The sequence below is a fragment of the Desulfurococcaceae archaeon MEX13E-LK6-19 genome (assembly GCA_029637525.1).
Taxonomy (GTDB): domain Archaea; phylum Thermoproteota; class Thermoprotei_A; order Sulfolobales; family Desulfurococcaceae; genus MEX13ELK6-19.
The window spans coordinates 1,730,142-1,845,484 of sequence record CP072660.1 but is presented as its reverse complement, the minus strand read 5'-3'; the positions used below and the strand labels follow the sequence as shown (position 1 = coordinate 1,845,484).

Genomic DNA, 115,343 nt, shown 5'->3' with positions numbered 1-115,343 from the left:
TTATTGACCTTGGTGTCAATATAATTATTTATCATGTTGGTATTGATGTCCAGAAAAAGAGAGGAATTACAGTGGATAAATTACTTGATGAAATAAAAACTATTATTCAAAAAACCAAAAAGAAGGATGTGAAATATGCTGTTGCAGGCGGGTTAAAGCCCGGCAGAGTGGGTGTATTCAAGGATATAGGTGTTGACATAGTTATTGTAGGTTCAGCAATAACAAAGTCTTCTGATCCAGTAGATGTCGCTAAAAGAATAATTAATGAATTTGTGTAAGCAGTTTTTCAAATATTTTCGATGCTGTGTATGTTAAAGAAGCCCATAATAGGTGATGTTAACTTTTATTTTTCACAACCGTTTAAAAATAAAATAACTGGAGTACTGGTTTAGGGATAAAGAAAGTTGATAGAATTACTAGCAACATCTATCATACTCACAGTCTACCTATTGTCAATAACACGTAGTATAATCAGTATCATCGGGATACTAACCAACGTCTATTATAAGGTATGGCACAGTGAAGATATTGGCTTACTCAATGGTGGTCAGCTGCCTAGGATTCTAGTAATACTACCTCTTTTTAGAGAGTCTGAATCGGATATTCAAACAACTCTTGAAAGCATATTTCGTCAGGATTACCCACATAACTTATTGAAAATAGTTATAGTCGTAGAGCAGGATGATGAAGCAACGCTTAAAAATGTTGTTAAAGTGATCAGCAGTTTTCCTCAAAGCAATAAAGGTAATATAAGTGTACTAATTAAGCCTGGTGTGAGGAAAGGTAAGGCAACGGCAGTTAATTATGTTTTAAATAATGTCAAGTTTGGCGATATAGTAGCTATATATGATGGAGGCGATGTTGTTTATGATAAACAACAATTCTTGAAAGCAGCGCTGAAAATTAATGAAGGCTATGATATCGTTGGTTCTCGTGTTTTTAGAACAGGAAAAGGGATTATCGGTAGACTTGTCTTCTTTGATACATTAATATGGATTAAGATAGGATTACCTAGTTTAGCTAAAATACTTAAGACACCGCTTGTCAGTGGGGAAGGATTATTTTTGAAACGGAGTTTTATTGAGAAAATAGGTGGTCTTCCTGAATCTCTTACCGAGGACGCGTTCTTAACTATATATGCGGAGAAACTTGGTGCAAAGATACATTTATTGTCTAGTGATGTTTATGAGGCTTCGCCAGCAAATATTTCAAGTCTTGTGAGACAGAGATTGCGATGGTATAGAGGTCATATAGATTGTTTTCTTTACGTCATTAAGTCTAAAGGAATTAGCTTCACTAGTAGGATAAAATTGTTGTTGACGTATTCTAATCCATTATTGATTGCATCTATAGCTTTAGCTTATATAGCATTATTTGTGATGTTAATGCTAAACATTTACAATATTGTCTTGCTTTTATCTTTCTTGATAGTGTTATCGACTTTGTCTGCACCACTATATATTCTCCCTGACATTGAACACAGACATCGCAAGCAATTACTGCTCCTTCCTATCTACTGGTTTTTCCTCGGCATAATAGCCTTCATAGCATTAACTCTACCGGCTAAAATAGGGTGGTATAAAACTGAGCGTAGACAGCATGTAGACTATAAATTCTTGCATGCAAAGATCTAAAAAATGATCAACCGTAATAATATTATAAGTCTATATAGTATTCTCCCTTGTAAAGAGTGTGATGCGTTATGAGGCCTGAGGAATTTCTTCAAAAAGCCAAAGCTATTACTGAAGAAGTTTTATCAAAAGAGTTTATGGATAAACTAAGTGAAGCGATAGGTATTCATGAGTATCTTAAAGAACTTGTTGATTATCCACGTGATTACACTCTTCGCGGCGGGAAGAGATTACGTGCAATGCTTATATTGGCTGGCTATTACAGTCTTGACCCAAGTTTGCCTATTGAACCCATTAAACACGTTATGGCTTCTATAGAGTTTCTCCAAAGCTATTTCCTAGCTCATGATGATATAATGGACCGTGATGTTGTGAGAAGAGGCGGTCCAACACTTCATGTAATGTATGAGAGGTATTGCCGAGAAAAAGGATTACTTGGCGATTGTATTCACTACGGAATTTCGCAAGCTATTCTAGCAGGGGACTACTTGGAAGCCCTAGCTGTGGGAATGCTTGCCTCAGCACCATTACCCCCTGAACGTGTAGTAAAACTTGTCCAGCGGTATGTATTGGGTCTAAGAACAGTGGCATACGGACAGTATCTTGATGTGTTATTTGCTTATATGAAGCTTAGAGATGTTAGAGAAGAGCATGTTCTCAAAGTCCATGAGCTGAAAACAGCATCCTATACGGTGGAAATGCCTCTCCATCTTGGTGCAATAGCTGCGGGAATAAATGATCCCAAGATTTATGAGCTTTATACACGTATGGCTAAACCCGCTGGTATAGCATTTCAGCTTAGAGACGATATAATAGGGCTTTATGGTGATCCAAGTGTTACTGGAAAACCTGTCGGTAGTGATGTAAAGGAGAAAAAGAAGACATTACTCATAATTAAAGCCTATGAGCTAGCTAGTAGTGATGACAAGAAGTTTCTCGAAGAAATATATGATCTAAAACAACCTGAAGAAATCAGCATCGATGATATAGAAAGGGTAAGAGCAATCGTTAAGGAAACAGGTAGCTTAGACTATAGTGAAGAAATAATAAAGAAATACTATGAAGAAGCCTTGAGTGTACTCGAAGAATCAAAAATACATGACAACGTTAAAGAACTACTTAAGTGGTTATTGAAAAAACTCGTTTACAGAGAAAAATAGTGATTGTAAGCTATTTTTCTTGATGATTATTTCTATTAATTATTGATTTAAGCTCCTTTATCCTTTCTTCAACACGTATAAGTTCTCTCTGAATTTCCGCTAGGTCTTCTTCTAAAAGCTTCTTGTACCCCTCTAAAAGCTTTAACTCATCTTCAGGAGTTTGTGGCGGTGGTATAGGTGGAAGTACATGTAGGTTTCTGTTGAATATTAATGCGGGTTTTCCATGTTCACTCATATTATTTGTACTCGGCAATTGGTTTTGTAAAAATGGCTGAAGCAACTGGTATGGTTGCGGTGAGGGAGCTAATAGTAGTGTTGGGTATCTTCGCAGGAATCTTAGCCACCAGTAATAATCCATTTGGTGAAACCTCGTAGATGCAATACTCTAATGTACTCATTAGATAGTAGTCGTAACTGTATTTTTAATAGTTTCTTTGGAAAAGTATTGTCTGTAGAGTCTAGTGGGATGGTGGTGATTTGACTAAAAAGAGAGGAGAAATCGAGGAATGGCTCAAGAGGATAAAGTGGGGAGGGCATCAGAGTGATTATATTGTATACATAAGATACCGTAGGAGCGGTGATAACACTGAAGAATTGAAACCTATTTTCGGCGATGAGATAGATGATGTTCGCAGAGGGTACATTGTTTCAGGAGGAGAATATATTCCATTTCACAGAGTCGAAGAAATTAGGACCAGAAATGGAAGGATAGTGTATAGTAGGAGGGGTGGGGGGTCTAAAAAATAGTATTACCCTAGGGGTTTAACTTTCTTACTTAAATAGTTTCTACTTAGATCCAGCCTCTAAGCTTCATAGCTCTTACTACTCTGTCTACTGCAATAGCGTATGCTGCTGCTCTCATTGGGTGGTCACTGTATTTCTTCTGCCATTCATCGAAGACGCGGTTGAAGTTGTGTGACATTATCTTGTCTAGTCTGCTTAGTGCTTCTTCGTCTGTTAGGTAGCAGCCCATTCTGTTGTGGCTCCACTCAATCCAGCTCATTGTTACGCCGCCAGCGTTTGCTAGGATGTCTGGTATAACTACTGCTCCTTTCTTGTGTAGTATGACGTCTGCCTCGGGTGTTGTTGGACCGTTTGCACCCTCGCTAATCACTTTAGCCTTTATCCTGTCGGCGTTCTTCTCAGTAATGACGTTCTCGATGGCAGCTGGTATGAGGATGTCTACGTCTAGCTCTAGTAGTTCCTCGTTTGATATCTTTCTCTCAACGTCGGGATAGTTGATGACGCTGCCAGTCTTGTCCTTGATCTCGAATAGTTTCTCTACGTCTAGTCCTTTAGAGTTGTAGATACCGCCTTTACTGTCGCTTACAGCGACTATTTTTGCACCCCACTCAGCAAGATATTTTGCTGCAAACCTACCGACGTTACCGAATCCTTGTATTGCAACAGTCTTGCCTTCAACTCCTCCGAGCACTCTCTTTGCAGCCTCTCTTGCACATAATGCTACACCGTAGCCTGTACTCACTACTCTTGCGTAGAGTCCACCTAGCTCTGGAGGCTTGGCTGTTACAACACCCCATGCGTTGTAGCCCACGATCTTGGAGTATTCGTCGAAGTACCAAGCCATTGTCTGTGGGTTAGTATAGACGTCGGGAGCCGGTATGTCAACGTCTGGCCCAACATCTTTTGCTATTGCTGCAAAGTATTTCCTTGATAGTTCTTCTAGTTCTCTGGGACTAAGTTTCTTGGGATCTACTCTAACTCCTCCTTTGCCTCCACCATAGGGTATTCCTGCGAGACTGTTCTTCCAGGTCATCCACATACTTAGGGCAACTACTTCACCGGGTCTTACATCTGGGTGATATCTTATACCACCCTTGTATGGACCTAATGCACTGTTGTGCTGGCTTCTCCAGCCAAGGAATACAGCAATTTTACCATTGTCAAGCTTGACAGGGATCTTGACCTGTATAAGTTTCTCTGGATGCCTTAGAACCTCGACGATCTCATCGGGCAAGCCTAGGAGTGCAGCGGCATCTTTTAGTTGTTTAACAGCCATCTGATATGTAGGATCGTTTTCATAAAGTAAGGGTGTTACGGACATAATCAACTCGCCTCAGAACGCACTCAATTATATTATAGTTATGGTAAGGCTTTAAATAACTATTGACTCGGTAACAGTTCGTTATTATCATCTATTTGTGGGAAATATATAGGAATCTAAATAGTTTGATACATATAATAAACTGAACCACTTCTGCTTATCTAATCTAAGTTTTTTGATTAGTTTCTGGCGTCTTGATAACAAGTATTACTGGTATCCAGCAGGTATTGTTGATATCACTGGGGCTCATAGGTATAGGTGGAAAAGTTACTCTACTTGCTACAACGTAGTAAAGATAATGGTCATAGTCTAGAACATATTTTGTTGCTATGTCGTATCGCGCTGGAGTACCTACTGTTGGGATTCCTGCTCTGTTTAGTACAAATTTCTCTTCAAGTTCATGTATTTTGGATAGCATTTTCTCGCTTCTATTATAATATGGGAGCTTAAACCATGGATGGCTTCTGAGCAAGTTGTTTATTGCTTCTAAACCACTCCAATATGAAATATCAGCGAATTCTCCATATGGTGTTTCTATAATATACCTAAATGGATAGTAATGATCTAGACCCCATACAACATTTTTCTCCAACAGGAATAATAGCTCGCCAGGACGGTAAGCCATTTTTTCATAGATACTTGTCCCACCAGTATTAACAACTTCCAGAATGTAATCAGGGCTCCTATCGCCATCAAAATCTATTCCTGAAAAAAGTAGTCCTCCTTCATACATGTATGGTTGTTCTGGTGGTACATTAAACTGATTTGTCTTATTAACATAAATACTTGGTACAACCACTATGCCGACACTATGGCCTAACCCTGTTACACGTGCATGCATGAATAATATGAAATAAGGTAATCTGAATACGAGATTATATACTTCCATTCCTGTAAGGGAGTGTTCATAACAGAAACCACCGATTCTGGCTAATTCTGGAAGACAATAAACAAGGGTATTTTCGGGGTAATAGTATGGTTTGTATACCATGAGTTTACTAGCGGTCTTTAATGCATAATAATAGTATTCTGCTTCACTAGTATTAGCTGGTAAAGCAAGATTGAGTGCTAATGAGAAAACTAAGCTACGATAAAATAGGCTCCAAAGTATTTCTGTACTACATCCAGTATATGGATATTCTTCAAGAATAGCTATGTATTCCAAATATATTCTCGAATTATTTTTCAATACAAGTGATGGTTTGTTTGATATAATAAATGTTTTGTAAAGTGCCCATCTCCATTTGCCGGGTTTTACTTTCTCCTTGTAGACATCCCCTATCGGTGGGGGTCTGCCATAGAACTTATGAACTTCAAGAAAGAATCTATAGGCATCCAAGTCATAGGGGTGGGCGTAAATTATGAATTTAAGCGTTGTTATATTGTATATCTTTGTATCATCGTAACCTATAATGATATTGTCGTTATTAACTACTGCTAATAAAATAATTTCTACTCCATGAGGTAGGAGTATTCTACCTATCCTTATGATGCCTGACAGGCTATGTTTTATGGACGTGTTTTTGAACATTTGATCATAAATCGATATATGAAGCTTGATATTCTTTAGTCCATATTTCTTATAGAGCTCCATGGGATCGTTGAATAAAATAACTCTTGTAGCAGGGCCTACACCATTACTGTCTATAAGCCATACTCTATAAACATCGAACAAGCTTTGGTTTCTTGCCCAATTGTAGTCAAATAACATTGTCCTCAATTTACCTAGTAAAAGAGTTACATTGGGATTCTTTATGTTGACTGTTTTAAGGCTTCTCCATATGCTTGTTCCTGCAAGAGAACTATATGATGCATCATCAATGGGTGATGTAGTAAATAATTTATTAGTTTTAGAGCTTGGTGGTTTAATGTATATTTCAATGTAGTTCATGAAAAATGTGGTTATAATTACCATAAGCATTAACATTGTAGCTGTAAATAAAATTGATTTTTCCTTCTTAATCACGACACTAGTACCTAGGTTTATTATATATCAACTACCTACAAAAACCTATAGTATTTCATATAACTTTTGCATGAATTACCAATGTCGTGTCGGGTTTAGAGTAGGAGATTTTATCTGAGACAGCCTATAGTTCTCTAGTGCGAAGTTGTAAGGTGACATGAAAATGAAGGTTCTCGTTGCAGCACCTATACATCCTGAAGCAATAGAGAAGCTGAAGCAAGAAGGTTTCGAGGTAGTATACAAAGAATATCCCAGTGAAGAAGAATTAATAGAGCTCGTCAAAGACGTAGATGCATTGATTGTAAGAAGTAAACCTGTTGTAACAAAGAAAGTGATTGACGCTGCCGAGAAACTAAAAGTTATAGGTAGAGCGGGTGTCGGTATAGATAACATTGATGTTGAGGCAGCTAAAGCAAAAGGTATAGAAGTAGTTAACACTCCAGGGGCACCAACTAGAAGTGTTGCAGAGTTAGCAATAGGGTTAATGATAGATGTTTTGAGAAAGATAGCGTTCTCCGACAGAAAAATGAGAGAAGGTAAATGGCCTAAGAAAGAAGCACTAGGACATGAGCTTTACGGTAAAACCCTTGGCGTAATCGGTATGGGTAGGATTGGTAGAGAAGTCGCTAGAATAGCGTATTATGGCTTCAATATGAAGATCCTATACTACGATGTTGTTAGATGCTCTAAAGAATTTGAGGAAGAACTAAAAATGAAATATGTTGACCTCGACACGTTACTTAAAGAAAGCGATATTGTGACCATACATGTGCCGTTAGTCAAAGAAACATATCATCTCATTGATGAAAACAAGCTTAAGTTAATGAAGAAAACAGCTATTCTAATCAATACAGCTAGAGGAGCAGTTGTTGACACAAACGCTCTTGTGAAAGCATTAAAAGAAGGATGGATTGCTGGAGCAGGTCTCGACGTCTATGAAGAGGAGCCATTACCACCAGACCACCCATTAAGACAACTTGATAACGTTGTACTAACACCTCATATTGGCGCAAATACTTGGGAAGCACAAGAAAGAGCAGGCATGCAAATAGTTGAAAAAATAATTGAAATCCTCAAGAAGAAGACATAATAATCAGGTTTTCTTCACTTTTTTCTTTACTTCTTTTTTCCTTTCTTACTCTTGTAAGGAATCATTAAAATTTCTCTCTTAGCTAGAAATTATTAGGTGGATGGGATTGTCTAATGCATACGAGATAAAAACGCCATTAATTACATTAAAAATAACTATTGAGGAAGTAAAGAAACTACATATCCACGAAGAAATAATTCCAGAAATTCTTGACTGGCTAGTAGAGAAAATAAAGAAAGACAAATTCTTCAAGGACCCGATCATAGTCGATGAAAAAACTCTTGTAGTACTCGACGGCATGCATCGTGTCGCTGCAACAGAAAAACTAGGATTCCCATACATACCAGTATGTCTTGTTGACTACGATAATCCCAACATAAAACTAGGCTCATGGTGTAGAATAATCAAGAAGGGTCCAGGGAATTTCGATAACATACTTGAAATAATTAAGAGTCTAGGCTTTAGCCTACAAGAAGTACAGAAAGATGAAATATTTGATCTATTAAAGGAGAGGAAAGCAATCTCAATAGCCACTTATGGAGAAAAATACATTAGTATAATTTATCCTGAAAAAGACATAAAGAAAATATACGATCTAATAAAAAAGATTGAGGAAAAACTCAAAGAAGAAGGCTACGAGATTGGCTACGTCACCGAAGACGAAGCTCTCTCTATGGCGTCTAAAAAAGAGGTTATAGCATCTTTGATCACACCAACAGTTACAAAACAAGAAGTAAGAGAAGTTGCTTTACGCGGAGAGGTATTCACTCATAAAACAACAAGACACGTCATACCCGCGAGACCACTCAACATAAACATACCGTTAAACTGGTTGACTGGAGAAATACCTCTCGAAGAAGCTAGGAAGAAATTAGTGGACTTGTTATCGAATAAAAAGATAAAAAGACTGCCACCCGGCACTGTTCTTGATAGAAAATATGAAGAAGAACTTTATGTATTTGAGTAAAGGCTGTAATAACATAATTTAGTTTCCCATCCCCTATTCTTTTATTTTTCTTCTTGAGTTAATGTTAGCTAGCAGTATAATTTCTAGATTTATGTTACTGTTTTTCATAAAACTTCTTATATGGAGATTCCAAGAAGAATCCTTGTTTACACTTTGGGCAAACTACCAAAGGAGGTCTTTCTCTTTCCTCCCTAACTACATCATTGGTATTAGTTGTATACAGTACCACTTCATATATGAAATAGAAGTCTTTAGGCTCGCCTGTGAATCCGCAATACGGGCATGTGATCTTTTTGCTCACTATCCTGCACCTGTATGAATAATTGGTTAGTAATAGTATTATTCTTTCCCCATTAATTACCCTGTAAACAGAATAGTAGAACAATCATTGGGTACATGGTATATTCGATTTAATACTAGTTTGCATAAAGATAGAGATAGTGGTTGAAAACGGGTAGTATGTAATGTCAATCTTGAAACCAGATGATTTGATGAAGAAAAAGAAAGAACTAATAAATGAAGTTTTAAAAGATCTCTCTCCCGATGTTAGAGAGGCAGCTAGAAGAATACTCGAAGAACTACCTTATGAAAGATTGCTTGATAGAAGAGATGTATTGGTTTTCTTGAAAAAGAAAGGGCTTGTAAAATAGAACTGAACTCCATGAGTATTGGACAGTATACATTTATGGTGAACCGAGGATAGAGTTTATTACCAGTATGGGAAGTGTATAGAGTAGTCATAGGTGTTAATAGTTTGGAGAAGATTACTGTAACTCCTAGGCAGTACAAGATAATAGAAGAACTTGTGGACAAAACCGATTTTGTTGAGCTAAGTGCTGTTGCTAGGAAGATTGGGTTAAGAATAGAAGACTTGATGAGGGATCTAGCTGAGCTTGAAGCTAAAGAGCTTGTCGTTATTTCAAGAAAAACCATTGAGAAAATAGTACTCACTGATGAAGCGAAGTTTGTTCTTGAAAAAGGATTCCCCGAAGAAATAGTTTACAGAGCAGTGGAGAAGTGTGTAGGAAAAAGAGTTGATGAATTTATTGATTGTGTCGTAAGAGAAACTGGTATTGATAAAGAGCATGCTACTATAGGGTTCCAATACCTTGTCAAAGGGAAATGCTTGAGAGTAATTAATGGTCTTGTAGAGTACTCCTCTCAGCAAGAATGTGTCAACATTATTGAAAACGCAGGTTTCCTCAAATCAGTGCTGAAAAACATACTGGCAGGCGGAAAAGCGTCGCCAGATATAATTAAGGTTCTTAAACGTAGGAAAATGGTTACAGTCGAGAAATCAAGTGTAGTACTTGTAAAGCCCACTGATAAACTCAAGAACTTATGGAGTAAGAAAGCGATTGAGAAAGCTGAACTAGTAACAGTCGTTACTCCTGAGTTAGTGGAAAAGGGATTATTTGATAAGATTATGATCAAAGAATTTGATTTATCGGTTACACCGCCAAGAATGCGCATTGCTAGGAAGAATCCTTACATGGAGTTCCTCGATCTAGCTAGAGAAATACTTGTATCAATGGGTTTTGAAGAAGTGAAAGGGCCACATGTTGAGCTCGAGTTCTGGAATTTCGATGCACTATTCCAGGCGCAGGATCATCCTGCACGAGAAATCCATGATACATTCTTTCTCGAGACAAGTTTCCGTGGCAAGGTAGTAGAGGAATTATTGGAAAGAGCAAGACGCATACATGAAAAAGGATGGAAGTATAAATGGAGTGTAGACAAAGCACTAACACCTGTCTTGAGAACTCAAACTACAGCTGTTTCAGCCAGGATAATATATGAGAGAGGTCCAGGAGAATATAGATGCTTCACCATCGACAGAGTGTTTAGGCCTGAAACTCTTGACGCGAAACACGCAATGGAGTTCTACCAGTTGGATGGAATTATTGTAGGGAAGAACGTATCGTTCAAGGATCTTCTTGCATTCTTCAGAGAGTTTGCAGCAGCACTAGGTATAAAGGAGATATGGTTCAAGCCAGGATACTTCCCATTTACCGAGCCTAGTGTTGAAGGCTTCATTAAGCATCCTAAACTCGGTTGGGTAGAGGTGTTCCCAGGAGGAGTATTTAGACCCGAGGTAATGGAGATTCTCGGGGCAGGCAGTGTTAGGGCGGTGGCATGGGGTATAGGCATAGATAGAGTTGCTATGACAGTCCTCGGAATAGAGGATATAAGAGACCTGTTCTCGCCGGACCTAGACTTCCTAGAGAAATTAAGAACACCAACACTACCCTACTTCCTACGGAAAACAAGCGCCCAAGAAGTAAAAGTCGTGAAAGCACCATTTTAATAATTTAACCAAATTCTCTCAGAAACACACCTAGATCAAATAAATTCTTGAACACAGGCTCTTCTCTTTTATCATTAATAATCTTCCTTAGCATCTCGCCTTTTACAATGGGTTTAGCAGCTCCTACAACAGTATTGTCGCGTGGATCAATGACTGCTACAACATTATCTATTGGCTCGTAAAACCTTGTTATTGAGGAAGCGAAAATATCTCCTCCGTATAGAAAAATCTCTAGAGCTTTTTTATTAACAACAATACACGCCTTAAACCCAAACATACTATAAATACTGCTATAAAGCCAAGGCGATAAAAACACATCACCGCCTATTATACCAGCAATCCATCTGCCTTGATAGATAACTGTATCCAAGTTTTCATCGTCTTCATAGACTATACATAATTCATCAAAACAGGTTTTAACCAATTTCTTAAACTGAAGATGAACCATAGGCACATCCAGAACGTCCTCTAGATAATGCTTTATAAGCGATACCTCATTCCTACTAAGTATTGCTTTCTTAAACGCTATTTTCTTCACGTCTCAAACTACACCTAATTTAATTGATGGCTATAGCGAAGTAAAATATTTCTTACACGACCCAAATATAACATAAATGAATGAAGAATACAAGGATGGGCCCTTGCTGATATAGTGATGAAGGTTTCGCGCCCGGATCACTTTCCTCAAATCTTTTCCCTGAATAATCTTCATTATCAATAAGATCATATGTTAGTAAAATGCCTTCTATGTCAACCAATGTAATTCTCTTGATCTTGAGCAGGATCAATTTTAAAAAGGTGTTTGGATCAGATCTAGTTAGAGAATCGAATGGGGGTTGAGAAGCAATGTCTGAGAGAAAGACTGCCAAGGAGATCGTATTAGAGGTACTTAAAAAAGAGAAAAGACCCCTAACACCTAAAGAGATCCAGAAAATAACTGGCTTAAACTACAATACAATAAGGGGCAGATTACAGGATCTCAAGAGAGAAGGACTTGCTGTTAGAACAGAGAGTGGATGGATGTACAAGGAATACGTTAAAAAATAACTCAAGCAAGAAGTTTCATGAAAAGGATTATATTGAATAACTGCCTAAGTTTTTTAATACATAAAAAAGACTCCTTTTCTAACATTGTATTATTCAATATTCATTGCGGTATGATATTATAACCCGCTTATACATTATAGGTAGAGTAGCGGGGTGCATGAAATACATGGCTGACAAACTATTGAGACTTAGTATTGACTGGGATGAAATTAGAAGGAAACGTGAAGAATTTTGGAAGAGCAGTCCCGCATATCAGAGGATATACGAGATCCTGAAAAAACAAGGTTACCATATAATAGGAACCATAGGGGCAATAAAGAGATGCTATTGGACGAAAGAGGCACTTGTTAGACGGAGATTCTGTTATAAGTGCTTATGGTATGGTATCGAAAGTCACCGTTGTATACAGATGACACCAGTTGTAGCCTGGTGCTGGAATAGATGTCTGCATTGTTGGAGACTTCAGCCAGAAGATATCGGTATGGAATGGGATGAAACAAAACCACCAGTCATAGATGACCCAGAGGTACTTGTCGAAGAGAGTATTATTGAATTCAGGAAAGTTGTTAGTGGATTCAAAGGCAATCCTCGTGTAGACCCCAAAATGTATGAAGAAGCACTACAGCCAAATCAAGCAGCCATTAGTCTTGCTGGCGAACCCACACTCTATCCAAGAATAGGTGAACTCATAAGAGAATACAAGAAGAGAGGATTTTCAACATTTCTAGTTACACATGCTTATAGACCTGATGTATTAGCCAGTCTTGAAGAAGAACCTAGCCAGCTCTATATTAGTCTTGAGTCATGGAACAAGAAGATGTATATGGAGTTTAATAGACCTATAGTCCCGGGTGCATGGGATCTTGTTTTGAAAACTATTGAACTTGTTCCATCATTTAAAGCACCAACAGTATTTAGAATAACTATAATCAAGGGCTTCAATATGAGTGACAAAGATGCTGAAGGATTTGCTAAACTTATTGAAAAAGGTAATCCTACTTACGTTGAAGTAAAAGCGTACATGTACATGGGAAGAAGTAGAGGTAGGTTGTCAGCAGAAAGTATGCCTTCGCATGAAGAAGTAAGAGAATTTGCCAAGAAACTAGCAGAAAAAACCGGCTACATGGTATTATCGGAGAGTATTCCTAGTAGAATAGTATTGCTTAGCAGAGTCAAGAAGCCAAAGAGGTTTGGCAAAGGTTGTCCTGGCGGGGTGGAAGAACCGGAGAAATGGTGTTCACCTTTATCCAAGGAATACGAGGAATTAAAGGAAGCTGGCTAAGTTTTCTTGAAAGCCTTTTTATAACAATAACTACTCGTAAACTTTGGTTCTCCAAAATACTTGCTTGTTTCGATAAGACCTATAGGCTTGTTTAACGTGAATACAATAGCTTCAACCTTATTGCATCCACTAAGTAATGCTGCACATACACGTGTATGGCCATCAACAACATAATACTTGTCATAGTATTTATAGACAAGAACGGGTGGGACCTCGGGTCCATAGAATTTTGTTACGGGTTTCGCGAGAGGTTGAGTTGCAATAAGGTTGTCTATACTTACTTGTTCTCTCCATAATTTAGCTATAGATTTGTGGCGTGCTTCTAGGAATCCTATGATATTAATTATATGTTTCCAAGTTGCAGCAACAGGATCGCTTGGTGTCACAGGGGGATTCACTATTGGTGTATCCTTTAATGGCATCATTATGCGTGGCTTATAGCTTGGTGCTTCAATAAGGTATGCATCAACTAGTTTATCTAACCATAGGGAAACTCTAGATCTATGATGTCCATCAAATATGTAGAGTCTACCCATATAGCCTAGTATGACAATTATCGGTGCATCATATCCCTCATAGAGCATTGCCTTGAGGACAATACCTAGTTTATCACTCTCTAGGCCAGATTCAGTAGAATACAGCCTTTGTGGGTTAAGCTTTCTCTTTCCTACAAAACGCAGGGTATAATCTCTGCTCAAGAATTTTATTATGTAGGGTATCCTCCGCTCTATATCGCGCCATGTATCGAGTTTTAATCTACTGAGAGCCATTATACCGGACCATATGGTTATGTTAGTATGGGATCACGGGGACCTTGCCGAACTTGCCTAGATCGATGATATCACCGGGTTCTTTATCTTCAACAGGTATAACTCTTAGCCCCATGATTTTCCTCTTTACAATGGCTATTGATCTTGCATCAAGAATGTATCTTGTAAGCTTGTTCTTATCCCATGGAACAACAATCATGTCGGGACCTGTAATACATACTGATGAGAATAAGAGGAAATCTCTTGCTTTGATATTATTTTTGAATGATATTTCTTTCAGTCCATCATCTTCAGCTAATGGCAGCATTACCTCATTATAACCAATTGCATGCGGTTTTCCGCTTGTGACTTCTCTTAGTATATTGTTCAGAATGGCTATTCCGTTTATGAAGCCGGGTTCATTGGGTAAAGCACCTGTTATTGCGGTCACAAGATTTGCTACGCTCTCCTCCATCCATGGGCTAATGGAGAAGTCTATTCCGATACGTGTTTTTATTTGCGAAAGGGCATCGATAAGATCTGTTTCTATGGCTCGAATGGCTTTCCTTAACCCACGTAATCCTCTTTTGCTATATACATCTCTCAGCAAGTTGGGGTAAAGTAGGGCTATACCAACACCTAATCCGTTTATACTAGTTGATAATGGGAAATAGGGTGTTTCTATTGTTGCTCTTGTAAGTGATAAAGCGATTTGAGAACAGTAAATAGGATTTATGTTGGCTACTACATGAAGTAGTTCGGCTACATTTAGGAAATCAGTTTCGTTACGTGGTATCAACGGTACGTAAAATCCTTTTTCTAGAAGCTCCATTAGTATTTTCACTTGGATTCTTTCTATCAATAAACCTCCTATGCTCACCATTATGTCTCCTGATACGAATTCAGTAAGTAAAGATGGAAGATGTTCATATGCCGATGGAGGTGGTTGTGGGAAACTTATTCTTTTTGTCCAAACACTATAACCTCTTTCTTTTAATTCGTCAATAGATTTGACAAGAAGATCTTCTGCTTCCTCAATAACATGCTTAATAAATCCTCGTCCCCAGTCATCTATTCTTCTTGTAAACACGGTGACACTACGGATTACTGGTTTTCTCAAACTAATCACCTGTATTCCTAGATATACTCAGACTAGGCGATACTCTTTTCCTCCATGAAGATATACTTTCCCCTCTTTCTTCATCTCCTCTAGCAAAATCTTTTCGTCCTCGGGAAGTTTTTCTGCATTGCGGCGACTTATAGGAAACTTAGAAAGGAATGCTTGATAGAACTCACCATCAACTGCCAAGGAGCCGATTATTACTATTTTACCAGTATATGTTAGTGATCTAAGTTTTTCTCCTAAGACTCTCTCGGCTTCCAGAACAGGCATAACAGGTCTTGGTAATTTTTCTTCAACATGTCTCTTGGTTTTTATCCTCTCTACACTTTTTTCTTTAATCTTCTTAATGAGAGTCCTTATATTTGCAAGCTCCTCTTTGAGATGGAGTAACTCATTTTCTAATGCTGTGATCTTTTTCTCGATATTTTCTAGATTCTTCTCAATAGATTTGATATCGTGTGTTACGGCTTTGATGTTGTTTGTATCCTTTATGTCTTTACGGGTAATGGCTTCTTCTTTAGGTTTTGATACTTGCATTGTTTTCTGTTGTACAAGGGCTTCTTGTTTGGTTTCTTGTTCTTGTTGAATAACTTGTTCTGTAGTGGATATTTTTCCTACAACGTATTCTCCGCTTTTAGTCAAAATGTAGCCGTTACCAACTTTCTCTATAATTCCCTTATTTTTTAGTCTGTAGAGAATTGCACGGGCCAAGTTAATGTTTATACCGAGATAAGATGCTACATCCTTGACACTAGCTCCTGGATAATCTTTGAGGAATAGCAACACTCTTGTTGTCAGGGATTTTTCTTGCACTCTACTCGACCCCTCGATCCTAATATAGTGTATTGTTATACCATACTATTAATAGTATCTAAAAATGGGAATGAGTAGGATATCAGCATCCGGCTTCTCAGCATATCTGTTTCTCTCAGAGACTCCCTTCTTCATCACTAGATTAAACAATAATAAATTTCGTACTTGCATGTAATCTAGTCCTATATCCACATTATAAATATATGTCTCAAAACACCTTAAGAGCGTATAAGTGCATATGTTTAACGGAGAAAATATGTTTAATAAAAGAGGTCTTACAGTCTCAAAGGTGAGTTATGGTGTATATAGGTGTTGATAAAACGATATTGCAGAAAGCCGCTAAAAATTATGAGTTCATGTGGTTTCCAATGGCGTTGATGGAAATACCCAGCTGTAAACCTAATGAGAAATACCTCGTTGATTGTTGTATAAACGAGTACACAGAACCAAAAGGTGTTTCAAGGTTCTTCTTGATCAATAAAATTCCTAGTAAGGTAAACATACTCTATGCACCAACATTAAGAGTCCCTCATGGCGAGAGAAAGAGATGTACCTTCCAGGAGTTTGTAGACGATATAAACTATGCTATAGCATCATTAGTAAGAGCATCAAAAGAATTTGCTCAATCATCAATAAAACCCTCTAGTCTATGGAAAGCAGCTATTACGAGCCTTATCTTTCCTTTCAGATTAGTTATGGATGCTTCAATGCGTCAAGCTGCTAAAATGGGAGATAGACTCATGTATAGTGTTCTCAGAGATATACTTAAAGTACTATGTCTAGATAAGAAACCCTTACCCGAAATAAGGTGGAATCCCGTATATGTTCTCGTAGGCGTAGACTTCAATGCCAACCATATGACTCTCTTTGTGGGCAATGAACAGATTAGGATGCGTGCATACGAGAAATATGTGTTTAAGAATGAGAAACTCGTTGAAATGATTAAATCGTTGACAAAGAAAATAGACAAAAGCTAATTTAGCGTAGATTTTTCAGTAAAACTATAATATTAGTTGCGTATAATTGTTTAATCCAGTGTAGTTAAGGTGTGGTGAATTGGCTGAGGAGATAGTTGTTGTAAGGGATCTTGTGAAGATATATGCTAAGAACGTAAAAGCAGTTGATAACATCTCCTTTAAGGTACATGAAGGAGAGATTTATGGTCTTATAGGACCTAATGGTGCTGGTAAAACAACTACATTGAGAATAATGGCCACAATTCTCGAGCCAACATCAGGAGATGTATTGATCGCTGGATATAGTGTCACGAAAGAACCTGATAACGTACGGAAGATAATTAGTTATCTCCCGGAAGAAGCCGGTGGGTACAAGTATTTAACTGGTCTAGAGTTTCTCGAATTCATAGCATCGTTCTATTTTAGTGATAAAGATATTATTAGAAAAACAGTTATTGAAGGTGCTAAACTAAGTGGTCTAGGAGAGGCTTTGAATAAGAAAATAAAGACTTATAGCAAAGGAATGCTTAGGCGATTACTTGTAGCAAAAACACTCATGGTTAAACCAAAAGTCGCTATTCTCGATGAACCTACTAGCGGTCTTGATGTTGTAAATGCGGTGAAAGTTAGAGAGGCAATAAAATCATATGCAAAGGAATATGGGGTAACAGTTGTCTTATCAAGTCATAACATGCTTGAAGTAGAGTATCTTTGTGATCGCATAGGTATTATTCATAAAGGCAAATTGCTTATCGAGGGAAGACCCGATGAGTTGAAGGAGAAGTTCGACGCGAAAAACCTAGAAGAAGTATTCACCCGTCTTGTAGGTGAGGAGCAATGAGACACTTCAAGACACTTCTATGGAAAGAACTACGTAGTATAATAAGAGATCCAAAGATGTTAATAGCAATGTTCATAGTGCCAATAGTACTCGTCGCAGCAATATATGGTGGTATGGGCTATTTAATGAGAACCAGTTTTGAAGAAGCAAAGAGGGCTGCAGGCTACGTCGCGGTTATAGATGAAGATAAAGGCAACTGGAGTTCATTATTCATTGATTTCTTAGAGAAAAACGCTAGTGCAAAAGTGTATTTAGTAGATAATCCTATTGAAGCATATGAAAAGTACGGAGTAAAAGTTGCAATACTCATTCCCAAAGGATTTAGTCAAAATCTAACCAATAACATTCCAGCTCACGTAAAAATCTATATGATAGCCACATCACTATCGTTTACAGAACTTGGTATAGGTGGTAGAGCATCAGAATACGTATACTCATTCGCTGATAATATATCTAGAACCATTGCCATAAAACATGGAATACCTCAAGACTTTATTAAAACACCGATAAGAACAACACCAGTGATATTAATTGCTTCGCGGAATATTGAAATGAGACCCGAGGAATTATTTGGGACAATATTCTTGTTATCAATAGGAACACCGTTGATAGCACTTATCCTTGTCAGCATGATCGTCCAGTTTGCGGCGACAAGCATGGCTGTAGAGAAAGAAGAGAAGATGCTTGAAACACTATTGAGTCTTCCAGTAAAGAGGACGACTATTCTCGGAGTAAAACTGCTTGTCCCCATAGTTATATCGTTGATCTTTGGAGGAATCTATGGTTTCATAATGATATACTATCTCTTCTATATGTCGACAGCACCAATGGCTGAAGAGAATACTACAGGAGGGGAAGAAAGTGTATCAGTAAATATAACTATACCACCTGAAATGCTGCCATATCTTGCTCTATCTCTTATAGGAGGGATTATTCTAGGTCTGATAATAGCGTTGGTTTTGAGTATGTTTGTAGAAGATGTAAGAACTGCACAGATGGTAAGCGGGTATGTTATCATGCCACTTATTGTCGCGTTAATCTTGCCGATGTTCCTTGATGTAAGTGCATTGGGGAGCTCGGGCAGGCTTGCTATAGCGCTTATCCCATTTATTAACATGGCAATGCTGCCGAAGTTCATGGTTTTAGGATATGACTATGAAGCATTAATTGCTAGTATATCTAATCCAATCTATGCACTAGCTCTACTAGGAATAACGGCAAAATTAATATCGACTGAAAGGATCTTCACGGCAAAATTGTTCCAGAGAAAAGCTAGGCGCCGCTCCTAATGTAGGTCTCTAAGTGCGTTTCCAGTGGACTGCTAAGTATCAATGGTAATATTTCGACTATCCTTGTTGGCGACGGTATTTCTTTTTTAATTGATACAAGATAGTCTCCAGCAAGACCATTTATGTATGCTGCTGTATATGCTGCTACAAATGGGTCTCTTGTTCTGGCTAGGAAAGCTGCTACAATACCTGCAAGCACGTCACCTGTTCCTCCAATACTCATGCCGGGATTACCAGTTTTATTTAACTTATACTTCTCCCCCATGACAATCATGTCGATTGGTGCTTTGAGTAATATTGTTGCTTCTAATCTCTTGGATGCCTCCATTAATCTCTCAATAGCTCTGTTGGTATCTGTCGGTAAAGTTTCGCCAGTTAAGCTCTTATACTCGCCTCTATGGGGTGTCAATACTGTTGTCCATTTGAAGCTTATAGAACCTACTTTAAATGCCTTTAATCCATCGGCATCAATAACCATTGGTATATTCTTCTCGATTAAGAATTTTATGAGTTCCCTAACGAACTCTAGAGTGTCCTCCTCTCTACCAATGCCATTGCCTACAACTACTACATGCGGCCTTGTTTTCTCAATTATATTAACAATCTTGGGTAGATCGTCTTTCTTAAAGTATTCTCCACCTACAGGATAAGTTATTATCTCTGGGGTATAAGATGCTATGATACTCCTGACACTAGCAGGTACAGCGAGAAAAGCTAGGTCAGCACCAGCAGCAAGAGCCGCTGCAGCTACAAGAGCAGGAGCACCAGTATACTCTATCGAACCGCCTACAACAAGTATTCTCCCTCCAACACCTTTGTGTGCATCAAGTGGTTTCTGAGGGATCCTATGTATTACATCGCCTGGTCCAGCGTATATTATTGCATCACGTGGCACACCAATGTTAGCAACAACAATTTCTCCGGCAATATCCTTCTTCTTCAACAACCCGGGCTTAACATCATGGAAAGTAACTGTGACATCAGCTTTAAATGCAACGCCATGGATTTCACCCGTATCGGGATTAAGACCTGTCGGAGTGTCTATGGCTACTCTAAGTCTAGCTCTCGATCTATTGGCTTCTTCAACAAGAGATCTTATAGGTTCTCTTAATTCTCCCTTGACACCAGTACCGAGTAAACCATCTATGATAACTCCAGCATCTTGTAGAACACTTGTATCGCCAGGTTTCGTAAACTCTACTGTGTCAAGTCTCTTAAGGATCTCTAGATTAGCTCTGGCGTCAGGATGTTCTACTTGTTCAAAAGGATAGGCTGGAACCACAGTGACACTGTATCCCCTTCCCGACAAGTATCTGGCAGCTACTAAGGCATCACCACCATTACCACCCTTACCTGCTAAAACAACAACTCTTCCAGCTCCATTAGGGCTTATTCTCTCCTCTACAACACGGGCAACACTTGCACCAGCAGCCTCCATAAGCATTCTCAAAGGTATACCTAAGCCTACGCAATTGGTCTCAATAACCCTCATTTCCTTAACTGTTATAACCATGGAATATACCTCCCGGGGATTTTTCTCTACAAAAAGGTATTCTATTTGTTACAAAATAAATTAGTTCTCTTAATTCTTGGAGATAAAAATAATACAGTTCTATAGGGTTGAATACTAACTGGTGCACGCCAAAAATGTTTGACCCCCATGAGATAAGAAAGGATTTTCCGATACTTGAGAGGATAGTAAACGGGAGGAAGCTGATCTATTTCGATAATGCTGCAACAACACAGAAACCAATCCAAGTCATTAACGCTATTACCGAGTTCTACAAGAAATACAACGCCAATGTACACCGCGGACTGCATACGTTAAGCCAGGAAGCGAGTCAAAAATATGAAGAAGCTCATGAAATATTAGCTAAATTCATCAACGCCCGCTCCTGGGATGAAATTATTTTCTGTAGTAATACTACTGATGCCCTAAACATTGTAGCATATGCATGGGGATTTAAGAACATAAACGAAGGGGATGAAATAGTATTAACTGTTATGGATCATCATAGTTCAATGTTGCCATGGAGGAATATAGCGGCTATAAAACGAGCTAAAGTAAAGTATGTTGACATAACAGATAGAGGCTACTTGAAATATGAGCAGTTAGAGGAGCTTATAACCGAGAAAACCAAGGTTGTAGCCTTCCCAATAATGAGCAATGTTCTTGGCACTATTAATGATGTAAAGAAGATTGTCAAAGTGGCTCATAGTGTTGGCGCTATTGTTGTTGCTGATGGTGCTCAGAGTGTTCCTCATATGCCGACTGATGTACGTGATCTTGATGTTGACTTTTTGGCGTTCAGTGGACACAAAATGCTAGGACCAACAGGGACAGGTGTGTTATGGGGTAAAAAGGATCTTCTTGAAGAAATGATGCCATTTAAGGTTGGTGGGGATACAATAAAGGATGTGACGCTGGATGATGTTGTTTGGCATGATTTGCCTTGGAGGTTTGAGGCGGGTACACCTAATATTGCCGGCGCAATAGGCCTAGCCGAAGCAGCAAAATACCTAATGAAAATAGGGATGGAAAATGTTAGAAAACATGAAATGGAATTAGTTGAATACACCTTAACAAGGATGAGGGAAGAATTTGGTGATATAGAGAGTAGAGAATCAGATATTACGGTGTATGGTCCACTAGATCCACGTGATCGCGGTGGCGTGATCTCATTTAATATAAAAGAGTTAAATCATCATCTTGTTGGCAGGACTCTTGACTTATTTGGAATAGCTGTGAGAACAGGTTTGCATTGTGCACATCCATTACATTATCGCTTAGGTTTGAAGGGTACTGTTAGAGCTAGTTATTACATCTACAATACCAAAGAGGAGATAGAGATATTCATAGATGCGTTAAAGACTATAATTGAGTTAAGGGAAGTATTGAAGAAAGGTGAAGATTTAGTAAAGGATATAATTTGTACCGGAACCTAAACAAGAAGTACATGACTTTAAAAACTATTTTTCTATGCTTAGGAGTATTGTTATTGTTTACGTAAATCTAGGAGTTCAAGTACTTTAGGTAGAAGAATCCATCCATGCTCTATTATGCCTAGTTTTCCTTTCATACACTTCTTCTCTGTTAAAGCATCGACGTCATCAGGCTCTATTCCTTGAGCATATATAGCTATAGGGACAGGATCGTCTGTGTGTGCCCTAACCGATGGCGGTGTTGCATGGTCCGCTGTAACAAGTATTGCAGTATCGCTACTCATGATTTCGAGGAATGGCTGTACAAAGTATTTGTCTATATCTTCTATTCTCTTCTTCTTGAGCTCGAAATCACCATCATGTCCCGGTTCATCAGGGCCTTTCAAGTGAACATAAACAACGTCATGTTTCTTTAAGAGCTCTATAGTTGCATTAAGTCTTATCTCATAGTCTTTTGCAGGATCTTCTGTAGGTAAAGGAACTTCTTTTACGTCGGCGCCAATTATTCTTCCAATACCGAGTTCAACAGGCATTTCCGCCATTAATCCAAAACTCAATCCAAACTTCTCGTTAATGGGTTTAACTCTTGGTATAGTCCCTCCGGCATCTCTTAGCAGTATCACGTTTGCTGGGAGCAATCCTTTTCTCCTTCTCTCTTCGTTGACAGGGTGTTTATCAAGTATCTCGATAGCCTTGTCTATGAATATATTGGCAAGTTCAGCTGTTCTACGTGCTTCTTCGGTTTCCTCCAGAGGCACTACTTTCTTAACATAGGGCTCCATTTTTTCTACAGCAACACTTATCAGACCTTTTCTCGTGTACGCAGGATCGCTGTTGTCAACCATGGGTGATAGCTTATGAGTTTTACTACCTATGATTACTACTGCTCTATGTCCGACAGTTGCCTTAACTCTAGCATACCCGTCATATACGCCAAGCTCCATACCGTCAAGAGCCTTAGCTAGTTCTTGTGCTTCCTCTGTGGAGAGTTTCCTACCTACACGTCGATCGATTAGTTTTCTCGTCTCAGGCTCTATTGTAGCAAAATTAGCTCTAAAAGCAATCTCATATCCTTCTTTTAAGCTCATACCCGCTCCAAGAGCTTCTATAGGTCCTCTGCCAGTGTAACATTTATGTGGATCATAGCTTAGTATTGATAAAACGGCTGCGTCACTTTCTGGTGCTATACCCTTCCCTATAGTGTACATGGCTCCACATAGTCCGTTGCGAGCAATATAGTCTAGTCCTGGCGTATTTGCTTTTTCTAATGTCGTTACAGGGTCGCTTAGTCTATCAGCCATACCGTCAAGCACTAGGTATAGAAGCTTCTTGACTTTTACCATGTAGCAACACCTCTATTATGTTTTTCAAGCAAAGCTACTAGTAGGGGAAGTTAGTAAAATAGTTTATTTTCTCCTTCCAGAAACAAGGGTGAAAAATAGTGGATCATTACAAGAGGTTTACCCTAGGGTTTTTATTGTTTACAGTATTCCTCATAGTAGCTTATAGGATATTCTATACAGTGTTTAGAGTTAATGTATTGGACACTATTTATCAAGCTAAAGAAATAGCCTTAGTATTTATAGGATTCATCATTGTATCCGAATCCATTAGGGCCGTAAGACTATCAATTATATATAGGGAAATAATAGGCTATGAAGGAAGCTGGTTTTCCCTGTACAAACGTAGTTTAGTAGCTCGTTTTTCAAGCAATGTTATATCAACAATTACACCTAGCGCGATGGGAGGAGAATTCATTAGAGGACTAGTTGTCTCCGGGCTAAAGAAAGAATTAATACCAGCAGCAGTTGCAGTAGGATTAGCTGATGGTCTCTATGACTTATTTACAAATGTGGCTATAGCCATTATTCTTCTTCCTTTAGTTAAACCTTTGATTACGGGACTCGCAATAATACTAATTGGTTTAGGTTCTTCAGCTCTCTGGATCTTAACGCTTCTCGTTGTCTGTGGAAAAATACATTCAAAAATATTATCGAGAATACCATTCATAAATCATCCAGCAATTAAGAAGAGTAGTGAAGCTATAATCAATAGCTTCAGTAAAAGAATACTATTTAAATCATTGTTGTTGTCTATTATAGGATGGATTCTTGTGGCACTAGGATACTATTTTGTCGCCTTATATACGTGTCATATTAGACTAAATGTATTGGAAGCATTAACAAATATAATGTACGCATTTCTTTTAGGGATAATACCTACTCCTGCAGGTCTTGTGACTATGGATGCTTGGCTTGCCTCGACGAGTTGCCCTAGTGCAGCAGTATTGTGGAGAACAAGTGGGCTTTTATCAGTGATCGTTATGGCGGTTCTCTCTATTCCTCATATAATTGGTATTGTTAGAGAATATAGTTCGCTATCTTCTGTATGAAAAACATGATATTGATTGGTACTTGGATTAGAGTAGCTAATACCAGTTTTTATTGTACACCAAGTATATGGCTATAGCTGCTATACAAACTAGTACTCCGGCGGCAAATAGCCACATGTTAGTGGAAAAGAAGCTATCTGTAGTTTTTTCGGGTTTATTCTTTTCCACGAGATCAAATATTAGTATTGTAATACCAGTTATTGTAGTATTCACGTCGAATTGAGCAGTCATTCTTGAGGTTGCTTCTAGATGCTCAAGAATACCTGTCTCTGGGTCGAATCTTGCTTCTATGCTGAAGTTGTAGATTCTCCCATAGGGGTCTATGCCACTAGTACTATTGACATAGACGTTATTCTCTGGCAGAAGTTCGGGATTTATATAAATGGATACACCTTGCTTCAAACTTGAATTATATGGTATAGTAAATGTGGTGTTTTCACCTACCTTAAATACTTCGCCAAGAGTATCATTAGTGTCAATAACTATGCTAAGAACTTTAAACTCGTTTTCATCGAGAGAAATTATTTCATATTTTATTCTTCCCCAGTATGTGGTATTCTTAAAATACAATGCATAGGCACTGCCGGCTGGTACTCCGTAGAATCTAGTTATCCTAATAACGTCATATACTAGATATGATCCTTTTTGAATCCAGTCAGGCACTACTAATGCTTGTACAGAATATAATACAATAGATGTTAACAACAATATAGATAATATACTGATGTATACTTTATTCAAGATTCAAACCCGTACACGCTTATGTATAGGGTGTAATTATTAATGTTTTTAATAAGCATTTCTGCTATGAGCGATCGTGTACAAGACGACAAGAGTTAGAAATGGTGCTCAGCCAGCCACCGCTTCTTCACGATGTTCAGCAGTGATCGGGACTCTCTTCATAGCACCAAAGAAAATATTTGATTACAGCTCTAAATATTTTTTATATGTATATAATTAATAGTAAGGGTAATAATGATCATGTATTTACATATATTGTAGTATTAGTCTAGTAGTTTGGTGAATATTATGGAGTACATATATGAGAAAATTAAGAATGAGTTGAAGGCGAGTCTGTCAACTGCTAAGACTATAGATTACTATTTAATTAAACTTGACTCTGCGATTTATATGTTCAAAGATTATGTTGAAAATGTTGATGATACCAAGATAAGGGAGCTATTGGATTACTTAAGCGATATTTTTCAGCCTTTGGCCTGCCATAAGGATATAGTATTATCGCAAGCCAAGTCGCCTAGGTTTCCTTCGTTAAGAAAACATTATGTAGTTATAGAAGAGTGGTTATCAACTCTTGAGTGCAGTAGTGAGAAGAAATTAATTGTCGAGACACCTAGTGCCCCGCCAGTTTATCTAAAGGAGCAGTTATTTAAAGAGACTAGAGAAAAAACTGCTTATAAGGAGGAAAAAATTACTACATTCTGGGATTATATAAAAAGATTATTTAAGAAGCTATTCAAGAAGAGAAAATAAAGAATATTAAAGTATTAGAAATAATGTTTATTCAAAATGTTATTTATTGTATCTATTTTCTAAAAACTCGCGGATTTTCTGTAGTGTTGTTTCGTGAATACCGTGTTCGATGTAACAAGCATCTTGTTCAGCTATGTCCTCTGGTACGCCGAGTGATAAAAGAAACTCTTTTATCAACAAATGCTTTTCATAGACGCGCGAAGCTATTTCGCGTCCTTTATCTGTCAGCTTAATTTTCCCTCCGGGCTTATACGTTATGTATCCTTCTCTGCTAAGTCTCTTGAGGTAATCAATTACACTGCTTGGCCTAATACCAAGCCTTAAAGAGAGATCTTTTACTCTGGCACGACCATAAGTTATTTCAAGAAAGTAAATACATTTCAAGTAGTCTTCAGTTCTGGCACTTACTTTACAGGATATATTTTTTACAGACAAAAATGCAGACACCCCCTATTCACGTCAATGGTTGATCATAGTGGGTTACTCTTTTTGGTTACTGATTTTTTCTTCAGCTCTTTTCAGCATTTCAACAAATACATCAGGGGGTGCATATCCATCGTATCTTTCAACGTCGCTAATAATTACTGTTGGTACATACATTACATTGTACTTATCGGCTTCCCATGGAAGCTCAACAGCTTCTATAACTTCAATTAACAGATTTTTATTGATAATACCAAATTGATTAAATGTATCAACGACGAGAGGACACATGGGGCACTCTGGTGTTACAAAGATCTTTATGTGTAATCTCGTCTTTACTTCCTTTACTTTCTCGATAATATTTTGTGGAATACGCAACGTTCCTTTGGCTATGTATTCATGCATATAAATGAACGGAGGGAATTCTTGTCCTGCTGGTAGTCCATAGTATCTGACATTTCGTTCAGGTAGGTCAAATATAAATGCGGGTACGTATCTTGCTGAAAGCTTTTTTGCTTCATCTGTATTCTTATCAATAATATTAAATGTTATTTTGCCTTTAGATAAGTTCATTATCTCATTGGCGAGTTCTATTGCTTCTTTACAGGTGTCGCATTGTTCGCTAGCTACAATAAGGTAATCAACTAGTTTCTTCGGCAAGCTATTGAATAATTCTATTAGTACTTGTCTGGTTTCTTCATCGAATACCGACATTTTTTATCCACCACGTAACACTATTCGGTTAGTCTACCCTATCTCTATTTTAGTTTTTTGATAAGCTATCCATATGGATTGGTAGGAATTGTAATGTTATTTAAGAAAAGTATGCAAAAAACGCTATTCACATGTAGTATTGCTTAAGTGTTCTTGTCATGTCGACAATAGGGGTAAATGTCTTTACAGCTTCTAGACTTATCTCAGCATATTTGTGTGGATCAGAATTGTACATATCTAGTATACTGAAGAGTTTTTGTTTAAACTCATTGTAGTCTTTTTCATCAATCTCCTTAGCTTTAGGGTCATTGTATATATTAATGAATTCTCTCAAATCAATTCCAAACAACCAGCCATTTACCCCGTCTTTGATAACTTCTATAGCGCCTCCATCACGGCTTGAAAGGACTGGTGTTGCATTCACTCCTGCTTTCATATAGCTTGTTCCGCATGCTTCCCAGCCACTGAATGGAGTGAATAGCAATATATGTGACCCTCTAAAGATAATTTTTGCCTTGCCAACATCATAGTCATGGATGTATACTATGTTGGATAAACGTAAATGTAGCCTCCTAAATGTTCTAGCATAGTTTAGTCCATCCGAATCTCTTGGATGAGGCTTTCCTCCGAGAACAAAGAATACTTCTCTTATATCAGGATTCTCTTCTATGAATCTCGTAATAAAATATGGTCTTTTATATCTCGATAATCTCCTAACCCACGCTACAACAAACTTGTCCTTAAGACTAGCATTTTCTTTGTACGATTTAACAAGCTTCTCAAGGGAATCCTTGTTTTTGTTCTTTACTTCACGTATGGTATCCAAATCCAATTTGTTTTCTCTATAGTATTTGTAGAGCTCGGGATCCATCCACCTCTCTATATCAATACCATTTGTAACCCATGTAATTTTGTCTGCATACCTAGGAAATACTTTCTTCATTATATCCATGTGTTTCTTAGAAACTGTGAATGCCTTGGATACTCTTTCCAGAGCCATTTCTGTTAGTACAACATAGTCTCCAAGAAAAACGCCGAACTCTCTAGTTATGAGATCTCCGGGGAATCCTGGGTGGCCCCATGGGCCTGGTGTATGTATTACTAGTCTGTATCTATTCTCGAGCGGTAACGCTAGTATTGTTAGTGCTACAAGAGATTCTTGGAGGTCTATTACATCTATGTTCTCTAACCCAATGTAGTCTCTCATATACTTTGCAGCAGCTTTCGCCAGGAAAGCGTATCTCAGGAACTGTTCTTCAATACTATTATCTATATAGACTTGTTCTGTTAACCCTCTTGCCCATTTTGGGCATGTTGCCTCAAACAATACAGCTTTTGCAGACCCTCGTTCATAGATCCAAGGACGTACTATGACATCTTCTCCACGTAGGCTTATGGTAAATTCTTCACCTGCGACAAGGCTTCTCCATATTTTAGATGGTTGTTTCTGTGGCATTGGAACAGGGTTTTCTCCATCAAAAATGTAATCTACGTAGCCTCTTCTATAGAAAATTGATAGTACAATATACTCTAGACCCATACGCGAAGCTGTATAGAATTTGTCTCCCTCAAGTACTCCTAAACCGCCAGCATACGTATAGAACTCTTCAAGAGCTATCTCGGGGGTGATGCTAACAATAACCATTATTTCTTCCCCAAATAAGTGTTGGATTAACTATTCTTAGGTGGAATCATACTAAAGGTAATGTATGAGGGGATGGGGATAATATTGTTTACCAAACAACGTATGCTTACACATAAGCGTTAATGCTAATATAGTATCGTTATTACAAAATATATTCTAGCTGGGACAATAGTACGCCCTATTTAGCTTATGGGTGTGTACAAAGGATTGACAAAGTACTATCGTCTCTCAAGTGAGGATGCTGAATATAGGGATCTAGTAGATGATATTATTATTAAAATTGATGATAAATACAGGATTTTTCGTAAAAGATTCATTATATCGATTGCATTGATTATGCTTTCTTTTTTGATATTCCTTATTCCAATTAGTATAGTACATAGAATACTTGTTTTCCTAAACATATTTCTAGTAGGGATCGCTGTACTAGTAACGGCATTATATATGGGAGTAAAAATAGTTAGTTTAAGGCGTATCTACTATCCTATTGTAGGAATTCCTATTCCGCATAGCAAAAACAACATGATACTTTACGATGTACTCGGTAATGCTAATGTTATTAGTTTAAAGACTGTTAGTGAACAATACTTAGGTAACGTAAATGATATAAGGAATGACATAGAAGGGCTTGCCAATACTGTCGCAGATGTTTTTTCTGGTAAACTTGATGTAAATGAAACAAGGTACATTATAGTGAAAGACGAAAATGATACAAAAACCGTCTTAACAAAATTCGAAGACGATATACAAAAGAAACTGAGTAATATAACCAAGAGGCTTAACGAGCCTGAGGTTAAAGAAGTAAAAATAGTAGTGATTAAACCTTACATTAAGAAACTAGTTCTTGAAAGTCTTAAACAAATTATTCTGGATGATAAGTTTTCAAAGGAAGCGGTTACGGTAAGTAATGACGACATAAATGACGTTAAGAATAAGATAGAAAGTGTTTTCTCTTTACTAGATAAGTCAACAAAATTGCTAGGAGAAATAAATAAACATTCTAGTTTAATAGCTAACTGCTTTAGTAATTACTATAGCTGGGTGAACAATCTAGCTGTATGTTTTCCAAGACTAATGGCTCATTTATCTGAAGTGTTTGTGGGACATGTATGTCCTGTTTGTCTTGTCTCACGTACAGAGTATGGAGTACACGACTATCCATGGATTATATTAGAGGATTACGTGAATGGAAAATATGTTGGTAAATGCTGTGTTTGTGAGCATAAATATAGCGTTGATGAAACCATTAATACACCCAAGATCATGCGCTTATTCATATCATCATGGAGGAAACTCTACAAGCTAGAAGTAGAGCCTAAACTCAATTCTGTAATAGAGTATGTTGATAGTAAAAACAACTACCTAGTTAACCAAGCTATATCGACGGTTAATTACTTCTGTTTGAATGAAGAAAGACACATATATAGAGAATACGGGAAAAGAATTGAACCCGTATTGCTTAGCGTTATTAAAGATTGTATTGAATCATTAAATATTGAGTATGTAGACAAAATAAAAAAGATAAACAAGATTAAAATCCCATTAGAGTATTTGGGTACATGGATTATTGAAGATAAACTGCATGCTTGTGAAAAACATAAGAATGACATCTGTTGGTATTATCCGTTGTTCAAAAAAGCTATCGATGAAGGAGACTTTGCTTTAGTAAAGAAGATAATTGAAGAAATTAGTGGTGAAAACAAGAAATTATTGAGTAAGGTAGTAGAGAAACAAGTAGTTGTCGAACGAAAAGATTCTTGTCAACGAATAAGCGAAATGGAAATAGATTATAGTACAAAAAGAAACATTATTAATAGAATAAATAAGCTTAAAAAACATTTGGAAAAAATAATTAACAATATTGCTGAAACAATAGATACTATTAATAAGGATGTTGTTGATGATCTAAAAACTGATCTATCATGGTTTACCAGGTATAGTAAGTGGGTTAATAGGATTAAAGATTCCTGTAAGCAAATAAATATAATGGGTAACTTTTCAGTTAATCATCAAATAATAATTGCTCGTGATTTAATCACTGAATTGACTAATGAATTGCAGGAAAGATCAAATGCTATAATGAAATATATTGAAAGCCTTAAAGATTACGATGATAAAGTACTCAGCGACTTTAGTCTCGAGACGAGTGTTCCTCTAGGTGAACCACTAGTTTTCTATGTTCCTGTTTATAGGGTTGTGATACTAACTAATATTAGGAGAGGAAAAGCTGGAGAAATCAGGGAAATAACTAAGGTCTTTAGTGAAGTATCGAGTAATAAAACAGATAAACTTGCTGATGAAGAGTTAATTAAAAATTATGTAGACAAGTTATTTAATGAAACTACTGAGCAATGTATTGATGAGGATGTTGTTAAAGAGATTTTAAGTGTAGTTGAATCTACATCTGGATACGGCCTTCTTTATAGGATCTTTTTCAAATGGGTTCTATTAAGAAATTACGGTAAAATATTGTGCAAATAGGTGGTTTTATTGAGTAATAGAGAAGTGCTATTTAATCACGGGGATTTTCTTGGTGAAGAAAAGATTGAAAGATTGACTATTGTTCGGAGAGATATTCTCAAAGAAAGCATTGTAATTAATGGTGATGGAGTTATCATCTATGGTGATTTATTTGGCGAAAATATAACCATAGATTTGAACGGTATAGTCATTATTAATGGAAATGTAGGTGTTCATGATAAACTTGTCGTCAAGAGTGGAGAAGGAGGATTAATGATAATCAATGGAGTTATTCAACCAGGCATGTTCATCAACATTAAAAACACTATAGTACTTGGTGGCGTAATGGGATCTAATATTGTTGCCGAGAAAACAATTGTATATGGGGTATTGGCAGCATCCTCTCAAGCAGGCAACGGTCTTTCTAGTATAAAAGCCGTAGATACCATAGCAACATTATATAGTTCGCTAGGTAAACTTTCTTTAAAGAATACACTTACTCTCCTTCCCATAATTTATGGTGGTGAGTCCATAGAGGTTGATGGCAATATTTACGTTGCTGGGAAAAACTGTGTTCTAGAACTTGAGACTATTTTTGAGCAAATAAGAAACGGGGTCTCAAAGATTAAAAGTATCAACAACCCGTTAGAAGCAATTGATATGTTTGCTAGATCACTAGATCCAATATATAGAGATATCAATAAAATAATCAAGCGAGTAATGGATTATTCAATTCTAAAACTTGCTGGAGACCATATAGGGTTAAAGAGAGGGACTGTGCCATTGTATTTATCTTGTTTTGCCAATAATTTAAGAGAAGAGATCGAGGGTGTAATAGATATTGTTGAGAAACTCCTAGTAAAAATCAATACAAGTATTAACTTCCGTAGTATTCTTGTCTAGAATTCGGTATTTTCTTCAGGTAGTAAATATGCCTCTTCGTTTTCTTGACGAGTAGATTATGTTTATATTTTGTCTACTATAGGTTTTGAACTGGTGGGTACAGTGGCCCGCTTATTCGGTACAGCTGGCATTCGTAAAGTTTACCCTAGTGAAGTTAATGGGGTTCTCGCATACAAACTAGGTCTTGCAGTTGCTGAAGTTGTTGGTGGAAAAGGTGCTGGTTACGTTGTTCACGATACACGTATTACTAGTCCAGCGCTTGCTTTGTCATTCATGTCTGGTTTAATGGCTGGCGGTGTTGACGCCGGGTATGTGGGTATAGCGCCTACTCCTGTTGCAGCCTATGCGAGTATGTGGCATGGTGTTGTTGGAGTCTCAGTTACGGCAAGTCATAATCCACCAGAGTACAATGGATTTAAATTCTATGACAAAGACGGATACGAGTTCACTAGATCCCTTGAGGAGAAAATAGAGGGCCTGCTTGGAAGCATTGTTGAAAAACCGTGGTATGTTGCAAGAGACTTCTTTTACGCGAAAGAGATTATTGACGAGTACATAGACGATATTGTATCAAGGCTTACTCCTGAGAGGAAGAAATGGGAGCCAAGAATAGTGATAGACCTAGCTAATGGTGCTGCGTTTCGTGTTACACCAACTGTAGCTAGATCTCTTGGCGGAAATATTGTGACAGTAAACGCGAATCCTGACGGATACTTCCCTGGACGAAGCCCTGAGCCTAGAAAAGATGTTCTCGAAAAACTACTTCCTCTATACAGTTCTGTAGAACCAGCGGTCATACTAGCTCATGATGGTGACGCTGATAGGCTTGCCGTTCTATCACCGAGGAAAGGGTTTATACGACAAGATAGGATACTAGCATTCTATGCAGCTCTGCTCTTGATGGAACGTAAAGGACTTGTTGTCGTAAGTATTGACACTGGACGTGTTATAGATCATGTTGTTGAGAAATATGGTGGACGTGTGGAAAGATATGTTCTCGGGAAAACACATGAGAGGGTAAAGGAACTTGGTGCAGGCAATATTGTAATGGCTGGTGAGCCATGGAAACTAATAGATCCATCATGGGGTCCCTGGGTTGATGGAGTATGGCAAGTTGCATTGATAACAAAAACTGTTGTGGAGGAAGGTAAGCCGTTTGATAAAATACTGGATGAAATGGGCATACCAGATTACCCGTGGGATAGAAGAAGTTATTACATAGAACCAATAGGTCTTCGTGATAAAGTGTATGATGAGATTATTGAGGAGTTGAAACATATTCTAGGAGAACCCGAGAAGATCATAACCATCGACGGGTATAGATTCGAGTATAGTGATGGCTCGTGGGTTCTTGTAAGGAAAAGTGGAACAGAACCAAAAATAAGATTGTACGCTGAAGCCCCCTCAAGAAATAGGCTTAATGAGATAACAAGTAAATTTGAAGAAAAACTTATTGATATAACAAAGAAGCTAGGGGGAATGATTAAAGAGAAAACAATAGGCTAGCTAGTTGGTAAAATTTTAGTTGGGTGAAGGAAAAACAATACTATGGTGATGAATCCAACCTGGCCCCAAGCCCCGTTATGGGGCTATGGGGAAATGCACCTCCTCTGATTACTTTCTTTCGGCAGCACCTCCTTTATGATGGTAGTAAGGTACTTGTGGTCTCGGTAGGTACTCGACGCCTGGTCTTTGTTGTATTGCTTGTGGATAGAGCTCCATTAATGCATATACTTCTGGAGGCACTTTTGTGGACACCGGTAATCCCATAGCTTTGGCCTCCTCAACAGTTATTGGGTAATCGTGCGTATAGTATCCTTCTGTGAGCTTCTTCGCTATTTCACGTGCCTTTTCTTCACCGAGCTTGTCTTTGAGAAGGAATACTATTGTGTCTTGTATCTCGCGGAGAGCCTTCTCGGCAATATCAGCCCATATGAGTGTTGCATCACTGGCTTGATTGCCCTTCAATTTAGCGATCTTAATAAGTGATGGCGCAGGGAAAACACCTTGAGGAGTTTGTAACTGTGGATCCAATGGGCCAAGAACGGCGTCAGGATCCATTATGATTTCATCAGCTGCCAGCGCAATTAAGGTACCTCCGCTCATAGCATAATGTGGTACTATCACGATCTTTTTGCCTGGGTGTCTCTTAAGAGCTTTTGCTATTTGTGATGCTGCTAAGACTAGACCTCCGGGAGTATGTATTATTAAGGCTATAGGTTGTTGAGGTGGTGTACTCCTTATTGCTCTTAATATTGCTTCGGAATCTTCGATATCAATATACCTGTATACTGGTATACCGAAAAACCCTATTTTCTCCTGGCGATGAATCATTGTTATGACGCGCCATCCATACTTCTTCTCCATGTCATGTATGATACGCATCCTAGCATTCTGTAGGTTTTTCATTTGGAGTTGTGGGTGAAATAATGTGTAGAGTAGGAGTATCCAGAACAGCAGACCAATAATATCTATGCTAAGTAAACTACTATCGACCAAGATATGCTCCCTCTATATGAAATGATCGCTGGTAATAAAAATCTTTTATGGTACTAGAGTATTACATCCTCGATGAATCTACCGTTTACATATACGAGATCGCCGTCGGCATATACTTTGTGTTTCTTCATGTTCTTAATCATATCCCAATGTATACTCGATATGTTCTTTCCACCAGTCTCTGGGTAAGCTGATCCTAGTGCCATATGGATTGTTCCACCTATTTTCTCATCGAACAGTATTTCTTTAGTGAATATATCAATGTTATAGTTTAGACCAAAAGCTATTTCGCCTAGACGTTTAGCCCCGTCATCTGTTTCAAGCATTTTCTTGAGGAAGTTTTCTCCACGTCTTGCTTTAGCTTCTACTACAGTGCCTTTTTTGAAAACTAGTTTTACACCCTCTACTTCAACGCCACGCCAGATAGCAGGGTAATCGAATTCAACCCATCCTTCGACACTATCCTCAATAGGGGCTGAGAAAACTTCTCCACCCGGCATATTGTTTTTGCCATCATCATTAATCCATTTCCTACCATCGACTCTCATGTAAAGGTTTATACCTGGTCCACTGAATTTTAGTTCACTAACTTTATTCAAGAAATCAGCTATCTTCTGCTGCCAAGAAGCTTTTTCCTTCCATGCCTTCACAGGATCGATATTATCAACCATAGTCGCTCTATACACGAAATCCTCGTACTCAAGTAAACTCATACCAGCTTCTTGGGCTAAAGCTTTTGTTGGATAAGGTGCTACAACCCACTTTAATTCTTTCCGTGCACTTCTCTCCAAGAATATCTTGTTTAATTCTAATCGTGATCTGCTTCTTACACTGATTCTCTTGGGGTCGATGCTGCTTAAGTGCTTGGTATGGCTAGGACTAAGTATGCTAATGAAGACATTGACTTTTTCCATGATAGATTTCTCGATATCGCTTACATGAGTCAATACGTTGTCACGGGCATACTTGTAGAAAATCTCATCGAGAACCTCGTCTCTAAGATTAACCATCAAGGGATAGGCTCCTATGGAAACAACTTCCTTATAGATCTCTCTAACAAGAGGTAGTGCTTCAAGACCTGCACTAATAACTACTTCCTCGTTTTCACGGACTTCTACACAGTAATTAACAATTAGTTTTGCAAGCCTAGAAACACGTGGATCCACCAATACCAACTAACCTCTTCCAGCTATATCGAAGATAGATTATAACACGTATTGTTTAAAAAGAAAATTCTACTTCTTTAGAGCCTCATTGACTTCATTAATCATATATTTCGCTAGAGCTTCTTTCCCTGTAAACTCGCTTGGAGGGGCATAAACTACCTTAATATCTTTAATAAGACTTGCCTGTGTAGCTAATTTCTTGTCACCAGTAAAGAATATGACCTTGTGTTTCTTTGACGAGAGTTCTTCAAGAAGGTTTATAACATCAAAATCATCTTGAGCAGGATGCTTTACAACATTTCCTATTTTGACAGGTTCAGTTAGTCCTTTACCAACTATTTCGTATATATCAATGTCAGGGAATTGGCGGGAAAGTATAGGTGCAAAGTATCCTTTAAACATCTGATCGAGAACTACAACCAAACGTGGTTTTCTCGAAGTAGGTGCTTCAACAGGCTCGGTTTTCTCCAAGATAAATGATGCCAGCTCCGAAGCTTCTTCAGGCAATAAATCTATTATTTTTTCACCACGAAGAATCATCCCTCCTCCAACTTCAACAAGTTTTTTCAACGCGTCATTGAAATTATCATACATCCCGATGAACTTGTTCCCACTGACAACAATATACACGGGCATGGCAAACACCATTCCTACGTACTACAGCCTCTAATTGTATCATGCGGGTTAGTATTACATTAACGTTATCTATTGTGTTTCTATTTAGCGTTTAAATATTCTTGTTCTCGATACAATACTTATGATATCATCGTAGTTTTCGCGAAGAGTATTTAATACGTTTATAAGGCTGTTGTAGTCTTTTATAAAACTCCATACTCTACAAGTGTTTGTCAATGCGAATATTTGTTTTTTCAATAGCTCAAGAGAGAATATAATTTTATCTATGTACGTGCCTATTGGCTTATCGTATTCTATAAGTGAAAGTATTACATTTTTGGTTATATTACTTTCAATAAAATACGAGGATAGTGTTTCTAGTTCATTTTTTGAATATAATAGTGGGTTAAATACAAGGAAATCGATCTTTGTATCAAGGATAGCTGTTATGTAGAGTGGTGGAGTTCTATCACAGAATAGTACCCCGTTTATGCTTGTATTAATCAATGAGACAAGATTATTGTATGCTTCACATATAATACCTAGACTTAGTTTATTTTCTTGGAAGCCAGTTTGGCTATCTAGCTTTTCTTCATATAATAAGCTAACATTGTAGCCTATATCACTTAAGTTATTGATTATTTTCGCTATTATATGTACTATTTTATCGATCGAGTTATGTATATTGTCTTCAATATTTACGGATGATAATGTATAGAATATGCCGGGTACTATAACGCCTTTGTACTCAACTCCTAGCTCCTTAAGTAATAATGCGGCTTCTCTATACTCTGGTATATCAATATCTATTCTACGTGTAATATATCGGCTTATGTTTTGGGGGAGTACATACTGCTCGTTCCTGTAGAGAAGAACTTTCTGCTCAACCAGCTGGTTGAAGTACACTTCCTTTATATTCGAAAACAATGGGGGAAAATATATTGGCGGATCTAGTGATGCAATGTATTCAACTATTTCTTCAACAATAAACTTATCATAGGGTATTCTAGCTTTTATCAAGGGCATAAATGTTAGCTTATATGGTTTACCCAATACCTAGTACACCTTTCCCGTATAAATAGGGTTATCTATTATAGTCTGTTTTTAAGCAGAAGCACTCTTTATACCTTTGATTGACAAGGAAATTTTATCACTAACTTTGAACCGTAAAGTATAGTATGGTCTAGTACGAGACGAGCGGCTTGGAGGCGAAGTATTTGGAAGAAGAAGCTGTTGCTGACCTTGTGTTGATGTTGGCTTTAATATTTGTACTTGCTAAATCTCTTGAGGAGTTAATGGGGTACCTGGGTCTTCCGCCTGTTTTAGGTGACATTTTGGCTGGTATATTGCTTGGTCCCAGTGTTACTGGGATCCTCAATGAGTATTTCATAAGCAATCTAGCGTTGATCAAATGGCTTGGTATAATAAGTCTATTGTTTCTGGCGGGTCTCGAGACAAGGTTTTCTCATTTTAGGAAATATATTGTCCAGTCAACTGTTGTGGCTTTGGGAGGTATAGTGGTATCGTTTTTCATAGGCTATTTTGGGGGACTAGCTCTAGGGCTCGGCTATGGTGAAAGTATATTTCTTGGCGCGATACTTACAGCCACGAGTGTTGGTATAACAGCAAAAACTTTGGCTGAAATAGGTGCTCTTGGCTCTAGAGCTTCAACATTAATACTTGGTGCAGCGGTTCTGGATGATATTGGGGGTCTTCTTGTACTTGGCTTAGTGACTATATTAGTGTTATCGCCTTCAGCTACTATAGAGGATCTAATCATTATAACAATGATTGCAATAATATTCTATGTAATCATTGTAACCTTACTCCATAGAGTATCAGGTACGTTGTGGTTGTATATTTCCAGGTTATTTCATCTTGAAGATACAGCGATAGCTCTCTTATTATCCCTAACATTTATAGTTGCATGGGCTAGCTTGAAGTTCCATTTAAGTCTTGTTGTTGGAGCTTACGCGGTGGGTCTTGCATTTAGTGAAGTAAAGGGAATAGAGAGGGTTGTACGAAGATTTAGCCTCATACCAAACATCTTTGCTCACGTGTTTTTCGTACTATCGGCAGCATCTGTCGATATAAGACCCTATTTTATGGTGCCGCATTACATAGCAATCATGGTTATAGTTACGGTACTTGCTATGTTTAGTAAGATTATTGGATGCGGGGTCCTAGCAAGATTATTAAAACTTGATTGGAGAGAATCATTGTTCATAGGAGTGGGGATGATGCCCAGAGCTGAAGTAGCGCTAATTATTGCGTCGATAGGGATGGCGTATAACATAATACACGAGTCGATTTATGCAGCGACAATACTATTGATTTACGTCACAAGCATAGTTACTCCAGTGACCCTCTCTATTCTTTGGAAAAGAATGAGTGAGAGAGAAACTAGTGCCTAGTAATTACCCTCTTAGGGAATCTCAGTTTAACCTCAGAGACTTCCTCGCCCGCAAACACCATCTTAAGTAATGGTGGTGTTGCAACATTTGTTGTCAACACTATTATTAGTGCCGCTAAATATGCCTCAACGCCAAGTACGCCTCCGGAAACAGCAGTATAAGCTGCTATAATAGCAAACTCACAGCGGGGAAACAAGCCAACACATATTCTTAACGCAGATCTAACCGGAAATCCTAGGATGAGAGAAGTTAATCCGGCTCCCAGCATTTTTCCTGCAAATGCGCCAGCAATCATTAGCAGATAGAATCCTAGGTATTCTGGCCTAAGCGCGGTTTTTAGGTCGAGTTCAGCTGCTGTGGTGACAAAGAATACGGTTGAGAATATTATTGCGAGTTTCCTTATTGATGATCTTACTTCACGTGTCGCTATTGCTTCTGATAAAGCTAGTCCTGTGGCATATGCACCTACTAGCGGGGATATTCCAGCTAAACCTACTAGGACGGCGGCACCCGCGAAGACAGCTATTAACACGGAGATCATTGCCTCCTCTACGTGTAGTTTACTTGTATACTTGACTATTCTTGGCGCAAGTCTATGGAGTATTATGAGTAAGAGAGCCCATGCACCAAAGGATTTGATGAAGACCGTTGTAACATTGATCACGTTTACAGTGCCCAGGGCTATTATCGATACCCCGATAGCTATGGTGATTAGTGATGAGAGGTCATCGAGAACAGCTATCTCCATTATGGTGTATCCTTCTATAGTGCTAAGCTTCCCTATTTCCATAAGAGTCCTTATTGTGAGGCTAACACTTGTTGCTTCAAGTATTGCGCCGAGAAAGAAACATTGAAGAAGAGGATAACCCATGATCATGCCTACTAGGAACCCCATAGAGAAAGCAGCTAGAGCCTCACCTATTGTGAGAAGACCTGCAACTGGCAGTAAACGTATGAAGTCACCATACTTTGTCTCAAGTCCAGCGTAGAATAGAAGCATTGCTACGCCAAACCAAGCAACGGCTTTCACGGTGTCGGTTACAATGTATATTCCAAGCACGCTTGCCCCAATAATAAGTCCCGCTAGGATATCTCCTAGTACAGGCGGGTATTTGGTTCTTGAAATAAGTTCTTCAAAGAACTTTCCGAACAATAGTGATAGTGCAAGTGTATAAAATATGATTAGCTCGCTCGGGAGCTCTATCACTATTGATCCCACCATTATGTGTTTCCTTGGTATAGGGTGTAACATATTAGGCTTATTCTGGTAGACAAATACTATGTTTATTATATGTGCTACTAAATATACTCTTAGAGCAATAAAGAGCAATAAATTCTGGATCAGTTAAGAAATTGCGGGGAAACCATTTAATTCCCAATAAACACAGTATATATTGTCGAATAATGTCCTAGTTATTCATCGAGAAGACTGGATGGTTACAATGAGGCAGACTGTTAGAGAGAAAAGAGATAGCGTTGCAAGGCAGAAAGTATTTGGTAAGTCTGATGTAGATAAAATTCTAGATATGACTCTTGGAGAATTCTTAGCAAAATTTAGACCACCATCGGTACACTATATAGTCGCGAGAAAAGGAACGAAACTATACAATATATTGAAAGCTATTGCAACAGGTCATCCTCTTCTAATAATTGTTGTTGATGAAGAGCGCCGTCCTATAGGTTACATCAGCGAGCTCGAGCTACTAAGAACATTTAGTAGGAGACAAAGATACTCGTTCTTTATAGCAGGATTTAATTTGTCTAGACTAAATATACCGATAGAACAAGCTCTTGATGTACCCGTAGAGAAAATCATGGAAGATAGACCTTTGGTTGTCACTGAGAAGAATAAGATAAAGGATATACTTAATTTGATACGCTCACTGAATGTTTCAGTCATAATTGTTGTTGACGATAAGAAGAGGCTTAAGACTGTTTTGACCGCTTCTCATCTTGCAAGATCTTTGTTAAGTCTCCTTCTCGGCGAGCCTTTTCAGGTCGCTTTCTAAGTAATCTTCTTTTTCTCCATTCCTTATACTTTCTTGCAAGCTCTCTAGTTATTCTGCCATAATGTTTTTCAATATAGTTTTCCCCAAGGTCTATATAGACTCTAATTAATGCGGCTATCTTGTGTACACATAAAGGATTTTTGTTAATGATAGTATCAGGGCAATTACACCTGAACTCGTTAGGAGTCAATTCTACAACATAGTATTGTTGTTCTACAGGAAGTTTGCCTTTAATTGATACTGTCTGTTTGTATCTACCTTCAGCTAATGCTTTGAGATCCATGTGAGGTATCGGTTTGACAGGTCTTAACCTACCTAGTCTCTGGCTTGGAACAAAAACTCTCACGGTACCTTGTTCATCATAGTACACTATAGAAGATTTTGATGCAAGGCGGTATCCTCTGTAGATCCTACCGTTCTCTATTCCTTTGTTCTTCAAGTATTTGATCGGTTTCGGTATTTCCAGTAACTCCGCCATAATAAGCCCTCTCCTAAATACTATATTTCCTAAAAACCCTATAGAATATATTGTGGAGGCAATGAAGTGGACGGCGGAGTAGGGACCCGCAGGGGATGATCTCTCCTGGCCGGCTGCGAGCCGATGACAAGCCTTTTCTGAAGAAAATTTTTAAGTTACTCAAGTGTATAATTTAGTGCTTTGCCTTGCACAATAGCGCATAAGCAGTACTGGAGGTGTTGTAGTCTGGCTCATTTAGAGACAAAGCATTTTGTCGCAAATGTTGTTGATGTTGATATTGGGCGTAACATTGTTATAATGAATGAAAAGGATGCTATAGAACTGGGCCTAGGGCCAGGCTCTAGAGTTAGATTGATTAAAGGAAACGTATCTAAAGGCGCCTTTGTAGCATTAACAAAAACAATGATTGAGCCCGGAAAGGTTCTTGTAAGTCGTGATGTCGCTAGTATACTGAAGATAGGTAAAGATGATGTTATTGGCTTAAAACCTGCACCAGTTCCACCGAGTTTCTCTGGTCTCCAGAAGAGACTCCATGGGCAAAGGCTTTCTCAAGACGAAGTATATGCCTTGATCAAAGATGTTGTTGACGGTGTCCTCGGTGAAGCAGAGATAGCAGCGTTTCTCTCTAGCCAGCTCTATTACGAGTTAAGTGAAGACGAGTTAAATGCTTTGATCAAGGCTATGGTGGAGACTGGTAGTAAAATAGAGTTTGAAGAACCTGTCTTCGATGAACATAGTATAGGTGGCGTCCCAGGTAACAGTAAGGTCGCTTTAATAGCCGTCCCAACAGTTGCTGCTGCAGGACTACTTATACCAAAGACAAGCAGCAGAGCGATAACAAGTCCTGCCGGAACTGCTGACACCATGGAGGTTCTAGCAAGAGTAGACCTGACCCCAGAGGAAATCAAGGAAGCTGCTAGGAAGGTTAGAGCAACTCTTGCCTGGGGAGGAAGACTAAACCTTGCTCCAGCAGACGATATCTTCGTGACTATCGAGAGAAAACTCAGTATAGATCCATGGCACCAGATGGTAGCAAGTATTCTCGCGAAAAAAGTAGCTATGGGAGTAGACAATCTCGTTATAGACATACCTGTTGGCAGGAAAGCCAAAGTAAAAGACATGAAGGAAGCGGACCAGCTTGCAGGACTCTTCATAAGACAAGCGGCAAGACTAGGAATGAATATAAAAGTAGCTATTACATTCGGAGGACAACCCATAGGCAGAACAGCTGGGCCAGCACTAGAAGCTCGTGAAGCACTCAAGGCACTCATAGAACGTAGAGGCAGTAAGAGCTTAGTAGAGAAGGCTTTGAGCATAGCTGGCCTTGTAATAGAGCTCTCAGGTAAAGTACCTCCAGGTAAAGGAGTAGAAGTCGCTAGGTCATTATTCGAAAAAGGTGCTTCATACGAGAAGTTCAAGCAGATCATCGAGGCACAAGGTGGTGACCCCAACGTCAAACCCGATGATATACCAATTGGCGACCACACATACACTATAGAATCACCTATCGAGGGAGCTGTAACACACATAGACAACGCTGCTATAACAGCTATAGCTCGGGCAGCTGGCGCACCATTCGACAAAGGTGCTGGAGTATACTTACATGCAAAAATAGGGTATCGTGTAAATCGTGGCGACCCACTTATAACAATCTATAGCAGTAGCTCAATAAGGTTACAAGAAGCACTCAATGTAGCATCGAGATACAGTCCAATAATAGTTGAAGGAATGGTTATTAAGGTTCTACCGTGAATTTACTAAAAACAACTTTATTCTCTTAATTTAATGTTTATCTTTATTTCTTTGGGGTGTTCAGGAGCTCCATCAGTGACAAGCATTATACCTTTAATAAAGTGTACTAGCAGGTTCTCTACTCTAGGATCTACGGCTAATGGTTTGCCATCGGCTACAACCTGGACTTTTGTTGCAAGCGGGCATTCAAGAGGATCCTTCTCTCCGATAAGTATTTTCTCTGCTAATTCAAGACATGAGGATAATCCACATAGCCTACATGTTTCTTCAGGTAACAACGATGATAGTGTTGATATAGCGTCTTTGAATATAGCTTCAGCAATAGCATCTGTTTCCTCAAACAGTATGGCGTTTAATCCTTTCTCCTTTGCTTCCTCGACAAGATCAAAGTCATGGCTCACTATTAACCATAAATTCTCTTCCTCACTCCTCAATTGCTCTAGTTCTTCGGGAGTCTCAACAATTCCAATGGCCTTACCGTATCTTGAACCCTTGAATCCCTCGGCGATGACAAGTGGATAATACTTTATAATAGAAATTATCTCGTTTATATTGCCAAGAGGCTCTATGAGAACAAGTGTTACTTCAGGACTAGCTATAGCAACTGTCTCAGCACCAGCGCTCCTATAGCGGACTGCATCAGTACCTTTGTCAAGTACGTGTTCATGTGTTTGCTTTATTACTGCTAGTCTAACCCCTTTTCTAGCCAAGTGGTTAACTATTTCTTCACCGAGAGTAGTCTTACCTATACCCGAGGCAAGACCAACAATCCTATATATGGCTGTTAACCCTATAACAGGGCTTGACCCTTGGTTCAAAACGTAGCACCTCTTCCTTTAATATTATCCGTTCTACATAGTATTTAGGATACCGGGCTCATTAAGTGTAGTGATGGAAAACAACTACTTTATATTCTCTTGGTCTACTCTATTTTAACGAGGTGACCCCATATTGGCTCTCGAATATGATGTCGTTGTTGTTGGAGCTGGTGTAGCAGGATTATCTGCTTCATGGGTTCTTGCTAAGAAGGGTTTCAGAGTATTAATAGTTGATAACAAGCCTCGGGATAGAATTGGGGATAGGGCTTGTGGAGATGCTATAGGGAAACATCACTTTGATACGTTGGGCTGGGAGCCTCCAAGTGATGTTGTAAACCATTACTATAAGGGAGCGTTAGTCGTCAGTCCTAGTGAAGAATATGAGATTGAAGTGCCTGGTGAAGGAGTTAGTGTTGATAGCTTGAAGTTTGGTCAATGGCTTCTTCATAATGCTCTTGACTCCGGAGCAGAGCTCCTTGACAAACATATTGTTGTCGGCGTTAAAGTATCAGAGGACAGAGTAGAAGCCGTTTATGCTCGTGATAGAGCAAGTGGGGAACTGAAAGAGATTAAAGCAAAAGCGTTTATTGATGCAGGTGGTGCCAAGCCTGCTTTCAGATTAAAACTACCGGATAGTTGGCCTATAGCTGAGAAACCCTATATGACTGACTATAATGTCGCTTATAGAGAAGTGATTAAACCAGAGAATCCTGTTCCAGAGAAGTATAAAGACTACGTTGTTATATACATGAACCCCGAGATCGCTCCTGGAGGATACTGGTGGTACTTCCCCAAGGAAAACGGTGCTCTCGTGAACATAGGGCTAGGCGTTATATGGAGTACTGATAACTATAACCCCAAGAAAAGATATGATGAATTCCTTAAACCGAGATTTCCAGGCAAAGTAGTTCATGCAGGCGGAGGGCTAGTACCTACACGCCGCCCATTACCAACACTTGTATGGAGAAACGTGGGTGTAGTCGGCGACGCTGCATATACTGTAAATCCTGTCCACGGCGGCGGTAGGGGTTCTTCAATGCTTGCAGGAGTTATAGTCGGGAAATACATGGGTAACGCGCTGGAGGCTGGTAGGGTTGATGAGGAGACTATGTGGGAGGCAAACATAGAGTACATGAAAGCATATGGTGCAAAACAAGCCAGTCTAGACATACTAAGGATGTATTTGCAGAAACTCTCGAAGAATGACTTAGAGTTTGTGTTTAAGAAGAGAATCGTAGATGGTAGAATGATCCTAGAAATGGGTGAGAAGGGTAATCTAGCCGAAGATATTATAAGAACGCTCCGCTCGATAATAGTTCTTCTTGGAAGGCCAAGTCTTCTCAATAGACTAAGGATAATAAAGAAGTATATGGATGAAGCAAAGAAACTCTATTCAGAAGAGTATCCTGAGACACCAAGCAAACTAATGGAGTGGATGAAGCGCGTCGATAAGCTATTCAATGAATACAGGGATTACATAAGATTCGATCCAGGGCCCAAGGTGCCTTGGTAACTCTATGCGGACTAGACCTAGCCGGAACACCTAGAAGATCATCAGGTATAGCGGTCATAAGCATACAGTATGATAAAGCAAAACTGCTTGAGGTAACCACACTTTATACGGATGACGAGATATTAGATTACATACTTTCTCTAAACCCAACAGTAGTGGCTATAGATTCACCTTTATCACTTCCACCAAAGGGAAAATGGTTCAGAGATGTAGACATAGAAATGAAGAAAAGAGGATACCCTGTTCTACCACCGAGGTGGAAAAGTATGGAGATGCTTACACTAAGAGCTATAGAAATTAAAGACAAACTTGAGAATCACGGTATAAGAGTAATTGAAACACATCCCAAAAGTGCTCTCAGGTCAAGCAACTGTAGAAATGTACTTGAAGCTCTTGAAGCAGCTGGTGTAGAGTATCATATCACTAAAAAACTAAGTCGTGATGAAGAAGATGCGGTCATAGCATCTCTTGTAGCTTTGTTTTACCAGCGGGGACGGGCAGTAGTTGTGAAAAGTATTGATGGTGAAATACATTTACTACCCAAATTATGCGAAGAACAATAATCAATGTCCGGAGAATAATTATCTTCCTATATTTAAAACCACGTATTTAATACCAGTTTACTAATCATTATCTAGCTTTATCTTGTTTAAACCTATGGCTTTTATTGTATTTGCAATTGTTTTTAATACATATCTTTCAGATGTACCATCAATAAATTTATCTATTACTCTTACTCTTAGCGGGATCTTTATTTTTGCGCCGGCTGCCCTTGGGTGCCCACCTCCTCCGAGCAGTTTTGCTATTTCCCTTACGTTTACTCTCCGTGACCTCAAGCTCATTTTACCATCTTTCGATACAATACAGGCTATGTCAGCACCTAGTCTTCCGAGTATGTATGCTGCTGCGAAGCTTGTTTCTACTCCATCGTGTTTTGGCGCTACAGCTATTTTTATGCCGTCAACAATGTCTTGAACGATCTTGTCTGTAATAATATTGTATGATAAGAGTTCTCTATCTATTTTCTCTGTAACGTTTTCTGTAAACTCGGTATCCCATAGTATGCCTTTTGAGATTTTTTCTAACACATGAAGACGCCACTGGGTTGGGTCACCGCGCCTTACAAGCCTCATGTACCAAGGTCCTCTCCAATGATCGAATCTCCATAAATCTCCTGCACAAACACCTGCTACTAATTCCCTCACGAATACTTCGTCGACGTCTTTCCTAGATGGGGTACAGTATTTTGCTACGACACCTGCTGCACAAGTTGATCTATCGACAAATAACTTTACACCAGCTTCGATAAGCTTATTATACCACTCTTGATCCCAAACATGATGATCGTACCATTCTATACTAATTCCTCTTGACACAAGTTCATTGATTATCGAGACGACTTCATGTATGTTAGTGGCGTTGACGCCCATATCCATGATGACTACCTTTTCTACACTCACATTATGTAGTTTCTTGAGTTTCTTCTCAATATTGTATGGTTCTGCGAAAATTATCCTCTCGGGTTTACTTGCAGTATAGTATATGTAGATCGCTGCAGCAGCAACACCATCCATGTCGGTATGTGTTACTATGATATACCTCATGGCTATGGCACCTTGCTTGCTCCATTATGTTCTACGTGCTTTGCTCTACTATTGCTTTTCAGTCATAAATATCCTTGTAGTATTATAGGTGTAGGAGGTACAAGTATCTATGTTTATATGAGTTGCTGAAACAACATAATCATAGGGCTGGAGGATAGTGCCCGGCGCCAGACCAGACCTCTGTATTTTATGCAAGGGATACAGAAACCTTTGCGGTCTTGGATACTGCCCTCTTGTCAGAAGTCTTCGTGCTAACATACAGAGCCTCCATGGAATTGGTAACAACTTGGAGCTAACAGGCTCTACGCCTCCCTCGGTAATCGTTGGCGAGAAAGGTTATCCACGTGTAAGACTATACTATGGAGTCCCCCCGGGTGTATATGGTGAGAATGCGAAGGAGTTCGATAACCCTGTGTCATGGTTTATGAGGAAGACTCTAGGAGATATCATGGAGCTTAGGAGTAGGCTTCTTAATATAGTATTAACGGGTTATGTAAATACGCCGGAGAGACTTTATGAGAAAGAAGTTGGGCTCGCAGCTGTATCAGTAAAGCCTGTGGACACAGAAGTGTTGCTTAGCAAGAAACCGGTACCAAGAATATCCTTTGACGCCATTATACCACCTCGTGGCCCAGCTGCTCCTGCCAAGAAAGTGAGGGTTGTTGGTAACCCTGTTTTACCTAGGAAACTAGATAAAATTATATGGGATGATGTGAAGGCTTCTGATGCAGTATGGGAGCTCTATAAGAGTGGTGTAGACTTCTACACTATAACTAGAGCATTTACACTAGGCTTCATCGGGAGGAGAATGCAGAAGAAGCTGGTGCCGACGCGTTGGGGTATAACAGCTATAGACTCTTTATTAACAGAGAAAATGTTGTCAGTAATACGCAGCAAGCCCTTGATAGATAATACTATCGTGTTTTACGGCGAGTATCTCTACAACAAATACGTAATAGTATTGTATCCAAGCAGGTATACTGGTACATGGATTGAAGTATGGCACCCTAAGAGCCTATGGAACCCGAGTAGAGAGCCCAGCTGGCTTATAGTTACTGAGTCTTTCAGCGGGAAGTTATCAGTTATGGACGGAGGCTACTTGGCTGCACGTACCAGTGTTGTCGAGTACCTCTATAGTATTGGGAGGCAGGCTGGAGTAGTTATTCTCAGAGAGGTTATGCCACAATACATATTCCCTGTAGGCAACTGGCAGATAAGAGAAACAGTGAAGTATGCATTGAAGAAACAACCTGTTCTCAAGAATCCTAAGCCTGATGAACTACGAGGTTTCATAAAGAAGAACATGAAGGTGCCGGATAAAATAATTGATGTTGTATTGAAGAAAGTCTACAAGGTAAAACATGCAGCTATTGATGAATGGTTTTGATTACTCCTATCTACTAAATACGTGTACTACAAACATTACTTTCTAAGGATAAACCCTAACCTATGTTTGGTGTTGTTTATGGATGTAGAACTCAAGGAATATGGTAGCTTTACTCAATTCCTAGAAGATTTAAAAAACCGAGAAAAAGCGATTAGAGAACATATGAGTGTTTTAAAGGAGCTAATGGAGACGGTTAAACAGAGGGCTGAAGCTGAAGAGAAGCTCATTAACATGTTAAAAAACATTATTGGTGAAGACAAGTTCTTTGGGAATAAGATGATTAATGTAAACGGTATGAGAATAATAATAAATCCTGGCCCACGTAGCCGTTATACATTACTTGAAGAAACCTACCGGAGACTCAATAAAGTACTAGAAGGCCTTGCTATGTTGATGGGTATCATTGATAAACTAGCTAAGGTTGATGTCGAAGTAAAGATCACTGTGTTCTATGAAAATGGTTTACCTAAAGATATTATAGTTGATTTTTAAGAACGCAATTTTACTAGTCCGATACCCTTTAATTCCCTGTTCTAGATAGTTCAGTAGGGCTTTATGGATAGAGTACATGTCATTGATAATCCTTTGGCAAAGTACTATCTAACCTTATTGCGTGACAGAAACACTAGACCCGATAAGTTTAGAGAATACATGAGGATTCTCGGTAACTACATGGGCTTCGAGATATCGAGATTTCTAGACTGGCAGGAAATCAGTGTAGAAACACCATTATCAACGGCTAAGGGTGTAAAACCTCGTGGAAAACTATTAATCGTGGCAATACTTGGCGCCAGCATACCAATGGCGATAGGGTTACTAGAGACACTCCCATGGGCTGGCCTAGGTCTTGTAGCTGCCCGAAGAATAGAGGAAAACAATGGAGTACGTATTGAAGTCTACTATAAGAGGCTGCCAAAAGAATTAACCAATTATACAACCATCGTAACAGATCCAATGCTTGCCACTGGGAAGACAATGGATGTAGTTCTAAGTCTTCTTGAAGAAAGCGGTGTCAAGAAAATTATTGTAGGAACAATAATATCGAGTAGACCAGGAATAGAATACATCACTACGAGACACCCCAACGTAGACATTGTAACATACGCTATAGACCCTATACTCAATGATAAGTGGTTCATTGTACCAGGTCTAGGCGATGCAGGAGATAGATCATTAGGTGTTGTTTTCTAAGAAAAAGCATAAAATACCATATAATGATGTCTTCTGATTTTTATTTAAAATTAAGCTAGACGTGTTTATTTGCCTGTCTTTAACTGGTACAAACTTAAAAACTTAAAGAATATGTTTTATTGCTCAAAGTACCTGGGATAAGAAAGGGTGGTATTAGTGGTTTCAGTGATTAGCTTAGATATGGGTTGTACTTTATTTTGGGAGCGTGGATGCGAAGTTGGATGGATGAAACATACATTGTATAAGTCTGCTGAAGCTGTTGCGAAAACTCTTGTAGAGCTTGGTTACAATGTCAGTGTTGATGATGTATATGGTGTTTTGTATAATATAGCTGAAGAACATATGCGTACTTGCCCTGAACGAGAAATATGGCACTTGTATAGAATTCATATAGTGCTTTCACGTCTCGGTATTATACCTAAGCCCCGTCTTGTTCAGAGACTTTATGAAAGCTATGTTAATAGTATTGTGAATGAGCTTGTTTTTGAGGAAAAATACCGGGATGTCTTAAGAAGACTTAAGGAACGCGGTTACATGATAGTCTTGTCAACTGATACAGGTAGTCACGATATACCTTTGAGACTCGTTGACAAAGCTGGTATAGGAGATTACATAGATTTTATTCTAAGTAGCCAACTCATAGGATACACCAAGGCGTCGCAAGTATTCTTCCAGAATTTAATCAACCTGACAGGTGTCGACGCCAAAGAAATAGTTCATGTAGGGGATAATGTTTATAGAGACTATGAGGTACCTAGAAGTCTCGGCATAAAAACTGTGTTATACAAGAAGAATGGGTGTAGTGATGAAGATCCAGAGCCTTGTATTAGTGATTTAGGTATTCTTTTGGAGCTATTAGAAAAACTATAGGGTGTTTCTTATGGTGGAGTACACTATATCCATTAAGCCTATAGGTGTAGTGCATGTTGATGCCAGTGATGAAGAAGTAAAAGAAGCATGGTTTAAAGGAGGGTTACGTGGTATTGTAGAGGTTTATCCGGAGTACGAGAAGGGTCTACAAGGTATTGAAGGTTTTTCACATATACTACTGGTTACATGGCTTCATAAAGTACGTCCTGAACAAAGATGTGTACTAGTGGTTAAGCCAAGGAGGTTCTTAAGGCTAGGGTTTAGCCCTGAAGAACTACCAGTTATGGGTGTTTTTGCTAGCGACTCACCTCATAGACCCAATCCTATAGGATTAACTGTGGTGAAGTTAGTTGAGAAGAAAGGAAGATTCCTATACGTAGATAATCTTGATTTATTCGATGGAACACCTGTTCTCGATATAAGGGCGATCACTCCAGATTTCTGCCCACAAGAAATCAATGTTCCACAATGGTTTAGAGAATTTAAGGAAAAAGTAAAAGAAAAGACTGGAGAATACTATCCGATTTAGTGTTTTTAATCAAAATCTTTTACTGTAACATTTGCTCCTTGTAGCTCAAAAAACTTCTTGATAGCGTTTAAATCCGTTCTACTAAGCGGCTCGCCCTTGATACTTATCTTGATGCACATGCCTTCGCCAGCTGGTCCCGGCCCACCTTCGAAGCTAACTAATAGTCTTCTATTCTTTGTTTCTATGTAGTCCCTAAGATTGTAGAGTATGGTGTATGACTTTATGTGCGTGTCTATACCAGTTATGCTTATTTCTTCCGGGGTTATCAGTACTCTAAGCTCCATGGTTATCAGTCTCCATGTATACTTACGTTTAGAACAAGTTTATAAGTAGATGAGAAAGAGGGAAAAGGAAAGGAGAATAAAAAAGAAATTATATTGAAATTAGAATTTTATTAATCCACGCTTCTTGAGTTCTAGGTATATCTTGTGTGGCGTTATTGGTAGCTCGAAGAAGTGGATTCCTAGTGCGTGTGATATAGCGTTTGCTATTGATGGTGCTATACCGTTTATTGATGGTTCTCCAAGTCCTTTCGCACCAAATGGTCCGCGTTTGTATCCTGACTCTACGAATATTGGTATGATTTCTGGTGCATCCTTTATTGTTGGTATGTAGTATGTTGATAGGTTCGGGTTCCTTACGACACCGTCCTTGTCATGTATTATTTCCTCCATTATAGCATAGCCCATGCCCTGTATGGCACCGCCTTCGGCATGTAGTTCTGCTCCCACGGGGTTGATTACTTTGCCTATATCGTATGCTGTAATGATCCTGTCTACTTTAATTGCGCCAGTCTCCATGTCTACGGTTACTTCAGATATTATTGCACCGAACGTGTAAGTTATGTATGGTTCTCCCTGTCCTGTCTCTTCTTCCCATCTAGCAGGTGGTGCACGGTAGTATCCGAATTCTTGCAGTGGTACTCCGTCCCAGAAGCTCTGTTCTACAACGGCTTGCCATGTGGTCTTCTTGTTTGGATCGTTACGGCAGTATACTTCGGGTGCTCTGATTACTATGTCATCTGGTTTACAGCCAAGCATTCTGGCTGCTACTTCATTGAGTCTCTTCCTGAGCTTGTATGCTGCCACGAGTGTAGCATTACCGCCCATTACTGTAGCTCTTGATGCTACTGTTGGACCGGCATCGGGTGTGCTAGCTGTATCCGGCTGCTCGATCTTGAAGTAGGATGGTGGTACACCAAGGATTTCTGCGGCAATAAGTACTAGTCCCCATAGTGAGCCCTGTCCCATGTCCATGAGCCCTGTTCTGAACGTTATTGATCCGTCTCTGTTGATGATTAATGTGGCGCTTGAATAGTCTGCTCCCTCAACACCAATCGAGTTGCCATGCCACATTAGTGCTACGCCAATACCTTTCCTTATGGTTCCTGTCTGGTTGCTGTAGAGTTTCCTCTTGTTGTACCAATCAGCAGCTTCAACAGCCTTCTTTAACGCCTCTTCTAGCCCAACGCCATGTTCTGATGTTAATAGCTGGCCATGTACTGTTTTATCGCCCGCTCTCAAGAGGTTCTTTAGCCTTAGCTCAACAGGGTCCATCTTTAGTTCTTCAGCTAGTATGTCCATCTGTCTCTCAACAGCGAAGTGTATTTGTGGGTTTCCGAATCCACGGAATGCACCACTATATACTGTGTTGGTGTAGACGGCTAGTGTATCGATCCTCGCATTCTTCACTTTATATGGTCCTGTTGCGTGTACTGTTGCTCTCCAGGCAACGAATGGTCCTAGGCTAGCGTAGCCTCCGGTGTCAAAGACTATGTGGGCTTCTACAGCTAGTAATGTACCATCCTTCTTGGCGGCATGCTTGTACCACATTACTGCTGGGTGTCTCTTGCTATGGCCTATCATGCTTTCTTCACGTGTATGTACTACTATTGCTGGTCTACCTGTGAGGTATGCTGCGAGAGCGGCTTTTGCACCAATCTCGTTGACCACGTCTTCTTTACCGCCGAAACCACCGCCTACAGCAGGTACTATGACTCTAACCTTGTTTTGAGGCATGTTGAGTACTTTGGCTACAGCTCTTCTTACATCGAATGGACACTGTGTTGACGCGATTATAGTTATGCCTCCATCAGGCTCTGGTATGGCTAGTGCTGCCTCGGGCTCTAGGTAGGCGTGTTCTTGCATTGGTGTCTTGTACTTGTTTTCAACGATGACGTCTGCTTTCTTGAATGCCTTGTCTACATCGCCAGCCCTGATCTTGAAGTGTGCCACTATATCGCTGTCTCTCTCCTCATGAATTCTCTCATGGGGTTTCTCCTTTAGTGTCATGATGTCGATTATTTGTTCTACATCGGTGTAAACCGGTAGTGGCTCGTATTCCACACGTACTAGTTCGCCAGCTTCTCTAGCTATGTATGGGTCTTCGGCTACGATTAGTGCTACTGTGTCGCCGATGTACCTTACTTTCTTTTCAGCAATAAGTGGCTGATCCGGTATAACGTAGCCTACATCGTTTACTCCAGGTATGTCCTTTGCAGTGATTACTCTGAGTACTCCTGGATACTTGGCTGCTTCACTAACGTCAATGCTTTTTATCCATGCATGGGCGTACTTTGTTCTGACACTATAAACCCATACGAGGTTCTTGTAAAGTTTGATGAAGTCAGCTGTAAACATTGCTTTGCCAGTGATCTTTGTGATGGCATCCCATCTAATTGAGTGTTTGCCTACATAATATAGTGGCTTGCCTTTGAATTTCTCAAATATTTCTTCTACAATACGTACATACTCAGGAGCCTTGGCCATAATCTATCACCCCTCCAAGATCTTACCTGGTTCAGCTTCTTTTACGTCAAAATAGATCTTTCCTTCTTTAATGTACTTGACAGCAAGTTTTACTGCTTTGATGAATCTTAGGTAGCTTCCACAACGACATAGTTGTCCCTCAAGTATGTCCTTGATGTCCTCGTCTGTGGGGTCTGGTATCCTGTCAAGAAGATATTTTGTTGCGAGAATCACTCCTGGGAAGCAGAATCCACATTGCATTCCAAGAGTGTCTATAAGGGCTTTCTGTATTGCATGTAGTTTGCCTTCAGGCGCTAATCCTTCGAGGGTTAGTATTTTGCTTCCATTAGCTCTGTAGGCTGGTATAAGGCATGATGGCACAAGCTTGCCGTCCATAATGATTACACAGGAACCGCATTCGCCACGTCCACATCCTTCTTTGACGCTTGTTAACCCTAGTTTGTATCTTAGTACATCTATTAGTCTTTCATATGGTTTTACTGTGATGGTGTAGTCTTTGCCATTGACGTTAAGGGTTATAGTGATGTCAGGGTATTCTTGTTGTGATTTAGACTCAGGACCAGACATTATCTAAGCACCCCCTATCACACGATCTTTTATTAAGAAGAGCGCTCTTTTCATCAATACTTTTGATAGATGTAGTCTGTACTCTGCTGGTGCACGGTAATCGCTTATTCTCTGCATTTCGTTTTCAAGTACTTTGAATGCTTCTAGGATCGTGTCCTCACTAAGGTTCTTGCCTTTAAGGAATTCTTCTGTCTTGTAGGCTCTACCAGGATATGGTTTGCCAGTGCTGTCAAAGCTAAGCCTTACATCGGCTATTTTATCGCCGTCGAGAGCCATGTATGCTGCTGCAACAATGTAGCCCATTGCATGACCATGTCTACGGTCGAGCTTTAGTAATGCTGTTGAAGAATTGTCGGGAAGCTCCTTAAACCTTATCTCGGTGATCATTTCCTCGGGTTTCCTGTTGAGCTTCCTTATATCGAGGTAGAGGTCAGGTATCTTAACCCATCGTTCGCCGTTGATACTTGATAGCTTTACTTCTGCGTCAAGCGCTAGTAATAGTATGGCGGCATCAGAAAGTGGATGTGCTGTACCAATATTTCCTCCTATAGTAGCTAGGTTTCTGAGGTATGGTGTGGCAAAATGCTTGTACAGATCAACGAAGCCAAGATATTTTTTCTCCTTGCCTAGAAAGCTATTGTATAGTTCTTCAATAGTTGTCATAGCCCCTATTTTGATGTACCCGTCTTCTCTCTTAACGTATGTTAGTTCTTTCTTAATGGACCATAGGTCTAGCATTAGCTTTGGCTTGATAACACCTGTTCTCGCAAGAACTAGTACATCAGTACCTCCTGCCAGTATTGTTGCTTCATTTCCTTTTTCTGCAAGGAATTTTAATGCATCATCAAGGCTTGATGGTATATACACGTTGAACCTTATTATAGCTCATCACCTACTCTACTTGACTATACTCAAGAGATACTCTGCCGTGTATCAAAAAATATGTTAGTAATGGCAGGAATAAAAACAATTTCGATAATTAATATACAGGTATAAATGTCAATATAGGAAACATATAAAAATCAGATATAACAGGATAATACCATTGTTATGTAGAGATCGAATATTAGGGAACAAGTAAATAAATAATACTAATGGTTTATGGTTTATCTTTGAACAAGTCTTCTCTCATTAGTATGTTTAGCGTTTTATATTCTTCTTTTTCGCTATTGTTCAGCCATGCTATGGCTTGTGCTGCTATGCTGACAGCTATTTCTTCAGGTGTTTTTGCTCCAATGTCTATTCCTATTGGTGCCCTCACTTTCTTCCTTAGGTCTTCGGGTTTCACACCTTCTCTTATAATCATTTTAGCATACTCTATGACCTTCCTTTTGCTACCAAGCACTCCTATGAATCCAGCTTTCGACTCAACTGCTTTCTTTAGTACAGGTACATCTACATTTGTCTCGCCATGAACTATAAAGACCATGTCTATAGGTCTTGCATTTTCTTTTATGTACTCACCTATTTCCTCAGGTGTTCCATGGTAGAGTTCAGCATAGGGGAAGACCTCTTTCTTTAATAACTCTCTGTTCGGATCTAGTGCAACTATTTTTGCTCCAATAAGATTCATTATATCGGCTAAAGGTTTCCCTATCTTACCTACACCAACTATGAACGCTGTTGGCTTGGGTTTAAGCACGTCAAAGAAGACGGTCACAGTACCACCACACAATAACCCAGTCTCGTGAACACCTTTTTTCTCGGGTTCTTCTGTGCCAGTGAAAGAGTATTTTTCTAGGCGAGACTTTCCTTCCTTAATGGCTTGAAGTGCATGAGATACAACCATTCTCTCAAAGGGGCCACCACCAAGAGTACCATAGTATCTCCCGTCTTCGAGAACAACTATTTTCGCTCCAGGGCCACGCGGGCCACTACCTATCTTCTCGACAATAACAGCAATACATACTCTCAAACCTTGCTCCAGGGCTTCAACAGCTTTTTCGAACAAGTCCTTGTCAGACACAAATTTGGGATACATAACCTTGCTCCTCAAACCCATTGTCTTCTAGGTTATTTTCTAAGCTCGAATTCCTTAAATATACTAGCCAGGATGTCAAAGAGTTTTTGTTTAGACACATAGTAAAACCTATACTTTCCCTTAATGATCTGTTCTACAATGCCATGCTTCCTTAAGATACTCAAGTGATGGGAGACGAGAGTCTGGTCTAGGCCAAGGAGTGATGCTAGGAAGCAGACAGGCATAGGTTTCTGGAGAAGTAAATAAATGATCTTAAGTCTATTGGGGTTAGATAACACGCTAAATATGTTAGCGTACTCATTAATCTTAGCGTCACTAGGAAGAAACACTTCTTCATCAAGTTCTTCTTTATATTGTTCAGTAAGATCTTGGCATTTGTTGTCGGCAACAAGTTTTTCCAAGATCTCTCGGATTTTTGGCATAAAGTACACCTTGTATATACCTTATCGTTGAAAAGGTAATATTTTTATTCTTTCAAATGAAATATAAATCATATGAAAAACCTTACAAGGGAGGTAGTTCATGGAGGTTCCAGTAATAGGGAAGGATGTGCTGAGCAGAACAATAAAAGACTTTTCTAACACAAAATGGTGGAACATTCCACGGAAGGAAATACCATGGTATCCACGGATAGACTATGAGAGATGTATTGGTTGTGGATTATGTTTTCTAACGTGCTCAGGTAGAGTAGTCTATGACTGGGATCCTAAAGAAAATAAACCAATAGTAGCTAGACCATACAACTGTATGGTGGGATGTGATACATGCGCTAAACTTTGCCCCAGAGACGCCATATCATTCCCTCACCTTAGCGAACTAAGAAAGTGGAGAGATAAAGCAAATGCAGTACGGTTAGCTAAAGAGAAGATTGAGAAGATATTTAGCGGAGACTCCAACATTAGACAATAGCATTTAATTTGTTTACTCTTGTGACCAAAGCACTATTCCTTAAATACTATCGTTTTGTAGAGTTTTTCCAGACAATGAGACTGGGGTCTAGATATTGGCTAGAATTATGGGCGGCCAGTTTATTTCATGTATAGTTCTTGCTGCTGGAGAGTCGACGAGATTTCCTGGAGGAAAGCTTGTTCAGAAAATAAGAGATAACGGCGTAGAGAAATCTTTGTTGAGATACCTTATTGATAAGTATCTTAGATATGATGATGTTGATGAAGTAGTGGTTGTTGTCGGCCATGATTTTACTAATATAATTAGAGCTGTTGGTGATACTGGTGTTAAGTATGTGTATAATCCAGATTACTATAAAGGCATGTCTTTCTCGGTGAAAACAGGTGTTGCAAGTGTCTTGAAGTATAGTGACATAGTTATAATCCATCCAGGCGATGTCCCGTTTATCAAAGAAAGCACTATAGGAGAACTATTGAACAAGGCGATTGAATTATATCGTAGTGGAAAAGACTTTATCTTACTGCCAAGATACAATGGGAAAGGAGGACATCCTCTTATGGTTTCGAGGAACCTAGCTAAACATATACTGGAGATAACCGAGGAAGAACGTGGTTTGAAAGGCTTTCTACGTAGATTTACCACCTATAAAATATACATTGATACAGATGATTTTGGTGTAGTATACGATATTGATGAACCAAAAGATCTGGCTGAAGCAGAAAACTTGTTCGGCATAAAATGGATTAGGTGAAAGAGTACTACTCTTTTGTTTTCTTAAAGTACTCGCCGACGTATCTTCCCATACCAGGTTTTCCTACGAGTTCACGGTCTTGTATAAGCAGTTCTCCATTGACTATAACGTGGCGCGGCCATCCACATAGCTCGACGCCTTCCCAGGGACACCAGTCTACTTTATGGTGCAGCTTAGCTGGATCTACTTTTTCGCAATAATCTACATCTAATACAACAAGATCAGCATCACTACCGGGTAGTATGGCTCCTTTCCTGGGATAAAGCTTCATTATCTTGGCAGGATTTGTAGAGACTACCTCAACGAACCTGCTGAAGCTTATTCTTCCCTTCTTCACACCAAAAGTGTAAGTGAATGGTATTATCAGCTCTATTACTGGAAGACCTCCCCATGCACTCCATACATCTACTTCTTTCTCATTCCTAGGAGCCGGGGCATGGTCACTCGCTATAGCATCTATTACACCAGAGGCTATAGCATCCCATAACCCCTCTACATCGGCACCAGTCTTTATCGATGGAGCACACTTTAGGTAGTTACCCCATTTCTCCACATCTTTTCTAGTGAAGAATAAGTATTGGGGGCAGGTCTCGGCGGTTAGTTTCACACCCTTCTTCTTGAAATACGCTATTCTCTCGGCACCAAGTTTCGATGTAACATGGACAATATGTGTATGAGCCCTAGTGACCATAGCGTAGAACCCTATCTTTGATATGGCAGCTGCTTCAGCAACATCGCTACGTGCCTCGTGGTGAGCCAGTGGATCCGTCCTGTTCTTCATCTCCTCAAGACCTCTATCAATGAGAGCATCATCTTCGGCATGAACCATTACGACGCCATCGACACTACGTACAAGATCCATTATCTTAAGTATAGCGTGGTCACTAGCACCCCAGGGCTTGAGTGTAAACACCTTAAATCCTATGACACCGTGTTCTGCAAGCTCTGGTATAGCAGTCAAGTTCTCGTCTTTCATCATACCAGCATGGATGCCGAAGTTGACATACGAGTCCTCCAGACCCTTCTTAACCTTGAGGTATAGTTTCTCTATGTTGTCAACAAACATTCTAAGAGGCATATCAAAAACAGTTGTTATACCTCCATAGCCAGCTGCTAAACTACCTGTACGCCAGTCTTCATGATGAGTATAATCGGGATCGTATATGTGTGCATGAATGTCTATACCTCCTGGTATAACAGGCTTATTTTCGGCATCAATAATGGTTTCAGCTCTACTCAGTAATGGCTCATGGTTTTTTGTAATAGATTTGACGACACCGTTTTCCACGTAGATAGAGGCTTCAACGGGTTCTCCATTAATAAATACTCTAGCGTTTTTTATAAGTAATGAAGACAATACCAAGCATCCTCCCTACGGTTATAGAGTAAAGATTCTCTTCAACTAATAGGATACATTAAGATTCTTAAATAATCTTACCAGCTTGCTAAGATCACTGTAGCCCATGGAGGTGTAAAGCATGTATTTCTATCACTTGAAGAAATGAGAAGGAAAGGAAAAAATGTATGTTACTTCTTTTCAACAACTTCTATTATGGGGTCGACTATTTTCGCGTTGAATACATCGACGAGACCTTTATCTGTTACACGTAGCTCTGGTATCACGGGTAAGGCTAGTAGTCCTAGTGTCATGTGTATATTATTGAAGTCTACTCCAAGTTTCTTCAAGTTCTTCTCTACGTCCTTGAGCTCCTTGTAAACAGTCTTGTAGTCAGCATCACTTACAAGTCCTGCTATTGGTAGTCTAACAACAGCTTTGACCTTGCCTTTAACAGCAACAACGATTCCACCTCCTGTCTCGACAACTTTCTTTATCGCGACAACCATGTCACGTGGATTAGTGCCAGCTACTATGAGGTTGTGTGTGTCATGTGCTATTGTCTGTGCTATAGCGCCTTCTCTTAGTCCAAGTCCTTTGACAAAACCTCTGCCTATGTTTCCTGATGCATGATGTCTATCGAGAACAGCGATATAAGCGATGTCTTCTTCGGGGAGTGCCTTGAGGTAACCGTCTTCTATTGGTACTTCTGTTTTCTCCCATTTGGTTAATGCACTGCCCGGGATTGCTTTGATTAAGTTTATTTTTGCTAAGCCTTTCTCAATAGGCGCTTTTATCAGTAGCTCATGTGGTTCAGGTATTTTCTTCAAGTTTATTGTCTTCCTTGCCTTCTCTGGATACGTGTACTCACCATCTGCCTTAAAGAGCCATTTACCATTGTCGTAAACTAGTTTGCCTCCAATAATAGTCTTGGAGATCTGGATTTTCTCTATGCTCGGTACCAAGAGTATATCGGCGTATCTACCAGGGGCTATCATACCTATCTTGTCGTCGAGTCTTAGGTGTTCGGCAGCATTTATTGTTACCATTTGGATTGCCTTGATGGGATCGATTCCATATTCTATTGCCAGATTAACTATATAGTCCATGTAACCTTTCTCAACAAGATCCTCAACACTTATGTCATCGGCAGCTAATGTGAGCCTACGTGTATCGATCTTGTACTCTGTCACCAGTTTAGCTAACTCCTTCAGGTTCTTCCATGCACTCCCCTCTCTCATGAAGACATACATTCCTTTCCTAAGCTTTTCGAGAGCCTCGTCGGCAAATGTTGATTCATGGTCGCTGCTTATACCTGCTACTAGGTATGCATCAAGTTTTTCTCCACGGATAAGAGGGGCGTGTCCGTCGACTACTTTATGGGCTAGTTTGGCGGCAGCAATTTTTACCAGTATTTCTGTGCGGGCATCCCATACGCTAACTATATCCATTACTTCGCCTAAACCAATGATCCCGGGGTCTTGCATTAATACTGCTACTTGTCCGGAGTCAATGCGTTGTCCACCACTATCAACGCCGTAGCTGGGGTCTACTGCTGGTACACAGCTTGGTACCTCGAAGAAGAATCTGACGGGTGTGTATCTACTCTCCTCTATAAAATAGCGTATACCATCGACACCTAGTACATTCCCTATTTCATGTGGATCGGCTACAACGGTTGTGACGCCATGCATCGCAGCTAGTTTACCGAATTCTCTAACATTAAGCATACTGGATTCTATGTGTACATGCGTTTCTATGAACCCAGGTAGTGCATAGTATTTCTTGCCGTCTATGATTTTTGTCTTTGGCCCGATGTATTTGTCAAGATCTTTTATTTGGTCTACCCTGACTATGTGTCCATCGTATACTACTATGTCTATGTTCTCGAGGATTTCCGCTGTGACAACATTTACTAGTTTCGTGTTCTTGATCACTAGATCGGCCTTTATTTCTCCTAAAGCGGCTTTTATCAATTTACGTGGTCTCTCTAGAAGGCTAAACAATAGTGTATCACCCAGCCATAACCAGACGTGTATTTACTTTAATTATAGTCTTCCAGCAAATTAAATCTATCAGTGATGAAGTATTTCCACAGCAGAACACAACACCATCAACGGGTAGGACTCTTTTTTCTCGAGAGAAACTAGTTTAAACAGGGTGTGATACCCTAATGGCTGATATCTATATTCGTGGAGGATGGGTTATCACTCTTGATAAAGAAAGACGTATCATAAGAAATGGCGCGGTAGCTATTGATGACGAAGTTATTGTTGCTGTTGGTAAGAGAGATGAGTTAGACAAGGACTACAAGTACCATAGCGACATAGTAATTAATGCTACTAGAGACATTATCATGCCAGGCTTGGTTAACACGCACGTTCATATGATGCAGGCTCTTCTACGTGGATGCGCCAACTATGTAACGCTTATAGACTGGCTCACTAAGAGAATATGGCCTCTCCAAGGAAACTACACGCCAGATGAAGCGGTGGTTAGTGCTAAACTAGCTGTTCTCGAGATGATCAAGAGTGGTACAACAACATTCCTGGAAACAGGTCTCGTGGGGAGATACGGGCCAGATCGTATCATAGAAGAGGTTATCAAGCCAAGTGGTATAAGAGCGGCGTTGGCAAGACATGTCATGGACTTAACTGGCTATGCCCTGGAAGAGAATGCTCTCCATCCCGGTTTAATAGAGGATGGAGACACGAGCTTCAATGACACCGTTAGGCTTTACAACAAATACCATGGATGGAGAGACAGGATCTGGATATGGTTTGGTCCTAGAACACCTGGAGCGGTATCACCAGAGCTATACAGGAAAATAGCTGAGAAAGCCCGTGAGCTGAAAACAGGTATTACAATGCATCTAGCTGAAGTACGTGAAGACGTCGAGTATACAGTCAAGAAGTTTGGTAAGAAACCTGTTGAATTCGCGCATTGGCTGGGACTAACAGGGCCAAATGTTGTTCTTGTTCATGTGATATGGGTTGATGATAACGAGATAAGATTGCTTGCGGAGACAAAAACCAGTGTAAGCCATAATCCATGTAGTAACATGAAACTAGCCTCCGGCATGGCTAGAGTAAGCGATATGATTAAGGCGGGAGTCAACGTCGCCCTAGGCACCGATGGGGGGCCAAGCAACGATACCTATGACTTGTTGCGTGAAATGAAGTATGCAGCGCTCTTGCAGCCAATAAGAACAGGTGACCCGAGAGCAATACGTGTCGAAGAAGTAATAGAGATGGCGACGATAAATGGTGCAAAAGCACTCATGCTAGAACACATGATTGGTAGTATAGAAGTTGGTAAGAAAGCAGACATCATCACTATTGACTACTGGAGACCCCACCTAAAGCCGCTGAACAACCCATTATCGCATCTAGTCTACTCTGCGTCAGGTCATGACGTTAGAAACGTTATCATCGATGGCAAACTCGTAATGTATGAACGTAAAGTATTAACAATAGATGAAGAAGAAGTTCTTAATGAAGCAGACAAAGCAGCATATAAACTCTACGAGAGAACGGGTATCTGCAAAGAAGTAGAGACAATCTGGGAAATAATATAAACATTACTTTCTTTTGTGTCAAACATTTTTTGCCAACTCTATTTTTATTTACTCGCGCCATGCATAGATTAACTAAGAGACGTCTACCTGGCAGGGGTGTATTGTTATGAAGCATTTAGTAACAGATCTTAGTGGCAAAGACCTTATATCAACTCTCGACTGGAGCGTAGACGAGATTAGAATAGCGTTAAACCTAGCCAAAGAACTAAAATGGAGATACCATTACTTCGGCCTACAGGATATACCAAGAATACTAGACAGGAAAGTATTCTTCATGCTATTCTATGCCCCATCAACTAGAACAAGAGCAGCATTCGAAGCAGCAATGGCAATGCTTGGCGGACATGCAGCATATATTGAGGCCAAGACCACCAGGCTTGCTGTCGGCGAGAAGAAAGTTGGTGAAGCGGACAAGGATGTTGCTGTAATGTATGAGAGGTATGGACACGGTATTGGTATACGTATACTAGACAAAGCAATAGACTATGTGTATGGACGTGGTAATGCTGTACTCCAAACATATGCTAAACATGCACGTGTACCAGTAATCAATATGGCTGACGACAAGTTCCATCCAACACAGGGACTAGCAGACCTCATGACATTCGAGGAGAGATTTGGTAAGATACAGGGCAAGAAATATGTTGTAATGTGGGCCTACAGCCCAGAAATACGTGGATGGTGTAGCGTACAAGAAGACATAATCTTGTTCACGAGATTCGGCGTAGACGTGGTTGTAGCTAGGCCACCAGGCTTTGACCTAGACCCCAAGCTAATGGAGATAGCGAAGAAGAACGCTGAGGAGAGTGGTGGAAGCCTAGAATTCACAGACAATCTCGAAGAAGCACTACGTGGAGCACACGCCGTATTCCCCAGAAACTGGGCATCACCCAAACTAGTAGAACTAGGCTACAGCAAGTTCAAAGACGAAGAACTAAAAATCTACGAGAAATACAAACACTGGAAAGTAACAAGACAGCTCATGGACCTCATGGACAAACACGGAGTACTAATGCACGTACTACCAATATTCCGTGGGTACGAAGCAGACGACGATGTCATAGACGACCCCAAGAGATCAATAATCTACGAACAAGCAGAAAACGGATTATGGACAAAAGCAGCAGTACTAGCACTAACACTATACGGAGTAAAGTAATCTATTTATTTTTTTCTTTCTCTTTATACTTCATCTTATGTTTTATACAAGAGTTTTATGATTACTATGATTATTGTAATGATGAATACTAATGCGATGAGAACTCCGTTTTCAGGAGCTGGCGTAGGATCATTAGTAAATAATATGTCGGCGTAGTAATCTACATTGTTGTCACTTACTTCCTGAGGTGTTGTGAGTAAAGACATTGCGTCAACAGCATCAGAAACAGTGGGGTCGCTACCAGTAGGTCCTAGATATTCGATTACGAGACCATTGGAATCCATGCCCGTAGTTATGACTTCAATTCTTAAATAATTTCCATTTGCAAAATAGACTGACGGATCTATCCCAAGATCACTCCAAGCTATTGCAGCTTCTACAGTGTTGTATACACTACTTGCTGCAAAAACCGAGTTAACTGATGATACATCGTTGTACTGTGTATCTAAAATGTCCAGAGGGCTTCCTCCATTACTCACAGTAACCCCATCGCCATGAATAAGTACTCCATCTGCAACAGTACTTACTGATAAACATATTACTATCTGTCTTTCCCAATTTGCATCACCTGAACTAGCGACATAGGTTTCACTGGCATAGGCAAAATCATTGTTTCCGCTACCTGTAGTATGATCAATGTCTATCGTTATGAAAATTCCTGGCTCGCCTGACTGACCTAATGATGTAAGATTAGAAAACTTTATCAATAAAAACAAATGTGTACTATTTGACGTAACTCTTATCTCTGTTATATCAGCACCCGTTATATCAACATTGGGTACATCCTGAACATCATTTACTGCATCACGCCATATCCATTCTCCATTGCTGTACGTGTAATTATTATCAGTCGAAGGAGGTATACCTACCCAATCACTCGGATCGCCATCTATGGTTCTAGTTGCGTACAGGTTTATCCTAAGACCTTTAGTGATGATAATATTTGTTGTAATTGTCATGCTGGCAAGTAATATGGTCAATATTAATAATATAATTAGTTTATGCAAAATAGATCCCCTTAGATAATACTTTTGTACTATCTATTCATTGGGTATTACGTAACGGTAATACTATATAAAGGACTATATAAGAGAGAAGATGAACGATATAATTCCTGGAGTTACTGTATTTATGGTATGATGAGTTACCTCCTCGCTGGCTGATTTCGGGGTGACGAGTGTCGCCCTCTCTGACCGTTGCAGGTTTTCGTTATCTTTTTCAAGTTTATTAATAGGTGTTATAATGAATCCTGGGTTATTGTAATACTGTAGACATAATGGTGTTAAATGGTGTTTATTGTTGGGTGTTTTTATCGGGGTATTTTATGATGAAAGATTTTATATTTCCTCCACATACTATTTTCTTCTTGAACTATATTGTGGGAGGCTGGGTGTATGACTGATCTCCCATGGTATGTAGGCTACTTTTCTGGTAAGCACTGGCTAAGAAACATCGACTATAGCATCGATGATATCTTCAAGGTACTAGAGGCTGCTAGAGACCTTAAGAACAAGTTCCATCTAGGTGTGGAGACACCTTATCTCAAGGGCAAGACGCTATACCTAATATTCTACAACAAGAGCCTTCGTACCAGGAACAGTTTCCAGACTGGTATCTATCAGCTAGGTGGACAGGGCATCTATATTGCTCCAGACCAAGTCTATACTCCAACACTACCAGAAGACATGGTTCCATACCAGACAGAAGCTATACGTGACGTAGCCAGAGTCCTAAGCAGGTATGGTGACGGTATAGCCATACGTATCTATGGCAAACCAGCTAAGTGGATTATCGGTCGTGGGCACAGGATCATACAGGAGTTCGCTAAATGGGCTAGCGTCCCAGTACTAAACATGGAGGACGATCTCTACCACCCATTCCAGGCACTAGCAGACGCTATGGCAGCACTCGAGGCCCTAGGATGGCCTAAGAGCCTTAAGGGCAAGAAGTTCGTTGTAAGCTACGCATACTCCGGCGGACTCAAGCCACTAGCTGTACCACAGAGTGTTGCACTAATAGCAGCTATGCTAGGAGCAGACGTCTACATAGCACACCCACCAGGCTTCGAGCTACTAGACGATGTAATCAACAAAGTCAGAGAGTACGCTAAAGAATACTGGGGCAGCGAGTTCAAGATAGTCCACAACATGGACGAGGCATTCGAGGGAGCAACATTCGTATACCCCAAGGCATGGAGCCCCAAGGGCTTCTTCCCGCCATTCAGTAGCGACAACCAGGTACACGAGCAAGAGGCTAAGGAGTATCAGGCCAAGTTCAAGGACTGGATCGTGACAATGGAGAGACTAGAAAAAGCAGGCAAACCATACTACATGCACTGTGGCCCAGCCGACCGTGGACAAGAAGTAACAGACGAAGTACTAGACAGCTACGAGAAGAGCCTCTACTTCGAAGAAGCAGAGAACCGTCTACACGTACAGAAAGCAGTAATGGCAATGACTATGGCTAGACGTGTAAGGTAAAAGCGAGACTTTGTTTTCCATTAAATCATTAAATAAAAATCTTTTTCTTCTTTCTTTATTCTCTTTATTCAATGTGAAAATAGTCTAGAGTGATATCAGTATAACGGCTATTAATGCGAGAACTATTCCTATAGCTTGTGTAATCGATATCTTCTCGCCGAGAACAACCATAGCTAGAATCACTGTTATAGCAGGATACAATGCTGTCAATGGAAGCACTACTGATGCTTTCCCAGTTTCTAGAGCTTTCATAAACAAGATGTAGCCTACACCACCAAGAATACCTGCTAGAACAGCAAAGATACCTGCTTCTTTAGAGAACCCTATTTTTCCGCCATAGTATAGAAATACGGATAAAGCTATTGTAAACGAAGCAAGGCTACTAATAAAATATGTTTCAACCCAACTGAGTTGCCTATATGCGAGTTTAAGTAATAACCCCCATAAACCCCATGATATGAGACAAGCTAATGCATAGACTATCCATGTATTCTGCCCCATTATGATCACCATAATATAACATTAAAATACGCTATAGTGGTTCGTTATTAACCATCAACTCTTTACTGGGAATAAAAACATGGTTATAACATTATCAAATATAGTGTACAACCACCACAAACAAGATTATAGGTTTTTAGTACTTAGTCATTTTATATCAATATAGTATTTGATGAAAATAATGGATCTCAATCAAATAGATCTTGTAGAAAGTCAATGCCCTAAATAGTTTTTACTGATTTATATTTCTTGTTTTCCTAAAGTATATGTACTTCATTATAATGGATTTCACCAATTTTCTACATAAATTAAATACTTCTGTATAACAGTCATTCATGATAACCAAGGTGAATGGATTTTCAGAGATATTAATGATCCAAAAGCTTAGAATAAGTATAAATAACCCAGCATAAATTGACTCATAGGTTCGCCACACGACTATAATTAGTAATCCTGTAAATATTAGTATCATTGAAGCGAATAGAATGAAGTATCTTATTATCAAAAATAGTTTTCTTAAAGGATACTCTTTTGTAATACTCTTTGACATTATTTCATTATACCTTTTTACAGCATACATACCAGGTAGAATACCTACTAAAAACCCGAGCACTAAACCAGAAAGCGTGATCATGGTCTTAGAAACAACTACTTCGCCGCCTGTGAAACCAGGTATGAAGTCTATGGTAATACTGTCTGCATTATTAAGGAAACTCATGAATACATAGCCTAGCATAAGTATTGTGCCGAACGCGAAAAGAGAAAATAATGACGACATGTAGAGGAATTTTTTATTCTTAATAGTGTTGTTGATTATAGTGTCTCTATAGGTAGCCATTTTGTTAAGCAAGTAGTTATCGAGATCCTGTGGAATAACACCTATGCCAAACCCGTGGAGAAGCGATAGAATTCCTGGTACAAGGAAAAACCAGAATCCAGTAGCAAGATGTCTAATGATAGACCTATCCTCGAAGCTCTCAATACCTAGTACGCCCATGGAGAAAATAGAGACAAGAATTATCCCGGCAACGATAAAGAATGTCCTATGGGTTCTTCTTTGAGATAAAAACATGCCTCTTGGCGCCAAGGAGTAAAATTCCAGTATTATACTTGGCACAAATAATACGTCATACATAAATCCCGCAAGAAATAAGAAGACTGATGAAATAAACACTATTACTCTAATCTTCCTGGTACCAGTGAACATAATCACACCACATAAAGCCAACTATACTGTTATACGTAGTCTTGTTTATTACAGTATAATACCATAGCTTTGTATTAGTATGGCGGGCCCTTCCCTCTCCGACTCATCCTCATAAAGGTCGTCGGAGGCTTGGTCCGGGCATAGGGCCCGCTATGTTTAGTTTTTCACGATATGTTATACAAGTTATTTGCTTAATTATTAACTACAGTGTATCAGTGTAACGACGGGTTTACATTAATAATACAGTCCCACTATTTAGTTACGTAGAGAAGTGTTCCGGTCTCCTCACCCCCGCGACACCCCCGCCATGGGGGCGGATGAACGGCTGGGTGCGCGCCGGAACGCACACCAAGACAAAACAGTATAGGTGACTAATGGAGGGGACAGGATTGTCGATCAGGGCGTTTATTGCTGCTGCAGTAATAGTGGTTATAGCTATAGGTGTTGCAGCATTTGCTATATGGTATATTACAACTTATGGTGGTAAGAAAAACAGCTTCTATGTTGATCCCGTCTTGAGCGAGTCAATTAATGGGAAACCCATGGTTATAAAAGTGTCATCACCAGCTTTTGGCTTTGGGGGAAAAATACCAGTTAAATATACTTGTGATGGAGAAGATATCTCTCCTCCACTGCTAATAAAAGGTGTTCCTCCATCAGCAAAATCTCTTGTACTAATAATGTATGACCCTGATGCTCCTGGTGGAACATTTTATCACTGGATCATGTATAACATCGAGCCCAAAAACATGAGTCTTCCGGAAAACATACCACCTGAACCAGAGACACCCTATGGTCTACAAGGAATCAACGACTTCAATAAAATAGGATATAGCGGACCATGCCCGCCACCGGGTCTAGGTACACATAGGTACTATATTCTCGTGCTAGCACTTGATACAAAACTTGATCTAGAGCCTGGGGCTTCAAAAGAAGAAGTCATTAATGCTTTGAAAAATCATGTTATAGCCTATGGATACTATATGGGTGTCTATGGTAGATGAAAACTGTTCTTAAATTGTTTGCTCGGTCTTACTAAAGAGCTTTGGTCTGATTCTCTCATTTATGGACTTTAGTAATTTCGTAGACGACCATACGTAGTATACATGAAGTACGAATGTGATAAATACTAAAATTGTTAAAAGAACTGAGAGGTCAATGGGGCTGAAGTTATTGAGCATATTGAGAATTGCTAGTACAAGATAAGTCTTTCCAACACCATCAAACTCACTTATGCCGACAACTATTCTAAGTTCACCTAATATAGTATAGACAAGGAATGCCATGATGAAAACTATTATTGAAGATGTAGCGGTTGCGGATAGATAAACTGGATCATTAATGACACTTATTATAATTGAGGTAACGAGAGAAGGTATATCTGCTCCCCTAAGCTCGCTTTTCTCTAGCACTTTAATACTAGTTTCATAAACTCTCAATATGGTTAGTATATTTAGTATTGCCAATACTGCTAGATACACGATCATGAATATAGAGAATGCTCTTAATCTTCTATCAACATACATGACCCTATAGATGTCTAGAGAAGCTGAATGTGAGTTCATGTATTTTCGTATTTCAATATAAGTCTTAGTGTACAAATGTAATGACTTAACATATTGGTATAATAGCATAAGTGGGAGAAAAACGAGAAGCGTTATTATCAACGATAATATTCCCCAAATAGTTGTTATTTCTCGGGCAAGCTCTTCTACAGACCCTCCTCCTACTTTAATGAAAGATATAGCTGTAGCTAGGCTAACGAATTTAAATATAATGATTTCCGCAATAAGTATTATAATGTATTGCAAAGCTTTGGTTTGACATAATTCAAGACAATTATCTATCTTGTAAACTAATTCTTTTCCCTTTTCCATGTCTAAATACTTGTTTTCATACATACACATACGCCTGGGATAATAGTATTCGCAGCCACAATTATATTGGAGGAACAATATTTTAGTTTTCATTACTAACATGTTCTATACCAATACTACGATCCGTCTTCTTAGGTAATACTGGGTTATTACGTTCTCCGACGTTATAAACAGTTCTTATTTGCCAACTCTTAATCTGGGTAGGCTGATGAGTAGGCTTGAGAAGCTGCTAAACATTCTGAGGACATATAGAGTTGATAGGGTTTTCCTTCATAGCCTAGTTTATGTGCTTGAGAGAATTGAAGGTATAAATCTAGGTTATGAAGATTGTGTGTGGAAGGTTACGTCAACGGGTGTTTATTGTAATATGATTGAAGATGATTTGAGAAAACTTGCTGAATTAGGTTTAATTAAAATAAATGGAGTAGAGATCAATGTTCCTACAAGAATTAATGAACAGAGATTTGTTGAAATAAAGGATGTAGGGAAACTTGTCCGTGAAGCTGTTACCCATTTTATTGTTACTGAAAGTACTAGTAGCCATTTTGGTAATGATTTGCTTGGTAGGAAAAGGTGATACTATCGTTGTATCAAGCTGTTTCAGGCATCTTCTTCTCTTCAGCTTTTCCTAGTGCTTCATTTATTATTGTTACAGCATAGTCGATCATTCTCTTCAGGTCGTCGTCATCTATTTTCTCGTATTTTTCTCTATCAATGTATAGTGTGAAGAGTGCTTCACCACGGATACCGTATTCTTTAGTGAATTCATCGAGGTGCTTTACTGTAAAGTCTATTGCTCTATCGCCTATGGTTCTTGCTATGTAGATGTACTCAGAGATCTCTTTAGCTGATGATGGATAGGGGTCTATTACTTGCGCCAAGAGCTTGAAGTCACGTTCTCTAACTCCTTTACTGCGGAATTTATGTGCTAGCTCTTTCCTGATTCTTTTTTCTATAATCTCCATGAAGTCCATTCCTATGCCTTTAGTGAATAAGTGGCGTGCTTCTTCCTTATCAAACTCTAGTCTTATGAGTTTCTTCCATTTAGGCTTCCTGTACTCGAACAGGCTTTGGAGGGCTTTTCTTGCCTCCGATCCAACGTTGCTACAGTATTTATCCAAGTCTTCTTCAATACTCCATCTATGTAGCATTCCATAGATACTATAGTCTGTTAATGCTTTATAGTAGTGTAATTCGCCTTCAAGCATTTTATCGATAACACTGGCTATGAATTCCCTCATAGCATCACATTTAAGGAGAATACCCATAGTCTCATCGAATGCTATGTTAACTGGGTGGAGATAGACGTTTTTGTACATAAACCTCCTAGCATTAAGCATTCTCACAAGGTCATCGAGAGCCTTACTTGATATAGCCGGTTGTAGTATGCTTTCATGGCTTACAATATATGTTTGTATTATCAGCCAGTCCATGTTTATTACTCCGATTGGTGCTTTGGTGAAGTAGCTATCTCTAACAAGATAGTCAACGATATCAGCTGGATAGAGGAAGTCGCGTACAACCATTCTTACAAGTCTATGTGCTTGTTTATCCGGATGGGGCACGTAATAGTCTGCTAAGCTAAGCAGTCCTTTCTTCTCGAGATCAGTGAAGCCGCGCATACCGTGTGGAGGCTTCATTGCTTCATCGAGTAGTTCTGCAACGAACTCTGCATCCAGTCCTCCATAGTTCTTGATAACTTTCATAATATGGTCTCTAAGGTAATCCCTGTATATGATGTAGCCTAGAACCTCGTGGTTCCCGACAACGTACCCAAGATAAGATCTATTCTTTAGAACATATTTATCGAATGAATGGCTAAATGGGCCGTGGCCAATATCGTGTAGAAGGCCAGCGATTCTGGTTGCTACAAGTATTTCCTTAGGCTTGTTGAGGAATACTTTTGTTTGTTCGCGCGGGAGCTTGTTTTTCAAAACTTCTATGCGAGACAATAGTTGTGACATAAACCTGTACGCTACATGCATTACTCCAAGACTGTGATTGAAACGCGTGTGTGTAGCAGAAGGATAAACTAGGTGGGCTAGCTGGAGTTGATACAAGTATCTGAGTCTTTGTAAAACCCAAGTATCAATAATGGGGGATTCAACACCCTTAATGTAAGGTATGTAATCGTAAATAACATCACGTACAACACCATCAAATGGAAGTACCTGTAGCAACGAAATGGGTTGGTAAACCCCTGTCTTTTCTACTTTCTCCATGCTCAAGACGATCACCATGGATCCTAGAATCAGTATTACCTTACTATGTACTATGAAAGATCTTGTAACAAACCTAAATAAATATTATCTACATAAAACCATCGCAAAACAAGTTCTAAAACAACAGCATAGAAAAAAGTAACTTTCTAAGAAAACAAACTATGTATGAAGATAGGAAAAAACACTATTGCCTATAATTTACCCCATGGTAAATAATTCAATAGCACCATAGTATCTGGAATAGTTCTGGTTTTCAATAATGCGTCTATTAGCGAATACTTGTAGCTCCCGTATAGAATGCAATGAAAATAATGTAAGCAAGAGAGAATACGTAGTAATAGAACTTTTGTTTAGTATGTGTACAGTGTTTACTTGAATAATTTTACTGGACGCTTTGTTCAGGCTTATAGCAAAGTAGGTCGTCAGGAAGCTGTCTATTTGTAGAAACAGTATTATAGTATAAACAAATTTTAAGACTTAGTTGTTGTCGAGTAAATGTAGTAGTTGGTGAGTGATTATTGTCTTCTATACAATGGAGTGCCGTACTATACTTCGTTGGATGGATTCTTCTAGGCTTTAGTATTGTTTTATTCCTTGTAGCTTTTGCTTCGCTACTACTTAATGAGCCCTATGCGATGTTGTTCTTTATTGTTTTTATTATTGTTTTATTGAGTGGATTATTGATAATTAGGCTTATTGAGAAGCCAGTTAATATAGGTGTTTTGGATTCTCTAATTGTAGCTATTTTATCGTTCTTTATACCAGGTATTCTACATACGCTTGTCATGGTTTTGTGTGGTTTTGATTTCTGGGATAGTCTTTTCGAAAGCATATCGGGTATAACTACTACTGGTTTATCTGTTTACGATGCTGCTAGTCTTCCTAGAACAATATTGTTTTCACGTGCTCTCCTGCAGTGGATTGGTGGCGTGGGTATAGTTATACTGACTCTCGGGATGCTCCTTAGACCCGGTACAATGGCGTATAAACTGCTTGCTACTCATATTAGGAAAGAGGCTGTTATGCCTAGCATCATGGTTGTAGCTAGAGCGGTTATAATGATATATAGTGTCTTAACGGTTGTAGCCATAGTTTTTTATCGTATTGCAGGTATGGACTGGTTTGAATCAATAGTTCATGGTTTAACAACTATTTCAACAGGAGGTTTCTCGACAAGAGCGTATCTCACAGGTAGTACGGTGATTGTTGCGCTTGTATTCATGTTTATTAGTGCACAGAGTTTCCCAAGATACTACATGGCGTTTCTGAAGAGGAAACCGAAATATATTGGCATGGGTCCCCAGATCAAGTACTTTGTTGCAATAAATATTGTAGCAATAGTGTTATCCTATATTGCAGTAAATGCCTCTAGTGTAAATATTAGTTTTGGGGACATAGTATTCACTATTATTTCAGCGTCAACCACAACAGGATATGCTTCTGTATCAATAGACGAGCTTCCTATCGTGGTAAAATATATTGTCATAGTACTCATGGTTATTGGGGCTTCACTAGGTTCTACGGGAGGAGGATTCAAACAATATAGACTAATACTCCTGCTCAAGGAAGTATGGAGACGTGTATTGAAAACAGTTTCTCCACAAGGAAGAATATTGACTGTCAGGCTTGAGGGCGAGACTGTTGATGACGATGAAATCTATATGGCTATGCTTGTCATAAATCTCTACTTAATCGCGTTGGTTGTATCAACAATAGTGTTTCTCTACGCCGGGTACAGCTTCATAGATAGTTTGTTTACTGTAGCTTCAGCACTAGGAACTGTTGGTTTAGCTCCATCAATCGTGAGCCAGAGTATGCAATGGTGGATTAAACTATTGCTATCAATAGACATGTTCTTGGGCAGACTCGAAATACTACCTGTTGTAGCCGTTATGGCGCATGGTATTGAAGAGGTTAAAAAGAGTCTTAGATCACTTTCCTTATAAACTAGCTAGATGATTAAGACTACACGGCGATTAATGTTGCGCGTGATTGTAGCTGGGGCGTCTCGCATAGGTAAGCATATAGCTCAGCAACTAGCCGGCGAAGGACATGATGTTGTATTATTGGAGCCTAGTGAAGAAGTAGCTAAGCAAATCGCTAATGAGCTTGACTGTACTGTTATTCACGGCGATCCAACGAACGTGAATACTTTAAGAGAAGCTGGTGTCGAAAACGTTGATTACTTCATAGCTGCTATGGATGATGATAAAGATAATATCATAGCTGGGGTTGCAGCAAAAAATCTTGGCGCGAAAGAAGTAATAATAATACTAAATGATGAATCCTATGAGCAACTAGCACTAAACCTCGGTATATACGGTATAGTGTCCCCTTCAAAACTGGCTGTCCTTCAAATACTTGCTCTGGTAAAGGGATTCGATATAGTAAACTTGACAACTGTAATAAAAAGTGATGCCCGCTTCTTTACAGGTGTAATATCTGAGAAGCTTGATGGCAAGAAAATAAGTGAAATAAAGTTACCTGGGGACTCGATGATTATAGCTGTTTATCGTGGAGAAGAATTCCTGCTACCTAAAAATGACCTAGTTCTCCGTAAAGGGGATGAAGTTGTTGTAATAACTAGGGATAGTGATTTAAGTAAGGTTAAAGAATTTTTCAGCAAACAGCAAGGATAACTATCGAGTCGTCGCTAATTACGGTGGAAACACATGGGCAACGATATTGTATTTGTATATGATTTCGACGGAGTTATCGTCGATAGCTATGATTGTCTACCCAAGGTCTATAGAGAAATTGCACGATTACTAAATATTGAGAACACGGAGTTGTTCGTTAAAGCAATGATCATGTTTGAAGATGTGGCAGATTACATGGGGTTATGGGATAGGAGGAAATGGTGGAAAATAATATTTAGTATAGATGATGAGAAAGCCGAGGAGATCTCTAGACTATATTGGGGTCTCAGAATAAAGTATACTAAAGTTTTTGACGATGCGAAAACTGTTCTTACCGAATTAAAGAAAAGAGGCTACGTGTTATACATGGTCACAGGATGTGATGACACCATAGAAAATAAAATAAAGAGAATAGAGGCATCAGGAGTCAAGGATTTCTTCGAGGAAATACTGGTTTATGGGCGTAACAGTAACTACAAGGATATAGTACAAGCAATTAATGTACTAAAAAAGAAACTATCGGATAAAACACTCTACTATGTTGATGATAAACCAAGTAATCTCAGAAAACTTGTCGGGCTGAATATCAGGCTTGTACATTACATGTATAAACCACATGTATTTCCCGAAGCCCTCTCTTGGACTGAAAAGACGCCGGATGGGGTAATAGAAATAAAAGATCATAGGGAAATTCTTAATATAATCTAGTATAGACAACGTATACTTGTAATGTTTTATATATAATAAAGGTTGTGTGTTTTGAGAACATGTATATTGTTTGGTAAAGATTATATTCCATAACCAACAATTAAGTATCATTAGCTCTCACTGTACAGGGAGGGTATAGGCTATGGCTAGAGACGAGAAATTCCTTGTAGTAGCTTTCGGTGGTAATGCATTTCAGACAAAAGGCGAGAAAGGAACACCTGAGGATTATTGGAGGAACGCATATCGTTCAGCAGAGTTCTTGATAAAAATTATTGAAGAAGGATATAAGATAGCTATAACACATGGAAACGGACCACAAGTAGGTATCATTGCAGAGTGGATGATGGCTGGACTTAAAATGAAAGGACTCCCACCAATGACTCTCGACATTGCTGGTGCTATGACACAGGGCTGGCTAGGCTACCTAATACAGCAGTCATTGTACAATAAATTACTCGAAAAAGGACTCTTGGGCAAGGTTGTCAAAGGTGTTGTAACTATCGTAACGCAAGTACTTGTAGACAAGAATGACCCGGCATTCCAGAACCCAACAAAATATATTGGACCATGGTATGAAGAAGAGGAAGCAAAGAAGATTGCCCAAGAACTAGGATGGGTAATGAAGCCTGACCCACGTGGCGGCTGGAGAAGAGTAGTACCATCACCTGACCCCAAGGGACCAATAGAGATTGATGCAATAAAGAGGCTTGTAGAAGAAGGCTTTATAGTAATAGCAAGCGGTGGTGGAGGCATCCCGGTAGTTAAAGAAGACGGTGTACTCAAGGGCGTAGAAGCCGTAATAGACAAAGACCTTGCAGGAGAAAGGCTTGCAACAGCTCTTGGAGCAGGAACACTCCTTATCCTGACCGATGTAGAGAAAGTATACCTCAACTACGGTACACCACAGCAGAAACCAATAGATGTAATGACTGTTAGTGAAGCAAAGAAGTACTACCAGGAAGGACACTTCAAGCCAGGTAGCATGGGACCCAAAGTACTAGCAGGAATCCGTTTCGTTGAGAACGGCGGTAAACAGGCAATAATAGGACACCTATACAAAGCATATGAAGCACTAAAAGGAGAATCCGGAACACGCATTATACCTGATTAGAGAAATATTATTTTAAGAAAAATCTTTTCTTTATTCTTTTTTCTTTTCCTTGTTTTATATCCAGTTCTATGTAAAGACATGATAACAGCTTATTTCAACAGATAACTACGATGAATATGTATATGCTATTCACTATTTTATAGTAGAACAGTAGGCTTTCGATGACCACTAGAGGTAAGATCATGGCTGTTTTACGTTTATCTACAAGAGAGGATTTCGAATCTTTGCTCCTAGGTGCAGCACTATATGCTACTGGCGGCGGCGGGAGTATTGAGAAGGGGTTAATGCTTGTTAAAGAAGCATTTCTTGATAGAAATAGAGACCTTAGTATATATGATGTAGAAGAACTTGATGGTGAAGACGTTGTTGTCTCTGTATATAATGTTGGGAGCGTTGCCTATAGTACTAAATATTTACAGCAAACATCATGGTGTATTAGGGAAGCTCTTTCCTTATTCAATAAAGTGCTTGGTTTAAGCATAGGGGCATTTATTCCTGTTGAGCTTGGTGCAGGGAATACTGCTGTAACCCTCTATGCAGCTGGTGTGACAGGCAAGCCGGTTATTGATGGAGATAGGGTTGGAAGAGCTGCTCCAGAGATCCATCAAGACGTACTGCTTATTCATGGTAAGAAACTCACGCCGGGTGTTGCGGTATCGCCTTTGGGGGAGAAAGTTATTGTTATGGAGTATGGTAGTGTTGATGCATATGAGAGTATTCTCCGGAATCTTGCTATAACAGCTAGCGGCTCTATAACAGTCGTTGATGCACCTATATTATTCAAGGAAGCAAAAAGTATAGTAATTAAAAACACGCTGTCTAGATGCTATGAAGTTGGAAAGCTCGTTCTTGAAGCAATGAAATACGGTAAAAATATTGTTAGTAAGCTAGTTGAAGCTATCGATGGATGGGTTATATTTCATGGCTTAATAGAGGATGTTGTAGTGAGGAGTAAGGAGGGGTTTCTCGTAGGCGATATAATAGTAAAGGGTACTAATGATTTCTTAGGCAAGAAACTGAGAGTATGGGTGAAAAACGAGCATATAATTGCATGGATTAATGATGAACCTATAGTTATGCCACCAGACTTAATTACATTTGTTGACAAGCATGGTGTACCGGTTCTTAATTATGAGCTTCGTAAAAAACTTGAAGTCTACGTATTAGCTTGTAGGGCGCCTGATGTTTGGAGAACAGAAAAAGGTTTAGAGTATTTTGGCCCAAGACATTTTGGCTTCGATCTCAACTACATTCCCGTTGAAAAACTCGTCAAGAATATAGTTATGACCTGAACAATTGGGCTATAATCAAAAACTCTTTTTTCCTATAAGTTAAACATATTCTCTAGAAACGAGCTTTCTCTATGGTGGAGTAAATTGTCAGAAAAAGTATCTCTTATAATAAAGAACGGTATCGTTGTAACAATGGATCCCGAGCGCAGAGTCTTTGATGAAGGATACGTTGTTATTGACGGCGATAGGATTGTTGAAGTAGGTAAGGGTGATCCTGGAGACAAGTATCATGCAGAAGAAGTTATTGATGCACGTCGTGGAGTGATTGTACCGGGATTCATTTGTGTACACACGCATCTTTATGGAGCACTACTAAGAGCCTCGACATGGTTTGCAAAAATAGACCCTCCAACTGATTTCCAGCAGAATCTCCAGAGGATATGGTGGCCTGTCGACGAAATGCTCACACATGAAGATGCCTATGCTAGCGCACTTATAGCAAGCATGGAGTTTGCCCGTACCGGTACAACATTGTTCTTTGACACCTATAGTGGACCGAATTCAATAGATAAAGTACTTGATCGCGAGGAAGAAGCTGTTAACAAAGTTGGTATACGTGGCATACTAGCTTTTGAAGCAACTGAGAGGCATTCAAAGAAGGAGGGAATCAAGGGTCTTAAAGAAAACGAGAGATTCATAAAGAAGAACAATGCAGACCCAAGCAAACTCGTTAAAGGAGCTATAAGCCTGCATGCATCATTCACGGTATCTGACGAATTATTCATTCAGGCCAGAGAAATGGCGAATAAGTATAAAGCCCTGCTAACTATTCATGTTGAAGAAGGTCTCATTGATGTGTACCATAATATTGAGAGGTATGGTGTAAGACCCATTGAGAGAATGGAGAAACTAGGATTCCTAGGACCAGACGTCGTCATGGCTCATGTCGTACAAGCTATTGATGATGAGCTCAAGATACTTAAGAAGTATGATGTAAAAGTTGCGCATAATGCTATGAGCAATATGCTTAATGCTGTGGGTGTAGCTCCTGTACCAAAAATGCTTGACATGGGTATAACCGTTGGCATAGGTAATGACGGCTATATATTCGATGTCTTCGAGAACATGAGGACAACCTATCTTATACATAAAGTAGCACTGAGAGACCCACGTGTTATGCCTCCACAAAAAGTAGTTGAAATGGCAACCATTGATGCAGCGAAGGTACTAGGATTAGAGAAAGAGTTGGGTAGCCTCGAGCCCGGCAAGAAAGCTGATATAGTCATCATAAAACCAGAGTACACGCCAACACCAGTAAGAGCAGAAACTGTCTATGGACACCTTGTCAACACATTTAATGGGCGTGATGTAGATACCGTCATTGTTAACGGTAAGGTAATTGTTAGAGATAGGAAGCTGTTAACAGTTGATATGGAGAAAGAAATGGAGTACGTCCATAAAGTTGCTTGGAAACTATGGGAGAGACTATTGAGTAAAGGAGAGTATCAGCTGGATGTATTGCGTATAGAGAAACCATCATGGATCAAGAAGTAATCCTCAAGTCTTTATCATAAAAACTCTTTTTTTATCTTTATTTCTTTCTTATTGAAATTATGAATAGTGTAGTGTTCATTTATTGTTCTCCAGCAAATAATGGTAAAACAGTATAGTGTTTGATATTGTAAACGGTAGCGCTGTAGTAAATCTAATGAAGTTATTGCTTTCCCTTAAGCCAATAAATTGTGTGAAGAAATCAATGAGAAGAGGTATTGTTGATAAGAAGTATACTATAAACCATAGCCTCTTATGTTTGCTAAACAACTTATTCATAAGTGAGACGTATATCTTGTTATATTTTTCCTCTAAAACATAGAGGAGAGGGAGAGCTATTGCAAGCCCCGTGAATACACCAAAACATCTACTGCATACAGGCATTTGATTCCCATTAATGAATAATGAACGCGATGATTTCTGATGGCACCCCAAGTCTCCTAGTATGTATACTATTCTCTGGTATAATGGTAGTTTTTGCCATTCGTCAAGATAGTCTATGGTATTTGCTCTACCGTTATCGCCTAATCTTATCGAGTTAGGGGGTAGAGTAAGAGGGGCTAGTATCAATGATATAAACCATATAATTGAACCCAATACTAGGGCTTTTTTCACGAAAACTATTTCGTTCACAAAGTACACCTTGCTAAAATATAGTATTCTATGTAGTAAAAAAGTAATATTGTATTAGAAGATCTAATTTGTAATTTAAACAGTTGCCGCTGCTTCTGTTGGTTTCCATGTTAGTGCTAGTATTCCTCCAATTAATGCTAAGATATTGAATCCTCCTAGGATCGAGAATATTAGAACTAATGTGCCGCCTGTTTTAACAGCTTTCGGTTCACCAGATTTTATTTTCAGTGCACCAATTATTATTATCAAGTGTGCTATTACGAACCAGTAGCATACAGCAATGCCTACACCTGCAAGCCATCCGGGCATTGGCATTGTTGCAACTGCAGCTGTTCCAATTATTGCATATATAAGGGATCCTAGGAATCCTAGTATTCCTCCTATTAACGATAACACCCATGCAGCCGTAGGTTTCTCTCCCACGATGGCTCACCTGATTTATAGAAACTATGGGTCTACAATTAATTTCGAAGCTAACAATATATAAGGTTTGCACTAAATGTCATTAACAAATATTTAGAATCGGGATATTTATTCGAAAGACTATCGGATAGCATTGTTATATAAGAATTTTATTAAATAACACTATGGGAAAAATAGTGTTCTTTAAACATTATATTCAACGGTTTATGGTTCTGTAAATATACTAGTAAAACATCAATAGCTTGAGTAAAATAGTGTCGTAATAGTAAAACTATTTAGTTCTCCTAATGAGATTTATTGTATAGACTACCTTCTCTGAGAATGGGTAAGGTGGAAAGGAATGTCTGTAAATCTTGAGGTTGAGATTGCTGGTATTAAGTTAAAGAATCCTATTATGAATGCTGCCTGCCCTATTTCTAGAGACGCCGAAATGATGAAGGCATTGATTGATGCTGGTGTTGGAGGAGTTGTTGCCAAGACTATTAGTGTCGAACCAGCTATTGTACCACGTCCATCAATGGGTACTGTTGATAGGGGTATCATGGTAGGGTATATGCTGAAGAGTCTTGGTGAGGGACGTGTTGTTGTAGAGCCAAAGCCTAACCTAGGCAACTATAGAGCATTCTATGCACTACTCAACGCTGAGTTATGGAGTGATATACCTGCCGAGCACTACCTCGAGAGAGAATACCCTGTTGTCAAAAAGTATGCTAAAGAACATAATGTAGCGTTCTTCATAAGCATAGGTTACAAGCCACATGAACTAAGACTTCTTGGCCCCAAGTGCCAGAAAGCTGGTGCAGATGCAATAGAGTTCTCAACACACTATATAGGGAAGGACTGGACACCTGTTGTTGAGGCTGCAAAGGCTTTACGTGAAGTAGTGGATATACCTATATTCGCTAAATTAAGTCCATTCACGCCAAATATACCAGAGCTCGTGAAAGAACTCGAGAAAGTAGGTGTTGACGGTATAGTGGCGACGAACACTATCGGACCAGCACTGCACATCGATATAGAGACGGGTAAGCCAATAGTAGGTGGTCCATGGGGCTACGGATGGATGAGTGGCCCAGCCCTTAAGCCAATAGCACTTGCGGTGGTAGCAGAAGTTGCTAGGAACACAAAGTTACCAGTAATAGGTGTGGGCGGTATAACACGTGGCGCTGATGTGATAGAGTACTTCATGGCTGGCGCGTCAGCAGTACAAATATGTACAGCAGCATTGATCGAGGGCTTCGGCGTATTCAAGAGGATTCTAAACGAAGTAGAATCATGGCTGAAGAGCCACGGCTACTCAAGCATAGAAGACGTGAAAGGCATGGCGCTAAAGCATCTAGGACCGAAACCCCTTAGAACATATGCTGTACCACCAGTTGTTGATGAAAAGAAGTGTATTGGCTGTGGATTATGTCAGCAAGTATGTGACTACGATGCCGTGCACGTAGTCGAAGAAGGCGGTAAGAGAGTTGCTAGAGTAGATATTGACAAGTGTTATGGCTGCGGATTATGTACAAGTGTGTGTCCAACCAGAGCAATACACTTCGAGACATAAAGTAGCGTCAAAGTGTTTTTACATTAAGGACACAACTCTTTTTCTTCCTCTTTCTTTTATCTTTCAATTTCTTTATATACTACGGCAAAGAGAATACTCTTTTCTAGAACACAGGTTTTCGGAGGAGAAGTGTGATGGGTGGAAGAGTAGCTTATGGAATGACTGATCTTATAGGCAACACCCCTATTGTAAGACTAAAGAAAGTAGTGCCAGAGGACGTCAAAGCCGAAATATGGGGTAAATGTGAGTTCATGAACCCCTCTGGTTCTCTGAAAGACAGAATGGCATACTACATGATCAGGGCTGCTGAGGCCACTGGTAGACTCAAGCCAGGAATGACACTGATTGTACCAACAACAGGTAACACCGGTATAGCATTCGCTGCCGTAGGAGCTTATCTAGGCTACAAAGTACTCATAGTCATACCAGAGGAAATGAGCGAAGAGAGATTCCTACTAATGAAGCTACTTGGCGCAGACTTTATAACAACACCTGGTGGCGAATCAGACGCTAAGAAAGCACTCGACTACGCCAGGAAACTAGCCGAGGAGAATCCAGACAAATACTTCTTCTTCGACCAATGGAGCGATGAGGCAAACGTGTGGGCTCACTACGAGACTACAGGTAAGGAGATTATTGAACAGCTAGGTAAAGTAGACGCCTTCGTGGCACAAATAGGTACAGGCGGTACACTAATTGGTGTAGCAAGGAGACTAAAGGAGGTTAACCCCAAGACTATTGTCGTAGGTGCAGAGCCTGCTGAGTGCCCAGTAGCAGCAGAGTGGTTCAAGACAGGAAAGCCCGGTCCATGGGGTAGACACGAGATCGAGGGTGTTGGCGACGGCTTCATACCAGACATAATTGCTAGGAACAAGCACCTAATAGACGACTTCGTAACAGTTTCAAGCGACGAAGCAATCGAGATGGCGAGAAAAATCGCACGCCTCGAAGGATTACCAGTAGGAATCTCGGCTGGTGCAAACGTGGTGGCGGCAATCAAGGTTGCCAGGAAATACAACTTACCCGAAGGAGCAAAGATAGTAACAATACTACCAGACTACGCTGCAAGATACTTCAGCACAAGACTCTTCAGAAAACAAAGGAAGATCGCTGACAGGAAGAAACTATTAGAAGAGGTAAGAGAAGACTAAAGAGTTTTATCCAGTCTAAACCCTTCTTTTTCTTCTTTTCCTTTTCTCTTTAGTCTTAGAGTCCATGCTATATTTCCTAAAAATTGTTATACCATGATTCATAGGAGTAATATAGTAAGGTATTACAGGGTGATAGATGTGCCTTTCGTAAAATACCTTAAGTGCAGTAAGTGTGGAAGAACATATAGTCTTGACGAGAAGCCTGTTATGTGTATTAACAAAGATCTTGGCAGGCTTGACATATACTATGACTATGAAGCAATCAAAGAGGCGGTGTCAAAGGAAGAGCTCGGTAAAAGAGAATTCAATATGTGGAGATACTTCGAGTTCCTACCCCTCCGAAGCAGGGAGAATATTGTATCCCTTGGTGAGGGAGGCACACCACTAATCAAAGCCAAGCGTCTCGGAGAAGCACTGGGTCTTAAGAACCTTTATCTCAAGGATGAGACAAGGAATCCTACCGGTAGCTTCAAGGATCGTTGTATGAGCGTCGCGGTATCCATGGCCAAGGAGTTCGGGTTCACGAAAGCCGCTACTGCATCCAGCGGTAACGCTGCAGCTGCACTAGCTGCGTATGGTGCTCGTGCAGGCATTGATGTCGTGGCTTTCGTACCTGATTTCGCGGGCTATGGTAAGATCGCTCAGCTACTATTCTATGGAGCGAAAGTTGTTAAGCTCCGGTGGAAGACTGCTGAAGACCCAACAGTAATGATGTTGAAGCTTGTGGTGGAGAAATACGGTTTCTACCCATCACCAAGCTTCGGGCCATTCAATCCCTACCAGATCGAGGGACCTAAGACTATTAGCTTTGAGATCATGGAGCAACTGGGTTGGAACGTGCCAGACCAAGTATTCATACCAACAGGGGCAGCATCACTGCTAACAGGAGTATACCGTGGCTTCAGAGACTTCAATGAGGTAGGCTGGGTCAACGGGTACCCCAAGCTAGTAGCGGTTCAGTCAACAGGCAACATGCCATTCGTTAGGGCATGGCTTGAGAAACAAGATCCAGACCATATACGTCCCTGGGAGAAACCACCAGAGACAATCGCCACCGGGCTAGAAGACACATTCCCATGGGATGGTGATGCAGGGCTAAGAGCACTCTACAAGACAAATGGCTATGGAGTTGGAGTCGAGGACGAACTTATACTGAAAGCCATGAAAATGCTTGCCAGCCTAGAAGGACTATTCGCAGAGCCATCGGGTGCAGCAGGACTCGCAGGCCTGATCAAGGCAATTGAGGACGGTAAGGTAGACAAAGATGAGACAATAGTAGTACTGGTGACAGGACACGGGCTCAAGGACCCCGATATAGTTAAGAAAACAGCTGGTGACGCACCAGTAATAGACCCTGATGAGAAGCAACTAATTAGTGTCTTAAAGACAAAGTACGGAATTGATATAAAGTAAATTTCATCTCTTCTTTTTCCTCTTTCTCTTCTCTAGTTATCTTTGAGTAATTCCATTAAATAGCTTGAATTCTCGATCAAAAATCTGCCTGTTTTAGCAAAACTAAACTTTAAACGGTGCAGCATCTTTATGGTATCCTTAGTAACACTACTTTGGCGGTGCTGGGGACTTGAGTGATCCTTTGGAAAGTAAAGTATTGTATTATGCTAGAGAGCTTGTTAGGACGAAGAGTCTGTCTGGCGAGGAAGGAGATGTTGCTAGATTAATCAAGGAGTTCCTTGGCGGAGAAGGTGTTGACAAGGTTTTTATTGATGAGTACGGTAACGTGGTTTCTATTATTGAGGGCGGTATTGGCGAGATTATTGTTTTCGAGGGCCATATGGATCATGTTCCTGAAGGCGATCTAGGGAACTGGATTGTGGATCCCTATGAGGCTAAGGTTATTGATGGCAAGCTCTATGGTCGTGGAGCTGTTGATATGAAGGGAGCTATAGCAGCTATGATAGCTATGATAGGTCTTCTCGGCGAGACAAAGAATCTCCCCACTATAGTTTACGTATTTGTGCCGCATGAAGAGATTGTTGAGGGAGCAGCTTTCAAGTATGCTATAGAGGATACACTGAAGATAAAACCGTCACTAGTAGTACTCGGCGAGGCAACAAACCTCAATATACATGTTGGGCAACGTGGTAGAACGGTAATCCATGTAGATCTATATGGTGAAACAGCTCATGCCTCGATGCCTGATAAAGGGGTTAACCCGATTGTTTTTGCTGCATATCTACTCAAAGAAATAAATGAATTAAACGAACAACTACCAGTCCATGATACTCTAGGTAAATCAACTATTGTGCCAACCATAATAGAGTGCAGCCCTAGATCGCCGCCAATGATACCGGATTACTGTAGGATAACTCTTGACCGAAGATTCATTGTTGGGGAAACTGAGGAGAAAATACTTGGTGAAGTAATAGCAGCTCTTGATAGAGCACAAAAACATGCTAACATAAAGAACGTTAAGGCACGTATACCAGTGGAAGAAATAAAACTATGGACCGGGCGAACCATAAAAGTAAAACACTTCTTCCCAGCCTGGCTTATTGAAAACAATAAAACAGTATATCATCTGTTGCAAATTATGAGGAAACAAGTTAACCCACAAGCAAGAATAAGTGTATGGAGATTCAGTACTGATGGAGTATATTCTGCGGGAACAGCTGGATTCACAACAATAGGTATAGGGCCTGGTGATGAATCTCTTGCACATAAACCAAACGAGTATGTTGAAATAAAGCAACTAGTTATGGCGTCTAAAATATATTCTCTTGTAGCTAAGTCTTGTAGTTACGGATATAGTTAGATTGATGGTAAATGAAGGCAATAATTAAAAGTTTTGTATAAAATTACTTAACCTTTGAACTCCCATATACCCTGAAAGTAAGAGATATCCTAGGAAGTTTCTTGGTGAGGACTCCTACTGGTTTGAGGGATCGGGTTTTGAAGGCTATGGTTGTGTTCCGTGGTCTTCTTGGTATTGTTTTGGGTTTGGTGGTCTACTATTTTTGCATTGATTCATCATAACTTGTGGCTTTATGTTCTAGCGTTTATCCTACTGGCTTCATCGAGTCTTCTTATTCATGTTAAGAAGATTTACATGTATAGTACCGAGTTTGTTGAGTGGTACTATAGTTTTGTAGATAAGTTTGCTGTTTTCGTGAGGATTGTTATGGCTGGGCTTGCTGCGTTTACGTTGGTTGCCCACATGGATCTCCTTGGGCTTTTCGTGATGTTGTCTGTATTGCTTCCAGTGGTATTGTCTCACTGGATTCCCGAAGGAGTTATTGTTCCGTCTATACTTATTGCAGTTGGTGTTGTATGTATTGTTGGTATCTATACTAGTGAGCCTAGTGTAAATGTTGATCCATTGTACTTCAAGACTAGCTCGTATCTGCTCTCACTAATACTCATCATCCCACCAGCTCTCTACATAGCGAGGAAGTACCGTGAAGCACAAGGCAAGCCTTTCATGTCTGTTACAGGTATAATTACTGTGGCATTGCTGCTCCTTGGGCTGGGAGTACTAGTGCTCTTCCCAGTGTTACCGTTTCCAGCAAACTACATTGTATCACTGGGATGGGGCTCAGTGATCACTATTGCCTCGCTCTACTCGCTCGTAAAGAGGCTTCGTGGAGAATACTGGAGTACAGCAATATACTACGGAGACTACATGGAGGAAGCCAAGGACAAGACCATAGAGCTACTTAACAGCATAAACGCAGAGTACACAGTTAAATACAAGAAACACCCGCCACGATACGAGATCAAGGTAACAAGCCCATTCAAAGCCAGGATCATCGTCAGGAAATGGATCCACCGTACAGTAATCCGGACACCAGACTTCGCCATCCCAACAAAAGTAGGCGAACCAGGACTAGTAATAGAAGTCCATCCAGGCCCAAAGAAAGCACCACAACAACTAAAAGAAACCATGACCAAGCTACTTGAATACCTAAATCTATCAACAATAGACTGGCAAGAGTAATTGGATTATACTCTAATAATATTTTTTAGTATACTTACTAGAACTATGAACACTACTATGAAGACTGTTGTGAAGGCTAATGCTATAGTAGCCGATATGATAATGTTGACAATTAATGATATGAGTACATGAGTACCTCAACTACTACGTATCCTATCGATGGTATCGGAAAAATATTGCGAAGAATGATATGTAGCTAGCTAGAACCGATATAGCGATGTATGTTGCCGGTCTTTTTAAGCTATTTAGATAATGGTCTTGAAAGGTATGTTGTTAGTAGAGACGCTATTATAATTGATGAGACTGGGATCGTTATGTTTATGAACGCGTAGGTTTCAACTCCAGTAGCGGTATGGGCTGGGCCAACAGATATTCTTGAACCGGGTAGTATGCCGGGCTCTTCGATTGTGGTCTCGATGTCTTGATGTCCTGCATGCAATGGTATAATGTATGTGAACTTGAATCTGAGTGGTGATATTAATGGTATTGTTGTGATTATGGCTATTATGGTTAGTGCTATGGTTAATAGGATGTATAGTTTGAGTCCTCTAGACAGGATCCTTGATAGCGTACCGTATTCTTGGTGTCTCGCATAGGTATTCTCATAAACTGCTATTGAGAGTAAGAACGATAATGTAGACAATAATACCATAGCCAACACATAGTTACCATAGCCTCCTAGCCCTATACCATATGCTGCTAATAACAGTGCTAAACCAATGATAAATGGTGTAGAGACCTTCACTCCTACATCACCAATTCTGACTCTAAGGTATTCTGCTAATTTAGTGGTAAAGGTGTGGTAATCTCTAACACCAATGATAATACTTGATAAATCAACTTTCTCTAACGGACCCAGGTAACACCATTCACGACCGTGCTTAATATAGACATAGATCCTGCCAGAGATCTCTTTAAGAACAACAGATCCCTCTCTTCCACACTTAATACATCTACCTCGCCCAATAACTTTTGATGACAATACTAATCACACTAATGCAGGTACTATACGTCTGTATGTTTCTGCAAGTTTTTATGAATTCGATGGTAAACATTTTTCTAATGATTGATGAAACGTGTGTGATAAAAGAGGACCAAGGATTTGTTGATTGACAAATATGTGCAAACATGAATTCATGATAGAGATGTAGTCTTAGAAAGAATAAAATTGACTATAATGACTCTTGGCTGGAAACAGTAGTGAAGAGATAGGGGAATGTTATGAGAAATACAAAATAGTGCGCTTTGATGCGAAAAAATATTCAGGAATTCGAGTTCATTCATTCTGCGTTCTTGTCTTGAATTGTCTGTATTGTTCCATGTATTGTATGTACTCTGGTAGTGTTGCTAAGGATATGAATGGTCCTGGGACTGCATAGTAGAAGAAAAATATTATGAGACCAAGTTGCGGAGGAAAGAAGTAATGATATGTCTTAGTCGGGAAAGGACTTATTATTACTTTAATAATAACAATGACTAGTAAAACTGCTAGTGTAGCTATGTAGAGTAGAGGGCCTAGGCGCCAAATTATGAATAACCATTTATATTTAATTACTCCTCTTATCGCCGCCTTAAATGCTAGGTACCCGAGAGTTATGAATACGAGCATTAGTGGAGCAGGGTGTATAAGCAATGGTAAAACTAGAAACAAGCTTGGTGATAATGTGTAGACACTATTTTGTAGCATCTCTATTGTGAGAAGATATAGTATACATAGCATGTTTATAACATGTGCATAGTACATCACTCCACCAGGACCCTTGCTAAGAATCAACTGGTATACAAAGAGCGGAGGAAAAGACAGCCACAACATGAGTATTAATATGAGTTTAAGCCAGGGAGGCAAATACATTGTAAGCGGTGTAGTAATAGGTATGAATTGTGAATTGAAATATAAGATACAGTATTGCGAAAACAAATAAGCGTCTATGAAGCCTTGAGAAAAACTCTATAACATCATATCCACAACTATGTTTATTATCATTATCCATGTTCTCTAAGCCTCTTTGTTTAACCCTAGATAAAAAATATTATGAACAAGAAATTATATTAAGATTCTTGGCTATTATCAATTGGAATTCTTCTAAATAAGATTTACAATGTATAGTATTCTAGCTCATAGGCAAAGTCTCTCCTTGTGCATCTACTCAATTTACAGTACCTATAATGCTCCATGTATTGTAATCTTAGTAGCCTGGCATGTGGTGGAAGGACGGTTTTGTAAACTCTACGAGAGAAGAGTAGTAATAACAATGAATAGGATGATTAATTGGAAAGATGAGAGGATAGACTGATAGAGTGATAACGCTACACAGTATAGCGATAATATAGATTGGACCTGATATTGGGGTTTATGTTTGAGATCTTTATGTATTTGTCTTGTATTGCTTATAGGATATAATAGCGTATGTTATCTGTAGCACTGTTACTGCAATCCAAGCGATTGTCATAAGTACCCCGTATATGTCCCATTCTATTGTAATGTATATTGATGGGGAGAAGAAGAGGACAAGGTACATACCATAGGGCATCCACAATACAGTTGACCATAAGATTGCTAGCCAGGATACCCATACCCGGGATATTATCCCTTTAATTGCATCACGGTACTTAACATAACTGAATACGGTTAAATCGATTGATAAGCTGTTGAATAGAAGTACTGAAGTCAGTTCAGCTATTGCAATAACGTCGAGATATGGAGCAATTATCTTGGCGACAATAGAGGTAATAAGCGAGAATAATAGAGTCGTTAAGACCACTATTATAGAAGCTGGATAATTCCCCAACTTATGTCTCTTCAAACTCCTATGCACGGCAAACTTCAATATTAATGCTACCGAGAATAAGGCTACTATCACGGCTATCATCATTGTATTAGATAACATAAAGGAGAAATGGGGAAACAACCCGAATAACATCATGTGTGAGAGAATGAGAAACGATAAAGGAAATGATAATGAGCCTATAGGAAAGAAAAACAACAAGCAAAGAAGAGGTAAAACAAAGTAGGCAGCTAAAGGACTTAAAATTATGAAGGGCGTGATAAAGAAGTAGATAGATGTCACATAATGTACCTTAAGATAAAAATCTGTTAAATTATTCAAGAATTTAGACTTATTCATCCCGCAACCCTAGCTTATAGTACTTGTAGAGTTTTACATGTACATATATGTTTATGATCGTGTATATAGATTCTATGAAGAAGACTATAAAGGTTAGAATCATCAGCATATTTATAACTCCTGGGAAATGGTAGCTTCTAAACGCTTCTCCACGTAAAGCCCTTAGGAAGTACTCTCCATTTGTAATATATTACTTTACACAGATTTAGCTTCACTCATCTAGGCCCTGTCTTACGAGTATCTCTATAATAACTTGTTGATAGCTCTCATTTAGTGATTAGTGGTTGGTATTTCTATGTGTTTTATTTTCTTGTAGAACCAGGGTAAGGAGGCTATTGCTATGTAGAAGCTGATTATTGTGATCATGTAGAATGTGGCTTCTGGGAGGTAGAAGGGATCGATGAAGAAGAATCTGAGGATAGGGGGTAGTATCGAGGCTTCGCATTGATGGGAAGGGACTTGGGTGATGCAGATGATTGTGAATATTGTGTAGGTTAGGGGAAATGGTGAGTATAGTAGGAGTCCTGTAATCCATATTAGTAGTAGGGTTCTAGGTTTGATCGCTCCTTTCAGCATGTTATTAAAGAGTTTATACTCGATGTAAGCGGGGATAGGGAGAGCTAGTGGGAAGAGGAGGCGTAGGTATCTTATAAACGGGTTACGGACAAATCCTAGATTAGGATTAAGCTTCACTATCCAAGCCCATGAAGTGTATGCATAATACAAAATTGATCCAGGCCCAGTAGCGAGAATAATATGGGCTATTTCAAGTACTGAATACAGGATCCCTATAGGTGGAAGAAGTATGCAAACTGGCCAAAAATTCAGTATAGTTTGTGTAAAACCAAAGACATACGTAAAAAACAATAGTGCTCTATGGAGTTTACTAAGAGTATTGATAAACCCTTTCATTTGGCTATTGGGTCTCCTAGAAATAGTTGAAGAAAACGCTTGTTGTCCCTTACCACTTAAACTCATTGGTAAACCACCTTTGTAATTCATAGTAGCCTGGTTTTTGGCTAAAGTCTTCATTCAAGACACCCTAACCATAACTTAAATCCCAACGCATGGAGATAGTATTCACGTTCTGCTGTATTTTTATTCCATAGCATATACTATGCTAGAAACACTATGTAGTGGTTCTGTGCTCTAGACTTAATAGCATTAAATGCTTTATTTATATAGTCAACCCGTGTTTTGTATTGATAGTGTTTTCTTTTTAATTATCTTATAGAGCATTGTGTGTAGTGTTATTTGTGTTACGGCTATTATTATAAATAACATCATTAGTATATGCCATAGGAATGATCCTGTAGGTGTTATACTGAACGGAAAAGCACTTATACTCCATAGTAATGGTAATACAATCAACCATAAAGGAGATGCAGTACCATTTAGAACGCTTCTGTACTTGATGTAGCTAAACACCGCTAAGTCAAATCCTACAGATATAATTAAGGCCCCGGTAGCTGTGGTAATAAGGTGGTAAACATGATACAATGTTGCCTCTATAGACATGATAGATGGTATAGTGTATAATGTTGCAATTAATAGAAATGCAGGTGCACTCCATCTACGTATCTTAGATCCCTTGACTAAATAACATATAATAGCTTTCATCATAACAGTAAGGATGAGAATTACGGAAACGATTATGTAGTAACTCCATGTCCTCCTGAACATTACTATTAGAAAAAAGGTCTTGTAGAAGAAAAAGGTTATAGGGAGAGAGAAAGCTATCGGTCCTATTGCGAAAGTAAGGTAAACTATTATGTTTATAATATTGACTGTATAGGGGTATTGATAGTGGTGAAAGAGAGTATATTTAACAATAAAGATAGTGAAAGGAGCAGTAATCACTAAGAATGAAGCTAGCCAGTGAAGATAGAGAAAGAAATTAGCTATTTTAGCAAGAAGTGTTTGGTTTTCACCGTTACTTCTAAGCATTCCTAAATACCTCTAAAATCTTTTCTTCAGCACCTTTATGTATCTGCTCCACACCCTTCTTTTGGTATGTAGTAGTTGTTGGTCTGCTGATAGATTGTTCTTTGCAGATATAATGGTGTCTGACAAGCTTTATATGCACATATATGTTTATAGTTGCATATACTATTGCTATAATTAACCCTATGAAAATTAGGAGTAACAACATTCCCCAAGCTCCGGGAAAATGATATCCTCCAAATACTTCTTTATCCCCCATCAAAGCTTTTAGGAAATATTCATAGTGAGTAACTACAGTATAGGCCATGATCGGTATTGGATAAGCCCATATGATCGGTAGTACTATAAGCCATCTACGTGATTCCATGCACTTTAGAGCACCTCTATAGAGAAAGTAGCTTGCAGTAACGAGAATCAAAGCTAGGATTCCGGATATATAGTATACAATGTAGATGATCATCAAGTATGGTCCTTTGAAGTCCTCAAGTGTAACAAGTAAAGTTAGTGTCAAAGGTGCTGCAAAGAGTAGGGCCGGCCCTATGAATAAGAGTAATAGTAGTGGGAAAAAGAGGTAGATCGTAAATGGGAGAAGCACCATCAAGGGAAAAAGCATGAATGCCACAAAATGCTGGTACAAGTTAATCTTGATGAGAAGACTAGGAAAACCAGATTCAGTATTTGAAGACGTATTTATCACCTTGGTGTTTGTTCTAAGATCTGGTTTAATGCCGAGATTCTTAATGCGTTATTGAGATAAGTCACCTGTTTATGCTTATTATAAACTCTTGTGTTTGTTTCTTATATGTATTATATTATTCTTAGAACAATAGTTTTCCATTTATTATTTGTTTAAACGGGGATACACGATAATAGTATAATAAGTACAATAAATGTATAAATGTCGTTATAATCAGGATAATCATTAGTATAGGTATTCCATTAAAAATAAATAATGTGAAACAACCTAATAATCCAGTTAGCCATGGTGATATGGTCCATAAAGATACCAGTACTGGTATCCACGCGGGGCTAGCATCTCCTCTAACAGAGTCTCTAAACTTTACGTAGCTAAATGTAGACAAGTCCAGATGTAGAGTAATAGCTATACCGAACAATAGATGATTTATGATAGTTCTAAATGAGGTAGTATAACAACAATATATAGTAGTAATAATGAATATAGAAATAACCACGGATGATGCAGCTATCAATACCTTTGCAGTCGAATAACCTAATAGTTTAGAGTTCCTCAAAGATAAGTAGATCAAAGCTTTCAGTATTATTAGGAACACTATTTTCGAAAAAACCCATACTCCGTTACTACAGTACATCATGATTAGAGCTGAAGTATGGAGAAGAGATAAAGGACCAAGTGGAAAAACTATGACAATAGGATATATTGGGATTGGTATAAAAGCTAAGGCTGGGAAAAGCAGGACAAGCATGAGATGCAAGACAAGTAAAAGCATCACATAATGTAAACGTAGAAAGAATTTGGTCAACAAATATATCAGCTTAGCACTCATACACTCTTCGCCATTTAAAACCATGCTGAAACCACCCTTTCAGTATATATTACCCTAGTTTTCTACCGAATTCTTCTCGAAGTCGCAGCCTACATGTAGGTGAAGAGATACAGCTGTATGAGGTGGTGGAGGTGTTTCTGAAACCGTTATTGTTGTCGAAAAATAATAAAGACGAGACAATTAGTAGAAGTAATAAAGTTATGGGTATTATGGAATGATGTCTTATCATGAACTAACGCCACATACAATAATCCGTAATATATCGTTCTCTTTTAAAGTATATAAATATTTCTTGTAAGCAAAAACTCAGCTATTATTGAATAGAATAACTAGCTAGCCTGTACACTCCAATATATGAGCATGTTTATGGAAACCGGCCGGTTTCCATAGATAACACTAGAGCTTTTCTATGGCAAGAACACCATATTCTCTGGGGTGTCTCTGGTTTTGTTTAGTGGTTGTGTTCTGGTTGGCGATGGCTATCCTTCTTGTGGGATCATGATAGGTGGTAGGAGGCCTTGTGAGCTTGGGTTCCGGGTTAGAGGGGGTGGTGTTGTTGAGCGTCTTGTTCATGATGTTGTTCTTAGTCGTCCTGAGGATTATCTCTCGGTTTATCAGAGCATGTGTAATCATGTTTGTCTTAAGTGTCATAGCTGGTATTTCACGCAGGTTCCCGAGGGCAAGTGGTATAGTCCTGAGAAGATAGTGGAGGAGGCGTTGAGGTACCGGGAGCAGGTTACCGTCTGGGAGCCTCGGGAACGAGCTACTATGTGGCATGCTTCTGACCTTTGTGCTCATTGTGGTTTATGTTACTTAACTGGTAGAAGGGGGCATTTCTGTCCTGGTAGGCTGAGTAGAGATCAGGTAGTATTGTCGCTACAAGGCTATGGGCCTGCTAGGAACATCGTATCTTTTACTGGCGGCGATCTTTATTGTAGGAGAGAATACTATACCAGAGTCTTTAGGTTGCTGAAGAAGGAGGCTCCCGATCTATGGGTTCATGTCGAGACCAATGGATATGGTTTGACTAGGAGAAACCTTGAAGCCTATTGGGAAGCTGGTTTGGACTCGATTTGGCTTGACATGAAGGCATATCGTGAAGATGTCTATAAGAGGCTTTGTGGTACAACGAACAAGCATATTCTCGAGCTCCCAGCCTTGATCCATGACATGGGTTTCGTGCTGGAGATAGTGCTTCTCTACATACCGGGTATGGTCGAGACTGATCAGATTAGCTTGTTCGGCGAGCTAATAGCTAGTGTGGACAAGGATATCCCGATTACACTCCTTGCATTCTTCCCGGAATACAAGATGATGAACTACCGTAGCCCTACACTAGAGGAAATGTTGTCTGCATACAAAGCTCTAGTAGAGAAGGGGTTGGGGAAGGTAAAGATCGGGAATGTAGGGGTTTTCTGTAAGTCAAAAAATGAGGTAGAAGAGTTGGTAAAGACTATTGGGAGGCAACACGTGGCGTTATAGGAGAGTATTAGTAGAGTAGTCTAGCACTAGTATATAGACTATTGTATTGTACAGTATCTCTAGGTTCGCAGACTGGTTATTGTACATTGCTAGTGTTTCTAATGCAGTACACTTATTACCTAGGGCTACATAAAGTTTTAATGGCGGTGTTATTGTATGATTGAATTCAATAAGAAAATAGATAATGTTATTGGCCGTAGTGTAGTTATCTACAACAACGTATTATGGGTACTAGCATTAACAAACAATAGTATGGTACTATGCGCCCCAAAGAAGAAGGGGTTCTTAAATGCGTTAAAAACCCTATTTGCAACGCATGAAGCAACGCTTGATCCTAGTTTACAGATCTTCTCCACAGCCATCAGAGTACTAGATAAAAAGAAAATGCTAGAGGACTCCATGAAGCCTTTCGTAGGATCACTAGAGTGCACGGTTGCAGAACAAATACCCTACGACAACATAGCTAGTATAGATATTGATGAAAGAGAACATAGGATCATAGTCAAGACAAAAGATGGGAAAACACTGCATCTAGCAATGCCAGACGGCAAAAAATTAGGTGCAAAAGAATTAACAAAAGAGAAAATACTAGAACACACAAAAGAACTCCTAAAAAGAACAGGATTACTATAGAAGATATAACAAAACATCAAGGGTTTCTCGGGATCATTGTTCTATTGTCTTTACAGGCAAGAATGCATCATTGTAATACTAATTGTTTAAGAGAAAATAATGTAATGCTACGTAGTGTATCTCGTATAGAAACCCGTTAATATGCTCGACAACGTGATTTTATTACTTATGATGATTCATTAATCTTTTTAATCTAATGTAAACCATTCTTTAAGTCTACTCTATTGTTTATTATGTTATTATTTTTCTGAGAAAGAAACATGAGAGTATTAGGGGAACTCACAAACAAGAGCAGAGAACATGTAGATCCCTAGAATTATGGAGACATGTATTTAAGCTAGCTATGCAGACTACTGTTTTCTTGCTTGTTTATTTGTCATGTTTTTGTTTGTCGAAAAGAATTTAATGATGTCTTGCATTAACTTTGTTATAAAAGTTGCTGGGTGTTTTGTTTGCCTGAGAAGTTTGAGCCTTATCCTTTGTTTATTAAGAAGGACTATACTCCTGACCCGGACAGAGATGTTATTGCGGTTTTTAGGATTAAGCCTGCTAAGGGGTTTACTGTAGAGGATGCTGCTGGTGGTGTTGCTGCTGAGAGTAGTGTTGGTACTTGGACAACACTCTATACATGGTATGATCAGGAGAGAGTTAATAAGCTGATGGGTAAAGCATACTATTTCAAGGATCTCGGCGATGGATCATATATTGTCCGGATTGCTTATCCTGTCGAGTTGTTTGAAGAAGGTAATATGCCGGGCTTAATGGCGTCTATCGCCGGTAACATATTTGGTATGAAGCGTGTCGAGGGACTTCGGCTCGAAGACATTTATCTACCCTATGAGTTCCTCAAGCACTTTAAGGGCCCAGGGAAGGGTATTGATGGTGTTCGCGATATCTTCAAGGTGTATGATAGACCTATCGTAGGAACAGTTCCCAAGCCTAAGGTAGGTTATTCACCAGACGAAGTGGAGAAGCTGGCATACGAGATACTCTCCGGTGGAATGGACTATATCAAGGACGATGAGAACCTTACCAGTCCTAGTTTCTGTAGATTCGAGGAACGCGCAAAGAGGATAATGAAGGTAATCGATAAGGTTGAGAAGGAAACCGGCGAGAGAAAAGTATGGTTCGCAAACATAACATCTGATATCAGGGAGATGGAGAAGAGGCTGAAACTAGTAGCAGACTATGGCAACCCCTACGTGATGGTTGACGTGGTTATCGCTGGATGGGCTGCACTAACCTACATCAGGGACCTAGCAGAGGAATACGGACTAGCAATACACGCCCATAGAGCAATGCATGCAGCATTCACTAGAAACCCATACCATGGTATATCAATGTATGTTCTAGCGAAACTCTACAGGATCATAGGTGTCGACCAAATACACATCGGCACACCAGGCGTAGGTAAACTCGAGGCAAAAGCAAAAGACGTGATAAGATACGCAAGCATCCTCAGAGAAAAACACTTTAAACCAGACCCAGACGACGAGTTCCACCTAGAACAAGAAATGTACCATATAAAACCAGCATTCCCAGTCTCATCAGGAGGACTACATCCAGGCACACTACCAGATGTAATCAAAGCCCTCGGCAACGACATTGTCATACAAGTCGGAGGAGGAGTCATAGGACATCCAGACGGGCCACGAGCCGGAGCCATGGCTGTCAGACAAGCACTAGAAGCCGTAAGCAAAGGTATACCACTACAAGAATACGCTGAAACACACAAGGAGCTCAAGAGAGCACTAGAAAAATGGGGATTTGCAAAACCCGTATAGCCAGTCTTTCTTCCAATGGATTAAAATACCTAAAATATTAAACAATTTTCTTTTGAAAAACAAAAATAAACTGATAATCGACGCAAGCAATATTGATGATTTATACTATTGGTTACAGGTTATGTAATGCAGCCAAAAGCATAGTGTTAGAATCGTGAGAAGTCTTCTTGGGATAATAATCGGTGATTAAACATTGGTTGTGGTTGTAGGAATGGGCTCTACAACTATTATCGGATATGATGTAATGTATTAGTTGGCAGAGGTTACTGGGTCTTGGAGCCTCCTTGGTATCGTGTTTCAAGATTTTATGAGAAAGTAGGTGAGGACAGGGTTAAGTGTCTTGTTTGTAGTCGTGGCTGCGTTCTTGGTGAGGGAGCAAAGGGTTTCTGTGGCAACCGCGTGAACAAGGATGGCAGGCTCTATTGTGTTTCTTATGGCTTGCTTAGTGCTGTTGAAAGCCGCCCTATCGAGATCAAGCCTTTGTTTCACTACTGGCCCAACTCTACATCGCTGACTTTTAGTGGCTGGGGCTGTAACTTCAAGTGTCCTTGGTGCCAAAACTACTTCTTGAGTATGGCTGACCCTAGGCCGGAACACTCCATATACTTGTCCCCGAAGAGTCTTGTCCTCGAGGCAATCAAGAGGGGTGACGAGGGTGTTTGCGCTAGTTTCAATGAACCAGTTGTCCATGCTGAGTACGTTATTGACGTAGCCAAGATCGCTAGGGAGTACGGGCTCTACACGGTAATAGTTACAAACGGGTACATGACTAAGCGTGTACTCGAGGAAATGCTTGAAGCTGGTATAGACGGCTATAGCATGGATATCAAATGCTGCCCTGAAACCTGTAGGAGAATACTCGGTATAGACCCCTATGTAGTGCTCAGTAATGCAAAGTACATTATAGACAATGGCGGGCACGTAGAAATGGTGTACCTTATTGTGACAGGAGCTAATGACTCTGATGAATGTATCGACTGGATTATAGATAACCACTTGAAATACCTAGGAGAAAACGTGCCCTTACATATAAACAGATACTATCCAGCATACAAGTACAATAAACCGCCAACACCACTTGACACACTTTTCAAAGCATACAATAAGGCTAGGGAAGCAGGCATCAAGTATGTATACCTAGGGAACATAAGTGATGAGAAATACCAAGATACATACTGTCCAAAATGTGGTAAACTACTAGTTAAGAGGAGAAGATATAGAGTAGTCGAATGGAAGCTGACAAGAGACAATAGATGCCCGAGATGCGGTGAGAAAATACCCGTTAAGGGAGAATACGTACCCGGGAAATCGCTGCCTCCCCTATTCTAGCATTGATCCATAAGATATATTGTGTTGAGCCAAAGAAAATACTGTACAGGTGGCTGTTATGGAGAAGAAAAACATGTTAGGTCCATGTGGCGAGAAAATAGGATACTGGGAGACAGTTGAACCAGAAAGACTTGACGAGAAACAAGCAGTAAAAACAACAGTGAGATGGCTTATCAGGGAAGAAGATGGTGCAAAGACTTTCTCGATGAGATTATTTGAAGTAGAGCCTGGAGGACATATAAAAGCACATTATCACCCATGGGAACACGAGATCTATGTACTTGATGGTGTTGGCGAGATAAGGATCGGTAGTAGAGTCTATAGAGTAACCAAGGGATTCTTCATATATGTACCACCTAATGTTGAGCATGAATACTGGAACAAGAGCAACGACAAGACATTGAGGTTCTTGTGTATAATACCAAATAAGCCTACTGTTGATGACAAGAAAAAGAAGGAATGTTAAGGTTTTTATTTCGTTTGTTTTCTAGAGAAAAAATTTTCTGGAGTACAAAGAATATTCATCATTACTCTTCAACGGGTTCTATATGAATTATTTGTACAGGACAAGCCGAGGCTGCTTGTTCTACACATTCCTTCAAGTCTTCTGGTATAATACCTACAGCGATATTGCCCCCTTCTCGGTATTGTTCAACGATCTGGGATTTGTTGTCATCAGGATTCATTTCAAAGACGTCCGGGCATATGCTTACGCAAACCATGTCAGAAATGCAGTTCTCTCTAGGCTCTATTTTAACTCTATACTTGGGCATAATTTAATCGCCTCACGTACTATCCAAGATGATATCCCTTAAAATATTTTCTAGAACACCTTCCAATAGCGTCTTTTTAGTTCAAGAAAATGGTTTTTAAATAATCATTGTAATATTAACCATATTTTCCCTTGAATTAATTTTAAATACCCCATTTTACAATCCTGTGAAGAATAGATTACGCGGTGAAGGTGCTGTTCTAATGATAGCTATTGAGGCTAAAGACCTTTATAAGAAGTATGTAAACAAGCGCGGATGGCTAAGGAGGAGAGTAGAGGAAGTCGAAGCGCTCAAGGGAGTATCATTCATTGTTGAGAAAGGTACTGTGTTCGGTCTTCTGGGCCCAAATGGTGCTGGAAAGACAACTACAGTAAAGATACTCGCGACACTTCTACTGCCAGATAAAGGGACAGCGAGAATCATGGGGTATGATGTTGTTGAAGAAGCTAGAAGAGTTAGAGAAGTCATTGGTGTCTCGTTAAGTGTTGAACGTGGTTTCTTCTGGAAGCTAACGGGCTACGAGAACCTGAAGTACTTTGGTATGCTCCGTGGTCTTGATGGAAAATATCTTGAGGAGAGAATACAGTATGTTATGGAGCTTCTTGGATTAAAGAAACTTAAGGCACACGAGAAATTCTATGAAGAATTTAGTCTCGGTATGAAAGCAAGACTTAGCATAGCCAGGGCTCTACTTCATGACCCAGAGGTGCTTATTCTCGACGAGCCAACATTAGGACTAGATCCATCGAGTGCTCGTGCAATCAGGGAGCTATTGGTTAAATTAGCTCATGAGGAGGGTAAGACTATCCTTATAACATCCCATAATATGTTTGAAGTAGAGATGATTTGTGATAAAGTAGCTATCATAAACAAGGGAGAGATAATAGCTCATGGCACCGTTGCTGAGCTAAAGAGGCTTGTCTCAAAAGAAGTCCCGGTATCTATCGAGGCTTGGCGCCCAGGAGTTGTACAGTCCAGGTTAGCAGAGCTCGTCTCCGAGAAGCTTGGTCTAAAAGCCTCGGTTATCGTGGACGACAAGGGGTTTGCCAAAATAAGAATTCTTGCTCCTCTAGGTGAGGAAGACAAAGTTGTCCATGAAGTACTAGAGCTGCTCAGAAGCGTTGGTGCGAGAATAAGAGAGGCTAAGATACTGGAGCCAACACTTGAGGATGTCTTTATTAAATTAACGGGTGGCGTGGAACAATGAGACTACTAATATGGAGTAAAGCAGACTTAAAGTACATAAAGTCGGTTATGAAAGCAGAATTCTACGCCTTTTATTGCTGGATGAAGAATAATAGAATGTTTGCATTCATGATGCTAGTCTGGCCGTACCTTATGGCAGGTTTCCTACTCGGTTTAGGACTCCTTCTAGGCAGCCTTAAGGTTTATGGAGAGAGAATGGGTGTGGCGAACCCCGTTTTCTACATAATAGCCTCTAGTGGTGTACTGATCTCTAGTATAAGTATTATAGACTCAGCTGTTGCCACAGTTCTTGAACACAGGTGGGTTGGCACACTACCATACGTTATCTCTAGTCCACCAGGATTCCGGACAATAGCCATGTTTGGACCACTGCTACCAGCTATCATAGGCTCCTTCATTAGCATATCAGCTATCTTGCCGGCAGCGGTATTGTTTGAAGGAATACTTGGTGCATCAAAAGTGTTCTTAGCTCTTATATTAATCTATATTGCGACATTGCCTCTCATAGGGTTGGCTGTTATCATAGCTGGAGTAACTCTGATTATGCGTGAAGAAACCAATATAGCTAGCTTCATGACACCCTTCATGATACTTGTGTCAGGGGTTTACTACCCACAGACCATACTTCCATACGTTCTTCAATTGCTTGCAAAGGCTGTGCCAGTGTACTATGTTGTAACAGCAGTAAAAATTCTCGCAACATACCATATACCTCCTTTCAATATCTTCTTCACTATTGCTGGCATACTGTTTGGACTCACACTTATCTACAATACAATGGCGTATCCTGGGGTGAAGACTATTGAGAATAGGATCAGAAGTAAAGGCATACAAGACTAAAACAAAGGCAATTCTATGGCTTCACTTGGTTAGACTGGAGAGATACAAGTATGGATTCTTAAACATGATATTAACCAACATGCTATGGTATATGTTGTTCCTTCTCGGAGCACTAATGTTTATCCCGGAGGGAGAATTCCAGTTATTCGCCATCATAACATTCTGGGGAGTAGTACTATGGAGCATGATGAATAACTCTGTATGGCTTATAGCTGGGTGGACATGGTTTGTAATAGCTACAGGTATTATTGAGGAGCATATTGTATGCGGTGTTAACCCGCTGGCTCTAATAATGGGGAGATTCGTGACAGGATTCACTGTTAGTCTTATAGCGATCCCAATAATAGCACTAGTATTTACAGGTCTAGCTGGTTTGGCTCTATTTAACATCTATAGCATAGTCTTTCTGTTACTTGGGATAGGTCTTCTCTTAGCTTACTCTAGTTTATATGCAATAGTGTTAGCGGCATTAAGTTTGAGAACACATGTACCTGGAGTAATGCTTGATATAGTCAATATATTCATGTACATAATAGGAGGAATAGGAGTACCCGTTTCAAGAATGCCGAGTGGACTACGTGAAATAGCTCTCCTATTACCATACACTCATGCAGCCGAGTTAACGAGGTATGGTGCAGTAGGTCTAGAACCATACATAGGTATAGCAACAGAAGTTATTGTATCGATACTCTATCTATTACTAATGGCTACAATAGCGTATATTGTAGTAAAGCGTGTCGAAGAATACATTAAAAAACATGGAGTCAAAGGCGTTGGCAGAATGTAGTCAGCTATGCGGGGCCCAGCTCATAAGCCCCTCATCCACAAGCGGTAAGGGCTTCACAATAAAACCCGGGATTCCTCATCACGCCAAATAAATAGTATTGTGGCTACTGGATTTAAATATAATTATTAAAACAGACATGGCTACTCGAGCATAGTTTTATTTAATAAGGATCCGCTAAAGACATTATTAGCACTGGTGGTACTCTTTCAAGACTAGTTGAGTCGGACTAGAGGTGAACTGGTTGGTTTTATTTAGAGAATTTGTAGAGAAGACAAGCCCGAGTAAGTTCGCAGAATATCTTGACCATACATTGCTCAAGCCTGTAGCCACCTTTAAGGATCTTGAGAAAGCTATCGAAGATACTAGGAGATATGGTTTTGCCTGTCTCGTCATACCGCCATCGCTCCTTGAGAAAGCACGTGAAATAAGTGGTAACACTATAAGGTTAGCTACAGTCATTGGTTTCCCTCTCGGTAGCACGTTAACTAGAGTTAAAGAGGAGGAGGCGCGTGAAGCAGTTTCTCTTGGTGCAGTAGAGATCGATATGGTTATGAATATAAACATGTTTAAATCAGGAGCCAAAGATTATGTCCTCGAGGATATGAGGAGAGTTGTTGAGGCTTCCAAGAAAGCTGGAGCAGAGGTAGTCAAGGTGATTATTGAGACAGGGCTGCTGAGTGATGATGAGAAAATCGAGGCAACACGCTTGGTAGTAGAATCCGGGGCAGATTACGTCAAGACCAGCACAGGATTCCTTGCGGGAGGAGCTAATGTACACGATGTTTCCCTTCTATACAAGGCTGGAGGCGGCCGTATAAAAGTAAAGGCAGCCGGCGGTATAAGGCATGCAGAAGATGCGATAGCAATGATTCTTGCGGGCGCATCAAGGATAGGTACAAGTACTGCTCATAAGATTATCGAGGAATATATTAGGCTTAGAGAAGAGAAGACCTAATCCCGGTCAATAATCTCTCTTATTTTTCTCCTAACATACGGTCCCTTGGGTTCTCCAAAGACTCTTCTTGTTAACTTACAGAAACTACACTCATTCCCACTTGATACGAGCCCACATATAGTGCATTTCTTATACTCGTTTCTTGTCTCAGGGTATTTCTCAATATTCTTGGCGAGCCTGCGGATAAACCCTATTTTTGTACTTGGATACCTTTCTTCAAGTTCATTAATTAACTTCTTTAAGTCTAATTCAAGGGACTCTCTGAGAGCAAATGGACATTTACTTGATACGAATGGTAAACCCGTGTATAGAGCATACCGTAGAACTTCATCCTCATAGACATCATAGAGTATCCTCGCTCTGCCGACTACAAGGTTTTTGATAGTCTCTGTTTTTGGAGAGAGTTTTCTTATAGCCTCAAGGTTTTGCCCAATAAACTCCTTGAATGCATAAGCCATCATATCATCTAGGTTATGCCCAGTAACAACTACATCGGCACCTATCTCTATGGCAAAAGCGTTAATCAAGTACCTTTTAATTATACCGCAGACAGAACAAGGAGGCCTACGTGCCTTCCTAGCAATCTCTGGAATACCCAGGCCCAGTAGATCTTTTAAACTAATAACATATAGCTTGACATTATGTTCCTCAACAAGCTTCTTTACCTTGTCAACACATTCTTCAGAGTAAGCATTAATACCCAGATTTATATGAAGTGCAGTGATGTCGAGATTCATTTCTTTAGCTATTTTTGCCAATAGTGCGAGTGCTGTAGAACTATCTTTACCGCCCGATACAGCTACGAGTACGTGATCTCCTGGTTTAAACAGGTTGTAACGCTTAATGGACCTCAATACTTTTCTCTCAATAAACTCTATGTAGTGCTTTTTACAAAGATTAAGTCTAGCATACTCTATCCTAATTGCTGCTTCTTCTCCACAAAAACTACATTTGGTGGTCATTATGAACATCCTAAAAACCTTCTTAGAGTTTACTGGTATATCTTTTTCTCTACGATCCATTTGGTTACTATAGTTAATGTTATTGTGTAAAGAACTAGACTAATGAGTGAAGTAATAGGGTCTATTAGATCGTATCTACAGTACATGCTGTACCTAAGTAGTTCAACGATATAAGTTAATGGTAGTGCGTAAGATACTAATTGTACTATTGATGGAAGCATATAGATTGGTATGAATATACCTGATAAAAACAGCATTAGGAATCGTAGTGTATTCATGAAAACCATTGAATTCTCGATCCTCATGACAACAGCAGCGATTATGCCTATTAGAGAAAATATTATTGAACCTAGCAATACTGCTGTAAAGAACGTTAGCATGTATACTATTCTTATCTTTACGAAAACCATTATTATTGCGATAGACATACAGGCTCCTATGAGACCAAACACTATCCCGCCTAGACTCTTAGCTATTATAATTGAGCCTAGTGTTACTGGTGCATAGAGTAGTCTTTCAAAACTTCCAAATCTCCTTTCAATACCTATGCATACTTGTGCCATGGTTGATGAAGAAAACATTAGTGCTAATCCCACAAGTCCCGGGATTATTCTCCAGTTATATGATACGGCGATAGCTAGTACGCCAACTATTGCAGCGGGGGTTAATATCCCCCAGCTTATTGTCGGCGGTTTAGCATAGTATTGCCGGAGATCCTTCCACAGTATTGCCTTGATAGAGCCTAGCCTACTCATGAGGTTCACCACTATGGAGTATTCTCAATAATACTTCATCCCAGGGCGTGCTCGATGTATTTACTTGCTCTATTACAACGCCATATTTCTCTATGAGAAATGCTAGATCCTTTAAAACCTTGGTTGTTCCAACATTCTTTATCTTTACTAAAACACCTCTGATTCTCACGTTGTTTTCTCCCCAAAGTCTATACATTTCGTCAATAACATCGTCTGTTAAGTCATTAAACACGATCTCCATGGCGGGCTCTAGTCCGGCTATGTCTTTAAGTTTCCCGGGTTCTCCTTCTACGATCTTCTTACCTTTATTAATTATGAGAACTTTATCGGCAAGCTCCATAGCTTCAGGTATATTGTGTGTTGTTAACAGAATGGTCTTACCCTTCTCAGCAAGGTCTCTAATCAAGAGCCTTATAGTAACAGCGTATTTCACATCAAGACCGCTTGTCGGCTCATCTAGAATAAGAATCTCTGGGTCGTGAAGCAGTGCAGCCGCTAGGTCGACTCTTCTTTTCAAACCTTTTGATAGAACATCATATTTCTTGTTAAGGAAATATTTCAGATTAAGTAGCTCGACTATATAAGATATACGTTCTCTTCGCTCTTTCTTGTCCAAACCATATAGCCGTGCAAGAAATTCAAGGTTCTCTCTTACACTGAGGTCTCCAAAAAGATTTGGTAGTTCTGGCATCACACCTATCATCTTCTTTATTTCCAGAGTCTCTTTACTGACGTCTTTTCCAAGAACAGTAATTTTCCCTGAATTAAACTTGATCAAACCTGCTATGGATTTTATCGTAGTTGTTTTGCCAGCGCCATTAGGCCCTAGAATAGCGTATACCTCACCCTTCTTTACGGTAAATGATAGGTTGTCTACTGCTTTGGTTTTACCATAGTATTTGACTAGCTTGTCAACAACTATAGCGTACATAATTACTCATCCTTGTTACAGTCTAAAGATAGTATTATAGTTGGTTATACTATATTAAACTATGCAAGAGAATCAAGGAAGCAGGTGGTGACCCGTAATTGTCTTGTAGAGTACTTTCTATAGTAATGCTTGTTATTCTATTGAGTACAATACATGTGCTGATTACCGATACTCATGAAGAACATGTTCTATGGCCTATGTACAAATATGATGCTAAGCGAACAGGTTTCTGGCCTGGACACAATAATGTTGTTTACAGAGGGTATAATGTATCATGGGTTTTTGAGGCAGAACTATGTGTTGCAACGTCTCCTGTGCTAGCTAACATAGATAATGATAGTTTGCTAGAGATCATTTTTGGTAGTTGTGATGAATATGTTTATTGTGTTGATGGAAGAGGAATGCTTGAATGGAAGTACAAGACTGGTGGAGGAGTCTCGAGCCCTGTTATAGGGGATTTCGATGGTGATGGTGTTCTCGAGATTGGTATTGGAAGTAGTATAGGTACGTTCTGGATATTAAACGCAGTTAATGGAACACCTGAGTACACTATACAAGGCTCTTTTACCATAGCTGCTCCAGCAGTATATGATATAGATGGTGATGGTATTGATGAGATTATTGCTGGGGATGTCAAGGGATATCTGCATATAATAGATTTTGATGGCATCAACTATATCGATAAGTCTGTTGCTATAGGAGATAGTCTGTTGTTTGCCCCGTCAATAGGTGATGTTAATGGTGACGGGTATCCTGAAATAATTGTTGGTACAAGCAGATCAACAGGAGAATATGGTTTAGTAAAGGGAGTACTTGCAATAGTTGATCCTTCTACAATGACTATTACTAGAGAGCTAGTATTTAGCGGCGAAGAAGTTAATGGCGCGATACCACTATACGACATTGATGGCGATGGTGTTGATGAAATTATTTTTACAACAAAACACAGTCTGTATGTTCTTGATGTCGACTCTAACGAGACTTTGCTTCATGTAAGCTTTGGCAACATAATCATAGACGCGGCGCCATCGATTGGTGATTTCGATAATGATGGTAAACCCGATATAATTGTAGCGACTACACAAGGGTTGTACGTGTATTCACTCAGTGGCACACTGATTTTCAAGTTTCCATTCACTAAATCAGTAGTGTCACCAATCGTAGGAGACATTGATGGTGATGGATTAAATGAGGTGATAGTATCTGATCACGATGGCAAACTACTCATAATCGACTATAGAAATGGTGTGGAGTACGTTCTACAAACACAGGGACCACTCATTGCCCCGGCTGCAATAGGTGATGTCGATAACGATGGGTTATATGAGATAATTATTGGTAGTAGAGACTTCAACCTGTATTGTATAAAAGGAATTCTAGAGCCATCACCCAAAACTTCCTCAGCAACACAAACAAGTACTACATTAACTTCAACTACTTCTGTCACACAGGAAAACGAAACTAGCGCAAACACATATTCCTCTCCCACAACATCTAGTAAATACAGTTATACGTATAGCCAGGAGACTACAGCTGGACGGCAAATAACCAATATTCCATTTCCATTAATAGTGCTTGTAGCATCATTGATAGTCATCATAATGCTGGCTTACATGTTAACGCATAAAAGGTAGTGTGCCTGAAATAACAAAATAGATGATGACCTGATGGGCCACCTCCTCGCGCAGACCCTCCCCCGCGGGGAGGATGACGCGAGGGATCGCTGATAGCTTAATCTAGTGGTGATAAGCCTGTTTCCAGTATTTTAGTGTATTCGCCATGGGTTTGCTTGAGCTTCATTACTTTTACTACAAGTCCCTCTTCATATGTTCCAATTATGCTTGTAACGATATCCACGCCAAGTGCCTCCATGTATTCAAGGAAATCGCTTAAGTCTTCTTCACTTGGGAAAACCAATTTATATTCACTGGCTATGAGTTTCCCGTTGGCACGGTCTTTAAGGCTTTTAATAGCAGGTTCTAGTATCGCTTTTCCAAGCTCTAAGGCTATTTCTCTAAGTTGTTCCTCACTCCAATTCATCTCATATCCTTGTGCTATTAGTCTCAGTATTCTTGGGAACAAGTAGCTTCTCCCTTCATCAAAGGGATGTCTCATTCCCTCGCGTATGTCGCCAATATTCGTTCTAATAGTCGTGTACTTAAGTGCTGGTACCTTGTGCTCTGGATCCTTTATTACAATACCTTCTCTACCCTCGCGTTCAAGCTCCTCGACAATCTCCCATAGCCTCCATGTATCGTTTCTCGATAATACACCCAATACACGTACACGCTTCAAACTATATTTCTCAACAATTTCGTCACGTATTTTCAATGGAGCCAGTTTCCCGTCCTTAAATACATCGAATACAAAATAGTCGAAACCTGGTGCTTCAGGATAATACTGGGGTACATAGGGGTTTTCTTGCCCAACAACTTCACCAACCAAAACAACATCAGGATATTCTCTTGATAGTTCCAAGAGTCTACTACCATAAATCCTCTTTATCCTCGCCGTAGTATACGGGCATACATAGCCTCCTCTAGTAATTGCTAGTACCATTTTGTTCACTATTACTACTCTAACATTGTACCCATTCATTTTTTCTTCAACAAAGAATTCTCTCGGCATGTATTTAACAGCATATTCTAATAGTGCAAGTCTACGTATACTAGGATAAGCTGGTATGATAACTGGCGGGTCAACTAATATCACGGTGGTGCCTTCTTTAAACCCTTGTATATCATAACGGAAAACAGCATACTCTATTCCTTTATACCGCATTAACCTAATTTTTCTCCCGATAAGCTTGTCTACCTCCTCTTTCTCTAAGCCAGTTGCTTTGCTTACTAATAATGATTGTTTCATGATATGAATACACCTATTGGCTTATAGATTAAATTTTGCATCATGATAAATGATGTTAGTACTAGTATTAATTTTGTTGCAAGCAACCCGTGGGTGGAAAGGTTTTGTTAATCCTAAAATACTTTTTGAGCGATAGAATAGATACTAGTTTTAAGAGTAATGTGTTGACAGGTGTACTGTAAATCATGCTGATCTATGTGCTTGATACTAGTGCAATAACAGATCCAAGGCTAAGAAGTATATTCAACGTGAAAACGCTTGATTCTGTGGTTTACGAGCTTACAAGACTTCTTACTAAAGCGCGTGTTGTTCTCGGGGCGCAATTCTACATAACGCCTAGTACTGGATCAGAGCTAAGGGGGTTCCTTGAAAGAAATGGTGTATCGGAGGACAACATTAATTTGTTGTTTAGTATTCTTATTGTTAAGTCGCCGGATCTTTATGCAACACATATACCTGCTCGTGTGATGAGTAACTGGATTCAAGAAGTCCACTTAAGGTTTTACAAAGGGCTTCGTGTAGCAGAGGAAATGGTTAGGCAAACGGCGATGAAAGCTTATGAAGACGGGAAAATCGGGTCTAGAGAAAAATTGTCAGAGGATATAGCCGGGGCAATACATGAGCTTAGGGCTAAGTACCGTGAAGCAACTAGGAAAGGCGTTATTGATACGCAAGTTGATTTTGACTCAGTTATACTAGCTAAAGAGCTGGGAGCTGTTCTCGTAACTAATGATGAGGGTATCCAGAAAATGTGTGAAGATCTCGGTGTAAAATATATTGAGCCACCTAGATTCATTAGTCAACTAATGGTTCTCCTTAGAGAAAGAGTTCCACGGAGACCTGGTACGTGATGTGATGAGTTTTGGAGACAACCCCACCGCCTACCCAAACAACTTTCTTCATCGCCAAGCTCATAGAGCATATACTTAGAACACATGTTAGCTACGATAAAGCTTTTAAGACAATTGTTTCACGTTATGGTGTCTCGAAATGGCTTTTATCAACCTACTACAAAATAGGCTACTATGCTACGCTATACTACTATACTCTTAGATGGCTTGCTGGAGTAAGAGGCTATGGTGTTACACCGGCAGCTATAGCACTATTCTTCAGGGACATAGGGTTCAGCGTGAGGAGACTGCAAGACATTGTAGAGCGTGAATCAAAGAAGCTTGGTTTAGTGAAAAAGATCAGTATAAAGTATTCTTATCCAGAATATCTTGTTAGAGATCTGTTGAAATACATGGAGCCACGTGACTTAGAGAAAATGCTTAGCAGTCTTAACGAGCGGCGGGTATGGCTTCGTGTAAACATGTTGAAGACTAGTGTTAGTGATGCGCTTTCTTGTCTACGTAGTGAGGGGCTCGATTTTGTTGTTGATGATAAGCTAAGGTATATGGTTAGAATAACCAAGCCCAAATGGATTAGAGTAAGTGGGATCAAATGTGTTAAGGAGGGGCTTCTTATACCGCAGGACATAGCTAGTGCTTGGGTTGTAGAAGCTATTAAGAGAATTAGTGAGAACAAAGAAGTTCTTGATGCATGCAGTGCTCCTGGGATCAAGTTAGGTTTACTTAATATGCTTGCAGGGTTCAATAGAGCTATAGCGGTTGATGTCTCGTGGAAGAGAGTAAATGTGTTAAAGAAGCTCTCCAGTATCCAGGGTCTTGCTCTATACAAGTTGCTGGTCATTAATGGCGATAGTAGTATACTCAAGTATGGACAATTATTTAATAGAGCTCTTGTCGACGCACCATGTAGTGGTTCCGGAGCCATACCGAGTGATCCAGCCATAAAGATCAGTATATGGAAGAAGAGTAAACTGGACTATTACACTAGTCTACAGAAGAGAATACTTATGAATACACTCAAGGCGAGCAAGTATGTAGTTTATAGTGTATGTAGCATACATCCCCTTGAAGGAGAAGGTGTTGTCGAGGATATAGTGGCACAGGGATTAGCCGAACCTATTGATATAGGTTTAGATTTGCCTAGAGGATATAGTGGGTTCAGTGTATCAAAGAAGACCTATAGGACAATACCCCATTTAATGGCTAGTCAAGGCTTCTACATAGCTGTACTAGGGAGGGTAAAGAAATGATGATCAGATATGTCTATGGTCCTCACTGGAATAGACTTGTCGGCTCCTATACTGTCATTGTAGATACGATAGGTTTCCCAAAGAAATGCGTTTACGATTGTATTTACTGTAGTATTGGGCCAACAAATACTAAGGCTATACAACCGGTTTCACTTGTACCGCCAGATAATATAATAGCCGACCTAAAATGGCTTCTTAATCGTGTAAACAAGGATTTTAATACAATACTATTCTATGGGACAGGCGATCCATGGTTAAATCCATGGTTTCCACTTATTGTTGAGAAAACCAGGGATATTGTTAGAGAGCTGGGGCTGGATGTTGAATTACATGTAGTGTCGACAGGACACTTGCTCTCAAAACAATGGGCTGTGCAGGCACTAAAAAGTATTGACAGGATCTATATTAAAATTGATGGACTTGGCGAGGACTATTCTCTAATCAACAATCCGCATCCAGAAGCAAAAATGAAGAATCTTATTGAAACATTGAAAAATATTCGTGGGATAATGGGTTCAGACAGGATATTCTATGAAGTTACGTTATTAGAATATGAAGGGTTTTCTAATGCAAACATGGGTTCATTGGACCAAATATCGGCTTTCCTCAGTATGGTTAAAGCAGAAAATGTGGTTATCAGGACAGTACATAGGCTACCACGGGTAGCTAGTGTAAAACCTGTTTCCAAAAAGAAGTATGAGATGGCTAGAGACTTCTTGGAGGACAAGGGATTCAAAGTTCACTTAGAACATAATATCATGAAACCCTATGGTGGTAGTATAGACTTTGATGAAGTTATGCTCTATAATCATCTACTTAGAAAACCCTTGACAATGAAGGAGATAATGATGTCGTACAAGTTATCAGTCGGTGCTGTTGCGGGATTCCTTAATTCTCTTGAAAGAAAAGGTCTTGTCGCTAAGATTCCTTGGCGAACACAAGTGTACTACAAAGGTGTTTGGAAGAAGTAGTATCGTAGTTACTTTACAGTTTTTATAAAGGTGTTATCTTCTTGAAGGATATACTATGCTGTACAGGAGTGGTGCTATTATTGTAGTTGATATGGCTATCACTATTACTGTACTATAGGTGCTTATGTCTAGAATACCGGCATCCAAACCTAGTTTTAGTAAAGCGGTTTCGAGAGCACCTCTACCAACCATTGCTACTCCGGCTGCTAATCCTCTTCTCAGGTCTTTGAGGCTATGGTATGCTATTGGTGTACAGCTTAGTATCTTACCTAATACAGCAGCTAATAATCCTACTATGTATATCTGGATTGATACTGCCTGTGGGTTCAAAAGTAGTCCTACAAATGTAAAGAACATTGGGACGAACAATACTTCAAGGACTATACTTAAGTCGTCTATGAATTCTGTTAGTATGACTCTTGTTCTTATGAGTGGGTCATGGAATTCTCTTCCACGTCCTATAATTAATCCAGCTAGATATGCTCCTATGAGTGTGCTAAGACCTATTTCTTCTGCTAAAAGCGCCAGTGCGAATGCTAGTATTAATGACGTACTGGCGAATATCAAGTAGTCTCTTGAGAGTTGTTTGTAGAAGAAACTCGCCTTCTTGACTAGAAGCTGGCTTAGAGCTAGTGCACCAATCATGTATATTGTTGTTGCTATTGATAAGTAGACGAGATTTGTCTCTACGCCAAGCTTTATGCTTGCTGTTATACTTATTATGAACACTGCTATTATATCGTCCACAAAACTTGCTCCAACAACGAGTGCACGGAGTTCACGTCCTCCCACACGAGCTATTATTGCTGCCACGGTTTCTGTGGCAGTGTTCGATAATGCTATTGCTATGAAGAATAACTGAAGGCCTCTCATGCCAATAAGATATAGTAAACCATAGACTAGACCAAAAGTTACAGCAACGCCGGCACAGCCCATAACAATAATGTGTAAACCTTGTCTCCTTAATTCGCGGAAATCAGTTGTCAATCCTGTGTAGAATAAAAGAAGAAGTAGTGCTACACCAGCTATGGTTTCAAGTTCTTTACTCGGCGCAACTATACCCAATATGTATGGTCCAAGGATAATTCCAGCTACCACATGCCCTACAACAGGATGGATCCCTATTTTCTTTAATGGAATACCAAATGTCTTAGCAAGTATGAGCAGTAATACTAGGTCATGGAGATAAGCCAACTCTCTTCTTCTCCCACCATCCACTATAATGGTTAGTTTCAACTAGAGAGATAGTAAATTAGTTATAGCCTAATAAAATATTATCTGACAACAGCTATAGTCTGTGGTGGATAACAAACTTGCTAAGACTCATTGAGCTGGCATTGATACTCCTTGTAGCCGGGTTTATTATCGAGGTTATAGTCTTTATCATGACTATAAGACGAGTGTCCTCAGCAAAACATAGATCTCGTCGATAATCTTTTCCAATCTCTCAACACGTTTCTCGAGCTCTGTAATCTTCTTCTCCAAGTCTGTAATCATTGTGTTTTCAGGCTGGATGCTTTCTTCAGATGGTTTAGACTCAGTACTCATGTCTCACACCACAGATATCTATGGGCGTGTTGAGCCCCTGTAAATAATGGTAGGAATGTATAGGTAAAATATCTTTGCTCAATCCCACTAGAGTGGGAAAAAGTTTTTATACCAGAGTTTGAGTTAAGGTTTGCCGGTGACGAGGTGTGTGCTTTAACATATACATCTAGCTCCAAACCTCTTAGAACCCACTTCTTAGCCCAACTTCTCTACCCCACAAGAACAAGAATTCTCGCATGGATAGCAGCCAAGGACTCAAGCAAGAGTTCACTAGTATTAAGAGACCCTAGCGGATTCAAGGAAATCAAGATATCAGGTAGCAAAGCCGAAGAATTATTGAAGCTACCACGCGAAACACTAGTAATCATAGAAGGCTATTATGGCGAGGGAGTACTACACGTTGATAGCTACGAGAAAATAATTGTACCCAAAGAAGAGCCCCCAGTAGACTATACCGAACTACCTGAGGACATACGTGAACTAGCTACATACAGTCCCTGGTATATGAGGAACCCGAAGTGGGCTTCAATAATTAAGCTGCAACAACTAATACTATGGTATATAAGGGAGTACATGTACCGTGAAGGATTCGTTGAAATACTCCCACCAATGGTGTCGCCCGTAAGCGACCCAGGTCTACGTGGTGCAAAGAAGCTCAGGACAACACTATATGGCGTAGAGCACGAGCTAACCAGCAGTGTAATAATGTATAAACAGACAACAGCGGCAATATTCGAGAAAATATTCTTCGTTGCACGCAACATACGTGAAGAACCGCCAGAGAACATTACAACAGGAAGACATCTTGTGGAGTTCACACAGGTAGACATGGAGTGGGGTCTTGCCACAGTAGAGGACGTCATTAAGCTTGCAGAAGGTCTCCTAGAGTATGTGACAAAGAAGCTTGTTGAAGAACACAGCGACCTAGTATATAGTCTAAACAAGAGCTTCGAGCCATTAAAGCCACCATTTGAGAAAATAAGTTATGACGAAGCACTTGAGATCGCTAAGAAACTAGGATACAGTGTTGAATGGGGTAAAGAATTAAGCCATGAAGCCGAGTCAGCCATAGCAAGTTATTACGACGCACCTGTATGGATCACAGGATTCCCTGTGGTAAGCCGTGGATTCTACTACCTGCCAGATCCAAAAGATCCTAAGTACAACAGAGACTTCAACCTAATACTGCCAAGAGGATATGGAGAAGTAATAGATGGTGGCGAACGAGAATACAGGTACGAGCAGTTAGTAGAAAGAATCAAGGCTATGGGAGAACCTCTAGAGAAGTATAAGTGGTTCCTAGAAACAGCCAAGAGAGGAGGAATACCACCAAGCGCTGGCTGGGGTCTTGGTGTAGAGAGATTCACTAGATACGTTGCCGGAGTAAAACATGTAGCGCTAGCAACACCATTCCCCAAAGTGCCAGGACT

General features: G+C 39.6%; 111 protein-coding genes and 1 pseudogene (2 of these 112 cut by a window edge). 61 read left to right on the top strand and 51 right to left on the bottom strand.

Annotation, left to right across the window (positions count from 1 at the left end; genetic code table 11):
- The 3 genes from J4526_09425 to J4526_09415 all read left to right on the top strand — a co-directional run.
- Positions 1–278 carry the final stretch of an orotidine 5'-phosphate decarboxylase gene (locus tag J4526_09425; GenBank protein WFO76403.1) on the top strand. It extends 391 nt beyond the left edge of the window, so the window shows 278 of its 669 coding nt (coding positions 392–669); its start codon lies beyond the left edge, outside the window; the stop codon is at positions 276–278.
- Positions 279–404: 126 nt separating this feature from the next.
- Positions 405–1,634: a glycosyltransferase family 2 protein gene (locus tag J4526_09420; protein ID WFO75266.1), complete on the top strand. Its 1,230-nt coding sequence runs from the start codon at positions 405–407 to the stop codon at positions 1,632–1,634.
- A 68-nt stretch (positions 1,635–1,702) separates the two neighbouring features.
- Entirely contained in the window at positions 1,703–2,791 is a 1,089-nt protein-coding gene (locus tag J4526_09415; GenBank protein WFO75265.1) for a polyprenyl synthetase family protein, read from the top strand.
- Between the two features lie 10 nt (positions 2,792–2,801).
- Here J4526_09415 and J4526_09410 read toward each other — a convergent pair whose 3' ends face one another.
- A complete protein-coding gene (locus tag J4526_09410; protein WFO75264.1) occupies positions 2,802–3,149 on the bottom strand; it encodes a DUF5320 domain-containing protein in 348 nt (115 codons plus the stop codon).
- Positions 3,150–3,268: 119 nt separating this feature from the next.
- Between J4526_09410 and J4526_09405 the strand changes: the two genes are divergently transcribed.
- A complete protein-coding gene (locus tag J4526_09405) occupies positions 3,269–3,538 on the top strand; it encodes a DUF504 domain-containing protein (protein WFO75263.1) in 270 nt (89 codons plus the stop codon).
- A gap of 43 nt (positions 3,539–3,581) precedes the next feature.
- On the opposite strand, the gene J4526_09400 is transcribed toward J4526_09405, so the two are convergent.
- Complete coding sequence (locus J4526_09400; protein WFO75262.1) at positions 3,582–4,856, bottom strand: Glu/Leu/Phe/Val dehydrogenase; 1,275 nt, start codon at positions 4,854–4,856, stop codon at positions 3,582–3,584.
- Between the two features lie 166 nt (positions 4,857–5,022).
- Positions 5,023–6,822: a hypothetical protein gene (locus J4526_09395; protein WFO75261.1), complete on the bottom strand. Its 1,800-nt coding sequence runs from the start codon at positions 6,820–6,822 to the stop codon at positions 5,023–5,025.
- Positions 6,823–6,985: 163 nt separating this feature from the next.
- Between J4526_09395 and J4526_09390 the strand changes: the two genes are divergently transcribed.
- Together J4526_09390 and J4526_09385 are read left to right on the top strand one after the other, a co-directional pair.
- Entirely contained in the window at positions 6,986–7,912 is a 927-nt protein-coding gene (locus J4526_09390; protein ID WFO75260.1) for a hydroxyacid dehydrogenase, read from the top strand.
- 100 nt (positions 7,913–8,012) lie between these two features.
- Positions 8,013–8,879, top strand: coding sequence for a ParB N-terminal domain-containing protein (locus tag J4526_09385; protein ID WFO75259.1), 867 nt, complete (start codon positions 8,013–8,015; stop codon positions 8,877–8,879).
- Between the two features lie 94 nt (positions 8,880–8,973).
- Here J4526_09385 and J4526_09380 read toward each other — a convergent pair whose 3' ends face one another.
- Positions 8,974–9,180 (bottom strand): hypothetical protein, encoded by a 207-nt coding sequence (locus J4526_09380; GenBank protein ID WFO75258.1) that lies wholly within the window; start codon positions 9,178–9,180, stop codon positions 8,974–8,976.
- Positions 9,181–9,343: 163 nt separating this feature from the next.
- Between J4526_09380 and J4526_09375 the strand changes: the two genes are divergently transcribed.
- A complete protein-coding gene (locus J4526_09375; GenBank protein ID WFO75257.1) occupies positions 9,344–9,529 on the top strand; it encodes a hypothetical protein in 186 nt (61 codons plus the stop codon).
- 89 nt (positions 9,530–9,618) lie between these two features.
- Positions 9,619–11,187: a phenylalanine--tRNA ligase subunit alpha gene (locus J4526_09370; protein WFO76402.1), complete on the top strand. Its 1,569-nt coding sequence runs from the start codon at positions 9,619–9,621 to the stop codon at positions 11,185–11,187.
- A 4-nt stretch (positions 11,188–11,191) separates the two neighbouring features.
- Here J4526_09370 and J4526_09365 read toward each other — a convergent pair whose 3' ends face one another.
- A complete protein-coding gene (locus tag J4526_09365; protein WFO75256.1) occupies positions 11,192–11,725 on the bottom strand; it encodes a hypothetical protein in 534 nt (177 codons plus the stop codon).
- Positions 11,726–12,033: 308 nt separating this feature from the next.
- Between J4526_09365 and J4526_09360 the strand changes: the two genes are divergently transcribed.
- Both J4526_09360 and twy1 read left to right on the top strand, forming a co-directional pair.
- Positions 12,034–12,234 carry a helix-turn-helix domain-containing protein gene (locus tag J4526_09360; GenBank protein WFO75255.1) on the top strand — a complete coding sequence of 67 codons (201 nt, stop codon included), beginning with the start codon at positions 12,034–12,036 and terminating at the stop codon, positions 12,232–12,234.
- 181 nt (positions 12,235–12,415) lie between these two features.
- Positions 12,416–13,516 (top strand): 4-demethylwyosine synthase TYW1, encoded by a 1,101-nt coding sequence (gene twy1 / locus J4526_09355; GenBank protein WFO76401.1) that lies wholly within the window; start codon positions 12,416–12,418, stop codon positions 13,514–13,516.
- Here twy1 and J4526_09350 read toward each other — a convergent pair.
- From J4526_09350 to J4526_09340, 3 genes are read right to left on the bottom strand one after another with little or no spacing between them, the layout of a single operon-like run.
- Positions 13,513–14,286 carry a ParB N-terminal domain-containing protein gene (locus J4526_09350; GenBank protein WFO75254.1) on the bottom strand — a complete coding sequence of 258 codons (774 nt, stop codon included), beginning with the start codon at positions 14,284–14,286 and terminating at the stop codon, positions 13,513–13,515. The genes twy1 and J4526_09350 overlap by 4 nt on opposite strands.
- Positions 14,287–14,308: 22 nt before the next feature.
- A complete protein-coding gene (locus J4526_09345; GenBank protein WFO75253.1) occupies positions 14,309–15,385 on the bottom strand; it encodes a DUF711 family protein in 1,077 nt (358 codons plus the stop codon).
- A 27-nt stretch (positions 15,386–15,412) separates the two neighbouring features.
- Complete coding sequence (locus J4526_09340; GenBank protein WFO75252.1) at positions 15,413–16,201, bottom strand: hypothetical protein; 789 nt, start codon at positions 16,199–16,201, stop codon at positions 15,413–15,415.
- 296 nt (positions 16,202–16,497) lie between these two features.
- Between J4526_09340 and J4526_09335 the strand changes: the two genes are divergently transcribed.
- The 3 genes from J4526_09335 (at position 16,498) to J4526_09325 (ending at position 19,287) form a co-directional block, all read left to right on the top strand.
- On the top strand, positions 16,498–17,178 hold the full coding sequence (locus J4526_09335; GenBank protein ID WFO75251.1) for a hypothetical protein: 681 nt from the start codon (positions 16,498–16,500) through the stop codon (positions 17,176–17,178).
- A gap of 79 nt (positions 17,179–17,257) precedes the next feature.
- Positions 17,258–17,998 carry an ABC transporter ATP-binding protein gene (locus J4526_09330; protein ID WFO75250.1) on the top strand — a complete coding sequence of 247 codons (741 nt, stop codon included), beginning with the start codon at positions 17,258–17,260 and terminating at the stop codon, positions 17,996–17,998.
- A complete protein-coding gene (locus J4526_09325; GenBank protein WFO75249.1) occupies positions 17,995–19,287 on the top strand; it encodes an ABC transporter permease in 1,293 nt (430 codons plus the stop codon). Before J4526_09330 ends, J4526_09325 begins: the two co-directional genes overlap by 4 nt.
- On the opposite strand, the gene J4526_09320 is transcribed toward J4526_09325, so the two are convergent.
- Positions 19,271–20,800, bottom strand: a complete 1,530-nt coding sequence (locus J4526_09320; GenBank protein WFO75248.1) for an NAD(P)H-hydrate dehydratase — start codon at positions 20,798–20,800, stop codon at positions 19,271–19,273. The genes J4526_09325 and J4526_09320 overlap by 17 nt on opposite strands.
- A gap of 134 nt (positions 20,801–20,934) precedes the next feature.
- Between J4526_09320 and J4526_09315 the strand changes: the two genes are divergently transcribed.
- Positions 20,935–22,233: a cysteine desulfurase gene (locus J4526_09315; protein WFO75247.1), complete on the top strand. Its 1,299-nt coding sequence runs from the start codon at positions 20,935–20,937 to the stop codon at positions 22,231–22,233.
- Positions 22,234–22,283: 50 nt separating this feature from the next.
- Here J4526_09315 and apgM read toward each other — a convergent pair whose 3' ends face one another.
- The gene (gene apgM, locus J4526_09310; GenBank protein ID WFO75246.1) at positions 22,284–23,573 is read right to left on the bottom strand and encodes a 2,3-bisphosphoglycerate-independent phosphoglycerate mutase; all 1,290 of its coding nucleotides are present in this window, start codon (positions 23,571–23,573) and stop codon (positions 22,284–22,286) included.
- Between the two features lie 98 nt (positions 23,574–23,671).
- Between apgM and J4526_09305 the strand changes: the two genes are divergently transcribed.
- The gene (locus J4526_09305; GenBank protein WFO75245.1) at positions 23,672–24,622 is read left to right on the top strand and encodes a flippase-like domain-containing protein; all 951 of its coding nucleotides are present in this window, start codon (positions 23,672–23,674) and stop codon (positions 24,620–24,622) included.
- Positions 24,623–24,658: 36 nt separating this feature from the next.
- Here the strand turns inward: J4526_09305 and J4526_09300 are convergent, their stop codons facing one another.
- Positions 24,659–25,363 carry a hypothetical protein gene (locus J4526_09300; GenBank protein ID WFO75244.1) on the bottom strand — a complete coding sequence of 235 codons (705 nt, stop codon included), beginning with the start codon at positions 25,361–25,363 and terminating at the stop codon, positions 24,659–24,661.
- A 288-nt stretch (positions 25,364–25,651) separates the two neighbouring features.
- Here J4526_09300 and J4526_09295 point away from each other — a divergent pair, with 288 nt between their 5' ends.
- On the top strand, positions 25,652–26,113 hold the full coding sequence (locus J4526_09295) for a hypothetical protein (protein ID WFO75243.1): 462 nt from the start codon (positions 25,652–25,654) through the stop codon (positions 26,111–26,113).
- 39 nt (positions 26,114–26,152) lie between these two features.
- Here J4526_09295 and J4526_09290 read toward each other — a convergent pair whose 3' ends face one another.
- The 3 genes from J4526_09290 to J4526_09280 form a co-directional block, all read right to left on the bottom strand.
- The gene (locus J4526_09290) at positions 26,153–26,533 is read right to left on the bottom strand and encodes a metal-dependent transcriptional regulator (GenBank protein ID WFO76400.1); all 381 of its coding nucleotides are present in this window, start codon (positions 26,531–26,533) and stop codon (positions 26,153–26,155) included.
- Positions 26,534–26,593: 60 nt separating this feature from the next.
- Positions 26,594–27,250 carry a thioredoxin family protein gene (locus tag J4526_09285; GenBank protein WFO75242.1) on the bottom strand — a complete coding sequence of 219 codons (657 nt, stop codon included), beginning with the start codon at positions 27,248–27,250 and terminating at the stop codon, positions 26,594–26,596.
- A gap of 127 nt (positions 27,251–27,377) precedes the next feature.
- Positions 27,378–28,895, bottom strand: a complete 1,518-nt coding sequence (locus tag J4526_09280; GenBank protein ID WFO75241.1) for a glycogen/starch/alpha-glucan phosphorylase — start codon at positions 28,893–28,895, stop codon at positions 27,378–27,380.
- A 207-nt stretch (positions 28,896–29,102) separates the two neighbouring features.
- Here J4526_09280 and J4526_09275 point away from each other — a divergent pair, with 207 nt between their 5' ends.
- The 3 genes from J4526_09275 to J4526_09265 all read left to right on the top strand — a co-directional run bounded on the left by J4526_09275 (position 29,103) and on the right by J4526_09265 (position 33,764).
- Positions 29,103–31,376 (top strand): hypothetical protein, encoded by a 2,274-nt coding sequence (locus J4526_09275; GenBank protein ID WFO75240.1) that lies wholly within the window; start codon positions 29,103–29,105, stop codon positions 31,374–31,376.
- A gap of 9 nt (positions 31,377–31,385) precedes the next feature.
- Positions 31,386–32,258, top strand: a complete 873-nt coding sequence (locus J4526_09270; GenBank protein WFO75239.1) for a hypothetical protein — start codon at positions 31,386–31,388, stop codon at positions 32,256–32,258.
- Positions 32,259–32,360: 102 nt separating this feature from the next.
- The gene (locus J4526_09265) at positions 32,361–33,764 is read left to right on the top strand and encodes a phosphoglucomutase (protein ID WFO75238.1); all 1,404 of its coding nucleotides are present in this window, start codon (positions 32,361–32,363) and stop codon (positions 33,762–33,764) included.
- Positions 33,765–33,872: 108 nt separating this feature from the next.
- Here J4526_09265 and J4526_09260 read toward each other — a convergent pair whose 3' ends face one another.
- The 4 genes from J4526_09260 to J4526_09245 form a co-directional block, all read right to left on the bottom strand.
- Positions 33,873–34,733, bottom strand: a complete 861-nt coding sequence (locus tag J4526_09260; protein WFO76399.1) for an ATP-dependent Clp protease proteolytic subunit — start codon at positions 34,731–34,733, stop codon at positions 33,873–33,875.
- A gap of 77 nt (positions 34,734–34,810) precedes the next feature.
- The gene (locus J4526_09255) at positions 34,811–35,926 is read right to left on the bottom strand and encodes an aminopeptidase (GenBank protein ID WFO75237.1); all 1,116 of its coding nucleotides are present in this window, start codon (positions 35,924–35,926) and stop codon (positions 34,811–34,813) included.
- Between the two features lie 66 nt (positions 35,927–35,992).
- Positions 35,993–36,559 (bottom strand): hypothetical protein, encoded by a 567-nt coding sequence (locus J4526_09250; protein ID WFO75236.1) that lies wholly within the window; start codon positions 36,557–36,559, stop codon positions 35,993–35,995.
- A gap of 84 nt (positions 36,560–36,643) precedes the next feature.
- Positions 36,644–37,591 (bottom strand): hypothetical protein, encoded by a 948-nt coding sequence (locus J4526_09245; GenBank protein ID WFO75235.1) that lies wholly within the window; start codon positions 37,589–37,591, stop codon positions 36,644–36,646.
- Between the two features lie 197 nt (positions 37,592–37,788).
- Between J4526_09245 and J4526_09240 the strand changes: the two genes are divergently transcribed.
- On the top strand, positions 37,789–38,952 hold the full coding sequence (locus J4526_09240) for a cation:proton antiporter (protein ID WFO76398.1): 1,164 nt from the start codon (positions 37,789–37,791) through the stop codon (positions 38,950–38,952).
- Here J4526_09240 and J4526_09235 read toward each other — a convergent pair.
- Positions 38,942–40,159 carry a cation:proton antiporter gene (locus J4526_09235; GenBank protein ID WFO75234.1) on the bottom strand — a complete coding sequence of 406 codons (1,218 nt, stop codon included), beginning with the start codon at positions 40,157–40,159 and terminating at the stop codon, positions 38,942–38,944. The genes J4526_09240 and J4526_09235 overlap by 11 nt on opposite strands.
- A gap of 235 nt (positions 40,160–40,394) precedes the next feature.
- Here J4526_09235 and J4526_09230 point away from each other — a divergent pair, with 235 nt between their 5' ends.
- Entirely contained in the window at positions 40,395–40,961 is a 567-nt protein-coding gene (locus J4526_09230; protein WFO75233.1) for a CBS domain-containing protein, read from the top strand.
- Here the strand turns inward: J4526_09230 and J4526_09225 are convergent.
- Positions 40,879–41,439 (bottom strand): hypothetical protein, encoded by a 561-nt coding sequence (locus J4526_09225; GenBank protein WFO75232.1) that lies wholly within the window; start codon positions 41,437–41,439, stop codon positions 40,879–40,881. The genes J4526_09230 and J4526_09225 overlap by 83 nt on opposite strands.
- A gap of 297 nt (positions 41,440–41,736) precedes the next feature.
- On the opposite strand from J4526_09225, the gene J4526_09220 reads away from it, so the two are divergent.
- Positions 41,737–43,191, top strand: a complete 1,455-nt coding sequence (locus tag J4526_09220) for an AMP phosphorylase (GenBank protein ID WFO76397.1) — start codon at positions 41,737–41,739, stop codon at positions 43,189–43,191.
- A gap of 17 nt (positions 43,192–43,208) precedes the next feature.
- Here the strand turns inward: J4526_09220 and J4526_09215 are convergent, their stop codons facing one another.
- Complete coding sequence (locus J4526_09215; protein WFO75231.1) at positions 43,209–44,009, bottom strand: molybdopterin-guanine dinucleotide biosynthesis protein MobB; 801 nt, start codon at positions 44,007–44,009, stop codon at positions 43,209–43,211.
- A 133-nt stretch (positions 44,010–44,142) separates the two neighbouring features.
- Between J4526_09215 and J4526_09210 the strand changes: the two genes are divergently transcribed.
- Together J4526_09210 and J4526_09205 are read left to right on the top strand one after the other, a co-directional pair.
- Complete coding sequence (locus J4526_09210; protein WFO75230.1) at positions 44,143–45,522, top strand: NAD(P)/FAD-dependent oxidoreductase; 1,380 nt, start codon at positions 44,143–44,145, stop codon at positions 45,520–45,522.
- The gene (locus J4526_09205; GenBank protein ID WFO75229.1) at positions 45,516–46,085 is read left to right on the top strand and encodes a DUF429 domain-containing protein; all 570 of its coding nucleotides are present in this window, start codon (positions 45,516–45,518) and stop codon (positions 46,083–46,085) included. The genes J4526_09210 and J4526_09205 overlap by 7 nt, the downstream gene beginning before the upstream one ends.
- A gap of 60 nt (positions 46,086–46,145) precedes the next feature.
- On the opposite strand, the gene J4526_09200 is transcribed toward J4526_09205, so the two are convergent.
- On the bottom strand, positions 46,146–47,126 hold the full coding sequence (locus J4526_09200) for a phosphoesterase (GenBank protein WFO75228.1): 981 nt from the start codon (positions 47,124–47,126) through the stop codon (positions 46,146–46,148).
- A gap of 157 nt (positions 47,127–47,283) precedes the next feature.
- Between J4526_09200 and J4526_09195 the strand changes: the two genes are divergently transcribed.
- From J4526_09195 to tsaA, 5 genes are all read left to right on the top strand, one after another.
- Entirely contained in the window at positions 47,284–48,513 is a 1,230-nt protein-coding gene (locus J4526_09195) for a hypothetical protein (GenBank protein WFO75227.1), read from the top strand.
- 78 nt (positions 48,514–48,591) lie between these two features.
- Positions 48,592–49,005 (top strand): hypothetical protein, encoded by a 414-nt coding sequence (locus tag J4526_09190; GenBank protein ID WFO75226.1) that lies wholly within the window; start codon positions 48,592–48,594, stop codon positions 49,003–49,005.
- Positions 49,006–49,068: 63 nt separating this feature from the next.
- Positions 49,069–49,704 carry a uracil phosphoribosyltransferase gene (gene upp / locus J4526_09185; protein ID WFO75225.1) on the top strand — a complete coding sequence of 212 codons (636 nt, stop codon included), beginning with the start codon at positions 49,069–49,071 and terminating at the stop codon, positions 49,702–49,704.
- A gap of 156 nt (positions 49,705–49,860) precedes the next feature.
- Positions 49,861–50,574, top strand: coding sequence for an HAD family hydrolase (locus tag J4526_09180; GenBank protein ID WFO75224.1), 714 nt, complete (start codon positions 49,861–49,863; stop codon positions 50,572–50,574).
- 10 nt (positions 50,575–50,584) lie between these two features.
- Entirely contained in the window at positions 50,585–51,103 is a 519-nt protein-coding gene (tsaA, locus tag J4526_09175) for a tRNA (N6-threonylcarbamoyladenosine(37)-N6)-methyltransferase TrmO (GenBank protein WFO75223.1), read from the top strand.
- A gap of 5 nt (positions 51,104–51,108) precedes the next feature.
- Here the strand turns inward: tsaA and J4526_09170 are convergent, their stop codons facing one another.
- From J4526_09170 to J4526_09145, 6 genes and pseudogenes are all read right to left on the bottom strand, one after another.
- Positions 51,109–51,387 (bottom strand): hypothetical protein, encoded by a 279-nt coding sequence (locus J4526_09170; protein WFO75222.1) that lies wholly within the window; start codon positions 51,385–51,387, stop codon positions 51,109–51,111.
- 99 nt (positions 51,388–51,486) lie between these two features.
- Positions 51,487–53,871, bottom strand: a complete 2,385-nt coding sequence (locus J4526_09165; GenBank protein ID WFO75221.1) for a xanthine dehydrogenase family protein — start codon at positions 53,869–53,871, stop codon at positions 51,487–51,489.
- Positions 53,872–53,877: 6 nt separating this feature from the next.
- Positions 53,878–54,438: a (2Fe-2S)-binding protein gene (locus J4526_09160; protein ID WFO75220.1), complete on the bottom strand. Its 561-nt coding sequence runs from the start codon at positions 54,436–54,438 to the stop codon at positions 53,878–53,880.
- Positions 54,439–54,441: 3 nt separating this feature from the next.
- Positions 54,442–55,185, bottom strand: a pseudogene (locus J4526_09155) (FAD binding domain-containing protein).
- A 352-nt stretch (positions 55,186–55,537) separates the two neighbouring features.
- A complete protein-coding gene (locus J4526_09150) occupies positions 55,538–56,419 on the bottom strand; it encodes an XdhC family protein (protein WFO75219.1) in 882 nt (293 codons plus the stop codon).
- Positions 56,420–56,451: 32 nt separating this feature from the next.
- The gene (locus J4526_09145; GenBank protein ID WFO75218.1) at positions 56,452–56,841 is read right to left on the bottom strand and encodes a winged helix-turn-helix transcriptional regulator; all 390 of its coding nucleotides are present in this window, start codon (positions 56,839–56,841) and stop codon (positions 56,452–56,454) included.
- Between the two features lie 100 nt (positions 56,842–56,941).
- Between J4526_09145 and J4526_09140 the strand changes: the two genes are divergently transcribed.
- Together J4526_09140 and J4526_09135 are read left to right on the top strand one after the other, a co-directional pair.
- Positions 56,942–57,328 carry a ferredoxin family protein gene (locus J4526_09140; protein ID WFO75217.1) on the top strand — a complete coding sequence of 129 codons (387 nt, stop codon included), beginning with the start codon at positions 56,942–56,944 and terminating at the stop codon, positions 57,326–57,328.
- Between the two features lie 94 nt (positions 57,329–57,422).
- Positions 57,423–58,079 carry a nucleotidyltransferase family protein gene (locus tag J4526_09135; GenBank protein ID WFO75216.1) on the top strand — a complete coding sequence of 219 codons (657 nt, stop codon included), beginning with the start codon at positions 57,423–57,425 and terminating at the stop codon, positions 58,077–58,079.
- Between the two features lie 7 nt (positions 58,080–58,086).
- On the opposite strand, the gene J4526_09130 is transcribed toward J4526_09135, so the two are convergent.
- Positions 58,087–59,442, bottom strand: coding sequence for a dihydroorotase family protein (locus tag J4526_09130; protein WFO75215.1), 1,356 nt, complete (start codon positions 59,440–59,442; stop codon positions 58,087–58,089).
- A 164-nt stretch (positions 59,443–59,606) separates the two neighbouring features.
- Positions 59,607–61,436, bottom strand: a complete 1,830-nt coding sequence (ade, locus tag J4526_09125) for an adenine deaminase (protein WFO76396.1) — start codon at positions 61,434–61,436, stop codon at positions 59,607–59,609.
- Positions 61,437–61,588: 152 nt separating this feature from the next.
- Here ade and J4526_09120 point away from each other — a divergent pair, with 152 nt between their 5' ends.
- Positions 61,589–62,992, top strand: coding sequence for an amidohydrolase (locus J4526_09120; protein ID WFO75214.1), 1,404 nt, complete (start codon positions 61,589–61,591; stop codon positions 62,990–62,992).
- 106 nt (positions 62,993–63,098) lie between these two features.
- Entirely contained in the window at positions 63,099–64,151 is a 1,053-nt protein-coding gene (locus tag J4526_09115) for an ornithine carbamoyltransferase (GenBank protein ID WFO75213.1), read from the top strand.
- Positions 64,152–64,186: 35 nt separating this feature from the next.
- On the opposite strand, the gene J4526_09110 is transcribed toward J4526_09115, so the two are convergent.
- Positions 64,187–65,158: a hypothetical protein gene (locus J4526_09110; protein ID WFO75212.1), complete on the bottom strand. Its 972-nt coding sequence runs from the start codon at positions 65,156–65,158 to the stop codon at positions 64,187–64,189.
- 387 nt (positions 65,159–65,545) lie between these two features.
- Here J4526_09110 and J4526_09105 point away from each other — a divergent pair, with 387 nt between their 5' ends.
- A complete protein-coding gene (locus tag J4526_09105; GenBank protein ID WFO75211.1) occupies positions 65,546–66,631 on the top strand; it encodes an ornithine carbamoyltransferase in 1,086 nt (361 codons plus the stop codon).
- An 84-nt stretch (positions 66,632–66,715) separates the two neighbouring features.
- Here J4526_09105 and J4526_09100 read toward each other — a convergent pair whose 3' ends face one another.
- Together J4526_09100 and J4526_09095 are read right to left on the bottom strand one after the other, a co-directional pair.
- The gene (locus J4526_09100; protein ID WFO76395.1) at positions 66,716–67,114 is read right to left on the bottom strand and encodes an EamA family transporter; all 399 of its coding nucleotides are present in this window, start codon (positions 67,112–67,114) and stop codon (positions 66,716–66,718) included.
- Positions 67,115–67,364: 250 nt separating this feature from the next.
- Positions 67,365–68,339: a hypothetical protein gene (locus tag J4526_09095; protein WFO75210.1), complete on the bottom strand. Its 975-nt coding sequence runs from the start codon at positions 68,337–68,339 to the stop codon at positions 67,365–67,367.
- A gap of 542 nt (positions 68,340–68,881) precedes the next feature.
- On the opposite strand from J4526_09095, the gene J4526_09090 reads away from it, so the two are divergent.
- Positions 68,882–69,343 carry a YbhB/YbcL family Raf kinase inhibitor-like protein gene (locus J4526_09090; protein ID WFO76394.1) on the top strand — a complete coding sequence of 154 codons (462 nt, stop codon included), beginning with the start codon at positions 68,882–68,884 and terminating at the stop codon, positions 69,341–69,343.
- A gap of 9 nt (positions 69,344–69,352) precedes the next feature.
- On the opposite strand, the gene J4526_09085 is transcribed toward J4526_09090, so the two are convergent.
- Positions 69,353–70,240 carry a hypothetical protein gene (locus tag J4526_09085; GenBank protein WFO75209.1) on the bottom strand — a complete coding sequence of 296 codons (888 nt, stop codon included), beginning with the start codon at positions 70,238–70,240 and terminating at the stop codon, positions 69,353–69,355.
- Positions 70,241–70,424: 184 nt separating this feature from the next.
- Here J4526_09085 and J4526_09080 point away from each other — a divergent pair, with 184 nt between their 5' ends.
- Complete coding sequence (locus tag J4526_09080) at positions 70,425–70,793, top strand: hypothetical protein (protein WFO75208.1); 369 nt, start codon at positions 70,425–70,427, stop codon at positions 70,791–70,793.
- Between the two features lie 13 nt (positions 70,794–70,806).
- Here the strand turns inward: J4526_09080 and J4526_09075 are convergent, their stop codons facing one another.
- Positions 70,807–72,456, bottom strand: a complete 1,650-nt coding sequence (locus J4526_09075; protein ID WFO75207.1) for an HD domain-containing protein — start codon at positions 72,454–72,456, stop codon at positions 70,807–70,809.
- A 500-nt stretch (positions 72,457–72,956) separates the two neighbouring features.
- On the opposite strand from J4526_09075, the gene J4526_09070 reads away from it, so the two are divergent.
- The 6 genes from J4526_09070 to J4526_09045 all read left to right on the top strand — a co-directional run bounded on the left by J4526_09070 (position 72,957) and on the right by J4526_09045 (position 79,682).
- On the top strand, positions 72,957–74,384 hold the full coding sequence (locus J4526_09070; protein WFO75206.1) for a TrkH family potassium uptake protein: 1,428 nt from the start codon (positions 72,957–72,959) through the stop codon (positions 74,382–74,384).
- A 36-nt stretch (positions 74,385–74,420) separates the two neighbouring features.
- Positions 74,421–75,077, top strand: coding sequence for an NAD-binding protein (locus J4526_09065; protein ID WFO75205.1), 657 nt, complete (start codon positions 74,421–74,423; stop codon positions 75,075–75,077).
- 33 nt (positions 75,078–75,110) lie between these two features.
- Entirely contained in the window at positions 75,111–75,785 is a 675-nt protein-coding gene (locus J4526_09060; protein ID WFO75204.1) for an HAD family hydrolase, read from the top strand.
- Between the two features lie 142 nt (positions 75,786–75,927).
- Complete coding sequence (gene arcC / locus J4526_09055; GenBank protein WFO75203.1) at positions 75,928–76,896, top strand: carbamate kinase; 969 nt, start codon at positions 75,928–75,930, stop codon at positions 76,894–76,896.
- Positions 76,897–77,078: 182 nt separating this feature from the next.
- Entirely contained in the window at positions 77,079–78,188 is a 1,110-nt protein-coding gene (locus tag J4526_09050; protein ID WFO75202.1) for a DUF917 domain-containing protein, read from the top strand.
- Between the two features lie 84 nt (positions 78,189–78,272).
- Complete coding sequence (locus J4526_09045; protein ID WFO75201.1) at positions 78,273–79,682, top strand: amidohydrolase family protein; 1,410 nt, start codon at positions 78,273–78,275, stop codon at positions 79,680–79,682.
- Between the two features lie 75 nt (positions 79,683–79,757).
- Here the strand turns inward: J4526_09045 and J4526_09040 are convergent, their stop codons facing one another.
- Together J4526_09040 and J4526_09035 are read right to left on the bottom strand one after the other, a co-directional pair.
- Entirely contained in the window at positions 79,758–80,312 is a 555-nt protein-coding gene (locus tag J4526_09040) for a DUF2085 domain-containing protein (GenBank protein WFO75200.1), read from the bottom strand.
- A gap of 75 nt (positions 80,313–80,387) precedes the next feature.
- A complete protein-coding gene (locus tag J4526_09035; GenBank protein ID WFO75199.1) occupies positions 80,388–80,735 on the bottom strand; it encodes a hypothetical protein in 348 nt (115 codons plus the stop codon).
- A gap of 340 nt (positions 80,736–81,075) precedes the next feature.
- On the opposite strand from J4526_09035, the gene J4526_09030 reads away from it, so the two are divergent.
- The 5 genes from J4526_09030 (at position 81,076) to J4526_09010 (ending at position 87,396) form a co-directional block, all read left to right on the top strand.
- Positions 81,076–82,290 (top strand): 4Fe-4S binding protein, encoded by a 1,215-nt coding sequence (locus tag J4526_09030; protein WFO75198.1) that lies wholly within the window; start codon positions 81,076–81,078, stop codon positions 82,288–82,290.
- Positions 82,291–82,424: 134 nt separating this feature from the next.
- Entirely contained in the window at positions 82,425–83,441 is a 1,017-nt protein-coding gene (locus tag J4526_09025) for a PLP-dependent cysteine synthase family protein (GenBank protein ID WFO75197.1), read from the top strand.
- 93 nt (positions 83,442–83,534) lie between these two features.
- Positions 83,535–84,854 carry a threonine synthase gene (locus J4526_09020; protein ID WFO75196.1) on the top strand — a complete coding sequence of 440 codons (1,320 nt, stop codon included), beginning with the start codon at positions 83,535–83,537 and terminating at the stop codon, positions 84,852–84,854.
- A gap of 169 nt (positions 84,855–85,023) precedes the next feature.
- Positions 85,024–86,214 carry a YgeY family selenium metabolism-linked hydrolase gene (locus tag J4526_09015; protein WFO75195.1) on the top strand — a complete coding sequence of 397 codons (1,191 nt, stop codon included), beginning with the start codon at positions 85,024–85,026 and terminating at the stop codon, positions 86,212–86,214.
- Positions 86,215–86,373: 159 nt separating this feature from the next.
- Entirely contained in the window at positions 86,374–87,396 is a 1,023-nt protein-coding gene (locus tag J4526_09010; protein ID WFO75194.1) for a hypothetical protein, read from the top strand.
- 241 nt (positions 87,397–87,637) lie between these two features.
- Here J4526_09010 and J4526_09005 read toward each other — a convergent pair whose 3' ends face one another.
- The 7 genes from J4526_09005 to J4526_08975 all read right to left on the bottom strand — a co-directional run bounded on the left by J4526_09005 (position 87,638) and on the right by J4526_08975 (position 94,015).
- Positions 87,638–88,378, bottom strand: a complete 741-nt coding sequence (locus tag J4526_09005) for a hypothetical protein (protein ID WFO75193.1) — start codon at positions 88,376–88,378, stop codon at positions 87,638–87,640.
- A gap of 294 nt (positions 88,379–88,672) precedes the next feature.
- The gene (locus J4526_09000) at positions 88,673–89,143 is read right to left on the bottom strand and encodes a hypothetical protein (GenBank protein WFO75192.1); all 471 of its coding nucleotides are present in this window, start codon (positions 89,141–89,143) and stop codon (positions 88,673–88,675) included.
- A gap of 619 nt (positions 89,144–89,762) precedes the next feature.
- Positions 89,763–90,464, bottom strand: coding sequence for a hypothetical protein (locus tag J4526_08995; protein WFO75191.1), 702 nt, complete (start codon positions 90,462–90,464; stop codon positions 89,763–89,765).
- 327 nt (positions 90,465–90,791) lie between these two features.
- Positions 90,792–91,499, bottom strand: a complete 708-nt coding sequence (locus J4526_08990; protein ID WFO75190.1) for a hypothetical protein — start codon at positions 91,497–91,499, stop codon at positions 90,792–90,794.
- Positions 91,500–91,706: 207 nt separating this feature from the next.
- Positions 91,707–92,468: a hypothetical protein gene (locus J4526_08985; GenBank protein ID WFO75189.1), complete on the bottom strand. Its 762-nt coding sequence runs from the start codon at positions 92,466–92,468 to the stop codon at positions 91,707–91,709.
- Positions 92,461–93,078, bottom strand: a complete 618-nt coding sequence (locus J4526_08980; GenBank protein WFO75188.1) for a hypothetical protein — start codon at positions 93,076–93,078, stop codon at positions 92,461–92,463. The genes J4526_08985 and J4526_08980 overlap by 8 nt, the downstream gene beginning before the upstream one ends.
- 205 nt (positions 93,079–93,283) lie before the next feature.
- Entirely contained in the window at positions 93,284–94,015 is a 732-nt protein-coding gene (locus tag J4526_08975) for a hypothetical protein (GenBank protein ID WFO75187.1), read from the bottom strand.
- 474 nt (positions 94,016–94,489) lie between these two features.
- Here J4526_08975 and J4526_08970 point away from each other — a divergent pair, with 474 nt between their 5' ends.
- The 5 genes from J4526_08970 to J4526_08950 all read left to right on the top strand — a co-directional run bounded on the left by J4526_08970 (position 94,490) and on the right by J4526_08950 (position 99,685).
- A complete protein-coding gene (locus tag J4526_08970; GenBank protein WFO76393.1) occupies positions 94,490–95,473 on the top strand; it encodes a radical SAM protein in 984 nt (327 codons plus the stop codon).
- Between the two features lie 156 nt (positions 95,474–95,629).
- On the top strand, positions 95,630–96,106 hold the full coding sequence (locus J4526_08965; protein ID WFO75186.1) for a hypothetical protein: 477 nt from the start codon (positions 95,630–95,632) through the stop codon (positions 96,104–96,106).
- Positions 96,107–96,558: 452 nt separating this feature from the next.
- A complete protein-coding gene (rbcL, locus tag J4526_08960; protein ID WFO75185.1) occupies positions 96,559–97,890 on the top strand; it encodes a type III ribulose-bisphosphate carboxylase in 1,332 nt (443 codons plus the stop codon).
- A 273-nt stretch (positions 97,891–98,163) separates the two neighbouring features.
- The gene (gene amrS, locus J4526_08955; protein ID WFO75184.1) at positions 98,164–99,219 is read left to right on the top strand and encodes an AmmeMemoRadiSam system radical SAM enzyme; all 1,056 of its coding nucleotides are present in this window, start codon (positions 98,164–98,166) and stop codon (positions 99,217–99,219) included.
- A 58-nt stretch (positions 99,220–99,277) separates the two neighbouring features.
- Positions 99,278–99,685, top strand: coding sequence for a cupin domain-containing protein (locus J4526_08950; GenBank protein ID WFO75183.1), 408 nt, complete (start codon positions 99,278–99,280; stop codon positions 99,683–99,685).
- Positions 99,686–99,746: 61 nt separating this feature from the next.
- Here J4526_08950 and J4526_08945 read toward each other — a convergent pair whose 3' ends face one another.
- The gene (locus tag J4526_08945; GenBank protein ID WFO75182.1) at positions 99,747–99,992 is read right to left on the bottom strand and encodes a ferredoxin; all 246 of its coding nucleotides are present in this window, start codon (positions 99,990–99,992) and stop codon (positions 99,747–99,749) included.
- 202 nt (positions 99,993–100,194) lie between these two features.
- Here J4526_08945 and J4526_08940 point away from each other — a divergent pair, with 202 nt between their 5' ends.
- From J4526_08940 to deoC, 4 genes are all read left to right on the top strand, one after another.
- Positions 100,195–101,199 (top strand): ABC transporter ATP-binding protein, encoded by a 1,005-nt coding sequence (locus tag J4526_08940; GenBank protein WFO75181.1) that lies wholly within the window; start codon positions 100,195–100,197, stop codon positions 101,197–101,199.
- Entirely contained in the window at positions 101,196–102,038 is an 843-nt protein-coding gene (locus J4526_08935; GenBank protein ID WFO75180.1) for a hypothetical protein, read from the top strand. Before J4526_08940 ends, J4526_08935 begins: the two co-directional genes overlap by 4 nt.
- Complete coding sequence (locus J4526_08930) at positions 102,001–102,825, top strand: ABC transporter permease (GenBank protein ID WFO75179.1); 825 nt, start codon at positions 102,001–102,003, stop codon at positions 102,823–102,825. The genes J4526_08935 and J4526_08930 overlap by 38 nt, the downstream gene beginning before the upstream one ends.
- A 241-nt stretch (positions 102,826–103,066) precedes the next feature.
- Complete coding sequence (gene deoC, locus J4526_08925; protein ID WFO75178.1) at positions 103,067–103,780, top strand: deoxyribose-phosphate aldolase; 714 nt, start codon at positions 103,067–103,069, stop codon at positions 103,778–103,780.
- Here the strand turns inward: deoC and J4526_08920 are convergent.
- From J4526_08920 to J4526_08910, 3 genes are read right to left on the bottom strand one after another with little or no spacing between them, the layout of a single operon-like run.
- A complete protein-coding gene (locus tag J4526_08920; GenBank protein WFO75177.1) occupies positions 103,777–104,742 on the bottom strand; it encodes an adenine nucleotide alpha hydrolase family protein in 966 nt (321 codons plus the stop codon). The two genes, deoC and J4526_08920, sit on opposite strands and share 4 nt — an antisense overlap.
- Positions 104,743–104,771: 29 nt before the next feature.
- Positions 104,772–105,497, bottom strand: coding sequence for an ABC transporter permease (locus J4526_08915; GenBank protein WFO75176.1), 726 nt, complete (start codon positions 105,495–105,497; stop codon positions 104,772–104,774).
- Positions 105,490–106,428, bottom strand: coding sequence for an ABC transporter ATP-binding protein (locus J4526_08910; protein ID WFO75175.1), 939 nt, complete (start codon positions 106,426–106,428; stop codon positions 105,490–105,492). Before J4526_08910 ends, J4526_08915 begins: the two co-directional genes overlap by 8 nt.
- A gap of 98 nt (positions 106,429–106,526) precedes the next feature.
- Here J4526_08910 and J4526_08905 point away from each other — a divergent pair, with 98 nt between their 5' ends.
- Positions 106,527–108,062: a VCBS repeat-containing protein gene (locus tag J4526_08905; protein ID WFO75174.1), complete on the top strand. Its 1,536-nt coding sequence runs from the start codon at positions 106,527–106,529 to the stop codon at positions 108,060–108,062.
- A 97-nt stretch (positions 108,063–108,159) separates the two neighbouring features.
- Here the strand turns inward: J4526_08905 and J4526_08900 are convergent, their stop codons facing one another.
- Positions 108,160–109,293, bottom strand: a complete 1,134-nt coding sequence (locus J4526_08900; GenBank protein WFO75173.1) for an RNA ligase — start codon at positions 109,291–109,293, stop codon at positions 108,160–108,162.
- 182 nt (positions 109,294–109,475) lie between these two features.
- On the opposite strand from J4526_08900, the gene J4526_08895 reads away from it, so the two are divergent.
- Genes J4526_08895 through J4526_08885 form a run of 3 tightly spaced genes read left to right on the top strand, consistent with a single transcriptional unit; the run spans position 109,476 to position 112,365 of the window.
- Positions 109,476–110,144, top strand: coding sequence for an RNA ligase partner protein (locus tag J4526_08895; protein ID WFO76392.1), 669 nt, complete (start codon positions 109,476–109,478; stop codon positions 110,142–110,144).
- Between the two features lie 11 nt (positions 110,145–110,155).
- A complete protein-coding gene (locus tag J4526_08890; protein WFO75172.1) occupies positions 110,156–111,394 on the top strand; it encodes an RsmB/NOP family class I SAM-dependent RNA methyltransferase in 1,239 nt (412 codons plus the stop codon).
- Positions 111,391–112,365, top strand: a complete 975-nt coding sequence (locus tag J4526_08885) for a radical SAM protein (GenBank protein ID WFO75171.1) — start codon at positions 111,391–111,393, stop codon at positions 112,363–112,365. Before J4526_08890 ends, J4526_08885 begins: the two co-directional genes overlap by 4 nt.
- Positions 112,366–112,398: 33 nt before the next feature.
- On the opposite strand, the gene J4526_08880 is transcribed toward J4526_08885, so the two are convergent.
- Complete coding sequence (locus J4526_08880) at positions 112,399–113,583, bottom strand: cation:proton antiporter (GenBank protein ID WFO76391.1); 1,185 nt, start codon at positions 113,581–113,583, stop codon at positions 112,399–112,401.
- Positions 113,584–113,754: 171 nt separating this feature from the next.
- Positions 113,755–113,913 (bottom strand): hypothetical protein, encoded by a 159-nt coding sequence (locus J4526_08875; GenBank protein ID WFO75170.1) that lies wholly within the window; start codon positions 113,911–113,913, stop codon positions 113,755–113,757.
- A gap of 228 nt (positions 113,914–114,141) precedes the next feature.
- Here J4526_08875 and J4526_08870 point away from each other — a divergent pair, with 228 nt between their 5' ends.
- A protein-coding gene (locus tag J4526_08870) for an aspartate--ammonia ligase (GenBank protein ID WFO76390.1) crosses the window boundary here: on the top strand, positions 114,142–115,343 show its 5' portion. Its footprint extends 16 nt past the window's final position; the window shows 1,202 of its 1,218 coding nt (coding positions 1–1,202); it begins with the start codon at positions 114,142–114,144; its stop codon lies beyond the right edge, outside the window.

Coding starts and splice junctions, on each gene's coding strand:
- J4526_09415 (WFO75265.1), top strand. CDS start 1,703: ATGAGGCCTGAGGAATTTCTTCAAAAAGCCAAAGCTATTACTGAAGAA.
- J4526_09410 (WFO75264.1), bottom strand. CDS start 3,149: ATGGATTATTACTGGTGGCTAAGATTCCTGCGAAGATACCCAACACTA.
- J4526_09400 (WFO75262.1), bottom strand. CDS start 4,856: ATGTCCGTAACACCCTTACTTTATGAAAACGATCCTACATATCAGATG.
- J4526_09390 (WFO75260.1), top strand. CDS start 6,986: ATGAAGGTTCTCGTTGCAGCACCTATACATCCTGAAGCAATAGAGAAG.
- J4526_09385 (WFO75259.1), top strand. CDS start 8,013: ATGGGATTGTCTAATGCATACGAGATAAAAACGCCATTAATTACATTA.
- J4526_09375 (WFO75257.1), top strand. CDS start 9,344: ATGTCAATCTTGAAACCAGATGATTTGATGAAGAAAAAGAAAGAACTA.
- J4526_09360 (WFO75255.1), top strand. CDS start 12,034: ATGTCTGAGAGAAAGACTGCCAAGGAGATCGTATTAGAGGTACTTAAA.
- J4526_09350 (WFO75254.1), bottom strand. CDS start 14,286: ATGGCTCTCAGTAGATTAAAACTCGATACATGGCGCGATATAGAGCGG.
- J4526_09335 (WFO75251.1), top strand. CDS start 16,498: ATGGTGTATATAGGTGTTGATAAAACGATATTGCAGAAAGCCGCTAAA.
- J4526_09325 (WFO75249.1), top strand. CDS start 17,995: ATGAGACACTTCAAGACACTTCTATGGAAAGAACTACGTAGTATAATA.
- J4526_09320 (WFO75248.1), bottom strand. CDS start 20,800: ATGGTTATAACAGTTAAGGAAATGAGGGTTATTGAGACCAATTGCGTA.
- J4526_09315 (WFO75247.1), top strand. CDS start 20,935: ATGTTTGACCCCCATGAGATAAGAAAGGATTTTCCGATACTTGAGAGG.
- apgM (WFO75246.1), bottom strand. CDS start 23,573: ATGGTAAAAGTCAAGAAGCTTCTATACCTAGTGCTTGACGGTATGGCT.
- J4526_09295 (WFO75243.1), top strand. CDS start 25,652: ATGGAGTACATATATGAGAAAATTAAGAATGAGTTGAAGGCGAGTCTG.
- J4526_09285 (WFO75242.1), bottom strand. CDS start 27,250: ATGTCGGTATTCGATGAAGAAACCAGACAAGTACTAATAGAATTATTC.
- J4526_09280 (WFO75241.1), bottom strand. CDS start 28,895: ATGGTTATTGTTAGCATCACCCCCGAGATAGCTCTTGAAGAGTTCTAT.
- J4526_09250 (WFO75236.1), bottom strand. CDS start 36,559: ATGCCCGTGTATATTGTTGTCAGTGGGAACAAGTTCATCGGGATGTAT.
- J4526_09240 (WFO76398.1), top strand. CDS start 37,789: ATGTTGGCTTTAATATTTGTACTTGCTAAATCTCTTGAGGAGTTAATG.
- J4526_09230 (WFO75233.1), top strand. CDS start 40,395: ATGAGGCAGACTGTTAGAGAGAAAAGAGATAGCGTTGCAAGGCAGAAA.
- J4526_09225 (WFO75232.1), bottom strand. CDS start 41,439: ATGGCGGAGTTACTGGAAATACCGAAACCGATCAAATACTTGAAGAAC.
- J4526_09220 (WFO76397.1), top strand. CDS start 41,737: ATGAATGAAAAGGATGCTATAGAACTGGGCCTAGGGCCAGGCTCTAGA.
- J4526_09200 (WFO75228.1), bottom strand. CDS start 47,126: ATGAGGTATATCATAGTAACACATACCGACATGGATGGTGTTGCTGCT.
- J4526_09190 (WFO75226.1), top strand. CDS start 48,592: ATGGATGTAGAACTCAAGGAATATGGTAGCTTTACTCAATTCCTAGAA.
- upp (WFO75225.1), top strand. CDS start 49,069: ATGGATAGAGTACATGTCATTGATAATCCTTTGGCAAAGTACTATCTA.
- tsaA (WFO75223.1), top strand. CDS start 50,585: ATGGTGGAGTACACTATATCCATTAAGCCTATAGGTGTAGTGCATGTT.
- J4526_09170 (WFO75222.1), bottom strand. CDS start 51,387: ATGGAGCTTAGAGTACTGATAACCCCGGAAGAAATAAGCATAACTGGT.
- J4526_09165 (WFO75221.1), bottom strand. CDS start 53,871: ATGGCCAAGGCTCCTGAGTATGTACGTATTGTAGAAGAAATATTTGAG.
- J4526_09160 (WFO75220.1), bottom strand. CDS start 54,438: ATGTCTGGTCCTGAGTCTAAATCACAACAAGAATACCCTGACATCACT.
- J4526_09150 (WFO75219.1), bottom strand. CDS start 56,419: ATGTATCCCAAATTTGTGTCTGACAAGGACTTGTTCGAAAAAGCTGTT.
- J4526_09145 (WFO75218.1), bottom strand. CDS start 56,841: ATGCCAAAAATCCGAGAGATCTTGGAAAAACTTGTTGCCGACAACAAA.
- J4526_09140 (WFO75217.1), top strand. CDS start 56,942: ATGGAGGTTCCAGTAATAGGGAAGGATGTGCTGAGCAGAACAATAAAA.
- J4526_09120 (WFO75214.1), top strand. CDS start 61,589: ATGGCTGATATCTATATTCGTGGAGGATGGGTTATCACTCTTGATAAA.
- J4526_09115 (WFO75213.1), top strand. CDS start 63,099: ATGAAGCATTTAGTAACAGATCTTAGTGGCAAAGACCTTATATCAACT.
- J4526_09105 (WFO75211.1), top strand. CDS start 65,546: ATGACTGATCTCCCATGGTATGTAGGCTACTTTTCTGGTAAGCACTGG.
- J4526_09095 (WFO75210.1), bottom strand. CDS start 68,339: ATGTTCACTGGTACCAGGAAGATTAGAGTAATAGTGTTTATTTCATCA.
- J4526_09090 (WFO76394.1), top strand. CDS start 68,882: ATGGTTATAAAAGTGTCATCACCAGCTTTTGGCTTTGGGGGAAAAATA.
- J4526_09085 (WFO75209.1), bottom strand. CDS start 70,240: ATGTATGAAAACAAGTATTTAGACATGGAAAAGGGAAAAGAATTAGTT.
- J4526_09080 (WFO75208.1), top strand. CDS start 70,425: ATGAGTAGGCTTGAGAAGCTGCTAAACATTCTGAGGACATATAGAGTT.
- J4526_09075 (WFO75207.1), bottom strand. CDS start 72,456: ATGGTGATCGTCTTGAGCATGGAGAAAGTAGAAAAGACAGGGGTTTAC.
- J4526_09060 (WFO75204.1), top strand. CDS start 75,111: ATGGGCAACGATATTGTATTTGTATATGATTTCGACGGAGTTATCGTC.
- arcC (WFO75203.1), top strand. CDS start 75,928: ATGGCTAGAGACGAGAAATTCCTTGTAGTAGCTTTCGGTGGTAATGCA.
- J4526_09050 (WFO75202.1), top strand. CDS start 77,079: ATGGCTGTTTTACGTTTATCTACAAGAGAGGATTTCGAATCTTTGCTC.
- J4526_09030 (WFO75198.1), top strand. CDS start 81,076: ATGTCTGTAAATCTTGAGGTTGAGATTGCTGGTATTAAGTTAAAGAAT.
- J4526_09025 (WFO75197.1), top strand. CDS start 82,425: ATGGGTGGAAGAGTAGCTTATGGAATGACTGATCTTATAGGCAACACC.
- J4526_09020 (WFO75196.1), top strand. CDS start 83,535: ATGATTCATAGGAGTAATATAGTAAGGTATTACAGGGTGATAGATGTG.
- J4526_08990 (WFO75190.1), bottom strand. CDS start 91,499: ATGAGTTTAAGTGGTAAGGGACAACAAGCGTTTTCTTCAACTATTTCT.
- J4526_08985 (WFO75189.1), bottom strand. CDS start 92,468: ATGCTTAGAAGTAACGGTGAAAACCAAACACTTCTTGCTAAAATAGCT.
- J4526_08980 (WFO75188.1), bottom strand. CDS start 93,078: ATGCTTTTTCCCTTGATGGTGCTTCTCCCATTTACGATCTACCTCTTT.
- J4526_08975 (WFO75187.1), bottom strand. CDS start 94,015: ATGGTTTTAAATGGCGAAGAGTGTATGAGTGCTAAGCTGATATATTTG.
- J4526_08970 (WFO76393.1), top strand. CDS start 94,490: ATGATAGGTGGTAGGAGGCCTTGTGAGCTTGGGTTCCGGGTTAGAGGG.
- J4526_08965 (WFO75186.1), top strand. CDS start 95,630: ATGATTGAATTCAATAAGAAAATAGATAATGTTATTGGCCGTAGTGTA.
- J4526_08950 (WFO75183.1), top strand. CDS start 99,278: ATGGAGAAGAAAAACATGTTAGGTCCATGTGGCGAGAAAATAGGATAC.
- J4526_08945 (WFO75182.1), bottom strand. CDS start 99,992: ATGCCCAAGTATAGAGTTAAAATAGAGCCTAGAGAGAACTGCATTTCT.
- J4526_08940 (WFO75181.1), top strand. CDS start 100,195: ATGATAGCTATTGAGGCTAAAGACCTTTATAAGAAGTATGTAAACAAG.
- J4526_08935 (WFO75180.1), top strand. CDS start 101,196: ATGAGACTACTAATATGGAGTAAAGCAGACTTAAAGTACATAAAGTCG.
- J4526_08920 (WFO75177.1), bottom strand. CDS start 104,742: ATGACCACCAAATGTAGTTTTTGTGGAGAAGAAGCAGCAATTAGGATA.
- J4526_08915 (WFO75176.1), bottom strand. CDS start 105,497: ATGAGTAGGCTAGGCTCTATCAAGGCAATACTGTGGAAGGATCTCCGG.
- J4526_08910 (WFO75175.1), bottom strand. CDS start 106,428: ATGTACGCTATAGTTGTTGACAAGCTAGTCAAATACTATGGTAAAACC.
- J4526_08900 (WFO75173.1), bottom strand. CDS start 109,293: ATGAAACAATCATTATTAGTAAGCAAAGCAACTGGCTTAGAGAAAGAG.
- J4526_08885 (WFO75171.1), top strand. CDS start 111,391: ATGATGATCAGATATGTCTATGGTCCTCACTGGAATAGACTTGTCGGC.
- J4526_08875 (WFO75170.1), bottom strand. CDS start 113,913: ATGAGTACTGAGTCTAAACCATCTGAAGAAAGCATCCAGCCTGAAAAC.